We start from the raw sequence: 113795 nt of genomic DNA, 5'->3' as shown, positions 1-113795 counted from the left end.
TCATCGGCTCCGGGCCGAGCGGGGTCTACACCGCCCAGAGTCTCGTCCAGCAGGACTCCGCGGTGCTCGTCGACGTCCTGGACCGACTCCCCTGCCCGTACGGCCTCGTGCGCTACGGAGTCGCGCCGGACCACGAGAAGATCAAGTCCCTCCAGAACAACCTCCGTACGGTCCTGGAGCACGAGCGGGTGCGGTTCCTCGGCGGCATCCAGGTCGGCCCCGGCGGACTGCCGGTCGCGCGGCTGCGGGCGCTGTACCACGCGGTGGTGTACTGCGTCGGCGCCGCCACCGACCGGCATCTCGGGATCCCCGGCGAGGACCTGCCGGGCAGCTGGTCGGCGACGGAGTTCGTGTCCTGGTACAGCGCCCATCCCGACGCGGCCGACGACGGTTTCGTACGGGGTGCCCGCTCGGCCGTGGTCATCGGCATGGGCAATGTCGCGGTGGACGTGGCGCGGATGCTGGCCCGCGCGACGGCGGAGCTCAGCCCGACCGACATACCGCAGGCGGCGCTCACCGCGCTGGCCGCGAGCCGGGTGACCGACGTGCAGATGGTGGGTCGGCGCGGCCCCTCCCAGGGCCGCTTCACCACCAAGGAGCTGCGCGAGCTGGGTGGCCTGCCCGACACCCAAGTCACTGTGGATCCAGACGAGTTGGCTCTGGACCCGGCCTACGTCGACCCCTCCGCCCTGCCTCCGGCGCAGCGTCGCAACATCGAGGTGCTGCGCGGCTGGGCGGCACGGCCGGACGAAGGGGCCGCACGCCGGATCAAGCTCCGCTTCTATCTCCGCCCGGTCGAACTCCTCACCCTGGGCGGGCGCGTGGGTGCGGTGCGTTTCGAGCGGACGGAGCCGGACGGACACGGCGGAGTGACGGGCACCGGCGAACTCGTGGACATCGAGGCCCAGTTGGTGCTGCGGTCGGTCGGTTATCGCGGAGTCCCCCTGGAGGGGCTGCCGTTCGACCCGGGCAGCGCGACCGTCCCGAACAGCGCGGGCCGTGTCCTGCGCGACGGCGTCCCCTCCCCCGGCGAGTACGTGGCCGGCTGGATCAAGCGCGGCCCGACGGGCGTCATCGGCACCAACCGGCCGTGCGCGAAGGAGACGGTGACCTCGCTGCTCGCGGACGCCGCCACGCTCGTACCGAACGGCCTGTCGGTGGATCCGGTCGCCGTGCTCCGGGCCGAGGGGGTCGACCCGGTCCCGTGGCCGGGGTGGCTGGCGATCGAGCGGGCCGAGGCCGCGCTCGGGGCGTCGCTGGGGCGGAGCGTGGTCAAGCTCGCCGACTGGGAATCGCTGCTGGCCGCGGCACGTACGACGTCCTCCTAGCGGCACGGGACGGCGCCCTCCTTGCGGGATGGTTCGGCGCCCCTTCTGGTGGGATGGGACGGCGCCGGATGGGCAGACACACATCGGCAACGACCCGGACATCAACAAACTGTTCAAGGCCCTTACGGTCTCGTGCTGTTGGGATGTCACCCCCTGCCGGCGCTCTGGAGTACCCATGACGACGACTTCTCCCGTCCATCCCGTCGACGAGGTCCCGCCCGTGCGGCAACTCGCCGCCTTCGGTCTTCAGCATGTGCTCGCGATGTACGCGGGAGCTGTGGCCGTGCCGCTGATCGTGGGCGGTGCGATGAAGCTGTCGCCCGCGGACCTGGCGTATCTGATCACCGCCGACCTGCTGGTGTGCGGCATCGCGACGCTCATCCAGTGCGTCGGGTTCTGGCGGTTCGGCGTGCGGCTGCCGATCATGCAGGGCTGTACGTTCGCGGCGGTGTCGCCGATGGTGCTGATTGGGACGACAGGCGGCGGGCTGCCCGCCATCTACGGTTCGGTGATCGTGGCGGGACTCGCGATCGTGCTGCTCGCGCCGGTCTTCGGCAGGCTGCTGCGCTTCTTCCCACCGCTGGTCACCGGCACCGTCATCCTGATCATCGGTGTCTCGCTGCTGCCGGTCGCGGGCAACTGGGCCGCGGGCGGGGCCGGTTCGCCGGACTTCGGGGAGCCGAAGAACCTCGCCCTGGCCGGATTCGTGCTGGCGGTGGTGCTCGGCGTGCAGCGGTTCGCGCCGGCCTTCCTGAGCCGGATCGCGGTGCTGATCGGCATCGCCGTGGGCCTCGCGGTGGCGGTCCCCTTCGACTTCACCGACTTCGGCGGGGTCGGCGACGCGGACTGGCTGGGCATCAGCACGCCGTTCCACTTCGGGGCGCCCACGTTCGAGGCATCGGCGATCATCTCGATGCTGGTGGTGGCGCTGGTGACGATGACCGAGACGACCGGCGACCTGATCGCGGTCGGCGAGATGACGGGACGCAAGGTCGAGCCGCGCTCACTGTCGGACGGTCTGCGCGCCGACGGCCTGTCGACCGTCCTCGGCGGCGTCTTCAACACCTTCCCGTACACGGCGTACGCGCAGAACGTCGGGCTCGTCGGCATGACCCGGGTGCGCAGCCGCTGGGTGGTGGCCACCGCCGGCGGCATCCTGGTCCTGCTCGGTCTGCTGCCCAAGCTGGGCGCGGTGGTCGCGGCGATACCGGCGCCGGTGCTGGGCGGCGGGGGTCTGGTGATGTTCGGGACGGTCGCCGCGAGCGGTGTACGGACCCTGGCGCAGGTCGACTTCAGGGACAACCACAACCTCACGGTGGTCGCGGTCTCGGTGGCCGTGGGCGTGCTGCCGGTCGGGGTGCCGACGGTCTACGCGAAGTTCCCCGACTGGTTCCAGACGGTGATGAACAGCGGCATCAGCGCGGGCTGCGTGACGGCGATCGTCCTGAACCTGCTCTTCAACCACCTTCCCTCGAAGGGCGGTTCAGTCGCCCCCGAGCCGGAGGGACTGGCTGGCGGCGGCCGCGAGGAGGGCGTCGAGAAGTCCCGGGAAGAGGTCGTCTAGGTCGTCCCGGCGCAGGCCGTTCATCTTGGCCGTGCCCCGGTAGACCTGCCGGATCACCCCGGCCTCGCGCAGCACCCGGAAGTGGTGCGTGGTCGTGGACTTGGTGACGGGCAGGTCGAAGTGCGAACAGGAGAGCTCGTCGCCGTCGGCGGCGAGCTCTCGCACGATGCTCAGCCGCATCGGGTCGGAGAACGCGTGCAGCACGCCTTCCAACCGGATGTCGTCGCGCACGGGGTGCGGCAGATCCCGACTGCCGGCGGCGGGGGTAGCGGTACTCACGAAAGCCATTGTACGAGAGGTCTCGTAGTTTGACACTTCCCGTACTACGATGCCTATCGTAGTAACCGTCCCTCGGTCCCGCGAGAACGGAGCAGCTCACCATGAGCTCCCTCTTCCAGCCCTTCACCCTGCGCGATGTCACCATCCCGAACCGGGTCTGGATGCCCCCGATGTGCCAGTACTCGGCGGCGCCGGACGGTCCGGACGCGGGCGCTCCCGCCGACTGGCACTTCGCGCACTACGCCGCCCGCGCGACCGGCGGCACGGGCCTGATCATCGTCGAGGCCACCGCGGTGTCGCCCGAGGGCCGGATCTCGCCGTACGACCTGGGCATCTGGAACGACACCCAGGTCGAGGCGTTCCGCCGGATCACGCGCTTCCTCGTCTCCCAGGGCACGGTCCCCGGCATCCAGCTCGCCCACAGCGGCCGCAAGGCCTCGACCGAGCGCCCCTGGAAGGGCGGCGCGCCGGTCGGACCGGAGGCGCACGGCTGGCAGCCGCTGGGACCGAGCGCGCTTCCGTTCGCCGACGGACACCCGGTGCCGACGGAACTGACGGTCGATCAAATCAAGGACGTCGTCCGCCAGTTCGCGGACGCGGCCCGCCGCGCCCTCGACGCCGGCTTCGAGATCGCCGAGATCCACGGCGCCCACGGCTACCTGATCAACTCCTTCCTCTCCCCGCACTCCAACCACCGCACCGACGCCTACGGCGGCTCCTACGAGAACCGCACCCGCTTCGCCCTCGAAGTCGTGGACGCCGTACGGGAGGTCTGGCCGGACGACAAGCCGCTGTTCTTCCGCGTCTCGGCGACCGACTGGCTGGAGGCGGACGGCTGGACGCCCGACGACACCGTCCGCCTCGCCACCGACCTGCACGCCCACGGCGTCGACCTCCTCGACGTCTCCACCGGCGGCAACGCGTCCGGGGCCCGTATCCCGACAGGGCCGGGCTACCAGGTCCCCTTCGCGGCCCGCGTCCGCTCCGAGACCCCGATGCCGGTCGCGGCGGTCGGCCTCATCACCGAGCCCGGACAGGCCGAGAAGATCCTGGCGAACGGCGACGCCGACGCGGTGCTCCTCGGCCGCGAGTTGCTGCGCTCGCCGTCCTGGGCACGGGACGCGGCACGGGAGTTGGGCGGCGAGGTGCACGTGCCGGATCAGTACCACCGCTCCGTCTGACCGGCGGACGCGACCGGGTCAACCCGTCGCGCAGACCGTCCCGTTGAGCGCGAAGGCACCCGGCGCCGCACTGTTCCCGGTGTGCGTCGCCTGATAGCCCAGGGACACACTCGCGTTCGGTGCGATCGTCGCGTTGTACGACGCGTTCGTCGCGGTCACCGAGCCGGAGGCCGGGGCGTACGTGGCGTTCCAGCCGTTGGTGATCGCCTGCCCGGACGGCAGGGTGAAGGCGAGGTGCCAGCCGTCGATCGTCGTCGTGCCGGTGTTGGTGATCGTCACGGCGGCGGTCAGTCCTGTGTTCCAGGCGCTGGTGGTGGCCGTGACTCTGCAGGCGCCCGGCGGGGGTTGAGGCGCGGGGCCGTCGGCGTCCAGGCCGAAGAAGGTGAGGACGCGGGCGGCCATGCCGTAGGCGTAGAGGTTGTGGCCGGTGCCCTGGAGGCTGATCGCCTCGACGGGGGCACGGTCACCGGTGCCGCCGTAGCGGGTGCGGGTCCAGCCGGTGGCGAGGGTGTCCGTGGCGGCCGGGGTCTGGCTGACGCCGAGGACGTTCGTCCACTGTTTGATCTCCTCCCCGAAGTTGGGGTAGCGCAGGACGTCGTCCGCGGTGCCGTGCCAGAGCTGCATGCGGGGGCGCGGGCCGACGTAGCCGGGGTACGCGCCGCGGGCCAGGTCGCCCCACTCCTGCGGGGTGTGGAGCACGGTGCCGCCCGAGCAGGCACTGTTCCACTCGGAGCCGTCCGTGGTGGCGAAGCAGCCGAACGGGACCCCGGAGAAGGCGGCGCCGGCCGCGAACACGTCCGGGTAGTCGCCGAGCAGGACGTTCGTCATCATCGCGCCCGAGGAGATGCCCGTCGCGAAGATCCTCGTCGGGTCGGCCGCGTAGGTCCGGGTGACCCAGTCGACCATCGACTTGATGCCGACCGGGTCGCTGCCGCCGTCCCGGTGCAGGGCCTGCGGCGAGGAGACGTCGAAGCACTTACTGGCTCGCGTGACCGACGGATAGACCACGACGAACCCGAACCGGTCGGCCAGCGAGGCGAATTCGGTGCCCGAGTACATCGCCGGGCCGGATCCCGTGCAGTAGTGCACGGCCACCAGGACCGCGGGGTGCGCGGTGACGCTGCCCGGGACGTACACGTACATCTGCAGGTTGCTGGGGTTGCTGCCGAAGTCCGTGACCTCGGTGAGCGTCGCGGTGGGGACGGCGGCCGGGGACTGGGTGCGGGCGGCGGTCCGTGGCGCGGCCGCGCCGAGGAGTGCGGCCGCCAGTAACGGCACGAGCGCGGCGAAGAGTGCCAGGAGGACCGGCCGCGGCGGTCTCCTCGTGGCGGTGCGGGTGGGTGGGGGCACGTCCATGCTCCTCTCGCGGAAGGCAGGCGTTCGCTCGGCATAGTGGCATGAACACGACCACCATGGAAGCGCTCCCACGGCAGCACTGCGGGCCGTTTCAGACAGCCCTTGCCATCCACCAGCACAGACGGAACACCTGCTGCGCAAAGCGTTGACTAGAAAGCGCTTGCCCTCTACGTTCCGTTCAGCAGTGTGACCGGCCGAGGGCAAGTCGCCGCCAATCGGTCGCGATGCCCGTGCATGTCGTTCAGATTGGCGTACATCAGTCACGTACACGAACTCGGCACACCTCCCGAAGGGACGCACCCGCATGCGTACTCGCCCCCCACGTGCACATCCGCAAAGATCCGCGCTGGCGACGGCGGCCGTGGCCGCCCTCGCCGTGGCCGCCGCCCTCGCCGTCCCCCAGCCGGTCGCCGCGGCCGAGTCCTCGCCGGTCGGGTTCGGTGCCGGGACCACGGGTGGCGGCAGCGCCACGGCGGTCACGGTGTCGACACTGGACGCCTTCAAGTCGGCGGTCACCGGCAGCACTTCGAAGGTGGTCAGGGTGAACGGCCTGATCTCGCTGAGCGGTCAGGTCGACATCGGGTCCAACACGACGGTGCTGGGCGTCGGTTCGGCGTCCGGGTTCACCGGTGGCGGGCTGCGGCTGAAGAAGGTGACCAACGTCGTCGTCCGCAACCTGAACATCAGCAAGCCGGTCGCGCCCGCCGACGGCATCACCGTGCAGGCCTCCACGAAGGTGTGGCTCGACCACAACGCCTTCTCGTCCGACCTCGACCACGGCAAGGACTACTACGACGGCCTGCTCGACATCAATCACGGCTCCGACTACGTCACCGTCTCCTGGAACACCTTCAAGAACCACTACAAGGGTTCGCTCGTGGGCCACAGCGACAACAACGCGAGCGAGGACACCGGGCATCTGCGGGTGACGTACCACCACAACTGGTTCGACCGGGTCAACTCCCGTATCCCCAGCCTGCGTTTCGGCACCGGGCACTTCTACGACAACTACGTCGTGGGCGCCTCGACCGCCGTGCACTCGCGCATGGGCGCCCAGATGCTCGTCCAGAACAACGTGTTCCGGGACACCGAGGTCGCCGTGACCACCAACCGGGACAGCGACGTGGACGGCTACGCCAACCTCACCGGGAACGACCTCGGCGGGGCCGCCACCGAGGTCTCGCAGGTCGGCACCTTCACCAGTCCGCCGTACGGCTACACCGCCGAGCCCGCCTCGACCGTCGTCGCCTCGGTGACCGCGGGCGCGGGCACCGGAAAGCTCTGACCACTCCCCCACCTCGGAGAAGGAATCGGGACATGACTTCTTCCATACGGCCACGCGCCCTCACCGGCGCGGTGGCGACGTTCGGACTCACTGTTGGCATGCTCATGGCATCCAGCACATTCTCGCCCGCCAGCGCCGCCACCTGGCCCACCGCGAGCGGCAGTCAGGCGGTCACCAAGACCATCTCCGTGTCCGGCACCAAGGACTACGGGATGCTGCGCCTGTACGGCAGCGGCGACCTCGGCAGCGGCAGCCAGGACGAGGACCAGGGGCCGATCCTGGAACTCGCGGCCGGCGCCACGCTCAAGAACGTCATCATCGGCGCCCCGGCCGCCGACGGCATCCACTGCCTGGGCAGTTGCACGCTCCAGAACGTGTGGTGGGAGGACGTCGGCGAGGACGCGGCGACCTTCCTGGGCTCCTCGTCGTCGAACGTGTACACCGTCTCCGGCGGTGGCGCGAAGGAGGCCAGCGACAAGGTGTTCCAGTTCAACGGCGCGGGGACCCTGAACGTCTCCAACTTCGCCGCGCAGACCTTCGGTACGTTCGTCCGCTCGTGCGGCAACTGCAAGACGCAGTACAAGCGCACGATCAACCTCAACACCATCGAGGCGACCTACAAGGGCAGCAGGCTCGTCGGCATCAACACCAACTACGGCGACAGCGCGACCCTGAAGAAGATCACCATCGTCGGGGACTCCAGCAAGAAGATCATCCCCTGCCAGAAGTACATCGGGAACAACACCGGCGCCGAGCCGACCACGAACGGCACCGGACCCGACTCGACCTACTGCAAGTACGCGACCAGCGACATCACTTACAAGTAGGCCGGGTGGTCAATCACCGGGTCCAGCGGGTCCGTCGAGACCGATGGCCCCGAGGGACCCGGTGATCTCGCGTTGGTACTCCGCGTAGGCGGTGCGCAGGGGCTCCCCCGGCCAGTCGGCGGGGAGGAGTTCGGTGGGCAGGACCGGGTCGGCGAGCAGGTGGCGTACGACCGCGGCGAAGGTCGTGAAGCGGTCGGCCGGGCGGTCGGCCTCGGCGAGGTGGGTCAGCAGGGAGCGGGCGGTGGCGGACCAGGCGTCCAAGGGCCAGAGGGACGCGGCCAGTTCGGGCGCCGGGCGGTCGGGGCGGGCCGTGTAGGACTGGGCCACGGACTCCAGGTCGGCCGGCAGGGTGCGGTTCAGGTTGGCGGGGCGCAGCCACACTCCCTCACGCAGTTCCGCGAGGCGCAGGGCGGTCAACCGGGCGCGCAGTACGGCGCGTTCGGCCGGCTCGCGGCCCGTCGCGGTGATCACCAGCATCTCCCAGTGGCCGTCCCACGCGCGCGTGCGGGGGTGCACGGCCTCGTCCTGACGGCGCTGACGGGCGAGCAGCCGGTCGCTGAGCCGATAGACGGCGTCGGCGCGGCGCAGGTCGCCGGCGGCCACCATCCGGCTGAGCGCGGCCCTGAGCGTGGAGCCGCCGACGCCGAACGGCTCCACCGCGCGGACCAGGTCCTTCACCGCGAGCTGCGGCGGATGCGTGCCCAGCAGCAGGCTCAGCACGACCGACCGCGCGGACAGGGGCCGCAGGCCGGCCTCGCCGGACCGCTCGTCGACGTTCATGCGCATGGTCACGTACCTTACGTGCGACTTCTTGTTGCATCATTGCTACGACCGCAAGAAAGATGCAACATGGCCGTATGGTCTCGACACCCGCACCCACACGGCAGCCGCTGAACGCCACGCACGACGTCACCAACCAGCCCCCGCTCCTGGCGCCCTACGACGCCTCCGAGGACACCGCCCTGCTGGAAGGGCTGCGCCGGGAAGGCGCCGGTTGGGCCGAGGAGGGCATCCGGCGGCTCGGTCTGCGGGCCGGCAGTGCCGAAGCGCAGGAGTGGGCCGAGCAGGCCAACACCCACGAGCCGGTGCTGCGCACGCACGACCGGTACGGCAACCGGATCGACGAGGTCGACTTCCACCCGAGCTGGCACCACCTGATGCGCGCCTCGATCGCCGAGGGCCTGGCCGGCGCGCCGTGGGCGGACGCGCGGCCCGGGGCCCATGTGGCCCGCAGCGCGGGCGGGTTGGTGTGGGGGCACACCGACGCCGGACACGGCTGCCCCACGTCGATGACGTACGCGGCCGTCCCTGCCCTGCGCGCCCAGCCGGACCTCGCCAAGGTCTACGAGCCCCTGCTGACCGGCCGTGAGTACGAGCCCGAACTGCGGGTGCCGACACAGAAGTCGGGGCTGCTGGCCGGCATGGGGATGACGGAGAAGCAGGGCGGCTCCGACGTCCGGACGAACACGACCGCGGCGACGCCGACGGCCGAGCCCGGCGTGTACACCCTGCGCGGGCACAAGTGGTTCACGTCGGCGCCGATGTGCGACGTCTTCCTGGTCCTCGCGCAGGCGCCGGAGGGCCTTTCGTGCTTCCTGGTGCCGCGGATCCTGCCCGACGGCAGCCGCAACACCTTCCGTATCCAGCGCCTCAAGGACAAGCTGGGCAACCGCTCCAACGCCTCCTCCGAGCCGGAGTTCGACGGGACCGTCGCCTGGCTGGTCGGACCCGAGGGACGCGGGGTCAAGACGATCATCGAGATGGTCAACTGCACCCGTCTCGACTGCGTGATGATGTCGGCGACCCTGATGCGCAAGACGCTGGTGGAGGCGGGGCACCACGCGCGCCACCGCAGCGCGTTCGGGGCGCGGCTGGTCGACCAGCCGCTGATGCGCAATGTGCTGGCCGATCTCGCGCTGGAGTCCGAGGCGGCCACGACGCTCACCCTGCGGCTGTCGGGGGCCGCCGACCGTGCGGTGCGCGGGGACGCGGGCGAGGCGGCCTTCCGTCGGATCGCGACCGCCGTCGGCAAGTACTGGGTCACCAAGCGCGGTCCGGCCTTCACCGCGGAGGCCCTGGAGTGCCTCGGCGGCAACGGCTACGTGGAGGAGTCGGGCATGCCCCGCCACTACCGCGAGGCTCCGCTGCTGTCGATCTGGGAGGGCTCGGGCAACGTCAACGCGCTGGACGTGCTGCGGGCGCTCAGGCGCGAGCCCGGCACGGCCCAGGCGTTCTTCGACGAACTCGCCCTGGCCCAGGGCGCGGACGCCCGGCTGGACGCCGCCGTGACGCGCCTCGAGAACCTGCTGGTGAACGGTTCCGAGACCGGCGCACGCCGACTGGTGGAGCACATGGCCCTCACCCTCCAGGCCTCCCTCCTGGTCCGGCACGCCCCGCCCGCGGTCGCCGACGCCTTCTGCGCGACCCGGCTGGGCGGCGACTGGGGGCACTCCTTCGGCACCCTGCCCGACACCGCCGATCTGAGCGCGATCCTGGACCGCGCGCTGCCCGCGGACTGAGCAGTTTCCGGCTGCCTGAGCACAGTTGGCCCAGAGTCATCTCCCGATTCCGCTTCGTTGTCAGTGCGGTGGTGCAGACTCACGAAGAGGAGGCACATCTCCGGGGGAGGGCTACGTGTTCAGCGGGATCGACGAGGTCGACTGGGCCTCGATGCGGCATGCCTACGGCAGCGCCGAGGACGTGCCCGTACTGCTGAGAGGGCTGGCCTCCGCCGACCCCGCCGAGCGGGAGACCGCGCTCGACGCGATGTACGGCGGGGTGCACCACCAGGGTGACGTGTACGACTCGACGCTGGCCTGCATTCCGTTTCTCCTCGAACTCGTGGCGAACGAGGCGGTGCGGGAGCGGTCCGGGATCGTGGAGTTGCTCGTCAGCATCGGCCAGGAGGGCGAGCCCCGGGAGGAGATCGCCGACGACGCCTACGCGATGGCGTGCGCCGCGGTCCGCGCGGGCGCCGAGGTCTTCGCCCGGCTGACGGCGGATCGGGACGCCGGGGTCCGGCGGACGTCGGCGGTCGCGCTCGCGCGGTTCCATGACGAACCGGCGCGCGTGCTGGGCCTGTTGCGCGAGCGGATCACCGTGGAGCGCGACGACCGGGTGCTGCTCGCGCTCGCCGAGAGCCTGGGCGTCCTCGCCCGCCGGCACCCCGGGCACGCGGCCGGCGCGGTGGACCTCCTGGCCGTCCAGAGCGCGCCGCCGTTCGGCCCGGGACTGCGGCTGGCCGCGCTGGGACAGCTCGCCGGCTGTGCGCCCGAACGGCTCCCGGCCGACCTGGTGCCCACCGTCGTACGACTGCTGCGGGACCGGTCCGAGCGGCCGCCGTGTCGGTCGGAGGAGCCCGACCGGCCCGACACCGACACCCTCATCGGCAAGCTGCGGAAGCTGCGGCCCTTGGACGAGGAGGGTGCGCAGCTGCTGCGCACCCTGCACACCGCGCTCGACGGGCGGGTGGCCGACCGGATCGCCCTGCTGGCGGGCCAGTTGAACAGTCCGTCCACGACCGACCGGTGCAACGCGGTGTGGATGTCGTCGGGGCTGCTGCGGGGTTGGCGGGCCGACTACCGGGAGCTCGTGACGCTCATCGGCGCCCAACTGACCACTCCGGACGACCGGTTGCGGGAGGCCGCGGAGTCCGCCCTCGGCGATCTTTTCGCGCTGGCCGCCCCGGCCGCCGACCACCTCCTCGCGCTGGTGACCTCCCGTCCCGAGCTGCGGGTACGGCAGTGGCAGCACGGGGCGCCGACCGTGGGCGAGGCGGTCAAGTCCCTGGCCAGGACCGGGGATCCGCGGGCCGTGCCCGTCCTGGCGGAGATGCTGGCCGCACCCGTCGTGCCGGACGAGCTGGGGAACCTGATCGCCCATCTGGCCCCGGCCGCCGCTCCCCTCGCCCCCGAACTGCGGCGCAGGCTCGGCGCCGTGCCGCTCGACTCACGCCGGGCCTACGACCAGGGGGCGCCACTGCTGCACGCGCTCGCGGCGCTGCGCGACACGCGGTGCGTGCCCGAGGTGCTGCGCCTGCTGCTGGGCATGCCCGACGAACTGCCGGTCCGCGACGTGGTGGTGAAGACCGCGGTGGAGACGCTCGGGGCGTTCGGGCCGGCCGCGCGGGAGGCGATACCCGCGCTGCGGAGGCTGTTGGACACGGAGTCCGCGATCGCCGCGGCGGAGGCCCTGTGGCTGGTGGAGGGTGACGCGTCCGCCGTACTGCCCGTGCTGAGGCGGGAGTTGGCGGCCGGTCGCGGGTTCCGGCCACGGGCGGCGGCCGGGGCGCTGGGGCTGCTGGGCCCGGCGGCTCGCGCCGCGTTGCCCGAGCTGTACCCCATGACCGGGTCCGACGACTTCTGGGAGCGGCTGGACGGCGCGTGCGCCGTGTGGCGGATCGGCGGCGACCCGGACGTGGCCGTCCCACTGCTCCGGGCCGCCTGGGCCCAGAACCCCGACACGCGCTGCGTGATCGCCGCGCGCGTCGCCGACCTGGGCCCGGCGGGCGCACCCCTCCATGACCTGCTGCGCACGGAGTTGGCGGAGACGCGTCGCCATCAGGACCCGACCGCCAGGTACGGCAGCGAGGTGTACCAGGACGAACGGTTGCTGCGGATCTGCCGGGGAGCGCTGCGGGACGCGTAGGGGTCAGGTGTCCCCGTCGGCCCTGGTCTTGCGCCCCCACAGGGGGTCGAAGCCGGCCCATTCGGCGTCCCACTGGGCCATGCGGCGGCGCTCCAGACGGCCACAGAGCATGCGGCCGCCGACGAACGGGACCAGGGCGGCGCCCGCCCCCACCAGGACGCCGATGAGCGAGGCTCTCAGTTGGGCCTCGGCGGCGGTGGCGGGCTTGGTGACCAGGCGGCCCTGCGGATCCGTCCACACGGTGACCTCGGTGCCGGCGGTGCTGCCCGGGCGGACCCTGACCTGACCGGTGTGCCGGGAGCCGTCGGGGGCGGTCCAGCGCACCTTGCCCCACACTCTGTCGCCGCTCGCCGCGCCGGAGCGCGCGGCTGCCGTACCGGGCGCCTTCTCGGTGAGGTGTCCCTCGACGGCATGCCACTCGACGCGTTCACGCGCCAGACCCTGCTCGACGGAGTGGGTTGCCGCGAGGCCCGCCAGCACCCCCGCGAGAACGGTGAACAGGAAGGTGCCGAGCACCACCCAGGCCTCCACCGCGTCGGCGCGGCGCTTGAGCGGATTGCGCCGCCAGCGCCAGAGCCACACCTTCGGACCACGGAACGCCATCGAAGGCATCCTCCTCATGAGCGCACGACCATCCAGACCGTCCTCCCATACGCGCGAAGGCCGCTGGATGCTCAGGTCGAGTCCCCCAGGCGACGGTCGCACGAGAGGTCCCGATCGCGCAGGCGTCTGCGCGAAATCGCCCGCGCGACTGGCCGAAAAGGATCGGCCGCAGTGCCGCGTCAAGCCGCCGTGACCCCTCTGACCTGTGGTGATGACACGTCCGGGGGTGACTGTCAGTGGCGGGGTGCAGACTGGCAGGTGTCTGGGACAAAGACGTCGCGGAGGTGATCGGCATGACCGAGGTACTACTCGCCGTGGGCACGCGCAAAGGCCTGTTCATCGGGCGGCGGCGTGGTGGCGCATGGGAGTTCGACGAGAGCCCGTACTTCAACGCGCAGGCCGTGTACTCGGTCGCCGTAGACACCCGCGGCGACCGGCCGCGCCTGCTGGCCGGCGGGGACAGCTCCCACTGGGGCCCGTCGGTGTTCCACTCCGACGACCTGGGCCGCACGTGGACCGAACCGGCGCAGCCCGCCGTGAAGTTCCCCAAGGACACGGGCGCTTCCCTGGAGCGGGTGTGGCAGTTGCACCCGGCGGCCGCCGAGGCGGATGTGGTGTACGCGGGTACGGAACCGGCCGCGCTGTACCGCTCGGAGGACCGCGGGGAGACCTTCGAGTTGGTCCGGCCGCTGTGGGAGCACCCCACCCGCTCCAAGTGGGTGCCCGGCGGTGGCGGTGAGGGTCTGCACACCGTGCTCACCGACGAGCGCGATCCGCAGGCCGTGACGGTCGCCGTCTCGACGGCCGGCGTGTTCCGCACCGCCGACGGCGGCGCGAGCTGGGCGCCCTCCAACTCCGGTGTCGCGGCGGTGTTCCTGCCCGATCCGAACCCGGAGTTCGGGCAGTGCGTGCACAAGATCGCCAAGGACGCGGCCGACCCGGACCGGCTGTATCTGCAGAACCACTGGGGTGTCTACCGCAGCGACGACGCCGGCGCGCAGTGGAAGGACATCGGCGAGGGCCTGCCCTCCACGTTCGGCTTCGCGGCGGCCGCCCACCCGCACCGCGGCGACACGGCGTACGTGTTCCCGATCACCGCCGACGCGGACCGGGTGCCCGCCGACCGCCGGTGCCGGGTCTTCCGCACGGCCGACGCGGGCAAGAGCTGGGAGCCCCTGACGGCGGGGCTGCCCCAGGAGGACCACTACGGCACCGTGCTGCGCGACGCGCTGTGCACCGACGACGCCGATCCGGCGGGCGTGTACTTCGGCAATCGCAACGGCGAGGTGTTCGCCTCGTCCGACGACGGCGACAGCTGGCGGCAGTTGGCCTCCCATCTGCCGGACGTGCTGTGCGTGCGGGCCGCGGTGGTCGGATGAACCAGGCGGGGGTGAATCAGGCGGAGATCAATCAGCCGGGGGTCAATCAGGCGAGGGGAACTTCCGGTCGGGCACCGGGCGTTGGCCATCGGTTGATCTCCACGGTCGTTACGGCAGTAGGGTGACGCCCGTGGCACCACGACCGTTGCATGAAATCGTCGAAGCGGGCTGGGCGCAGGCCCTGGAACCCGTCGCCGGAAAGATCGCCGAGATGGGGGACTTCCTGCGCGCGGAGATCGCCGCCGGGCGCACCTATCTACCGGCCGGACCGAACGTCCTGCGGGCCTTCCAGCAGCCCTTCGACGACGTACGCGTCCTGATCGTCGGACAGGATCCGTACCCGACACCGGGGCATGCGGTGGGGCTGTCGTTCTCGGTGGCGCCCGAGGTGCGTCCGCTGCCCGGCAGCCTCATCAACATCTACCGGGAGCTGAACACCGACCTGGGCCTGCCCCAGCCCGCCAACGGCGATCTGACGCCGTGGAGCAGCCAGGGCGTACTGCTGCTCAACAGGGCGCTCACCACGGCCCCGCGCAAGCCGGGCGCGCACCGCGACAAGGGCTGGGAGGCGGTCACCGAGCAGGCGATACGGGCCCTGGCGGCGCGCGGCAAGCCGCTGGTGTCCATCCTGTGGGGGCGTGACGCGCGCAATCTGCGCCCCCTGCTCGGCAATCTGCCGTCGGTGGAGTCCGCGCACCCCTCCCCCATGTCGGCCGACCGCGGCTTCTTCGGGTCCCGTCCCTTCAGCCGGGCCAACGACCTGCTGATCGGGCAGGGCGGACAGCCGGTGGACTGGCGCCTGCCGTGACCGGCGGGGCGAGCGGCGGACCGGGTCCCGGAGCGGACCGGGCCGGCGTCCTCGCCGTCGACTCCGGAGGCTCCGGCCTGCGGGTCGTGGTCGCGACCGGCGACGGGACGGTCCTGGCCCGGCGCGAGTCGCCGGAGCCGGTGCGCACGGGGGCACGGGGGATCGACCCCGGGCATCTGATGGAGCAACTGGGGCCCATGGTGCGGGTGTTGCTCGCCGACAGCGGAGTGACCGCACTGCGCACGGCCGCCGTCGGTGCCGCCGGGCTCGCCACCCTGGGCGACGCCCTGCGCGCGGAGCTTCCGGCCGACCTGCGGCGGGAGTTCGGGGTCCGGACGGTCGCACTCGCCGCCGACGCGGTCACCGCGTACACGGGAGCGCTCGGCGCGCACCCCGGTGCCGTGGTCGCCGCCGGTACGGGTCTGATCGCCGTCGGCACCGACCTGAACAGCTGGAGTCGCGCGGACGGCTGGGGGCATCTGCTGGGCGACTGCGGCAGCGGTGCCTGGATCGGGCGGGCCGGACTCGAGGCGGCACTGCGCGCCTACGACGGACGGCCCGGTGGATCGGCGGGGCTGCTGGCAAGGGCCGAGAAGCTGTTCGGCCCCGCTTCAGGGCTGCCGGGCCGGGTCTACCCCCGCTCGGACCGGCCCGCCGTCCTCGCCTCCTTCGTGCCCGAGGTCGCCGCCCTCGCCGAGCAGCACGACCCCGTGGCCATGGGCATTCTGCGTTCGGCGGCCCGGCACATGGTCGAGTCCGCGGCCGCGGTGTGCCCGACCGGGGGCGACCCCCGGATCGCCTTCACCGGGGGCCTGTTCAGGATGGGCGAACCGCTCCTCGTACCGCTGGCAGAGGAGTTGGCGAGCGTGCTGCCGTCCGCGCGGCGGGTGACGGCCGCCGGCGACCCCCTGGCGGGGGCGGTGCGGATCGCGGCCGACCTGGCGGCGGGGACGCTCACCCTGCCGGGTGACGCGGCGATGTTGTCCGTGGTCACCACCTCGGGGGAGTGATCGACAGCGGCCGATCACTTCCGATTCGTACGTAACTCATCAGACAAAACCGGACGGATACCGCTCACCTGCACCCTCCCCGAACAGGGGAGCCCAGGAAGCCAGTAACATGCGACGCCATGAGCTCCCCCACTGGGCCCGCGTCCGGCCTGCCAGTACGAATGCCGCGACCTCGCCAGGCCGGGCGGCACCGCCGTCCCGAGCCGCTGGCTGCTCCCGAGGGCGCGCCCGCGCTCGTGCTCGCCGTGCCGGGCACGCCCAGCGCCGGCACGCGCAGCCTCGCCGAGGAGGTCGTGAGCATCGCTCGCTCCGAGCTGCCCGGCCTGGACGCCCGCATCGGTTACCTGGACGGTGACGACGCGGAGTTCCCCACCCTGCAGGCCGTGCTCGTGCACGCCGCCGAAGAGCGCTCCGCCCGGTTCGAGCAGGCCAAGGCCGCCGGACTGGACGTCAAGGAGCCCGACGGCCCCGTCGGCGTCGTCGTACCGCTGCTGGCAGGACCGGACAGCGCGCTGCTGCGTCAGGTCCGCCAGGCCGTGATGGACAGCCGCGTCGCGGCCGACCTCACCGATGTGCTGGGCCCGCACCCGCTGCTCGCCGAGGCTCTGCACGTGCGGCTGTCGGAGGCCGGTCTGGCCCGCGCCGACCGCGCCCGGCTGTTCACCGTGGCGACCGCGGCGGACGGCATCGTCCTGGCCTCCGTGGGCGGCGACGAGGCCGTGCAGGCGGCCGGGATCACCGGCATGCTGCTCGCCGCGCGCCTGGCCGTGCCGGTGATGGCGGCGGCCCTGGACCAGGAGGGCTCGATCGCGGCCATCGCCGAGCAGCTGCGCTCCTCGGGCTCGCAGCAGCTGGCGCTCGCGCCGTACCTGATAGGGCCCGAGATCGACCCCGGTCTGATCGAGGCCGCGGCCAAGGAGGCGGGCTGCTCCGCCGCCGAGGCGCTCGGTCCGTACCCGGCGATCGGCAAGCTCGCCCTGTCCAAGTACACGTCGGCCCTGGGCATCGTCCCGCCGCAGCCGCAGGGCGCGCCGGTCCGCTGACGCGCGGGCACGGCCGCAGGAACGCCGAAGGGCCCGCTCCCGAACACCGGGACGGGCCCTCGGCATGCCGGGGGCGGGTACGCCTGCCGGCGTCAGTCGAAGATCACGCAGGACGCGGCCGGCACCCGGAGCGAGCCCTCGTAGCGCGGCAGGCCCGTGGCCGGGTCGACGGCGTACCAGGACACATCGCCGGAGCGCTCGTTGGCGACGTACAGGAATCCCTCCGACTCGGCGAGCGCGCGGGGCCAGTGGCCGCCGCAGGGGACCGTGCCGATCAGCCGGAGTTCCGCGCCCTCGACGGCGAAGGTGGACAGGACGTCCTCGCCGCGGGTCGCGGTCCAGACGAAGCGGCCGTCGGGTGCGGCGACGATCCCGGAGGGATAGGCGTCGCCCGCCGGGGCCCCGGGCAGCACCTGGGCCTCGGTGAGCGGCTTCAGGGACCCGTTCTCGGCGTCCCAGCGGCACACGGTGACGGTCGGGGTGAGTTCGTTGAGCACGTACGCGTAGCCGCCGCCCGGGTGGAAGGCCAGGTGGCGGGGTCCGGAGCCGGGGCGCAGGGCGATCTCCCGGTGCAGTTCGAGGGCGCCGTCGCGCAGGGCGCACACCCGCACCGAGTCCGTGCCGAGGTCGACGCTGACCGCCCAGCGCCCGCTCGGGTCGGGCTGCACCTGGTGGGCGTGCGGCCCCTGTTGGCGGCGCGTGTGCGGACCGGAGCCGGTGTGGCGCAGGATGCCGGAGGGGGCCGGTGCGAGGGTGCCGTCGGCGCGCACGGGGACGGCGGTGACGCTGCCCGAGCCATAGTTGGCGGTCAGGACGTGGCCGGCGAAGACGCTGAGGTGGGTGGGCTCCTGCCCGCCGACCGGCACCGCCGGTCCGACCCGCTCGGGCCGCGGCCCGCTCACGCGGTAGGCGGCGACCGCGCCCTGCGCCGTCTCGCTGACCGCGTAGAGGGTGTTCCCGCCGGGTGCCAGGGCCAGATACGACGGGTCGGGCACGCCGTCGACGCTGCTCAGGGCGATCAGCGCACCGCCCCTCGCGGCCACGGCCGCCGTCACGATCCCGGGCCCCCCGGCCGCCGTGAACGATCCGATGAAGGCCCTGCGCCGCCGCCCGCCGCCGTCTGTCACCGCTGTCCCCTCTCGGTCCTGTGCCGTCGGGGCGACGTTAGCAGTCGATCATGAGCGGTCTAGACCATGTTCGGCCGATCTCACTGGCTGGTCCTCGTCGGGGCCTGTCGGGGCGAGGAAACTCGTGCGGAGCCCAGGTGCCTGCCGGATACGGCTCAGGCGCCGACCAGCGGTGAGCCCGACGGCGTCCGTAGCGGGGCGGCCAGTTCCGCCAGGGCCCGCTCCAGGCCGTGCAGGTGGGCCAGGGCCGGTTCCACGGCACTCGCCGGGGAGTGGTGCGCGGTGGTCTTCTCGGTGCCACCCGCGGTGAGCGCCTCGACCGCGGTCTCCACCCGCCGGCACGCGGCGGCGAGGCGCGCGTCGTGGGAGGCCTCCGGGTCGGCGGCGACGGTGACCAGGCCGCGGATCTCGCGGGCGCAGTCGTCGAGCAGGGCCAGCACCCGGCGGGCCCGGCGCTTGCGGCCGAGCATCGGGTTGAGCGGGTGCACGAGGGGCGCCACGGACAGGCGTACGCGAGCGACCAGTTGCTCCAGTTCGGCCACGCGCGGGGCCGGGTCGGCGGTCGGGGAGCCGGCCAGGCGGGCCGCGGCCTCGGCGGTGCAGGCGTGGACGCAGCGCAGCGCCCGCTGGATCCAGGCGTGGGTCGTGGTGTGCGTGGTGACCGGCAGGACGAACAGCACGGCGAGTGCGGCGCCCAGCGCCCCGACGCCGGTCTCCGCGAACCGGAGGGCGAGCAGGCCGGGGTTCAGGACACCGAGCAGGCCGTAGAGCAGCTCGGCCAGCAGGGTCACCCAGAGCATCATCCAGGTGTACGAGACGGCGGCCGTGTAGAAGATGCCGAAGACGCAGACCGCGAGGAGGGCGGCCGAGGGGACGGGCGCTCCGCCGACGGGGACCGCGACGAGCAGGCCGAGCCCGATGCCGATCACCGTGCCGAGGACCCGGCGGAAGCCGCGGACCAGGGTCTCGCCGCGCGAGGCGGTGTTGACGAAGATCCACCAGGTGGCGCCGACGGCCCAGTACCAGCGTTGCCCGGACACCAACTGCCCGACGACCAGGGCGAAGCCGGCGCCCGTGGCCGCCTGCACCGCCTGGCGGGTCGTCACCCGCGCGAGGCCGGTGCCGGACGGCGGGGCGGGTACGGGCGCCGGTGGCAGTCGGCGTTCGTAGCACCACAGGCCGAAGCGCACCGCCGCCGCGGTGAGCACCGACAGCACGACGGCCGCGTACAGCTGGGGCAGTCGGTCGGTGGTGGCGTGCAGGAACTGCGCCACGAAGAACGTCATGAAGGCGAACACGCCGAGGCTGTGCCCGCGCGGGCCCCAGCGGCGCGCGTACACGCCCGCGCCGACGACGGCGAGGAAGGTGAGGTCGCGGGCCACGGGACGGTCGTGCAGTTCGGCCGCGACGGCGAGCACCGGCAGGCCGACGGCCGGCAGCAGCGCGGTGGTGAGGGCCTGGGCGCGGACCGTGGCGTCCGTGACGGTGAACAGGGCGAGCAGCGCGGCGAGGCCGCCGGTGACGGCGCCGACGAGCGAGTGCCCGGCGAGGCCGCAGACGAGGACCGCGAGCCCGATGCCGAGGACGGCCCGGGCGGCGAACCGCAACCGTGCGCGCCCTGGGTCCGGCGCCACGAACACCCGCTTCAGCACAGCCACCCCGCCCCTGGACGCCGGCTGGTCACCGGCATGGAAAAGGCGCCGCGGAGGTCCGCAGCGCCATCGACGGGACCATCACAACATCAATGAGGCGGGTGGCTCAAGCGACCTTCGTTCAGCTGGGCCATTGGCTCAGTCTCGAAGGGATGGGCCATTGGTACAGTCTCACGTCATGAGCGTGGACGACCTCGACACCCGCATCCTGAGGCTGCTTCTGGAGCAGCCGCGCACCAGTGTGCGCGAGTACGCCCGTCTGCTCGGCGTCGCGCGCGGCACGCTCCAGGCGCGCCTGGACCGGCTGGAGCGGGACGGGGTGATCACCGGTACGGGCCCCTTCCTGTCCCCCGCCGCGCTGGGCCACCCGGTGCTCGCGTTCGTGCACATCGAGGTCACGCAGGGGCATCTCGACGACGTGGGGGACGCGCTGGCCGCGGTGCCCGAGATCGTCGAGGCCTTCTCGATCACGGGCGGCGGGGATCTGCTGACCCGGGTCGTGGCGCGGGACAACGCCCACCTGGAGGACGTGATCCAGAAGCTGATCAGCATGCCGGGTGTCGTCCGCACCCGTACCGAGGTGGCCCTGCGCGAGCGCGTTCCGCATCGGCTGCTGCCGCTGGTCGAGTCGATCGGGCGCGCGGCCGGAAAGTGATCCCGCCCTGACCGGGGACGCCGTCCCGTACGCCGCCGTGCCGGCCGACGTACGGGAGGTCGCCGCCGCGGGCTGCTCCTGCGGGGAGGCCGGTCGCAGTTCGCCGCGCGGGACCGGCGCGGCGGCCGCGGCTGCCCGACCGCCCGGCGGCGCCGGAGGGGAGGCGTCGCCGATCGATCGGGGTCCGTCAGCTCGGGCGGATGTTCTGGTTGAGGCGGAAGACGTTCTCCGGGTCGTAGTCGGCCTTGATACGGGCCAGTCGGTCGTAGTTGCCGCGGTAGCTGGCGCGCACCCGCTCCTGGCCCTCGTCCATCATCATGTTCACGTAGGCGCCGCCCGCGGAGTACGGGTGCAGGGCGTCGAAGTAGTCGACGGTCCAGCGCTTGACGAGGTCGGCGTTGGCCGGGTCGGGGTCGACGCCGGCGTAGACGGAGGCCCAGCGGGCGCCGCGGTAGGCCCAGGGCGTGTCGTCGGGGCCGACGTCGTGGGCGGCGCCGTCGATCGGGTAGAGGTGCATGGTCGACTGGACCGTGGGCACCTCGGCGCCGAACTTGGCGTGCAGGTCCACGGCCTCGTCGGGGATCTCGTTGACGAAGTCGGCGCGCCAGTACCACTGGTGGCCGGGCGGGTAGAGCCCGTCGAACATGGACTGCAGGTCGGGATGGGGCATCGGGCCGACGGCGTGCAGCAGTGGCGCCGGGAGCGCGTCGAGCAGCGGGGCCATCTCGCGGGCGGCCCCTTCCATGTCGTCGCCGGTGTAGCACCACACGACGCCCGCGGTCTTGCGGAGTTGGATCTCCTCGGGGAACGGCGGGGCCGGCGGGACGGTGCCGTGCAGGAAGAAGCCGTTGAGCTCGCGGGGCGCGTTCGGGAGGAAGTCCCGGTAGGCGGTGAGGACTTCGGCGCTGATCTCGACCGGCCAGAAGGTCGGCCCGGCGATGACGGTGCTGATCTCGTGCAGCCGGAAGAGGAAGGACGTGACGACGCCGAAGTTGCCCCCGCCGCCGCGGACCGCCCAGAACAGGTCGGTGTTCTCGTCGGCGCTCGCGCGGACCTGCCGGCCGTCGGCGAGGACCACGTCCGCGGCGAGGAGGTTGTCGATGGTCAGCCCGCACCTGCGGGTGAGGTGGCCGAGCCCGCCGCCGGTGGCGATGCCGCCGACCCCGGTGGTGGAGACGATGCCGCTGGGGGTGGCCAGACCGTGCGCGTTGGTCGCGCGGTCCACCTCGCCCCAGACGCAGCCGCCGCCGACCCGGACCGTGCGGGCCTCGGGGTCGACGTGGATCTCCTTCAACGGTGACAGGTCGGCCACCACTCCCCCGTCGACGGTGCCGAGTCCGGCGCCGTGGTGACCGCCGCCGCGCACCGCGAGCGGCAGGGACTGGGCGCGGGCGAAGCCGATCACGCGGGCGACGGCGTCCGCGTCCGCGCAGCGGGCGATCAAGGCGGGCCTGCGGTCGATCATCGCGTTGTAGACGGCGCGGGCCTGCTCGTAGCCGGAGTCCTCGGGCCCGATCAACTCCCCTGTGAACCCGGCCAGTTCCCTGCGTGCCGCTTGAGCGGGTGTACTGGACATGCGATATCCCCCGTTTGTTCGGTGTCGGGTCGATCTGCACGTTCTACTCGTGTTGCGCACCCCCGGACATCCGTACGGGTCACCTAGCTCGGGCCCTTCGGCTACCTACGTTTCGCGCTCGGCCTCGGCCCTCGCGGTACCTACGTCTCGCGCTCGGACAGGAGGCCGAGCTGCGCGGCACGGACGGCCGCGTGGCGCCGGGTCGGCGCGTCCAGCTTGTCGAGGACGGCTCGTACATGGTTGTCGACCGTGCGGACGGACACGACCAGGCGGGCGGCGATCTCGGAGTTGGTCAGGCCCTCGGCGAGCAGCCGCATGACCTGGAGCTGGCGGTCGGTGAGACCCGCCGGGTTGCCCCGGGTCGCCGCGAGGGGACCGCGCGGGATGCGGCGGACGCCGAGGCGGCGCAGCTCGGTGCGGACGAGGCGGGCCAGCGGTTCGGCGCCGAGGGCGTCGAGTTCGGCCAGGGCGGTGAGCTTGTCCCCGGGGTGCGGGCTCTCGGCGACGGCGGCGGCGTGCTCGTAGGGGCAGCCGGCCGCCTGCCAGATCGACGCGGCCTCCCGCCAACGCCCCCGGGCCTGAAGGGCGTACGGATGCTGCGAGTCGTCGTCCACCGGTACGGGGTGCCCGGATTTGCCGAGCCAGTAGGCGAGTTCGGCGCCGTAGGGGATGCCGGTGAGGTGGCGGGCCTCGGCGTGGACCGGGGTGGCGGCCTCGACCACGGCGTCGTGGTCGCCGCGCAGCCAGGCCGCTTCCGCCAGCGCGGCCGCCACGGGTCCGGCACGCTGGAGCTCACGGGTGCGTACGGCGATCTCCTGGGCCTCGGCCAGGAGATCGTCGGCACCGGGCCGGCCGCAGCGGGTGCGGATGCGGGCGAGGACGGTCAGCGCGGGACAGCGGGCGGGGAGGAAGTCGTGCATCCCGAACTCGGCGTGCCGCTCGGCCTCCTCCCAGTCGGCGGCGGCGAGCCGGCGGATGGCGAGTTCGACGTGCAGGTAGGTGAGGAAGCCGAAGTGCTCGGCGCGTTCGGCGAGTTCCATGGCCGGGGGCAGCAGGCGGTCGGCCTCCGCGTACTGGAGGTTGTCCAGCAGCGTCCAGATGAGGTTGGCGTAGGAGCGGCAGGCGTGCTCGACCTCGCCGGCGGCGAGCGCGACGTCGAGGCTCTCCTCCACCTGCTTGCGCCCGCCGGGGTCGCCACCTCGCCAGCGGGCCATGCCCACGTTGTTGAGGGCGTGCGAGAGGATCGCGGTGTCCTCGGTCCGGCGGGCCAGCGCGATGGCGCGCTCGGCGTGGGCGACGGCCTCGGGGTAGCGGTCGGACAACATGCGCAGTTGGGCGATGTTGCTGACGGCGAGGGCCAACAGCCTCTCGTCGCCCGCCTGTTCAAGGACGGCGACGGCCTCGCGGGCGGCTTCCTGCGCCTCGTCGGCGTCGCCGGCCCACCAGTGGATCCGGGACAGCCAACGCAGGTCGGCGCCGAGGGCGAGGGTGTCGCCGAGGGAGCGGCGCAGGGCGACCGCCTCGCGCTGGGCGGCGACGGCGGCGGCCGAGTCGGCGATGGTGTAGCTCTCCACGGCGTAGCGTTCGAGCAGGTCGGCGAGTTCGGCGGGGCCGTAGCGCTGCCGTCGGCGCAGGACGAGCCGGAGTTGGGCGGCGGCCTCGCGGTGGGCGCCGGCTCCGGCGGCGTCCCGGGCCGCGTCGGGGCCGTAGCGGGCGATGGCGTCCTGGTCGCCGGCCTGGGCGGCGTGATGGACGATGCGGGCCGCGTCCGAGCCGGGCCGGGCGATCAGGGCCGCGAGGGCGTTGCGGTTGAGGTCGATGCGCCGGGCGGCGGGCAGCGAGTCGGCGACGGCCCGCCGGATCAACTCGTGCCGGAAGGCGACCCGTTCCGGCTCCACCGTCAGCAGTCCGCGCTGTTCGGCCGCCACCAGCGCGGCCACTCCGTCGGTCAACAGCGCGTCCACCAGCGGGCGTTCGACCGCCGAGGGCACGACGGCGAGCTGCTCCAGCGCGTCCACGGTGGCGGGTGCGAGACCGCGCAACCGCGCCAGCACGGCGTCGACGACCGTCGGGGGCACTCCCCCGGTGCCGCCGGCCGCCACGACCTCGGCGACGAAGAAGGGGTTGCCCGACGTCACTTCGTACACCTGCGCAGGATCGAGCCGGCCGGCCGAGCTGAGCGTGCGCACCGCGCTCAGCGAGAGCCGGGCCAGTGGCAGGCGGTGCACGCGGGGTGCGCGGGACACCTGGCCCAGGAGGTGACGCAGGGGGTGGCCGCGGCTCAACTCGTCGTCCCGGTAGGTGAGGACGAGCAGGGCGGGCAGCCGCTCCATGCGCCGGACGAGGAAGCGCAGGGCGTCCAGGGAGGCCTCGTCGGCCCAGTGCACGTCCTCGACGACCAGTACGGCGGGATGGGGGGTGGCGGCCAGTTCGGCGTGCAGCGCCTCGTAGACGCGGTGGCGGTCGCCGCCGTCGGTGACGGCGCGGGCGAGTTCGGCGCCGACGCTGCCGACGAGGTCGCGGAACGGGCCGAGCGGCCTGCTGGTGGCCAGGTCGTCGCACTGTCCGACCAGAACGCGGGCATGGGGAGGCAGCAGGTCCGGCATGGCCTTCACCAGGCTGGACTTGCCGATCCCCGCCTCGCCGAAGACGAGCGCCACGGAACCGGCACCGCCCGCCGCCTGCCGTGCGGCCGCGGCCAGACGCGCCAGCTCGGGCTCGCGTTCGAGGATCCCCCGGTCCACGTCGCCGATTCTGTCACCACCGGGTCGGTCCGCGAGGTGTCCTGCCCGACCGGAACTGAACCCTCCCGCCCCGTTGACCCTCACCTGCCTCATCTCTATCGTCTGGTCGACTGTTCGTACACCGTTCGCAATATCGAACGAACGGAACGAGCGAAGCCACCGGACCCGTTGAGGAGCACCCATGGCACCGCCCCTCTCCAGACGATCCCTTCTGCAGGCCGCCGCCCTCGGCACGGCCACCCCCGCGCTCTCGTACGCGGCGACCGGCCCCGCGACCGCCGCCACCGACTCGGCCACCGCCGTCCCGGCCGCCTGGACCGTGCGCCCGTTCGCGCTCGACGACGTGACGCTCGGGGCAGGTGTCTTCGCCGACAAGCGGCGGTTGATGCTCGACCACGCCCGCGGCTACGACGTGCACCGGCTGTTGCAGGTCTTCCGCGCCAACGCCGGGCTGGCCACCGGTGACGCGGTCGCGCCCGGCGGGTGGGAGGGGCTCGACGGCGAGGCGAACGGGAATCTCCGCGGGCATTACACCGGGCACTTCCTGACCATGCTGTCCCAGGCCTACGCCGGCACCGGGGAGCCCGTGTTCGCGGCCCGGATCGCCACCATGGTCGGCGCGCTGACCGACGTACGAGCCGCCCTGCGCGCGGATCCGGCCGTACTGAGCGTGGCCGGTCGGTTCGGGTCCGCCGCCCTGAACGAGCGCGGGTCCTACCAGTACGTCGAGCTGCCGCAGGGCGTGCTCGGCGGCGCCGCCGCGATCACCCTCGCCGCGTGGGTGAAGCCCGTGCACGACGACAACTGGGCGCGCGTCCTCGACTTCGGCGACGACACCACCCGCTACCTCTACCTCGCCGCACGCAACGCCAACGGCGTCCCGCGCTTCGCCGTCACGACGAGCGGGGCCGGTGGCGAGCAGGGGCTGAACGGCACGTCCGCGTTGCCGTCTAACGCGTGGAGCCATCTCGCCGTGACCCTCGCGGACGGCACCGGGACGCTCTACGTCAACGGCACGGCCGTGGCGCGGAACACGGCGATGACCCTCACCCCGGCCGCCCTCGGGACCCTCGCCCACCACTGGCTCGGCCGCTCCATCTACCCCGCCGACCCCGTCTTCGGGGGCGCCTTCGGCGGATTCGACGTCTGGTCGCGCGCCCTGTCCGCCGCCGAGGTCGGCGAGTTGCAGGCCAGCCGGTCCGCCGACGCCTCGTCGGGCCGCGGGGACCTGGCCTCGTACGCCTTCGACGAGACCACCGGCGGCAGTTTCGCGGACGCCTCGGGCCGTGGCCTGACCGCCACCCTGCGCCGGACCTGGGGCGGTCCGAGCCACCCCGGGTTCCTGGCCGCGTACCCGGAGACGCAGTTCATCCTGCTGGAGTCGATGACCGGCTCCGACTACACCAAGGTGTGGGCGCCCTACTACACCGCGCACAAGATCCTCCGCGGCCTGCTGGACGCGTACACCGCCACGGGCGACGACCGGGCGCTGGACCTCGCGTCCGGCATGGGCGACTGGATGTACGCGCGCCTGTCCGTGCTGCCCGCCGCCACCCTGCAACGGATGTGGGGCATCTTCTCCAGCGGCGAGTTCGGGGGCATCGTCGAGGCGATCTGCGATCTGCACGCGCTCACCGGAAAGGCCCAACACCTGGCGCTGGCCCGCCTGTTCGACCTCGACCGGCTGATCGACGCCTGCGCCGCGAACACCGACACACTCGACGGGCTGCACGCCAACCAGCACATCCCGATCTTCACCGGCCTGGTCCGCCTGTACGACGCGACGGGCGAGGAGCGCTACCTGACCGCGGCAAAGAACTTCTGGGGCATGGTCGTACCGCATCGCATGTACGGCATCGGCGGCACCAGCACCGGGGAGTTCTGGAAGGCGCGGGACGTGATCGCGGGCACGATCGGTGCGGCGACGGCCGAGACGTGCTGCGCGTACAACCTGCTGAAGCTCAGCCGGACGCTGTTCTTCCACGAGCAGGACCCGAAGTACCTGGACTACTACGAACGGGCCCTCTACAACCAGATGTTGGGCTCCAAGCAGGACACGGCGGACGCCGAGAAACCCCTCGTCACCTACTTCATCGGGCTGACACCGGGGCATGTGCGCGACTACACGCCCAAGCAGGGCACGACCTGCTGCGAGGGCACCGGCATGGAGAGCGCCACCAAGTACCAGGACTCGGTGTACTTCGCCGCGGCCGACGGCAGCGCGCTGTACGTCAACCTGTTCAGTCCGTCCCGACTGACCTGGGCGGACAAGGGAGTCACGGTCACCCAGACCACCGACTATCCCCGGGAGCAGGGCACCACCCTCACCGTCGGGGGCGGCTCCGCGACCTTCGAGCTGCGGATACGGGTGCCGTCCTGGGCGACGGCCGGCTTCCGCGTCACGGTCAACGGGCGTGCGGTTGCGGGGAGTCCGACGCCGGGGAGCTACTTCGGCGTGTCCCGGAAGTGGCGGGCCGGAGACACCGTGCGGGTCGCCGTGCCGTTCCGGCTCCGGGTCGAGAAGGCGCTGGACGACTCCTCGCTCCAGACCCTGTTCCTCGGGCCGATCAACCTGGTGGGCCGCAACTCGGCCACGGACTACCTGGAGTTGGGTCTGTATCGCAATGCTGGGCTCTCCGGTGATCTGTTGCCGTCCTTCACCCCGGTGACCGGCGAGCCCCTCCACTACACGCTGGACGGCATCGAGTTCGCCCCCTTCTTCGAGGGGACGGAGGACCCGACCCATGCCTACTTCAGGCGGTCGGAGCCCGTGGTCGTCTTCGGGAACACCGACTCGGGCGTGGCCAATCCGGTGAAGGCCGACGGCACGACGTTGCTGGACGAGGTCTGGGCCGGTGCGCCGTTCGGCGGCAAGGGCGCGCTCATCGCGCGCGTGCGGTCGACGGTGGACGCGTGGGTGTCGGACGGGCTGCTCAGCGCGGGTGACGGGGCGAAGGTCGTCGGTACGGCGGAGCGGGCCGTGTTCGCGTCCTGAGCGTCCTGAGTGGAGAGAGCCGTGTCGTGCCCTGGGCGGAGGCGATCAGAGAGCTAGGACCGACCGCGGGGCTTGCCCCGCTTGCCGCCACCCTTTGCGCCGCCGCCCTTGGCTCCGCCTCCCTTGGCTCCGCCACTCCTGCCGCCGCCACCCGTGGCACCCCGGCCGCCGCGACCCGTCGGCTTCGAAGGCGTCGCGGGCTTGCGACGGGCGGTGGTCGGCTCGGCTCGCTTCGTCTTCGGCTCGGGGTCGGCGGTCCTGCGGCCCCGGGAGCTGTTGGCCGTGCGTCCGCGGACGATGCCGATGAAGTCCTCGACCAGGTCGGTGGTGGCGTCCTCGGGCCAGGAGAGGGCCACGCTCGACTCCGGGGCGTCCACGACCGTGCGGTAGGTGAGGTCCTTGCGGTGGTGGAGCCGGGCCAGGGACTGGGGCACGATCAGCAGGCCCACGCCCGCCGCCACCAGTTCGACGGCGTCGGCCGTGGTCGGGGGGCGCTCGAAGGCGGGCTCTCCGGGCGGCCGGTCCCAGTCGAAGACGTCGTCCAGGGGGTGGAAGAGGACCTCGTCGGCGAGATCGCCCACGGTCACCTCCTCCACGGCCGTGATCACGTGATCCTTGGGGACCAGGACGACCGTCGTCTCGGTGTAGAGGGGGATCGCGCTGAGGAACGTACGGTCGACCGGCAGCCGCACGAACGCGGCGTCGGCCTCACCGGCGCGCAGCAGCTCGGACGCCTCCGCGGCCTCGACCTGGCTGAGCGTGAGGGGGACGTCGGGCAGGCGCTCGTTCCACACCCGCACCCACTTGGCGGGCGTCACCCCCGGGACGTACGCCAGCCGGAATGTCGGGGATGTTGCGGAGTCCGCGGAGCCTGTCACCCCGCCAGATTACCGTCCGTGGTCGGCGGCCTCTCACACGATCGATACCCTTGACACCATGACGTCGCACCAGAGCACCCAGACCATGAAGCCCGCCACCGCGGCGAAGAAGCTGGGTGTGTACCTCGAAGCCACCCCCGCAGAGTTCCGCGAGGGTGACGTCTCGCGCGCCACGCTCGACGAGCTCCAGGCGAACCCGCCCGAGTGGCTGCGCGAGCTGCGGGCCAACGGTCCGCACCCGCGTCCGGTGGTCGCCGCGAAGCTGGGGATCTCCATCTCGGGTCTCGCCCGCGGCGGGGTCACCGAGGCGCTCACCACCGAGCAGATCGAGGCCATCAAGCAGGACGGGCCCGAGTGGCTGGAGAAGGAGCGCGCCACCCAGGCGGAGGTCCGCAAGGAGGCGGCGCGCCTCAAGCAGCGGGACGCGGAGCGCGAAGCCGGTTCCTGACCTCACCGTCCGGTTTCGGCGACGGTGAGTCGTCGGCCGGAACCCGTGTGTACACGGAAACCGGTTCTGACGGTCAGTTAAGACGAAGGTCACAAAAGCGTATCGGACATATCGCGCTTCAACCTTCACACAGGGCACACAAGTTGGTTAAGTTGATTCTCAGGTCGCGTGACTCTCTCCGGCGGACCCCGTCGGGTCGGGCGACCTCCGCTGAGTCCGGCTCGCCCCTGTGGCAGTCGGAGCCGGGGACCCACCGATTCATGGGGTGAATCGGCCCAACCGCCCTTCGGGGCACGGGCCGTAGGGCATGCCTTCCGGAATTCACCGCCCGAACCCTCCCCCAGTGCCTGAACGGCCTGGGGGGACCCCCACCGCTAACTCGGTAAGCGGAGTACGGAAGGAGTACGGCTCCCATGGCGCCGGAACGAATGCCGCGCGCGGGAGGCTTCGGCCAGCCCGGCATGCGCAACTCCGCTTTGGCGACGGCGGCCCTCACCTCGGTGGCCGTGTTCTCGCAGGCCGCCGACGCCGCGCCCCAGGCCGCCGATGAGGGACCGAGCCGCGAAGAGGTCCAGCAACGGATCAGCACCCTCTACGACCGGGCCGAGAGCGACACCGGAAACTTCAACGCGACCCGTGCGATGACCGGGGGCAGCCGAGGCCGGGGCCCCTCGACCGGCAGCATCCCGCGCCAGACCTCGGACCCCGACCTCGACAACGTCGCCCGGCGCTGGTTCGACGCGGCACGCAACTCGGTGGGGCCGACCATCCCGGCGGTGCTGCCGGCCGACCGGATGCCCGCCCGACCGGCCGTACCCCGGCCCGCGCGCCCCGCCGACGACCTGATCGAGCGCAAGCGTGACGTGCCCGGTCTGCCCGCGGGACCCACCGGCCGCCCGGTGGCGGAACTGACGGCGGGCCCGGTCGCGGAGCTGGCCGCGGGTCCCGGCCCGGCGCTGACGGGCCGCGCCCTGCCCGCCCTGCCCGCCGCTTCCGCGTCCACGCCCCGTCCGGAACTCCAGCCCGCGGTCCTGCGAGGACTGCCCCCGGCGGCCCCGGCCACGCCCACGCGTCAGGTCGCGCTGCGGACGGCCAAGGAGCGCAGCCAGCGCAAGATCGCCGCGGCCCGTGACCTCTTCGCCCGGTACACCGGGCAGCGGAGCGCGCCCGCCCTGGCGATCGAGGCCGCGCCCGCCCCGGTCGCCGCCCCATGGTCCGACACCGCTCAGGAGGCCCAGCGCAGGGCCGAGGAGGAGTGGCGCCTTCGGCAGCCGAGCGTCCTGGACACCGGGGTACCGGCCACCCAGGCCTGGCAGCAGCCGAACGCCTACGACACCGGCGCGATACCCGCCCAGACCTGGCAGGCCGGCACCTACGACACCGGGACGATTCCCGCGCAGTCCTGGCAGCCGAACGCCTATGACACCGGCGCGGTACCGGCCCAGAACTGGCAGCCCGACGCCCTCGACACCGGATCGATGCCCGCGCAGTCCTGGCAGCCGAGCGTTCTCGACACCGGCGCGATCCCCGCTCAGAGCTGGCAGCCCAGCGTGCTGGACACCGGAGTGCCCGCCACCGAGGCCTGGCAGCCGAGCGTTCTCGACACGGGCGCCGTGCCCGCCCAGAACTGGCAGCCCAGCGTCCTCGACACCGGTGTCCCCGCCGCCCCCGCCGTCGGCAGCAAGGCCGAGCGGGCGATCGCCTTCGCCCGTGCGCAGATCGGCAGGCCGTGCGTCTGGGGCGCGATCGGTCCGGGCTCGTACGACGACTCCGGGCTCACCCAGACCGCCTGGAAGTCCGCGGGGGTCGCCCTGCCGCGCGCCGCGCAGGAGCAGGCGAGCGCCGGTACGGTCGTGCCCCTCGCCGAGAGCCGGCCCGGGGACCTGATCTTCTACAACGACAACTTCAGCCACGTCGGCATCTACACCGGCGACGGCATGATGGTCCACGCCCCGGGCCCCGGCACCTGCGTACGCGAGGAGTCCGTCTACTACGCCGGGGAGGCCGCGGTCCGCATCGCCGTGCGTCCCGTCTGACCTCCACCGGCAGTCCCACTCGGCCACTCCCCCGTCCGGCTACATCGTGAAGCCATTTGCCTAAAGGGTTTAGGCAAACGCATACTCGACAGCGCCGAACCCCAACGGGAGGAGTGGCTGTGGTGCGTGCGGGACTGTCCGCGGAGCGGCTGGCACGGGCGGGTGCCGAGCTGGCCGACGAGGTCGGCTTCGAGCAGGTGACCGTCTCGGCGCTCGCGCGGCGATTCGACGTCAAGGTCGCGAGCCTGTACTCGCATGTGAAGAGTTCGCAAGACCTCAAGACCAGGATCGCGCTGCTCGCCCTGGAGGAGATGGCCGACCGGGCCGCCGCGGCGCTCGCGGGGCGGGCCGGCAAGGACGCCCTGGTCGCTCTGGCGAACGTCTACCGCGACTACGCCCGCGCACACCCCGGCCGCTACGACGCGTCCCGGCTGCGGCTGGCCCCCGAGGAGGCGGCCGCGAGCGCCGGTGTCCGGCACGCGCAGATGACCCGAGCGATCCTGCGCGGCTACGACCTGACCGAACCGGACGAGACACATGCCGTCCGGCTGCTCGGCAGCGTGTTTCACGGGTACGTGAGTCTGGAGCTGGCGGGCGGGTTCAGTCACAGCGCCCCCGACTCGCAGGAGAGCTGGACCCGCACGCTGGACGCCCTCGACGCACTGTTGCGGAACTGGCCGGCGCCCTGACCAACCACCCACCTCTAGCCACAGGTTGAGACCATGGACACCCCCCAGCGCGACTGGACCACCACGTACATCACCGCGGACCTGCTGCGCGGCGCCCTCGACGTCGAGCACACCGAGCACGGCGTGCTGCCGCACCGGCTGCCCGCGCGGGCCCGCGCCCAGTGCGACGACCCGCAGTTGGCCATGGTCGAGGCCCAACCGTCGGGCGTACGGCTGGTGTTCCGCACCCGGGCGACCGTCGTCGAACTGGACACCCTGCCCACCAAGCGCGTCTACGTCGGTGCCCCGCCCCGCCCGGACGGCGTGTACGACCTGCTCGTCGACGGCCTCCCGGCCGGCCGGGGCAGTGTGCCCGGCGGCAACACCCTGACCATCGACATGGCCAACGGGACCGCCGAGGTCCGGCAGGGAGAGATCGGCACGCTCCGTTTCGACGGTCTGTCCGGCGATTCGAAGGTCGTCGAGATCTGGCTGCCGCACGACGAGGCCACGGAACTCGTCGCGCTGCGCACGGATGCTCCCGTCGAGCCCGCGCCGGACCCGGGGCGTCCGGTGTGGCTGCACCACGGCAGCTCGATCAGCCATGGCTCGTTCGCCGCCACGCCGACCACGACCTGGCCCGCGCTCGCCGCCTCCCTCGGCGGGGTGGAGCTGATCAACCTCGGGCTCGGCGGCAGCGCCCTGCTGGACCCGTTCACGGCGCGCGCCCTGCGCGACACCCCGGCCGACCTGATCAGCGTCAAGATCGGCATCAACCTGGTGAACACCGACGTGATGCGCCTGCGGGCCTTCACGCCCGCCGTGCACGGCTTCCTCGACACCGTCCGCGAGGGTCACCCGACCACTCCGCTGCTGGTCGTCTCCCCCATCCTGTGCCCCATCCACGAGGACACGCCCGGTCCCAGCGCGGCGGACTTCGGCGCGCTGGCCGACGGGCAGCTGCGGTTCAAGGCGATGGGGGATCCGGCCGAAGTGGCCGAGGGGAAGCTGACGTTGAACGTCATCCGGGACGAACTGGCACGGATCGTGGAGCGGCGCCGGCCCGAGGACCCCAACCTGCACTATCTCGACGGACGCGAGCTGTACGGCGCGGCCGACGCCGCCGAACTGCCGCTGCCCGACGACCTCCACCCGGACGCCGCCACGCACCGCACCATGGGCAAGCGCTTCGCGGGACTGGTCTTCGCGACGGAGGGCGTCTTCGGTACCGCGTCCTGAGACCGCGGCGCAGGCGATGATGTGAGATCGTGCGGGCCGCCATTCCCCCGTACCGGCGGCCCGCACGGACCACGAAAGTCTCGGGCATCAGTGGACGTCGCCGGTATGGGTACAACTGCGTACGCGGCGAACGAGCGGAGAAGGAACGTGGCACACGGGCCGGGCGAGGCCTACGAACGCATGCTGGCGGTGGCCGTCGCGGCGCTCCACGAGAGGGAGCCGGAGCGGCTGTGGCCGCTGCTGGCCGGTGCCCTGCCCGAACTGTGCGGCGGTGAGCTGCTGGTCTACAAGCTGGACGAATGGAGCGAGCGCGCGGGCACGGTCGGCATGTCGCCCGGCGTCGGCGCCCAGCTCGACGCGCTCGGGGACGAGGACCTGGCCCTGCTGCGCTCGGGCTATCCGTTCGCCGACCACTACGCCACCGGCCCGGACCGGACGCCGCACACCGCCCGCGGGGCGGCGGGCCGGGAGTGGTCCACGAGCCCCACCGCGCAGCTGCTCGACGAGATCATGGACGTGGACCATGTGCTGGCGGTCCCGCTGCCGCAGGTCACCACCCCGATCACCGGGTGCATGGTCTACCGCTCCGGCGAGGACTTCACCGAGGACCACGTCCGCACCGCCCAGCTGCTGCAACCGTTGCTGTCCGCCGTCGAGCAGCAGCGTCAACTGCTCATGCAGTGGCGGCAGTCGGCCGGGCCGGGCGTCGTCGGTGACCCGGCCGCGGCGGGCGACCTCACGCCCCGGGAGACGACCGTCCTGCTGCTGCTCACCGACGCCCTGACCGCGACCGCCATCGGCCGTCGGCTCGGCATCTCGGACCGTACGGTCCACAAGCACGTCGAGAACATCTACCGCAAGCTCGGCACCCGCGATCGCGTCAGCACGGTCCTGCGTGCCCAGCAGCTCGGCCTCGTCCCGGCCCCCGCCGTGTCCCGCGGCCGGGCCTGAGCGGGATCTGCCCGGGACCGGGGCACGGCTCAGGCGCCTCGGTAGAGGGCGGTGATCAGCTCGATCGCCGCCGGGGTGGCGGGATGCGGGTCGTCGCGCCACCAGGCGAGGCGGACGGCGATGGGTTCGGCGTCCCGCACCGGCCGGTAGACGAGGCCGGGGCGCGGGTACTGGTTGGCGGTCGACTCGGCCGTCATGCCGACGCGTCGGCCGCCGGCGATGGTGGTGAGCCAGTCGTCGACGTCGTGCGTCTCCTCGGTGGCCGGGCGGGCGTCCGGCGGCCACAGGTCCGCGGTGGTGGTGCCGGTACGGCGGTCGATCAGGAGGACGCGCCCGGACAGGTCAGCGAGCCGGACGGAACGGCGCCGGGCCAGTGGATCGTCGGCGGCGAGGGCGCACAGGCGCCTCTCCAGGCCGACGATGGCGCTCTCAAAGCGCTTCTCGTCCAGTGGTCTGCGGACGACGGCCAGGTCGCAGGCGCCTTCCACCAGGCCGGCCGAGGTGGAGTTGACCCGGACGAAGTGCACGTCGGTGGCGGGGTGGGCCTGGGCCCAGCGGCGCTGGAAGGCGGGCGTGTGCCGGCCGAGCGCCGACCAGGCGTAGCCGATGCGCAGGCTGGTGTGCCCGGAGGTGGCCGTGTGCACCAGGTCGTCCACCTCGCCCAGCACCCGGCGGGCCTGTGCGAGCACCCGCAGTCCCGTCGGGGTCGGCGCGACCTCGCGCGAGGTGCGCCGCAACAGCCGTACGCCCAGGGCCCGTTCGAACGAGGCCAGGCTCCGGGAGACGGCGGCCTGGGAGACGCCGAGGGCGATGGCCGCGTCGGTGAAGCTGCCCTCGTCGACGATGGCGACGAGACAACGCAGCTGCCGGAGTTCCACATCCGCATCCATGACTCCAGCGTATAGATCGCCGCACGGACACATTTTGCGCATCGACAACCGAGGCGCACGATCGGAGCATGCCGGACGCATCCGCACCCGCCACACCCGTCCTCAACCGCCCCGCACCCGCGACCATCGCCTCCGACCGGCTGCGCCTGGTCGGCGTCGCCACGATGGTCGGCAGCGGGCTGTCCAACCAGACCGGCGCCGCGATCGGCTCCCTGGCGTTCCCCGTGCTCGGGCCGGTCGGTGTGGTCGCGGTACGGCAGTACGTCGCCGCGGCCGTGCTGCTGGCCGTGGGGCGGCCCCGGCTGCGGTCCTTCACGTGGGCGCAGTGGTGGCCGGTGCTGGTGCTGGCGCTGGTGTTCGGGACGATGAACCTGTCCCTGTACACCGCCATCGACCGTGTGGGCCTCGGCCTCGCGGTGACCCTGGAGTTCCTCGGTCCGCTGACCGTGGCGCTCGTCGCGGCGCGGCGCCGGGTCGACGCCTGCTGTGCGGTGATCGCGGCGGTGGGTGCGGTGGCGTTGATGCGGCCGCGGCCCTCGGCCGACTACGTGGGGATGGCGCTGGGGCTGCTCGCCGCCGTCTGCTGGGCCTCGTACATCCTGCTCAACCGGACCGTGGGTCGGCGGCTGCCGGGGGCGCAGGGGTCCGCGGCGGCCGCTGCCGTGTCGGCGCTGATGTTCCTGCCGGTCGGGGTCGTCGTGGTGCTGCGGCAGCCGCCGACCGTGGGTGCCGTCGGCTGTGCGGTGGCCGCCGGTGTGCTGTCCTCCGCGGTGCCGTACCTGGCCGATCTGGTCACTCTGCGGCAGGTGCCGGCGCAGGCGTTCGGGCTTTTCATGAGCGTCAACCCGGTGCTGGCGGCGGTCGTCGGACTGGTCGGGCTCGGGCAGCGTCTCGGGTGGGCGGAGTGGGCGAGCATCGGGGCGGTCGTGATGGCGAACGCGCTCAGCATCGCGACGCGGCGGACGTGACCGTCGTAGGACGTCCGCTTCTCAGCTCTGCCCGGGCGTGGTCGGGCCGCCCTTGAGGCGTTCGAGGTCGGACGGGCGGACCTGGATGGCGATCACGGCGACGAGGGCGGCGACCAGGGTGAAGATCGCGGCCATCACGAACGCGGCGGAGACGCCGGCGGTCAGGACCTCGTCGGACCAGGGGGACGGCAGTTGACCGGTGCGCCGGAACTGCAGGCGTTCGGCCGGGGTCGCCTGGGTCAGGAACTGGCGGACCTGTTTCTTCGCCTCGTTGTTGCTCGCGGTGCCGAACATCGTGACCAGGATGGAGAGTCCGAGCGCGCCGCCCACCTGCTGGGTGGCGTTGAGAAGTCCGGAGGCCGCACCGGACTCCGCGACCGGCACGTCCGAGAGCGCCATCAGCGTGAGCGCGACGAACTCCATGCCCATACCCAGGCTGAAGACGAGCATCGGGCCGAGGATGCTGCCCGCGTAGGTGGAGTGCACGTCGGTGAGGGTCAGCCAGGCAAGGCCGGCCGCCGCGAGGACCGCGCCGATCACCATGAAGGGCTTGGGGCCGTACACGGGAAGGAACTTGGAGGCCAGTCCGGCGCCCACCGCGATGACCGCACTCACCGGCAGGAAGGCGAGGCCCGCCTCCAACGGGCTGAAGCCCAGCACGTCCTGGACGAAGAGGGTCAGGAAGAAGAACATGCCGAAGATCGCGGCGGACAGGCTCAGCATGATGCCGTACGTGCCCGCGCGGTTGCGGTCGGCGAACATGTGCAGCGGGGTGATGGGCTGCCTGGAGCGCCGCTCGACCAGGACGAACGCCACCAGCACGACGACCGCCGCCGCGAACGAGGCCAGCGTGAACGCGTCGCGCCAGCCCTCCTGGGCGGCTCTGATGAAGCCGTACACGAGCAGCACCATGCCCACGGTGGAGGTGAGCGCACCGGTGATGTCGAAGCGGCCGGGGTGACGTTCGGACTCCTTGATCCAGCGGGGCGTCGCGAGCACGATCAGCAGGCCGATGGGGACGTTGACGAAGAGCACCCAGCGCCAGTTGAGCCACTCGACGAGCATGCCGCCGGCGAGGAGTCCGATCGCGCCGCCGCCCGAGGAGACCGCGGCGAACACGCCGAACGCCCGGTTGCGCTCGGGTCCTTCGCGGAACGTGGTGCTGATCAGGGCCAGCGAGGTGGGGGACGCGATGGCGCCGCCGACGCCCTGGAGGGCGCGGGCGGCGAGGAGTTGGCCGGAGTTCTGGGACAGGCCGCCGAGCAGCGAGGCCAGGACGAAGAGCAGGACGCCGAAGACGAAGACGCGCCGCCTGCCGAGGATGTCGCCGGCCCGGCCGCCGAGCAGCAACAGGCCGCCGAAGGTCAGGGTGTAGGCGTTGACCACCCACGACAGGCTGGTGGTGGAGAAGTCCAGGGAGCGCTGGATGTCCGGCAGCGCGATGTTCACGATGGTGATGTCCAGAACCACCATCAGCTGGCAGGACGCGATGACCAGCAGCGCCATGCCGTTTCCGCCACCGCCGGTGTCCTTGGCGGTGGCCTGCGACGAAGAGGTTGGCTGTGCGCTGTTGCTCATGTGCGTCGCCCTCCCGGGGGTCAGGGCCTGTCCCAGGCTCCGAGCCCTGCGGGGAGTCGGATCAGTGAACGGTTCCGTCCACTGTTCGACCGTACGCCGGTGCCGTGGGCGTCACCACCGGAACGGGCATCTCGCCCGGAACGGGCGATGACGCCCCCACCGACAGCGCGTCAGCGTGTCTTGTGCGTCGCCGCGAACTCGTCGGCGGCGGCCAGGTCGAAGTCCCCGTGGTCGCTGCCGAGGCCCTGTGCCACCAGTGCGGCGGAGGCGCTGCCGAGTACGGCGGCCTCGCGGGGCGTGCGCCCCAGGCTCACGGCGCGCAGGAAGCCGGCCGAGAAGGCGTCGCCGCAGCCGGTGGTGTCGACGACGTCGATCGCGTAGGCGGGGACCGTCTCGGTGTCCTCGGCGGTGACCAGGAGAGCGCCGTCGGCGCCGCGGGTGACCGCGACGAGCCCGGCGCCGGCGGCGAGGAGCTTGCGCGCGCCGGTCAGGAGGTCCGTCTCCTCGCTGAAGCCGAGGACCTGGTCGTCGTTGGGGAGCAGGAAGTCGACGTGCGGGAGCAGCGGCTCGATCTGGTCGAAGGTGCCGAGTTCGCCGGGGGCGAGGAGGTCGACGGAGGTGACCACGTCGTGCTCCTTGGCGTGCGCGAGGATGCGCGCGGCGACCTCTGCGCCGATCAACTCCGGTCCGCCCAGGTGCAGATGGGTGGCTTCGGCGACCGCGTCCCAGGGCACGTCGTCGAGGCCGTAGGTGATGTTGGCGCCCAGCAGGTGGAGGGAGGGGCGGTCGCCGTTGGGGCGGATCGGCAGGACGGTGGCCGAGGTGGAGGTGTCGGTGCGGCGGACGAGGAGGCCGGTGTCGATGCCCGCGCGGTCGAGGAGCTGGACGAGCAGGTCGCCGGTCGGGTCGGTGCCGATGGCGCCCGCGGTGCGTACCGAGGCGCCGAGCTTGGCCAGGGTGAGCGCGGTGCCGGCGGCCGTCCCGGCGGCGGTCATCCGGATGTCGTCGACCAGGGTGGCGCCCTGTCCCTCGGGTATGGCCTCAACCGGCCGTACCAGCACGTCCAGTACGTGCACGCCCATCGTGACGACGTTCATGGGGTTCCCTCCTGCGCGGGTGGTACGGGGTGAGTGGTGCCGTAGTTGCGGGCGATCGCGGCCTCGATGACCGCGAGTTGCTGCTGTTCGTCGAGGACGCGCGGCGGCCCGAGCGCGGCGGCGTGCTGGTAGACACCGCACGCCCACTCCACCAACAGGGCGTGCTCGACGGCCTTTTCGAGGGTCTGCGCGTGGGTGAGCGCGCCGTGGTTGGCCATCAGCGCGGCGCTGCGGCCGTCCAGGGCGGTGATGACCGACTCGGCGAGTTCGGGGGTGCCGAAGGTGGCGTAGGGCGCGACCCGGACCGTGCCGCCCACCGAGAGCAACTGGTAGTGGATGCAGGGCAGTTCGTCCAGCACGCAGGAGAGGGCGGTGGCCATCGGAGCGTGGGTGTGGACGACCGCGCCGGTGCCGTAGCGCCGGTACACGCCGAGGTGCAGGTCGAGTTCGGAGGTCGGCTCCAGGGTGCCGGCGACGATCTTCCCGTCGAGGTCGACCACCGTGACCTGGTCCGGGGTCAGTTCGGCGAGGACCGCTCCGGTCGCGGTGATCGCGACGAGCCCCTCCACGCGTACGCTGACGTTCCCGGCCGTACCGATGAGCAGGCCCGCGGCCCCGAGCCGACGGCAGGAGTCCGCCACGGCGGCCCGCTCCTGACCCAGCACCGCGCTTGAGTCGGTCATGTGCGGGACCGTAACCTAAACGTGAAACAAAGTCACGTTCACATTCGGAGGTAGTGCGTGGGCGAGCCGGCCGCGGAGTCCGTGGGGTCCGCTCCCCTGCGTCGTATGCCCCAACAGGCGCGCAGCAAAGCCCGGTTGGCGCGGGTGCTGGAGGCGGCCGAGCGGCTGCTGGTCGACGAAGGGGTCGAGGCGCTGACCACCACGCGGGTCGCCGCCGAGGCGAAGGTGTCGATCGGCTCGCTCTACCAGTACCTGCCGGACCGGGACGCGATCATCGACGCCCTGGCGAGCGGCTACTTCGGCAAGCTGGAGGCCCTCATGGAGGGGTTCGTCCAGGGGGCCGCGGAGCAGCGCTGGGAGGATCCGGTCGGGGTGCTGGTGGACGCGTACGCCGGGCTCTACCGCACCGAACACGGCTTCCGGGCGCTGTGGTTCGGCAGCGGCCTGACCGAGCGGACGCGGGCCGCGGACCGTGAGCACAAGCTCCGTATGGCGGACGGCATCGGCCGGGTCCTGGTCGCGCTCGGGGTCGCCCGGGACGACGACTCGCTCGCCCGCGCCTGCCACGCGGCGGTGCTGACCGCCGACGCCCTCGCGCAGGAGGCCTTCCGGCAGCACCCGGAGGGGGACGCGGAGCTGCTGGAGGAGGCCAAGGTGATGCTGCGCGGCTATCTCGCGGCCCTGGAGGGGCGCTACGGGGACCGCCGTGACCGGTGATGGACACGGGGTGATTTCATGACAAGGAACCGTGTGCACGGAACCGCGTCTTCGAAGGAGCCCAGGTTGAGCGACATGGCAGCGGGTCCCGCGGGGCGGATCTTCGTCGACAAGCAGAGCCCGAAGGCCTACCACGCCCTGGTCGAGACGGCCGAGGCGACGCGTGCGGTCGCCGCCGAGGCGGGCTTGGACCGCAGGCTCGTCGAGCTGGTCAACCTCCGGGTCTCCCAGCTCAACGGCTGCGCCTACTGCCTCGACGTGCACACCCGGGCCGCGCTGCGGGCGGGTGACAGCACCCAGCGTCTGGGCGTGCTGGCCGCCTGGCGCGACGCCGACCTGTTCACCGCGCGGGAGCGCGCGGCGCTCGCCCTCGCCGAGGCCACCACCCGCGTCGCCGACGCCACCGCGCAGGAGGCGGCCTACGCCACCGCCCGCGCGGCCCTCACCGACGACGAGATCTCCGCGGTGATCTGGGTGGCGATCACCATGAACGCCTTCAACCGCGTGTCGATCATGAGCAAGCACCCGGTGCGTCCCGCCGGCTGACCTCGCGCCGGTCAGGCGGCTGGAGTCGGGCTCTGCTAGCAGGTCGGAAGACCCGGGATGGGCCCGTCGTTGTTGCCGCCGCTGATCCAGACGACAGGGAGCCAGACGAGCTTGTTGCCGCTGTCGTCGTCGGTCAGGGCCCAGTAGTGGTTGTAGTAGTTGCCGTACCTGAACTCGGTGGCCCAGATCTCGCAGTAGAAGTAGTTGGTGCCCGCGCGCAGGATGCCGGCCGGGTTTCCGTCGCAGCTGTCGGTCGGGTCGGTGGTGGTGCACCACCAGGTGCTGGCCGTCTTCCAGACGTTGCAGTTGACCTTGCCGCCGCTCCTGGGCACACAGCCGGCGCTCGCGGACGCCTGTGCGGTGCCGGTCAGGCCGACGGTGACGGCCGCGACCATGACGGTCGAGGCCAGAAGGGATGTGAGTCGGCGCAGTGCCATGTGAAGTCCCCCTGCCGTGCGTGGTGTTGGTGCTCCGATCCGTACGCATCCATGCTGTCCTCAGGGACTGCACAGCCGCCACACAGTGAAGGCGTGCCTTAAACGTCGAACGGAGTCTCCGACGGGCCCTCCAACAGCGCCTGTCCGGCGGGGGTGATGCTGTGCACCACGTGCTTGCCGTGCCGCACGCTCAGCAGCAGTCCGGCCCGGCGCAGGACGGCGGTGTGGTAGCTCGCCGCCGCTCCGGTGATGCCGAACCGCTCGGCGAGTTCGCCGGTGGTGCGGCCGGTGACGACGTCCTCCAGTACGGCGGCCCGGGTACGGCCGATCAGCGCGCCCAGCTCGGCGGGCGGTCCCGTGCCGAGGCGGGCGCGGTGCCGGGTCCAGCCGAGGGTGTGCTGGATCGGGTAGACGAGGATCGGGGTCATGTCGGGGGAGGCGAGCGTGACCGGTCTGCGGTGGCAGAAGAAGGACGGCTGAAGCAGCAAACCCCGTCCGTCCAGGTGCAGTTCGCGGTCGACCGGGTAGTCGGCCACGAGCACCGGCGGCTCCCAGCGCAGCAGCGGCCCGAAACTTCGCAGCAGCCCCTCGGTGCCGCCCGCCAGCACCGCCCGGGCGCGCAGGGCACGGTCGGCGTCGACCTGTCCGCGGATCTGCGGCCAGAAGGGGTCGAGCGCGTGCCGGTGGTAGCCGTGCAGGGTCGAGCCCAGCCGGCGCAGGGCCGAGGGGGTGCCGTCGGCGAGCTCGCGGATACCGGTCGGCAGCGGCCGGGACCGGTCCCTGGACTCGGCGAGGGTGACGAGGTCGTCGCGCAGGACGGTGCGCGGGGTGCCGAGCACGGTGTCGACCGCGCTCCTCAGGTCGTAGTGGCCGCGCAGGTCGGGGGTGAGGAAGTCGGGCGAGTAGCCGCGCGGCGGCAGCAGTCCGGTCAACTGGCCGCCGCCAGCGGGCAGTCGGGGCGCCACCAGCCGCCGCCACTCGCCGAACGCCAACGACGAGTCCCGGACGAGCAGGGCCTGGAAGCTGTTGGTGATCTCCCACAGCGGGTCGGGCGCGGCGGCGACGCGGACACGCGCGACGTCCTCGGTGGTGAAGTGCACTCGCAGCATGACCTCTCCGCTGGTCGTCGTGAGCCACTGTGTACCCGCCGGGGTGGTCGCCGACCAGAGGACATTCGGTCAGCCGAAAACCTGTTGCGACGGTCTCCCCTCCCCCGGACCCTGAGCAGCATGTCCTCCCTCCAGCGCTCCGCCGAACTCTCCGACGCGCCCGCCGTCACCGAACTCCTCAACGAGATCGACCGGATCGAGATCGGCAGGCCCGAGACCGACCTGCACACGGTCGAGGCGGACCTGAAGGCCCCCGGGACCGACCTCGCGCGTGACTCCTGGCTGGCCTTCGAGGGGGACCGGCTGGTGGCGTACGGGCTGCTGTGGGACGAGTCGGGCGGTGAGCGGGTCGACGTGGACCACTACGTGCTGCCCGAGCACCAGCAGGTCGGCGTCCGCGTCCTGGAGGCGATGGAGGCCAGAGCGCTGGAGAAGGCGCAGGAGAACGGGGCCGAGCGGGCCGTGGTCCATCTGCACCTGAACGTGGCCCCTACGCTCGACACCGACCTGATCCGGGCGCGGGGTTGGCAGGTCGTGCGCCGATATCACGTACTGCGCAAGGGCGTTGACCCCGCGCGCGACCCTGCTCCGGAGGTGCCGGCCGGAGTGCGGGTACGGCCGTGCACGACCGAAGCCGACCGGCTGCGGGTGTATGAGCTCTACCAGGCCACCTTCGCCGAGCACTTCGACTTCCAGCCCCGCGATCACGGCCAGTGGCTGTCCGACATCGACGCCGAGGCGCTCGACTGGGCCCTCGTCTGGATCGTCGCCACCGACGACCTGGGAGACGCCGGTTTCCTGCTGGCCCGCGACGACCGCGAGGCCATGGGCTGGATCCGCAGCATCGGCATCCTGCGCGAGGCCCGCGGGCGTGGCCTCGGCGGCTTCCTCCTGCGCCACGCCTTCGCGACGTTCGCGGCCCGGGGCAGGGACACGGTGGGGCTCGGGGTGGACACGTCCAATGCCACGGGCGCGCCCGAGTTGTACGCGCGCCATGGCATGGGCGTGCATTACGCGGTCGACACATGGGAGACGGTTCTGCGCTGAACCGTCACGGTGCCGGGCGACCGACCGCCACCCCTACCACTGATACGGCAGGTACTTCCCGTCGAGAGTGACGACGACCCGGTCACCCGCGGGGTCGGGGACCCGTCGGACGTCGAGCCGGAAGTTGATCGCGCTCATGATGCCGTCGCCGCACTGCTCGTGGATGAGTTCCTTGATGGTCGGGCCGTAGACCTGGATGACCTCGTAGAGGCGGTAGATCGTGGGGTCCACGGGGACGGCCGCGTCCAACGCGCCCCGCGTCGGCTGGAGTTGGAAGGCGAGCGCGGCGTCGTCGCCGAGTTCGAGCAGGGCCGCCGCCGTGGCCGCCTCGTCCTTGCCCATCGGGTGCTGGCCGAGCAGGGCCGCCGTGGTCCAGGCGAGCGGCTTGCCGACGGCTTCGGCCAGTTGGGCCCACGTGACCCCGGTCTTCACCTTGGCCTGACGGACGGCTTCGGCGGCTTCCAGCTTGCTGAGCATGTGCGTCTCCCTCGACGACGGTGGCTCTGGTGGCACGTCCAGACCAGGGTAGGAGCGGCGCCCGACGCGGTCTCGCCCGCCTCCCGCTCCGGCAGCAGCCGAATCTACGAGCTGCGTCCCGCCGACCCGGCCTCGCCGCTCCCCGCCTTCGATGCGGGCGCGCACGTCGACGTCCACATCGGACCGGCTCTCGTCCGCCAGTACTCGCTCCTCAACTCCACCCACGAGCGGGGCCGTTACCTGATCTGCGTGCGTCGGGACGACGCCGGCCGGGGCGGCTCCACCGCCGTACACCGCGACATCAGGGTCGGCCAACGGCTGTGGATCTCCGCGCCGCGCAACCACTTCCCGCTCATCACGGCCGAACGGCACGTGCTCGTGGCGGGCGGGATCGGCATCGCACCGCTGCTGTCGATGGCGGAGGAACTCGCGGCCGGCGGGGGCGACTTCGTCTTGCACCACTACGCCGCGAACGAGCGGGACGCACCCCTGCTGGAGCGGGTGGCGGTGGCCGACTTCGCCGACCGGGCGGTGGTCCACTTCGGCGAGACCGGGGACAGCGTCCGGGCCGGGCTGCCCACTGACCTTCGCACCCCCGTTCCGACCGCGCTCGTATACATCTGCGGGCCGGATACATCTGCGGGCCGGACGGCTTCTTGACGCACGTGACCGAACAGGCGACCGCGGCGGGCTGGCTGCCCCGGCAGTTCCACCTCGAACGCTTCGCCCCGGCGTTACGGGAAGCGGGCCGCGAACGCGCGGATCACCAACTGCCGCTCACGCGCGACCGGTCCCGGACTCGGCCTGGACCCGCGCGGCCAGTGTCAGGCTCTCGGTGACCGCGTGCGGGATGTCGACGACCGGGAACAGCGCGTGCCGCACGGCCCGTTCGGCGTCGACGACCAGGATGAGGCGCTTGTGCCGCAGCCGGCCCGCGCCGCGGAAGGTCGGCAGCCGCAGGGCCGCGGCCAGGTGGTGGTGAGCGTCGGACAGGAGGGGGTACGGGACCTCCTCGATGCGCGCGAACTCCGCCTGTTCGTGCGGGAGTTGCGTGCTGATGCCGCGCACGTCCACGCCCGCCCGGCGGAAGTCGGGCCAGGCGTCCCGGAACAGACGGTTCTCCAGCGTGCAGCCGGCGGCGCCGGGGATCGGCGGCTCGCCCCAGTCGACTCCCGTTCCCGGGTAGGTGAACAGCACAGTCGCGGCGGAGTTCGGCGAGACGACGGGCAGTTGGGCGCCCTGCGGGCCGGGAAGTTCCAGGCCGTCGGGCAGACGGGTGCCGGCCAGGGCGTGCACCCGGGCATGTTCGGCGCCGTCCTCCGTCGCGGTCGCGGTGACGCTCCCGTCGCCCAGCACCCATCGGTCGCCCCAGTCCTGCATGGCGACGAGCAGCGGCAGCAGTGCGGATCCGGCGTCCGTCAGCAGGTACTCGTAGCGCACCGGGCGCCGCTGATAGAGGCTGCGGTGCAGGACTCCGTGGGCGACGAGGCGGCCGAGGCGCTCGGTGAGGACCTTGCGGGACAGGCCGATCTCGGCCGCCAGCGCGTCGAAGCGGACATGGCCGCGGGCGACCTCCCGCAGCACCAGAACGTTCCACCAGTCCCCCAGGACCATGGCGGCCTGCGCGATGCCGCAGTTCTCGTCGGCGTTGTGCATCCTCATGCGCCCATAGTAGGTTCCTTTTCGGGACTCACTTTGTTTCCAGATGGAACTTACCGCCCGCCGATGTCCGAGACGCGGGCCCAGCGTGAGGAGTTGCATCGTGACCACCATCAGCCGGGTCGTCGCACGCGAGATCATCGACAGCCGGGGCAACCCGACCGTCGAGGTGGACGTGGAGCTCAAGGACGGCTCGCTCGGCCGCGCGGCCGTGCCGTCGGGCGCCTCCACCGGGGCCAGGGAAGCGGTGGAGCTGCGGGACGGCGACCCGACCAGGTTCCACGGCAAGGGAGTTCGGCGCGCCGTCGACGCCGTGAACGAGAGCATCGCGGACGCCGTGACCGGCCTCGACGCCGAGGACCAGGCCACCGTGGACCGCGTCATGACCGAACTGGACGGCACGGACACCAAGGCGCGGCTCGGCGCGAACGCCCTGCTCGGGGTCTCCCTGGCCACCGCCAAGGCCGCCGCGGCCGCTCACCGGCTGCCGCTGTACCGCTATGTCGGCGGGGTCGACGCCCGCGTCCTGCCGGTGCCGATGATGAACATCGTCAACGGCGGTGCCCACGCCGACAATCCGCTGGACTTCCAGGAGTTCATGATCGCCCCCATCGGCGCGGCCACCTTCGCCGAGGCCGTCCGGATGGGCTCCGAGGTCTTCCACACCCTGCGCGGCAACCTGCTCGCCGCCGGCCACAGCGTCAACGTCGGCGACGAGGGCGGTTTCGCGCCCGACCTGCGCACCGCGGACGAAGCCCTCGACTTCGTCGTACGCGCCGTCGAGCAGACCGGCTACAAGCCCGGCACGGACATTACGCTCGTGATGGACCCGGCCACCTCGGAGTTCTTCCGCGACGGCGTCTACGACTACGCGGGCGAGGGCGTCCGGCGTACACCCGCCCAACACGCCGACTACCTGGCCGAGTTGGTCGACCGCTACCCCGTCGCCTCCATCGAGGACCCGATGGCCGAGGACGACCACGACGGCTGGCGCGCGCTGACCGCACGGCTCGGCGACCGCTGCCAGCTCACCGGCGACGACGTCTTCTGCACCAACGAGACGCTCCTGCGCGCCGGGATCCGGGACGGCATCGCCAACTCGGTACTGGTGAAGGTCAACCAGATCGGCACCCTCACCGAGACCCTGGCCACCGTCGCCACCGCCCACCGCGCCGGCTACACCGTCGTCATGTCCCACCGCTCCGGCGAGACCGAGGACACCACGATCGCCGACCTCGCGGTGGCCACCGGGTGCGGGCAGATCAAGACGGGTTCGCTCTCCCGCTCCGACCGGACGGCCAAGTACAACCAACTCGTGCGGATCGAGGAGGAGTTGGGGACGCAGGCCCGGTACGCGGGACGGGAGGCGCTGGGGCTGCGTGACCGGGCTTGACCGTCCGTCTTGACAATCCGGCCGGGCGAACTGAAGGCTGGTGTCCAAGGTGACCGACCAGTCGGTATGAAGGAGCGGATCGTGCCCGAGCTGAGCATTCCCACCCGCGCGGGCGTGTTCGACGCCCTCGTGGCGGGGCCGCCCGAGGGCCGCCCGGTCCTGCTGCTGCACGGTTCTCCCGAGACGGGACGGGCTTGGCGGCGCCAGATCGAGGCGTTGGCGGCGGACGGCTACCGCGTGGTGGCGCCGGACCAGCGTGGCTACTCCCCCGGGGTCCGGCCCGAGCGGCCCGAGGAGTACGGCATCGGCGCCCTGGTCGACGATGTCGTCGCGATCACGGAGGAGTTGGGCTGGCCGACGTTCGACCTGGTCGGCCACGACTGGGGCGGCGCGGTGGCCTGGTGGACGGCTGATGCCCATCCCGACCGCCTCCGTACCCTGACGGTCGTCTCGACCCCGCACCCCGGTGCCCTCGCCGAGGCCATGCGTACGGACGAGGACCAGCGCGCGCGGTCCACCTACATGCGCGACTGGCGCGAGACGCCCGCGACCGAGGACCGGATGCTCGCCGACGACGCACGGCAGCTGCGGAGCCTCTACGCCGACCGGATTCCGCAGGACAGTGTCGACGCGTACGTGCGGCACCTGTCCGAGCCGGGCGCTCTCACCGCGGCCCTGAACTGGTACCGGTCCGGCCGCCCCGAGACCGCGATCGGCGTCATCGACGTACCCACGCTGTACGTCTGGAGCCCGGAGGACATCGCGTTCGGGCCCGCGGCGGCGCAGGAGAGCGGGAAGTGGGTCGGCGGGCCGTACCGCTTCGAGACCCTCCCGGGCATCAGCCACTGGATCCCCGAGGAGGCGCCCGAGGCGCTGAACCGGCTGCTGCTCGAACACCTGCGGGCGTACGGCGACTGAGCCCGCCCCTCTCCCGAAGGCTGAACCGACCCCTCGCCCGACGCGGTCAACTGTCCGGCGTCTCGGTGGAGTCGGTCGACTTCGGCGGCGAGGGCCTCGGCGTCTGCCTCAACGCGTGCAGGGCGAGGGAGAGTTCGGTGATGCCGCGGGGGTCGACGACGGAGCGGGCCGGTGTCGCCGGCCACCGTCTTCGGGCTGTTCAGCATCTTCTACCGCGTCTCGGCGGTCTTCGGCTCGTTCGAGCCGCGGAGCCTTCGTACCCGGGCGAACAGGTCCGATCCGGTCAGCGTCTGAGCCGTACGTGTCCCGGCGGGGCCGGTGCCGTCGGGTGCCGGTCTCGCGGTGGGCGTGAGAGGCCCGGCTCGCCGCCGGCCTCAGAGGTCCGACTCGGCCGTCCGCCCCGGTGGGCCCGCCGCGTCCTGCAGTTCTCGTCGGCTCTGCCGTCCCTCGTCGTTGGCGGCGTCGTGCTGAGCGAGCAGGGAGAGCAGCTCGGCCACCGTCAGCCCCGCCTCGGCGGGGTGGCGCAGGTTGGTCCCCTCCTCGATCCGATAGGCGTTGGAGCGGCCCTGGCGCGTGTGGGTGAGATAGCCGCCCTCCTCCAGATCGGAAACGATCTTCTGGACGGCGCGCTCAGTGAGCCGGCAGTGTGCCGCGATGTCGCGGATGCGCGTGGTGGGATCCTCGGCGATCGCGGCCAGCACGCGGGCGTGGTTGGTGAGAAACGTCCAACCGGTATGTGATTCCGGTACTCCAGACATGTCCACAGCCTAAGGCGTTTGATTCACGTATTCAAAAGGACGAACCAGATTTCCTGTATCTCTTGACGTATCCCTGCTGCCGGAGCAAATCTTGGGGTGGTGAACACGCGCGGACCTCTCTGGAGCGGCTGCCATGCCTGAACGTGCATCTTCAAGCGTGGGGATCGAGACGCACCCCGCGGGCGACTGGACGCTCGTGGTCGTGTCCGGGGTGCTCGACATCCATACCGAGCAGGCCTTCCAGGACGCTCTGCGGGAAGCCCTCGGCCGGTCCGTCCGGGGCATCGACCTCGATCTGAGCGGCGTCGAGTTCTGCGACTGCTCCGGCCTCAACACGCTCCTGAGCATCCGCCGGCGCGCTCTCGAAGAGGGCCGGACCGTCACGATCCAGGTCGCCGGCGCAATCGTGCACCGACTTCTCTCGATCACGGGCACGCGCTCTCTCTTCAGCGTCCTGGATGACGGCGACAAGGGAGACGAGGAGGGTCGTACGGCGTCGGGAGCGTCCGCCGAGTCGGCGGGGATCCCACTCGGCGAAGCGGACCAGGACCTGCGCATCGAACTCGTCCAGCTCCGACGGGCCATGCAGACCCGGCCCGTGATCGACCTCGCCCGCGGTGTGCTGATGGCGTCGTTCGGCCTCAGCGCCGAGGACGCCTGGAAGGTCCTGGTCACGCTCTCCCAGAACACGAACACCAAACTCCACCATGTCGCCGACGCCCTGGTCGGTGCCGTCACGGGAGCCGCCCTGCCGGAATCCTTCCAGCAGCAGGTCGCGGCGACGGTCGACGGACTCCGCACGGAGCCGGTGGCACCTGGGGTCGGCGAGAGGTGAACTCGCCGTCCCCGCGGCCGAGTTGACCGCCTCGAGCGACGGCTCGGCTCTATGTCGTGTTCCCCGCCGTCACGGAGATGGCGCCGGCCGGCCGGCCCCCGGTCCGACAGGTACGTCTCCGCGCAGGGTGATCCGGTGCATGACGCGATGCTGGTCGCCGTAGTCGCGGTTGGCGTAGTGCGAGGTGGCGCGGTTGTCCCACAGGGCGACGTCGCCCGGCTGCCAGCGGTGGCGGACCGTGTGTTCCGGCTTGATCAGGTGGGCGTAGAGGATGTCGAGGATCCCGCGGCTCTCGTGCTCCGAGACACCGACGATGTGCGAGGTGAAGCCCGGGTTGACGAACAGACCCTTGCGCCCGCTCTCGGGGTGCACGCGGACCACCGGATGCTCCACGGGGACGAGTTGCGTGACCACCTCGCCCTCCCAGACGTTGCCGCGCCCCTCGCGGTCGCGCGCCAGGTAGTACCCGAACTCGCGGCTGCCGTCGTGCACGGCGGTGAGCGGATCGATCAGCGCGCGAATCCCCGGCGACAGCGACTCGTAGGCGAGTTGGCTGTCGGCCCACGACGTGTCCCCGCCGTGCGGCGGCAGCACCACGGCCCGCAGGACGGAGATCGCGGGCGGACGCCGCATGAACGTCACGTCGGTGTGCCACACGTCCGCGAACCCGTTGTCCTGGCTGTCCAGGGAGTACACCTCGTCGGGCACGTCACCGGAGTCGTGCACCGGGTGACCCGCCGTGACCTCGCCCAGCCGCCGGCCGAAGTCGATCTGCGCGTGGTCGTCGATGTCCTGGCCGGGCAGGAACAGCACCTTGTACGCCACGAGCGCGGCCCGGACCGCCGCGACCTGTTCGTCTCCGAGGCGGCCGAGGTCGACTCCGTGCACCTCGGCGCCGAAGCTGGGTCCGAGCGGGGTGATCCGGAGGCCGGCCGCCGCGTCGGTGATGACTGTCATGCTGTCGATCCTGATCCGCGGAACCTCCGGCCGCGCCATCGCGGGCCCGATGTTCACGAAGGTGAAACGATCGGCCCTGCTGCCGACCCACCTCCGGCCTGCCCCCGAACACACGTTTCCTTGCCAGCTCTCGGTGGCGGAAGGTTCACTGGTCGCGTGCCGACCTTCGCCACCACGCTGACGGGCTTCTGGCCCTCGCGTCGTGTCTACGTCTTCGACGTGTTCTGTTGCCGCGCGCCGTTCCCGCCGCCCGCGCAACTCCCTTCAGAACGCTCGAGAACAGAGGTCCACCATGTCCGTGACCGATGAACTGCTGGCCAACAACGCCCGCTACGCCGAGACCTTCGCCGGCCCGCTCCCCCTGCCCCCTTCGAAGCAGCTCGCCGTGGTGGCCTGCATGGACGCCCGGCTGAACGTGTACGCGATCCTCGGCCTGAACGACGGCGAGGCGCACGTCATCCGCAACGCGGGCGGCGTGGTCACCCAGGACGAGATCCGTTCGCTCGCGATCAGCCAACGTCTGCTGGGCACCGAGGAGATCATCCTCATCCACCACACCGACTGCGGGATGCTCACCTTCACCGACGACGGCTTCAAGGCCACGGTCGAGGAGGACACCGGTATCCGTCCGTCCTGGGCGGCGGAGGCCTTCGGCGATCTCGACACGGACGTCCGCCAGTCGATCGCGCGCATCAAGGCAGACCCCTTCGTCGTGCACAAGGACCGCATCCGGGGCTTCGTCTTCGACGTCGCGACCGGGAAGCTCAACGAGGTCAACTGACAGTGAGGCAGCCGCTCATGCCGGTGCCCCGGGCGGGCCAGGCGTGAGCGGCTGCCTCGCGCGCTACTCGGCCTCGGCCTTGGGCTTGGGCTTGGGCTTGGCGACCAGGCTTGCGGCGTCGTGGTAGAACAGCCGGTTCTCGACGATCTTCCCGTCCTTGACGGTGAACTGCTCGATGAAGCGGGTCAGTTCTCCGGTCGCAGCGTCCGGGATGCCGACGCAGGCCGCGACGCGGTCGCCGTCGGCGATGGTGTAGTGCACCGTGATCGCGGAGAGGTCGAGGTACTTCGGCAGGATCTCGGCGAGGGCGAAGAATCCGTCCTTGCCGTGGTACGTCTTCCCGAAGGGCAGAAACAGCGGCTCGATGATCTGGACGTCGTCCGACAGATAGGAGACGACGCGCTCGACGTCTCCCTTCTTCCCTGCGTCGAACATGGCTTCGACGACCGCGCGGCTCTGCTCGGTCTGTGATGTGGCTTCGGACATGGTGTTTCTCCTCCGGGGCAGTGAAGTTGGGTCGGTGAAACTGGTTCAGCGGTCGATCGTGGATTCGTTGAAGTCGTCGTGCCGGGCGCCGGTGGCCGGCGTGAGAGTGTCGAGCCGCTTCAACTGGCCGACGGTCAGGACGACTTCGTCGGCGGCGGTGTTCTCCTCGACGCGAACCACTCGTCGGCTGCCGGGAATCGGGGCGATGTCCGTGCCCTGGGCCACCAGCCAGGCCAGCGCGATCTGGGCCGGGGTGGCACCGACCTCGGTCGCGATGTTCCGTACTTCCGCCACGAGTTGCAGGTTCTGACGGAAGGCCTCGCCGATGAAGCGCGGGTTCGTCTTGCGCCAGTCGCCCTCGGGGATCTCCTCCGGGGTGCGGATCTCGCCGGTCAGGAACCCGTGCCCGAGCGGTGCGTAGGGGACGAGGCCGATGCCCAACTCTCGTAGCAGGGCCAGCAGTTCGGTCTCGACGTCGCGGGTCCACAGGGAGTACTCGGTCTGCAACGCGGCGATCGGGTGCACGGCGTGGGCGCGGCGAATCGTGTCCGGCGAGGCCTCGGACAGGCCGATGTGCAGGACCTTGCCCTCGGCGACCAACTCGGCGACGGTGCCGATGGTGTCCTCGATGGGCGTCTTCTGGTCGACCCGGTGCTGGTAGTAGAGGTCGATCCGGTCGGTGCGCAGACGCCTGAGGGAACCCTCGACGGCGGTACGGATGTTGGCCGGACTGCTGTCGAACAGGTCGGTTCCGTCCCCGGCATGGGACAGGATGCCGAACTTCGTGGCGAGGACGACCTGGTCGCGCCGCCCCTCCAACGCCTGACCGACGACCTCCTCGATGTGGTACGGGCCGTAGCTCTCGGCGGTGTCCATGTGGGTGACGCCGAGGTCGAGCGCGCGATGGACGGCGCGGACGGATTCGGCGTCGTCCAGGCCGCCGCCGGAGAGAAGGGTGCCGGCCATGGACATGGCGCCCAGGCCGATCCGGGAAACCCGCAGGCTCCCCAGCATGGCGTGCTGCATCAGAGGACTCGTTTCTCGTCGAGAGCGTCGAAGCGCGCGGGAAGGAAGGTCGAAGTGCCGAAATGACGATGTCGATCTCGACCTCGGTGTCGATGTCGATGTGGATCTCGATCTCGCCGGCATCCAGCCAACATCCGTTCGCCGCACCCCGACAGGCACTGCGAAAAGGGGTACTCACAGGGACCCCTTCCGGCACGCGGACCAGGCCTACCCTTGATCCCATGGACGAGAAGGAGGCCGCACGGGCGGCGGTCCGCGAGTTCCTCACCACCCGCCGCGCCCGGGTCACCCCGGCCGACGCCGGTCTTCCTCCGCAGGGCACCCGCCGTCGGGTGAAGGGCCTGCGCAGGGAGGAGGTCGCGTTGCTCGCCGGGGTCAGCCCCGAGTACTACGTACGGCTCGAACGCGGCCAGGCGACCGGGCCGTCCGCCGGTGTCGTCGACGCGGTCGCCGGCGTCCTGCGGCTGGACGACGACGAACGCGCTCACCTCGGCCGGCTGCTCGCCGCCCTCACCCCCGAGGCCCGCAAGCGACGCCGCAGCGCGGCGAAAGACCTGGTCACCCCAGGCATCCGGGTGCTGCTGGACTCCATGGACCACCTGCCCGCGGTGGTCTTCAACGGCCGGTTCGACATCCTCGCCGCCAACGCGCTGGGGCGCGCACTCCTGGCGCCCGTGTTCGACCTGCCCGGACGGACGAACAGCGCCCGCTTCCTGTTCCTCGACGAGCCCAGGGCCCGGGACCTGTTCCCCGAGTGGGACCTGATCACCGCCGACACCGTGGCGATTCTGCGCATCGAGGCCGGCCGCCACCCGGACGACCCCGACCTGACCGCGCTGATCGGCGAACTCGCCACCCGCAGCACGGAATTCCGTACGCGCTGGGCGACCAACGACGTACGCACCGCCCGAGCCGGCGCGAAGACCTTCCGGCACCCGCTCATCGGCGAGGTCACGCTGCCGTACGAGACCCTTCGCATCGACGCCGCCTCCAGCCAGATCCTCAGTGTCTACACCCCACGGCCCGGCACCCCCGAAGCCGACGCGATCCGCCTCCTGGCCAGCTGGAACGCCGACAGACAACCGACCGACAACCCCTGAGACCGGCAGTGGCGCGTTCGCCGCGCGTGCGGATACGGATGCGAATGCGGACGCGATCGTGTGCCCGATTGAGGCCGACATCTTTCGTTTCGCGAGGTTGGGGCGTACGGTCTGTCTCCCCGCGAAGGGAGCCCGCCGCTTCACTCCCCCGGGAGCGGCGGGCCTGCGCGCGCCCGGCGAGGCGAGCGCGCCGTGGGGATCTTGATGTGGGCGACCTGATCGCGTGAGGCGATATTCCGGCGAACCGGGGTAGCCGCCAGACACCCGGCGGTTGGTCGCCCACCTCTCAAGGAGAACGATGTTCGCACTCACGTCCCGTCGTCTGCGCGGTGTCGCCCGTCGGGTCTTCGGCTGGCAGCAGCTGCGTCCGGCCCAACTGAGTGCGATGAAGGCCGTGATGAAGGGGCGTGACGTGCTCGCCGTCATGCCGACCGGTGCGGGAAAGTCCGCCGTGTACCAGGTGCCCGCCGTGTTGCTCGGCGGTCCGGTCGTGGTCGTATCGCCGCTGATCGCGCTTCAGCGGGACCAGATGCAGAGCCTGCTCGGGTCCGGCGCGCTGCGCACCGCCGCCATCAACTCCGCGCAGCGCCGCAGCGACAACGACACGGCCTGGGCCCGTATCAGCGCCTCCTCGGTCGATGTGGTCTTCCTCGCTCCCGAGCAGCTCGCCAAGACGGACGTCACGGACCGGCTCGCTGCCGTCGGGCCCCGACTGCTGGTGGTGGACGAGGCACACTGCGTGTCGTCCTGGGGGCACGACTTCCGGCCGGACTATCTGCGGCTGCGCCACGCACGCCAACGGCTCGGCAACCCGCCGGTGCTCGCCCTGACCGCGAACGCGGCGGCCCCGGTACGGCGGGACATCGCGGAGCGTCTCGGTATGAACGACCCTGTGGAGATAGTGGCCGGCTTCGACCGCCCCAACATCCACCTGGATGTGACGGCCTTTCAGGACGCCGCCGCCAAGGAGCGGTTCGTCGTGGAGCGGGCGGCCGTCGAGGAGAAGCCGGGAATCCTGTACGCCGGGACGCGGAAGGCGGCGGACAGTTACGCCGAGCAGTTGAGCGGCCTGGGGCTGTCCGCCGCGAGCTACCACGCGGGCCTCTCCGCCGCCGAACGCGGCCGGACCCAGGACCGGTTCAGCTCCGGTGACCTCGACGTGGTCGTGGCGACCTCGGCGTTCGGGATGGGCATCGACAAGGCGGACGTACGGTTCGTGCTGCACGCGTCCGTCCCCGGCTCGCTCGACGCCTACTACCAGGAGATCGGCCGGGCCGGCCGCGACGGGGCACCGGCCAGGGCGATCCTCGCCTACCGCTCGCAGGATCTGGGCCTGCAACGCTTCTTCGCCGCCGGCGCTCCCGACGCCGACGCGCTGCGCCGCGTCGCCGAGCGCCTGCGCGCCGAGGCGGGCACCGTGCCCGCGACCCGGCTCCGGGCCGACTGCGAACTGAGCGCGACGGCGCTGTCCGCCGTGCTGAACCTGCTGGAGGAGGCCGGGGCCGTCCGCACCGGACGGGACGGCAGCCGCTTCACCGGCACGGTCGGCGCCGACGGCGCCCGCGCGGACGACGACGTCGACGCCGCTGTGCACAGCGCCCTCGCCGTGCACGCCACCCACCGCAAGCTCGAACAGTCCCGCGTCGACATGATGCGCGGGTTCGCCGAGACGACCGACTGCCGGCGGCAGTTCCTCCTCGGCTACTTCGGCGACTCCGTCCCCGTCCCGTGCGGGGGCTGCGACAACTGCGCGAGCCCGGTGGCCGAGCCCGCGAGCGGTCCACGGCGCGGGCGGTCCAGGAATGCCGTACGGCGACTCCGGCGGTCCCGAACCGACGCGCGCCCCGCGGTGGACGAGCACGCCTACCTGCCGGGCGTCCGCGTGCGCCATGACCAGTGGGGCCGGGGTGAGGTCATGAGCGAGGGCGACGGGAGGATCACCATCCTGTTCGAGTCGGTCGGCTACCGCACCCTGTCGCTGGCCGTGGTGACGGACAAGCAGTTGCTCGTCGCGCTGCCCGACTCACCGCGCTGACGCGAGTCCCGTGAGTCCTGTGCGCCGGGAGGCGGCCCTGCCGAAGCGGGCCGCGCCCGCGACCTCACATGTGCACCACCGGCGCCGCGTCCGGGTCGGTGGCCGGTGCGCCCCGCCGATAGAGGATCGCGCTGATGACGAGGCCGGCGGCGAAGAAGGCGGCCGACCACCAGTAGGCGGTGGAGTAGCCCTCCAGTCCTGCCTGCGCGAGGACCGCGGGGTCCTTGGGGTTCCTGCCGTCGAGGTAGTCGGTGACGGCGCTGGCGAAGAGGGTGTTGAGGAGGGCGGTGCCGAGGGAGCCGCCGACCTGCTGCATGGCGTTGACGGAGGCGGAGGCGACGCCCGAGTCCTCGGCGCGTACGCGGTCGACGGCCAGGCTCATGGCGGGGGCCATGACCAGGCCGAAGCCGAAGCCGGCCACGATCAGCGGAAGCATGATGTGGGTGGCGTAGGAGCTGTCGAGGTCCAGACCCGTGAGCCAGACCATGCCGGCGGCGGCCACGCCCATGCCCACCGGCACGACCGGCTTGGGGCCGAAGCGGGGAACGAGGACGGTGGTGGCGGCCGTCGCGGCGACCATCAGTCCGGCGACCATGGGCAGGAAGGCGAGGCCAGTCTTCACCGGCGTGTAGCCGAGGGTCTGTTGCAGGTAGTAGGTGAGGAAGAGGAAGACCCCGAACATGCCGGCGCCGATGATCAGGATGGAGATGAAGGAGGCTCCGCGGTTGCGGTCCAGCAGGATGCGCAGGGGCAGCAGCGGGTGCGCGGCCTTGGTCTGCCACCAGGTGAACGCGGTCAGCAGGACGGCTCCAGCGACCAGGAAGCCCCAGGTCTGCGGGGAGCTCCAGTCGTGGCTCTCGGCGTTGGAGAAGCCGTAGACCAGGCAGAACAGGCCGCTGCCGACGAGCAGGGCGCCCGGGATGTCGATCTTGGCGGTCTTGTCGCGGCTGGTGCGTTGGAGCAGGATCGCACCGCCGACGAAGGCGAGGGCGGCGAAGGCGAGGTTGACGTAGAGGGTCCACCGCCAGGTCAGGTACTCGGTCAGCACGCCGCCGAGGAGCAGGCCGATGGCGCCGCCGGCGCCGGCGATGGCGCCGTACACGCCGAAGGCCTTGGCGCGTTCCTTGGCGTCGGTGAAGGTCACGGTCAGCAGGGACAGCGCGGCCGGGGCGAGGAGCGCGCCGAACAGGCCCTGCCCGGCCCGCGCGACGATCAGCATCTCGAAGTTGGCGGCGGCGCCGCCGAGGGCGGACATGCCGGCGAAGCCGACCAGACCGACGAGGAAGGTCAGCTTGCGGCCGAACAGGTCGGCGATCCGGCCGCCGAGCAGGAGCAGGCTGCCGAAGGCGAGCGCGTAGGCGGTGACGACCCACTGCCGGTCACCGTCCGTGAAGCCCAGGTCCTGCTGCGCGGAGGGCAGCGCGATGTTCACGATGGTCGCGTCCAGGACGACCATGAGCTGGGCGATGCCGACGACGGCGAGGATCCACCAGCGGTGGAGCGGGGGCGCGTCGGAGGGCGGGAGCGTGGACATGGTGGCCGCGCCGGACGCGCCGGCGGACTGTTCGGGCATGACGGATCTCCAGAAGACGTGAACAAGAGGACGGGGCGTTCGGCGCACCCGGGGTGCCGGGACAGGCGTATGTCATGCCGAACGAACCGCGAGAAGGGGTACGGGAGGACAGCCTCTGACACCTGTCAGATTAGTTCTGTTCTGACAGGTGTCAAGTAAAGTGATCGTGGCTCCCGACCGATCGGGAGGCAGCCTGCGTCGCAGGGCCGGGCAAGGAGCAAGGGAGGCAGTGGTGGAACCGCGAGCCGTATCCGCACGACGGCCGGGGCGCCCTGGTAGTACGGGCACTCCCGTGGTGCCCGCGGAGGAGAGCATCCTGGCGCGCGGGCTCGAGGCCTTCGCGGAGTTGGGCTACACCCATGCCTCCGCGCGCGAGCTCGCCCGCCGCCTGGGCGTCAGCCACAACTTCATCAACGACAGGTACGGGTCCAAGGCGGCGTTCTGGCGTGCGGTGGTGGACGCCGCGGTGGGACCGCATCTGGCAGGCATGCCGCAGGTGGATCCCTCGCTGGACGACGCCGAGCGGCTGCGACAGATCATCATCGGCTTCTACCGGGCCGCGGCGGACGAGCCGCTGATCGCACGGCTCTTCCTCAACGAGACCGCGGCGGAGAGCGAGCGGCTGAACTACCTGTACGAGAACTACCTCGCCTCGGTCCTGCAGACCATGGGGACCATCATCGATCGGCTCGTGGCCGCCGGACGCATGGCACCCATCCCGATGCACGTGCTGTTCTTCGCCATCGTCCCTCCCGTCTCGGGAATGGTGCAGGTACCGCTGGCCCGACGTCTGGGGCGACCCGAAGCCACCTCGCCGGAGCAGGTCACGACCACGGCGGAAACACTGGCGACGCTCGTGATCAACGGACTGCTCGGTACCGGCTCGACGGCTCGCTGCTGACCACTCCTGCCGCAGCAGCGCCGTGCCGGACGCCTCATGAGTACGGTCGTGACGGACCGCCGTCGGCACGTCCCGCCACCCCAGGACCGGTCGGCAGGGCGACGACCAGCTCGGCGTCCGGGTCATGGTCGATCCGCGGAGGGCCGGCGACGATCATGGTGGCTCGGGCCCACGGCCGTTCCCGTGCCATGAACGGCAGTTCCTCCAGAAGCCAGTTCGCCACGTGCTCCACCTGCTCCGGGGAGTCGCCGTCCCGGGCGGTCGTCAAGCGCTGCTGCTCTTCGAGATCACCCTGCATCCACACCGAGGCGTCCGTCCAAGGGGCGAGTTCCTCGCGGATGACGCCCGTGCCCTCGACCCACACGACGTCGGCGCCGGCGGGGACGGTGATCGATCCGGGCCGGTCGTGGGTGGTCCAGGCTTCAGGGCGGAAGTCCACCGGTTCACCCCGGTGCAGGGGGCGCAGGATGTTCTCGACGAGCACGGCGCCCCAGTCGAAGCAGGCGTGGTTCCAAGCGACGTCGTCGGTGTGCACGACGGCGGAGCCGGGCACTGCCCTGCGCAGCCGCTCGGCCAGGGTTGTCTTGCCTGCGCCGCCCCGGCCGTCGATCGCGATCACCCGCGGACGTCCGGAGACATCGGCTGACGCATCGCGCAGGTGCCGGACGGCGTCCAGCAGGGACACCACCCGCCAGCCGCCCGCCTCGGTCTCGCCGGGACGCAGCTGCATCGACACCCACACTCACGCCCTTCCGCCCTCCTGCCGTTCCTTCAGCCAGGTCACACTCTGCGCGACCAGGTCGAAGATGTCCTCCCCCTCGGCGATCCCGTCCGCCTCGATGATGTGCACCCGGATCGAGTCGCGGCCCGCGTCGAGCGCGTCCGCCAGGGCCACCGAGCCCTGCCCGGCGGCGACTTGGGGTTCGCCGCGGACCGCCGGGCCGTCCTTCACGTGGACGAGTTCGACCCGCTCGCCTAGCCTGGCGACCACCTCGGCGGGAACCTGGCCCGCCGTCTGCGCCCAGTAAAGGTCGACCTCCGCCACGATCGACGGATCGAGGGCGTCCCACAGCACGTCGTAGCCGTAGCGGCCGTCGTCGAGCACGGTCCACTCCCAGTAGTGGTTGTGGTAACCGACGCGCAGGCCGTGGCCGGACGCCGCCTTGGCCAGGGCATTGAACCGGTCGGCGTACCGGCGCACCCCGTCGGCCGAGACGAGCGCGTCGCGGGTGAATCCGGGAAGTGCCTCGGGGGTGGAGGCGACGGCGATGGGTATGCCCGCCTCGGCCATCTCCTCGAAGAACCAGCCGGGGTCCTCAGCGTCGGGCAGACGGGCGTGGGTCGAGGACACCGTGAGGCCGGCGGCGTCGATGTCGGCCTTCAGCGAGCGTGCCTCGGCGAGGCGCGCGGTACGGGTCAACTCGGTGCGGCCCAGGCGGAAGGGCTCCACCGACGTCACCCCGAGGCCGGCGATCCTGGCGAGCGTGGCGGGACGGTCCTCCAGGACGTTCATCAAGGTGTAGAGCTGCAAGCCGATGTCCGGCATGCCAAGTTCCAATCTGTCGGGGCCGGTTGGTCACTTCACCATCACTTCACCGCGCCGGCGGTGAAGCCCGTGATGAGGAAGCGCTGGAGCAGCAGGAAGCCGGCGACCACCGGGAGGGACACGACCAGGGAGGCGGCCATGACCTGGTTCCAGTAGACGTTCGCCTCGGTGGAGTAGGCCTGGAGACCCACGGCGAGGGTGCGGGTCTGGGTGTCGGTGAGCACCGAGGCGAAGAGCACTTCGCCCCAGGCGGTCATGAAGGCGTAGATGCACACGGCGACGATCCCCGGCGTCGCGGCGGGCACGATGATCTGGAGCAGGGTGCGCAGCGGTCCGGCGCCGTCCACCTTCGCCGCCTCGTCGAGGTCGCGCGGAACGGTGTCGAAGTATCCGACCAGCATCCACACCGCGAACGGCAGCGAGAAGGTCAGGTACGTGATGATGAGCCCGGTGCGGGTGCCCACGAGGTCGGTGCCGAGGTTCTGGTCGGCGTAGACGAACAGCAGGTACAGCGGCAGCAGGAAGAGGATGCCGGGGAACATCTGGGTGGCCAGCACCGCCGACTTGAAGCTGCCGCTGCCGGGGAACTTCCAGCGACTCAGCGCGTAGGAGGCGAAGACCGCCACCAGCACCGAAAGGACCGTGGCGGACACGGCCACCACCAGCGAGTTGACGAAGTACTGGGCCAGCGGCACGGTGTGCCAGATGTCGATGAAGGACTGGATCGTCGGCGACGACGGGATCCAGGTGAACTCGCCCTGGACATCGGGGAGTGTCTTCAGCGACGAGGCCAGCATCACGTACAGCGGGGCCAGGACGAACACCGACAGCAGCGTCAGCGTGACGTACCGGAAGACCCGGTAGCCCGGGGTGTCATGATTCATGGCCGGTCCTCCGGGTGAAGGCGAGGTAGCAGGCGCTGACCAGCGTCAGGAACAGCAGGAGCAGCACGCTCATGGCCGAGCCGAGGCCGAAGTTCCAGGTGGCGAACGAGCTTTGGTAGATGTGCACGGAGATCAGGTCTCCGGCCGGCGGGGCCGAGCCGCCGAACAGGACGAACGGGGTACTGAAGTCGTTGAAGGTGTGCAGGAACATCACGAGGACCAGCACCTTGTTGACCGAGGACAGCAGCGGCAGCGTGATCATCTGCAACTGCCGCCACGGGCCCGCTCCGTCGATACTCGACGCCTCGTAGACCTCGCCCGGGATCGCCTGCATGCCGGCCATCAGGATCAGGAAGGCGAAGGGCCACATCCGCCAGATCGCGACGACGCACTCGGCCCAGAAGGCGTTCTGGCCGATCAGCCAGAACGGGTTGGAGTCGATCAACCCGAGCTGGCCGAGCAGGTGGTTGAGCATGCCGTTGTCGCGCTGGAAGATGAAACGCCAGGTGATGACCGCGGTGTACGCGGGCAGCGCGTACGGCACGAGGAACAGGGTCCGCAGCAACCCCCGCCCGCGGAAGCTGCGTTGCAGCGCCAGCGCCGCCGCCATGCCGACGAGCCAGGTCCCGGTCAGGACCACGGCCGTGAAGCCGAGGGTGACGAAGAAGGACTGGGCCAGGGACTTGCCGGTGGGCCCGTCGAAGTCCAGGACGATCCTGAAGTTCCCGAGACCGGCGAAGGGCGCCTCCCACCAGTGACTGATCTGATACTGCGTCACCCGCAGTCCGCTCATCGCGATGCCGAGCACGATGGGCACGAAGTGGATGAGCAGTTCGAGCGCCAGAGCGGGGAGGAGGAAGGCGTACGGGATCCATCGGCGGCCGCGGCCCCGGAAGCGGCCTGCTCGTACGGATCGCTTCGGTGCGTCCGGGGCGCCGGGGCTCTCTCGTGTCCCGGAAGGAGTGATGACTGCCATCGTCCTGCTCCTAGCTACCGGCTTCGAGCTTCTGGTCGGCCGCGGTCATCTCGCTCTTGATCCTGTCCTTGCCGGGCTGCTTGCCGGTCGCGGTCTGTGCGGCGAAGGAGCTCATCGCCTGACCGACCAGGGTCTCGAACTGTGCCTCTTCGGCGATCTGGGGAAGCGGTACGGCCCTGGAGTCGAGGGTCTCGCGGGCCACGGCCAGCGTCGGGGTGTCGAACGCCGGGTTCTTGGCGTCGGTGACCGAGGGCAGCGTCCCGTAGGTCTTGTTGAGGTACACCTGTTCCTTGGCGCTGGTCAGGAACTTCACGAACTGGGTGGCGCCGTCGAGGTTCCCGGTGTTCTTGAAGACCGCCACGTTGATGCCGCCGACGAACGAGCCGATGTCCTTGCCGCCCGCGACCGCAGGGTCCTGGGCCGGCACCGGGACGACGCCGTAGTCGTCCGTCGTCATCTTGTACTGGCCCAGGGTCAGGCCGGTCGACGACTGGGCGAGGATCATCCCGGCCTTGCCGGAGGCGAAATTCTGCAGGAGCGCGACCTTGTCGGTCATCTCGGCGTCGGACGGGTTGACGATGCCGTCCTTGCCGATCCAGGACAGCCACTGGTCGATCCCGTCGACCATGCCCGTGTCGTCGAACTTCGGGGTGTGGCCGTCGAAGACCTCGGCTCCGTGCTGGGTGCCGAGAATGAACGCCCAGTGCGCGGCGAACGAGGACGAGGCGCCCTGCATGCCAAGACCCCACTGGTCGGTCTTGCCGTCGTTGTCGGTGTCCTTGGTGAGCTTGCGCGCGTCGGCGACGAACTCGCTCCAGGTCTTCGGCGGCGTGGCGATGCCCGCGGCCTTGAACAGCTTCTTGCTGTAGAAGAGTTCGTAGGAACTGGTGTAGAGCGGCAGGCTCGCCGGGTCCTTGCCGTTGGCACCCGTGGACTTCAACGCCGCGGGCAGGAAACGGGATTCGCCGCCGACCTTGGCCATCAGTTCCTTGTCCCACGAGACGAAGGCTCCGGTCGCCTGGAGCGACGCGGACCAGGTGTTGCCGATGTTCAGTACGTCCGGGCCCTTGCCGCTGGTCGTCGCCGCGAGGATGCGGTTGAGCAGGTCGGCCGAGGGGATGACTTCGAGTTTGACCTTGACGCCGGTCTGCTGGGTGAACTTGTCGATCTCCGGCTGGAGGATCTTCTTGTCCGCGTCGAGGCTGGTGCTCTGGTTGGTCGCCCAGTAGGTGATGGTCTTGTCACCGGAGGCGGAGCTGGAGCCGCTGCCGCACGCTGTGACACCGGCGCCTGCCAGCGTCGCCGCAGCCGCGAGCGCGACTGCACGGGTTCTGCGCTGCATGGGATTTTCCTCTCAGGACGTGCGAGATCGATGGGGGTGGTGCACGGGTTGGGTGCCGGCGTGCGGGGCCGGAGGGGTTCAGGCGGAGGAGCGGTTCAGACGGAGAGGTTCGGGCAGAGGAGGGGTTCAGACAGAGACGTTCAGACGGCGACGGACTGCGGGAGGGTCGCGGGCGCGGGCCGCTCGGTCCGGCTGGTGATGGCGCGGGCTCCGGCGGCGAACGTCGACTGCTCGATGGCTTCCAGCACTTCGAGCACGTGCAGCGCGAACTCGCCCGGGACGCGCAGCGGTTGACCGCGCAGGGACTCGACGAGATCGTTCACCCCGTGGCCGCGGAACGGGCCGGCCTCGGGGGCGCGGGTGGGCGGGATGACCGGCGGGAGTTCGGACCAGTCCGCGTCCATACGGCGCTTGATGAGGACCGGGGCGTCATGGCGGTTCGGGTCGGGGATGTTCAGGGTGCCCTCGGTGCCGTACACCTCTATGTGCGGCAGGGTCATGTCCCAGATGTCGAAGCTGTAGAGGGTGGTGACGATCGCACCGGAGACCGTGCGGAGGATCGAGGCGGTGGTGGTCGGGACGTTGACCTCGACCTCGTCGACGAGGCGGTCCGGGGTGGTCACGGTGATCCGGGGGCTCGGGATCGTGCTGGTGCCGACGACTTCGGCGACGGGCCCGAGCAGGTTGACCAGGGCGGCCACGTGGTAGGGGCCCCAGTCGAGGGTCGGGCCGCCGCCGGGCTGGAAGAAGAAGCCGGGGTCGGGGTGCTTGGCCTCGACCTTGGACGAGCGGACGAAGGACGTGGCGGCGAAGGGCGTGCCGATCAGGCCCTGGTCGACGGCCGCGCGTGCCGTCTGTCCCGCCGTGCCGAGGAACGTGTCGGGGGCGCCGGCCAGGACGCGCCCGGCGGCCCGTGCCTGGGCCAGGTTCTCGCGGGCCAGGGCGACCGAAGCGGCCAGCGGTTTCTCGCTGTAGACGTGCTTGCCCGCGGCGAGCGCGTCCCGGGTCACCTCCCAATGGGCCACGGGGGGCGTGATGTTGACGACGACGTCGACGTCGGGGTCCGTGTAGAGCTCGGCGGGCGTGCCGTACGCGGGGATGCCGTGCAGCTCGGCCTTGGCGCGGGCCCTGCCGACGTCGATGTCGGCGATCCTGATGACGGGCAGGTCGCCGTACCAGGCCAGGCCCCGGGCGTAGGCGTCGAGGACCATGCCTGCGCCGACGACGCCGATGCGTGCACGAGGGGTTGATCGATTCACCGTGTCTCCCGGATCGCGGTCGAGCGGAGCGAGTCCGCCGGTGGATGAGACCGGATGTGCGAGACACGTCGGAAGCTAGCGGCGACGGTCGAAGGCGGTAAAGAGCGCTGGTCCGCTGGGCGGACCGCGCTGCCGTCGACTCAGCTCATGGCGTACCGCGCGGAGCCAGGAAGCGCCCGATCCCGGTCGGTGAGAGCAGGTGCTCGATGCCGAGCACCATCGCTCCCACCGTCGACGCGTCCCGCCCCAAGTGGCTGCGGGTGATGGACAGTTCGCGGGTGGCGAGCGGCAGAGCGTGCCGGTACACCACACCGCGCACCGCCGAGAGCAGATCGTCGCTGGCCTCGACGACCTCGCCGCCGACGACGACATGCCGGGGGTTCAGCATGTGGATGCACAGGGCGATCACCTCGCCGAGTGCGGCGCCCGCGGCCCGCACCGGGTGCAGCACGTCCGGCAGGCCGTCGCGCAGCCGTGCGATGAAGTCCCGCATCGCGGCGCCGTCTTCCGTCATGTCGGCGGGTGGTTCACCGGCCGGGGCGAGGCCCCGCGCGAGCGCCGCGGTGGATGCCACGGCCTCGACGCAGCCGACCTTTCCGCACCGGCACACCACCTCGTCGGCACCGGGGACACGGATGTGCCCGATGTCTCCGGCCGCGCCGTCGGCGCCCCGGTGCAACGTCCCGTCGGCGAGAACGAACCCGGCGCCGATGCCGGCGCCGACGGTCACGAACAGGACGGGCAGTTGCTCGGGCGGTACCGTCCGCGCCTCACCGAGCGCCATGAGGTTGACGTCGTTGTCGACCAGGGCGGGGCAGCCGAGCGCGCCCCCGAGCTGCTCGGCGACCGGGAACCCGTCCCAGCCCGGCATGATCGGCGGGCGGACGGCCATACCCCGTGCCACGTCCACCGGGCCCGGCAGACCGACGACCAGGACGCGGGGCCGGTCCGCCGGGATCTTCGCCTGTTCGAGCAGGTCGGCGAAGTGCTTCACCAGTAGGGCCACGGTGGGCTCCGGCCCCTTGGACAGCGGCCAGGGGAAGGCCCTGTCCGCGAGCACCTGCTGGGTCAGATCGGTCACCACACAGCGCGCCGAGAAGGGGGCGAGGTCGGCGATGAGGACGACACCCGCGTCACCCGCGAGACTCAGCCGCAGCGCCGGCCGCCCCCGCCCGCCGCCGCCCGCGTCCTCCCCGTGCAACAGACCCGCGTCCACCAGGTCCTGCACATGCGTGTGGATCGAGGACCGTGAGAGCCCCGTGAGCCGGGACAGGTCCAGGCGGTGGGACGCCTCGCCCGCCGCGACCAGCCGGGCGATCTGGCTGCGGACCGCGTCGGGATGACGGCGTGAGCCGTTGCCCGGGGCCCCCAGTCGTGCTGCCACGTTCACTCCCTCAGTGAGGCCGACGACACCGACGGACGATTAATATTCCAGAAACGACAATATTCAAAGGGCTTTCCTGACAGAAGTCCGCCTCTTACTGTTGTCCGTGGATGAGGCCGGAACAGCGAGTTCCCGTACGGCAATTGCCGAAAGGATCTTGCATGGCTGCCCCGACCGGGCACACGCGCACCCCACGCGTCACCGAAACTCACATACGACGTCCACGCACCCCACGCCCACGGATCGCCGTCCTCGGCGCGGGAATGATCGCGGGAGTCCATGTCCGCAGCGCACGCGCGGCCGGCGCCGACGTGGTCGGCATCCTGGCCTCCTCGCCCGAGCGGAGCCGAGCGGCGGCACGCAACTGGCACCTCGACGTCAGCTACCCCGACCTCGACGCCGTCCTGAACGACGACCGCATCGACGTGGTCCACATCTGCACGCCCAACCATGTCCATGTCGCCCAGGCGCGCGACGCGCTGCTCGCCGGCAAGCACGTCGTCTGCGAGAAGCCGATCGCCACTTCGGCGGCCGACGCCCGGTCGCTCGCGGACACCGCCGCGGCCGCGGGCCGGATCGCCACCGTGCCGTTCGTCTACCGCTACCACCCCATGGTCCGCGAGCTGCGGGCCCGGGTCTCGGCCGGCGACTTCGGTTCCTGGCAGTTGCTGCACGGCTCGTACCTCCAGGACTGGCTGCTGCCGCCCGAGAGCACCAGCTGGCGGGTGGACCCCGAGGTCGGCGGCCCGTCGAGGGCCTTCGCGGACATCGGCTCGCACTGGTTCGACCTGGTGGAGTGGGTGGCCGGGGTCCGGATCGCCGAGGTACTGGCCGAGACGGCCACGACGGTGGCCGAGCGGCTCGACACTGGAGGCCCGACCTTCTCCAGGGCGCAGCCGGCCGGCTCGGTACGCGTCCCGGTCACCACGGAGGACGCGGTCGGAGTGCTCGGGCGGACGACGGACGGGGTTCTGGTGTCGGCGACCGTCTCGCAGGTCTCGGCCGGCCGGAAGAACCGGCTGTGGTTCGAACTCGACGGCGCCGACGCGAGCGCCGTCTTCGACCAGGAACTGCCCGAGTCCCTGTGGCTCGGCTACGGCGACCGTACCGAGACGGTGGTCCGCGACCCGTCGGCCAACGCCCGTGAGGCGGCCCGTCTCTCGCTCGTCCCCGCCGGCCATGCCCAGGGTTACCTGGAGTGCTTCGAGAACTTCGTGAAGGACACCTACGCCGCCCTGCGCGGTGAGGCCCCCGACGGCCTGCCCACCGTGCTCGACGGTCTGCGGTCCGCCCACCTCGTCGACACCGTCCTGACCTCGGCCGACCGGCGCGCCTGGACCACGGTCCCCGGCTGACCGGCGCCTGTGCCCGCTCCTGGGTAGCCCCCATCCCTCTCACCGAAGGACCCGCGCCATGAAGCTCGGTTTCCTGACCGCCTGTCTCCCCTCCCTGTCGCTGGACGAGATCGCCACCTGGGCCGCGGCGGAGGGCTACCAGACCCTCGAAGTCGCGGTGTGGCCCGATACCGGAGGCCGCGACTTCGAGGCTTCCCACCTCCCCGTCGCGACCTTCTCCGAAGCCGACGAGGACGCGACCGGCGAACTCCTGCACCGCACCGGCCTGGAGATCAGCTCCCTGGCCTACTACGAGAACAACCTCCACCCCGACCCCGCGACCCGGGAGGCGATCCGCACCCATCTCCGGCACGTGATCGACGTGGCGGCACGGCTGGGGGTGGAGTCGGTCGGCACGTTCATCGGGCGCGACCCGACGCTCTCCGTCGTGGAGAACCTGCGCGAGGGCGAGAAGGTCCTGCCCGAGCTGGTCGACTACGCGACGGATCGCGGCATCAAGATCGTGATCGAGAACTGTGTGATGGAGGGCTGGCACCCCGACGGCTACCCGGGCAATCTCGCCTACTCCCCCGAGCTGTGGGAGTGGATGTTCGGGCTCGACTTCTACCTCAACTGGGACCCGTCGCACCTGACATGGATCGGCATCGACCCCCTCACGACGATCGAGCCGTACATCGACCGGATCGTCCACACCCAGGCCAAGGACGTGGAACTCTTCCCCGAAAAGCGCGGCCGTTCCGGCTTCTTCGGCACCGTGCACAAGGGCGACAACCCCTGGGAGATGGGGTGGTGGCGCTACCGGGTACCCGGACTGGGCGAGGTGGACTGGCGCCGCGTCATCGACCGCTTCCACGAACTCGGTTACGCCGGCACGGTCTCCGTGGAACACGAGGACCCCGTCTGGTCCGGAACCGAGGAGAAGGTGAAGCAGGGCCTGCGCATCGCCCACCACGCACTGCGTCCGCTGATCGGAGAGTAGGCGCTCACGGAACGAGGCGACCGACTGCGCCCTGCTCAGCCCCCGACACCCCAGCCGTACAAGGGAGATGAGCAACTCAGATCACGTGGCGATGACATCCTTGGCCGGTGTCCTCACTCGATCATCTCGGCGCGGTGTTCTTCGACGTCGACGGCACCCTCGTACCAGGCACGAGTTCTTCGGTCTTTCTGGCCGGTTTCCTTGGCCATCGCGACGAGTTGGCCGTGGCCGAGGACGCCTACGCCTCCGGTGACCTGGGCAACAGACAAGTCTCTGAGCTGGACGCCAAGGCCTGGGCGGGCGTGTCCGAACGGCAGGTCTCCGGCTGGCTCGACGGACTTCCCTTGGTGTCGGGCATCACCGAGACCGTCGACTGGTGCCGGCGGAACGGGTTGGTGCCGGTGCTCGCGACGCTCGCCTGGTCGCCGGTCGGCAGCCATCTCACCGATCGCTTCGGCTTCCACGCGTTCAGCGGTCCTCGGCTGGAGACCGTCGGCAGCCGGTTCACGGGCCGCGTCGCCTCCCACTTCGACGAGGACGACAAACGGGATTTCGCCCTCGCGCAGGCCCGGGAGCTGGGGTTGGCCCCCGCTCGTGCGGGGCCGTCGGCGACAGCCGTTCCGACCTGCCCCTGTTTGCTTCCGTCGGGCTGAGCGTGGCGTTCAACGCCTCACCGGGAGCCCGGGCGGCGGCGACGGTCACGGTGGACGGCGACGACCTGCGCGACGTGCTCCCTGCCTTGGGCCGCTTGGTCACAGCCACGCGTTGACGGCCGGGACGAGGAGCGCGGAGAAGAGCCGGCGGCAGGGTCGTACGCCTCTCTACGGGCCTTCGCCATCGCGTGTGCTCGCCCGCATCGCGGCTCACCTGGGCGGTGCGGCTTCACTCGACAACCTCCATGAGGCCATCAACCGGCCCGAGCGTGATCAGGGCCTCGGCCGTCGGGGATCTCCACGATCCTGTGCGGAATCTGGCGTGGGCTCAGACACCACGTCTGACCTGCGTGAACACCTTTTGGAGGACCCCCAAGCTATCGACCGTCGCTCGTTCCTTTCTCAGCTCTCCATGCGGGTTGCGGCCAGTCGGCGAAACCGCTCGACCCGTGGCACCAGAGCCGCTTCCAGCGGACCCGGCGGAGCTGGGATACCGAACAATTCCTCGAAGGAGGCCGGCACGTTCTCCCAGTCCGCCTCCAACGCGAGTGTGCCGTGGCGCGTTGGGAGTTGAACAACACCGGCGCCCCGCGACGGTTCACCGTCACCAACGCCTCGTACTCCGGAGAGCGATGCTGCCCACCTCCGCGCCTACGCCGGGGTGGCAATCGCCACCGAGGCCATGGAGGCGCCCAGCCCATCGCGTCCGAACACAGAGCGGCGGCGGTGGTCCCGTGGCCGTCGCCGAGACGGACGGTGCTGAGCCTCATGGATGTACTCCCTGGACGTCGAGCTGGGCCTAGGCGCCGAGGTCGAGAGCGGGCACAGCCGCGGTCACGTCCCCAGCGCCGACCGTGGCGCGTCGGAGCTCCTCCCCCACGCCCTTCGCACGGTCGGGGGTGAACACAGCGGCCACCAGCCGGTCGGGGCGTACGAGCACGAAGTGCTCCGTCAGTCCGGCGAAGAGAATCTCGAGCCGTCCGTCGGCGTCAGCGATACCCACCCGGTCGGCGACATCCCGGGGTGAGCGGTCGTCCAACTGGACGTCCACGCGTGCGGCGTCCGGAAGGGCGCACCGTCCTACGGTCGTCCAGGCGACCTCGGGCACGCCGATCCCCAACAGGCTCCAGCCCTGGCCGAGGACGTCGTCGAGCCGGGTGACCCGGTGGTGCGGGGCTCGCAGGACGCGTGGTTGGGGCAGGGGTCTGCCGACGAGTGGCTGCCCTGGACCGTCGAGACGGACGACGGCACCGGACCGTACGCGGGTGTCGGGGCGGTAGCGCATCTCAGTGAGATAGCGGCGTCCCGGCGGTGTGTGCATGGCGGTGCGCACCAGGAGGTCACGCAGGCGGGCACGGCCGCGGCTCGTGGTCATGACGATCCGGCCGAGGCGCACGGAGAGGTCGATCATTGCCCGGGCATGCGGCCGCCGTTCGGTGTCGTACGTGTCGAGCAGGGCGTCACCGGCCCGGCCGCCCAGGACCTCGTCGATCTTCCAGCAGAGGTTGGCGGCGTCCCGCAGACCGGAGTTGAGGCCCTGGCCGGCGAACGGCGGCATCATGTGCGCGGCGTCGCCGAGCAGGAAGCAGCGCCCGTCGCGCAGCCGGTCGGCCAGCAGTGCGTGGAAGCTGTAGGCGACAGCGCGCTCCACCTGAGCCGGAGTGATCTCCCGGTAGGGCCGCAGGAGTTGACGCACGAGCGCGAACGGAGGCGGGGTGCCCGCCGCACACTCGCCCGGCCTGAGGCGGAACTCGTAGCGGCAACGACCGTCACGGCCCGCCACCACGACCGCGGGCCGCTCGGGATCGCCGTGGTGCATGCCGTACCGCTGGTCGTGCGTGTCCCCCAGCGTGTCGACCACCAGCCACACCTCGGGGAAGCTGCGGCCCTGCATGGGGATGGACAGCAGTTCCCGTACGGAACTGCGGCCGCCGTCGCAGCCCAGGACGTACGAGACGTGCATGTCCTCCACCGGGCCGTCTTCTCCTCCCGTCCTGAGCGATACGCGCACCCGGTCGGGCTGCAGGGTCAGGGCTGTGAGCCGCGTGCCGAAGCGGACCTCGACGTTCGGGTGACGGCGCAACTGCTCGCACAGGACCCGTTCGAGGTCCGGCTGGGCGAAGGGGTTCTTGAACGGGTGTCCGAAACGCTGGTCACCGGTACCGCGGGCATGGACGAGTGGACGGCCGCCGATGCCGAAGTACTTGGTTCCGGTGCCCGGCACGATGATCGGATAGACGGCTTCGTCGAGGCCGGCCGACTGCAGGGTGCGCAGCGATTCATCGTCCAGGCTGATGGCCTTGGCGTCGTCACTGGTGGTCTCGTTGCACTCGACCAGCAGCACGCGCACTCCCCGGGAGCCGAGGAGATGAGCGGCCGTCAGCCCGGCGGGACCGGCCCCGACGACGAGCACGTTCGGCGGTGCCGGTGCCTCTCTCATGAAGAGCGCTCCGCCCCGGCGGGGATCTCCTCCGGGGACCGGTCGAGGTCGAGGCTCTTGCGGAACAGCTGCCGTACTGCGCACTCGATGCGCAGGGAGACCTCATTGCGGTTGCCCTCGGGATCGAAGAAGTCGCGCATCTTCCCCAGGTCGTCGCCCAGAAGCCGGTGTGTCCGAGTCGAGTGATCGCCACACCGTCTCCCATATCAGGACTACTCATTCGATATACAGGACACTAGAGTCCGCGCTCCTGATACGTCAACGCCCGCGAGGCAGCCGACGGCATACTCGGCGGCCCGGTCGAGCTCCGTGCTTCAGCCTGGGTGTCGGCGACTGCGCAAACCCCGCCCTGCCCGGTGGTGAGCCCTCTCTACGCAGGACCATCTCCTTCCCACGGACTACGCGGACCTCGCCGGACAAGACCGGGTCTCCTCTTTTGGCAGTAGGCGCGATTGCGTGACGAGCGACGATGCCGATGAGAGACCGCTCCACGAAGGATGACTGGCAGACATCCCGCCTCCGCACAGGCGGCGCTTTGCTGCCCGGTGGCCTGCCGCACCTTGCTGCCTGCATGTCGCCCATCGCCGAGATCCAGACTGGAGAGCCTCCACCGTGGCCACGATTCTCTATCGACTGGGCCGAGTGTCGTTCCGTAAACGACGCTGGTTCCTGTTGCTCTGGGCGGCGATACTCGCCGTCGCCATCTTTGGCGCGGCCAAGGCTCCGGCCGCACCCACCGACTCCATGTCCCTCTCCGGGACGGAATCCCAGAAGGCGTTCGATCTCCTGGACGAGCGCTTCCCCGACAGCGGCAGCTCCAACGGGGCCACGGCCCGGCTCGTCTTCGTCGCCCCGGACGGGCAGAAGATCACTACCGCCGACAACAAGGCGGCGATCGAGCACACGGTGAGCGAACTCGCCGACGGCAGCCAAGTACAGAGCGCCCTCGACCCCTTCAAGACGCATGCCGTGAGCAAGGACGGCACCACCGCGTACGCCACCATCGACTACACCAAGGCCAACAGCGAACTCACCGACACCACGACCACCGCACTCAAGGACGCGGCGCAGGACGCCCGCGACACCGGACTGACCGTCGAGATCGGCGGCGACGCCCTGCAGTCGATGGAGATGTCCTCCAACACCGAACTGATCGGTGTCGCCGTCGCCGCGGTCGTCCTGCTGATCACCTTCGGCTCCGTCGTCGCGGCCGGCCTGTCGCTGCTCAGCGCGCTGCTCGGCATCGGCACGGGCGTCGCCGTCATCACCGCACTCGCCAGCACCATCGGCTTCTCCTCCACGACCACCACCCTCGCCCTGATGCTCGGGCTCGCCGTCGGCATCGACTACGCCCTGTTCATCCTTTCCCGCTACCGATCCGAACGGGCGGAGGGCCGAGACCCGGAGGAAGCCGCCGGTCGAGCCGTCGGTACGGCGGGTTCCGCCGTGGTGTTCGCCGGCCTCACCGTGATCATCGCCCTCGTCGGCCTGTCCGTCGTCGGTATGAGCATGCTGACCAAGATGGGACTGGCCGCCGCGTTCACAGTGCTGGCGGCGGTACTGATCGCCCTGACGCTTCTGCCCGCGCTGATCGGCTTCTTCCCGAAGGCCGTGATGCCCCGATCCGCACGCAAGCAGGCCAGGAAGAGCAAGGCGGCCCACGCCCCCGCACACGGCGCTCCCACCAAGGAGAAGCCGCAACTGAGCACGCGCTGGGCTCGCTTCATCATCCGACGGCCCGTGCTCGTCCTCCTGTTCGGCGTGCTGGTTCTGGGCACCTGCGCGATACCGGCACTCGATCTCCAACTGGGCAACCCGGGCGACGAGTCGAAGCCCACGTCGACCACCGAGCGCCGGGCCTACGACGACCTGTCCGACGCCTTCGGTCCCGGTTTCAACGGTCCCCTGACCGTCGTCGTGGACGCCAAGGCATCCGACAACCCCAAGGCCGCGGCCGCCACCATCGCCGAGGACCTCAAGGCGACGGACGGCGTCGTCAGCGTGACGCAGCCCATGTTCAACAAGGCAGGCGACACGGCCGTGCTCACGGTCACCCCGACGACCGCTCCCACCAGCACCGAGACCAAGGAACTCGTCCATACGATTCGCGACGAAGCCGACGGCGTCAAAGCGGACACCGGCGCGGACATGCTGGTCAGCGGCAACACGGCCGTGAACATCGACATGGCCGACAAGGTCACCGGCTCGATCCTGCCCTACCTCGCACTCGTCGTCGGTCTGGCCTTCCTGCTCCTCATGCTGGTCTTCCGCTCGATCCTCGTTCCGCTGAAGGCGGCACTCGGATTCCTGCTGTCGGTGTGCGCCTCGTTCGGCGTGATCGTGGCGGTCTTCCAGTGGGGCTGGTTCGCCGACCTGCTCGGCGTGCAGACGGTGGGCCCGATCTCCAGCCTGATGCCGGTCTTCCTGATCGGCGTGGTCTTCGGCCTGGCCATGGACTACGAGGTCTTCCTCGTCACGCGGATGCGCGAGGCGTACGTCCATGGCGAGCGGCCCGGGCAGGCGATCGTCACCGGGTTCCGGCACAGCGGCAAGGTCGTCGTGGCCGCGGCCGTGATCATGATCTCGGTCTTCGCCGGGTTCATCGGGATGAGCGAATCGACGATCAAGATGATGGGGCTCGGTCTGGCCTCGGCCGTCTTCCTCGACGCCTTCCTCGTCCGCATGACCATCGTCCCCGCCCTGTTGGCCCTTCTCGGGGACAAGGCCTGGTGGCTGCCTCGCCGGCTTCAGAAGATCCTGCCGAACGTGGACGTCGAGGGCGAGAAGCTGAACCGGACAGTCGAGTCCGCTCAGGCTGCCGGGCTCGATGAGGCGCAGCACGAACCGAGCCGCGTCTGACCGCCGGCTCTCGTACGGAGCGGTGGGCCACCCTGTCCGAGGGGCGGCCCACCGCTCCGCCGCGGGTCGCGAGCGGCATCGGGGATGCTGGTGGGACAGGGAACACCCAAGGGACACGGCTGAGAGACATGTCATGATCAGCGACTGGCGCAACGCCTCGCGTCGACACCCACGTGCGACGGACGGTGCCTTGGCCCTGGCCACCTTCGCGCTGGGGGCTCTCGCGAGTGCCCTGCCTCCCTCAAGCCCCACCCATCTGAGAGGGCCCGCCACGTTCGTGGTGGTGATCGTCGGCCTGGGGTCGGTGTCCTTGTTCCTGCACCGCGCTCACCCGCGGTTGACCACGGTGCTCACCACTGCGTGTGCGCTTGCCCTGGCCCTCTCGGGCATCCAGCTCAACCCCCTGCTTCAAGCGCCGTGTCTGGTGTCGCTCTTCCTCCTCGCCCTCCGCACCGATCGACGTACGGCCCGTATCGGAGCGGCCACGGCAACCACGACCCTGCTGGCGGCCACACTCATCCACAACCCTGATTTCCCCTGGGGACTCGTCATCATCGGAATGGCCTCATGGACCCTGCTCCCCGGGGCCGTCGGAGACGCGGTGCGCAGCAACACCGAATACCTGGCCGCCGCCGAGGCCCGGGCCGAACTCGCCGAGCACACACGCGAGGAGGAGGCCCTTCGCCGCGTGACCGAGGAACGCCTGCGGATGGCCCGGGATCTGCACGACGTGGTCGCCCATCACATCGCGCTCGCCGCCACGCAGGCCCGCACCACCCAGTACCTCATGCGCCACCACCCCGAGCGCGCCCCGGAGATGATGGAGAACCTGTGCGACTCCACCGACGAAGCGCTCAGAGAACTCCGAGCGACCGTCGGCCTGCTGCGTCAGCGCGGTGACACCGACTCCCCGCGAGACCCGGCGCCCGGACTCGCCCAACTACCGGACCTGCTGGGAACCTTCGAGCGCGCGGGACTGCGTGTGGACGTCACCACAGAGGGGGAGACGCAGCCGTTGTCGCCCGGTGTGGATCTGACGGCCTACCGAGTCATCCAGGAAGCGCTGACCAACGTCACCAAACACGCCGGCACCACCAGCGCCGGGGTGCATCTCGCCTACGCCCGAAGCTGGGTGACGATCACCGTCGCCAACGAGGGACGCGCCGAAGTGTCGACATCCCGTCCAGGTCACGTCTCCGGCTACGGGCTGATCGGCATGCGCGAACGCGCGCAGTCCGTCGGCGGTCGTCTCCAGGCCGGCCCCGAGACGGAGGGCGGCTTCACCGTCACGCTCGGACTCCCGACACACAAGACGGCACAGCATCCGAGTCCAGAGGAAGTACCCCACCAGTGACCATCCGCGTACTGCTCGCCGACGACCAGGCCCTCCTCGTCGGCACGTTCCGCCTGCTGATGGATCTGAGCGAGGACTTCGACGTCGTGGCGGTCGCCGCCAACGGCAGAGAGGCCGTCGACCTGGCCCGCGCCACCAGCCCCGATGTCGTCGTCATGGACATCCGTATGCCGGTCCTCGACGGCCTCGCTGCGACAGCCGAGATCGCCGCGGACGAGGCACTGAGCTCCACGAAGGTGCTCGTACTCACCACCTTCGAGACCGACGAATACGTCGCCGAGGCCATCCGCGCCGGGGCCTCCGGGTTCCTCGGCAAGGGCATCGGACCGGAGGAACTCCTCGCGGGCATCAGGACGGTGGCCGGCGGCGACGCACTCCTGTCGCCCGCCGCCACGCGGACGCTCATCTCCCGGTTCCTGGCTGCTCCCGAGACCAGCGGCCCCACCGCTCTCGGTGAGAACGCGCTCCCCGAACTCACCGCGCGCGAACGGGAGGTGGTCGCCGAGGTCGCGGGCGGTCTGTCCAACGACGAGATCGCGCAGAAGCTCTACGTGAGCCCGCTGACCGTCCGCAGCCACGTGCAGCGCGCCGTCACGAAGCTGAATGTGCGGGACCGGGCCCAACTCGTGGTGCGGGCCTACCAGTCCGGTCTGGTCCGGGCTCCGCGCGAGTAGAGGGCGGGAACAGGCCGAAGTCCCGTACCCGTCGGGCTCGTTCTCCTGGCCGCCCCTGATCAGCACCGCCGTTCGCGGTGGCCTCCCGCCTCAAGAGACGCGAAGCCACCGCGAAGGCCTGCCCCTGATCCATTCCTCGTCCTACGAGAGGGACCGAACCAGGGCAGTCACAACTGCGTCAGCCGATCACGACAGGGGCGGGTACGCGTTCTGGACCAACTGCTGGAACTGGGCGGAGAACCAGTGCCCGGCCAGCGGCGAGTTCGGCAGCGCGCCCGTGGCGTTGTTGCCGTTGCGCGCGTTGCCCCCGTATGTCGGGTCGCACATCCGGTCGAAGCCCTTGCCCTCGTCGTTGGGGACGGCCGCGCTGTTGCCGTCCGACTCCCCCGGCGGCTTGACCCACACGTAGGCGTCGATGCCGGTGGCCGGAGCCGCGGTCGGCCGTTCCCCGATGCCCGCGCCGCTCTGGTTGCACCAGTTGCCGGCGTGGATCCGCCGGTCGATCCGGGTGCTGTTGACGTAGCCGTCCACGGTGGTCTGCGCGCCGGGTCCGGTGGGCCGGGCGGAGCCGCCCCAGCCGTTGCGTGAGGTGTCGATCAGCATGCCGAGTCCGGAGTCGAATCCGGATGCGACGAGCTTGTCGCGCAGCGCCTGGGCGAAGGACTGCTCGTCCACGTACTGGTTCCAGTCCACCCACTTCGACTGCCGTACGGTCTGACCGTTCACGGTGTCGGTCACCTTGAGGTACGGCTCCTTGGTGGGGCTGTAGTTCGCGGTGTTGACGATGAAGCCGGCCACGTCGTTCACGCTCGCGCCGTTCGAGGTCGCGACCTTGTGGAACTCCTGCACCGCGGGATCGAGGTTGCTGTCCCAGCCGAGCCAGCCATGGTGGGCCGCGTCGATGTAGTTGTAGACGTTCGGGATGGCGCCCAGCTTGTCCAGGGCGTAGCCAACACCCTTCTCGTAGTTACCGTTGGACTTCATGGTCACGCACGCGTCGGTGGTCGTGGCGGTGCCGCCTGCGTTGGTGACCAGGTTGGGCAGTGAGTCGGGTTCGATGACGGTGGCGATCCGCAGGCCCGCGTACTTGGCGTCGGCCAGGATCGACGCGATGGGGTCGATGTACTGGGACTTGTACTTGTCGAGGTCGTTCGGCCCCAGTTCGCCGTTGGAGGCGAGAGCGGCGCAGTCGCGGCCGGGCAGGTCGTAGATGACGAGCTGGACGACGAGTTCGCCGGAGCCCTTCTGCCGCAAGGCCTCGTCGAGGTGGGCGCGCAGGCCCATCCCGCCGCTCACACCGTTGATGGCGGCGATGCGGTCCAGCCAGACGGCGGTGGGCTGGTTGGCGATGCGGCTGCCGCCCGGTTCGGCGGCGGCCTTCGCGGACCACTCGGGGTTCACGTACACCTTGGCACCGGTGTAGGGGTTGTTGGCACGGCTGCCGGTGTCGCCGCCTCCCCCGCCACCACCCGTTCCGCCACCGGTGTCTCCGCCGGTGCCACCACCCGTGCCGCCGCCGTTGTCGACGTTGCAGGCGACGCCGTCGAGCGTGAACGTGGCGGGCACGCTGTTGGTGCCGCTGTACGAGCCGTTGAAGCCGAAGCTGACCGAACCGCCGCTCGCGAGCGAGCCGTTGTAGCTCTCGTTGGCGGCGGTGACGTCGGCGCCGCTCTGGCTGAGCTTCGTGTTCCAGGCGTTGGTGACCTTCTGGTTCCCGGCGTACGTCCACTTCACGGACCAACTCGACTTGGCGGCCGCGTTGTTGGTGATGGTCACGGCGGCGGTGAAGCCGCTGTCCCACTGGCTCTGCACCTTGTAGTCGACGGTGCAGGGGACGGCCGAGGTGGCGGCGCCGGCCTGGCCGACGACGAGCGCTGTCCCGGTCGTCGCCGCGACCAGTGTCAAGGCAGCGAGGAGCGATGTCCTGGTGTGACTCATGAGTGCGGGTTTCCTTCTCTCGGTGGGGAGTTGCGGACGGAGGCCGCACGGACGATCGCGCGAGCCGACGTCCGGACCACGCCTGGGACAAGCAGGCGTTCCGGTGATCGGTGCGCGGGTACGTCCGGCATCTGCTCGAAGGCGCGGCCGTCCTGCCGCCGCCTCAAGGCCTCGGTCGTGCTGGGGGCGCCGGTCAGGCGTGGGATCGCCCGGCGGAGCTCCAAGGCGTCGATCGGCGTGATTCGGGCCGGCCGGGTTCATGTCCACGGCGCTTGCAGCCATGGCTCCCTGGACCGACAACACCAGGCACAGCAGTGCCCGAGAGAGCGTCGCTGACTAAAAGTACTGAATGCGGGGGGTGTCGCATGAGCGAGTCCTTACAGCTTGGCGCGCCGCTACGGACGCGTCGCCTGATGGAACCGCTCCCACTGGTGGGGAGGAAGTTAGCGGCAACTGACGGGGATTCATAGGGTCCTTGCGAAACTTTTCGCTGGATCGGCTCAGTTCGAACTTTGAACGCCCCGGCATCTTGACCGCGCCCGCCTTCATCCTCACGATGGGAGCGCTCCCACTGGATTCAGGCCTTGGCACCTCTCCGTGAGTCGCGTGACGCAAGGAGGAACAGCACATGGATCCCGGACGCAAACGCAGAGCCGTACGGCGGTTCTGGACCGCCGTCGCCGCCGCGTTCGCCCTTCCCCTGTCCATGCTCGCCACCGGCACGACCACCGCGAACGCGGCGACCGTGCAGTGCAGCGTCGACTACAAGACCAATGACTGGGGTTCAGGCTTCACCGCCGACCTCACCCTCACCAACCGCGGCACGGCCGCCATCGACGGCTGGACCCTGACCTACGGGTACTCGGGCAACCAGAAGCTCTCGAACGGGTGGAACGGCACCTGGTCGCAGTCCGGTCAGTCCATCACCGTGCAGAACGCCCCCTACAACGGGACGATCGCACCGGGCGCCGCCGTCTCGGCGGGAGCGCAGTTCAGCTACAGCGGCACCAACACCGCGCCGACCAACTTCGCGGTCAACGGCACCAGTTGCGTCGGTGCCCACCAGCCGCCGATCACCGTGCTGACCAGTCCCTCGGCGGGCGCGGTCTACTCGCAGGGCACCGCGGTCCCGCTCGCGGCGACGGCAGCGGCCGCGGACGGCGCGACGATCGGCAAGGTGGAGTTCTACGACGACACCACACTGCTCGGCACCGACACGAGCGCGCCCTACACGTACTCCGCCTCTGGATTGACCGTGGGCAGTCATTCCCTGCTGGCGAAGGCGTACGACAGTCTGGGCGCGTCCGCGGAATCCACCCCGGTCGGCATCACGGTCGCCGCGGGTCCCGCCGTGGTCGCCTCGACCACTCAACTCGCCGTCCAGCAGGGCAAGACGGGCACCTACGAGGTGAAGCTCTCGACCCAGCCCCCGGCCAACGTGACCGTGACGACCGCCCGGACCGGCGGCAACACGGGCCTGTCGGTCACCGGCGGGGCCTCGCTCACCTTCACCCCGTCGAACTGGAACACCGCGCAGAAGGTGACCGTCATGGCGGACTCCTCCGGCACGGGGGCGGCGACCTTCGAGTCGACGGCCGCAGGGCTCGCCAAGGCGACGGTGACGGTCACCCAGATCGCGGCGACGGGAACGTACAACGCCCGCTTCCTCGATCTCTACGGGAAGATCACCAACCCGGCCAATGGCTACTTCTCCCCCGAGGGCATCCCCTACCACTCGGTCGAGACGCTGATCGTCGAGGCACCCGACCAGGGCCATGAGACCACGTCGGAGGCGTACAGCTACCTCCTGTGGCTCCAGGCCATGTACGGCAAGGTCACCGGCGACTGGACCAAGTTCAACGGCGCCTGGGACATCATGGAGAAGTACATGATCCCCACCCACGCCGACCAGCCCACCAACTCCTTCTACAACGCCTCCAAGCCGGCCACCTACGCGCCCGAGGAGGACACGCCGAACCAGTACCCGACCGCGCTCGACTCGTCCGTGCCCGTCGGCTCGGACCCGCTGGCCGGTGAACTGAAGTCGGCCTACAACACCGACGACGTCTACGGCATGCACTGGATCCAGGACGTCGACAACACCTACGGGTTCGGCAACACCCCGGGCGGCAAGTGCGAGGCCGGCCCGGCCGAGACCGGCCCTTCGTACCTCAACACCTTCCAGCGCGGTCCGCAGGAGTCGGTGTGGGAGACGGTGCCGCAGCCGACCTGCGACGCCTTCAAGTACGGCGGAACCAATGGGTACTTGGACCTCTTCACCGGGGACAAGTCGTACGCCAAGCAGTGGAAGTACACCACCGCTCCGGACGCCGACGCGCGCGCGGTGCAGGCCGCGTACTGGGCCGACACCTGGGCGAAGCAGCAGGGCAAGGGCGGCGCCGTCTCCGCGACCGTGGGCAAGGCGGCGAAGATGGGCGACTACCTGCGCTACGCGATGTACGACAAGTACTTCAAGAAAATCGGCAACTGCGTCGGCCCGTCCACCTGCGCGGCCGGCACCGGCAAGGACTCCTCGCACTACCTGCTCTCCTGGTACTACGCCTGGGGCGGCTCCGCCGACACCAGTGGAGGCTGGGCCTGGCGCATCGGCTCCAGCTACGCGCACAGCGGCTACCAGAACCCGCTCGCCGCATACGCGTTGAGCGCCGACGCCGACCTGAAGCCCAAGTCGTCGACCGGCGCGGCCGACTGGGGCAAGTCGCTCCAGCGGCAACTGGAGTTCTACCGCTGGCTCCAGTCGGACGAGGGCGCCATCGCCGGCGGCTCGACCAACAGCTGGGCGGGCCGCTACGCGACCCCGCCGGCCGGGAAATCGACCTTCTACGGCATGTACTACGACCAGCAGCCCGTGTACCACGACCCACCGTCCAACCAGTGGTTCGGCTTCCAGGCGTGGTCGATGGAGCGGGTCGCCGAGTACTACCAGCAGACCGGGGACCCGCAGGCCAAGACGGTCCTCGACAAGTGGGTCAAGTGGGCTCTGTCCAAGACGACCATCAACCCGGACGGCACCTACCAGATTCCCTCCACCCTCCAGTGGTCGGGCCAGCCCGACACCTGGAACGCGTCAACTCCCGGCGCCAACAGTGGACTTCACGTCACCGTCGCCGACTACACCAACGACGTCGGGGTGGCGGCCGCGTACGCCAAGACCCTGACCTACTACGGCGCCAAGTCCGGTGACGCGAAGGCGAAGTCGACGGCGAAGGCGCTGCTGGACGGCATGTGGGGCAACTACCAGGACAGCCTCGGTATCGCCGTTCCGGAGACCCGCGCCGACTACAGCCGGTTCAACGACCCGGTCTACGTGCCGAGCGGCTGGACCGGCAAGATGCCGAACGGCGAAGCGATCAACTCGTCCTCCACGTTCGCCTCGATCCGGGCCTTCTACAAGAACGACCCGGCCTGGTCGAAGGTCGAGGCCTATCTCAAGGGCGGTGCCGCGCCCGTCTTCACCTACCACCGGTTCTGGGCCCAGGCGGACATCGCCCTGGCCATGGGCTCGTACGCGGAGTTGCTTGAGTAGCCCCCCGCCGGCGCTCCGCGTACGGACCCCGTCACCGGACGACGGGGTCACCGGCCGGGCGGCCCCACCCGCGTAGGGGCTGCCCGGCCATCCCAGGACCAGTTAGGTCCACCCACAGATCGGGAGCGCTCCCAATCCATGAAGGCAGGCCGACCTCGCCCGCAACTATGCCAGTGGTGAATTCGTGTGCTCATCCCCCTCCGGCCGGTAAGATCGGTGATCTCTTGGGGGAGGTGGTCATGGGCAGGCGACGCCCGGGGGCACCGACGCTGGAAGAGGTGGCCGCCCACGCGCGGGTGGGGCGGGGCACCGTCTCCCGTGTCATCAACAACGCGGCGGGCGTGAAGGATTCGACGCGCCGGGCCGTACAGCAGGCCATCGAGGAACTGGGTTACGTACCCAATCTCGCGGCCCGTTCCCTGGCGGGACGAGGGGCCGACGCCGTCGCCCTGGTCATGACGGAGCCGGACTGGCGGCAGTTCGCGGAACCCTTCTTCTCCGAGATCGTCAACTCGCTCGGGAACGCGCTGACCGACACCGGAATGCAGCTCCTGCTGACCCTCGTCCGCTCGGACACCGAGCGGCAGCGCTTCCTCGAGTACGCGCGCGGCGGCCGGGTCGACGGCGTCCTGCTGATGTCCGTGCACGCCGGCGACCCCCTGCCGGACATGCTCGCCGACGCCCGACTGCCGACCGTGCTGCTGGGGCGCCGTTCCGGAGAGGAGTACGTCAGTTACGTCGACGCGGACAACATCGGCGGCGCCCGCAGCGCCGTCTCTCATCTCGTCCAACGAGGCCGCAGAGTCATCGCCACCGTCACCGGGCCGCTCGACCTGTACGCGGCCCAGTGCCGGCTGCGCGGCTACGAAGAGGCCCTCAAACTCGCGGGATTGAAGATCGAGCCGACCCTTGCCGCCGAGAGCGACTTCACGGCGGACAGCGGACGCCGCGCCATGACCGAACTCCTCAGGCGGCATCCGGACATCGACGGCGTCCTCTCCGCGTCGGACACCACGGCCGCGGGCGCTCTGGAGGCCCTGCGCGCGGCCGGACGCCGGGTACCCGAGGACGTCGCCGTCATCGGCTTCGACGACTTTCCGCTGGCCCAGCAGACCGAGCCGCGACTGACGACGGTGCGTCAGCCGATCGAGGAGATCGGGCGGGCCATGATCAGGCTGCTCCTGGAGGAGATGGAGGAGGGCGCGGTGGCCTGGCGTCACGTCATCCTCCGCACCGAGCTTGTGGTCCGCGACTCGACCTGACCTCCGTCGGCACATCGGCCGGGGAGCGCACCACAGGTCGGCGTACTGCGTCTCGTCCCCGCGTCCGACCTGCGACTCCGAAATCGGTTCAACGGGTTCACGCTCACAGTCTTGTCATGGACCTGGACCATCCCTACAGTCCTGCCGAGCCAAGGATTGGGAGCGCTCCCATTCACCTAGTTGCGGGAGCACTGCCCCCCACCACCCCCCATCCCTCTGAAGAGGATCCGCATGCGTCCTTCAACGCACCATGCCCGCAGCGCGCGTGGCCTGCTCGGCGCGCTGCTCACCTCGCTCGTCTCGCTCGCCGCGCTTCTGACCACAACGCCGGCGGCACAGGCCGACACCTCGATCTGCCAGCCCTTCGGCACGACGACCATCCAGGGCCGCTACGTGGTCCAGAACAACCGCTGGGGCACCAGTGCCGCCCAGTGCATCAACGTGACGGACTCGGGGTTCAGGATCACCCAGGCCGACGGATCCGTCCCCACGAACGGCGCTCCGAAGTCGTATCCGTCGGTCTACAACGGTTGCCACTACACCAACTGTTCGCCGGGTACCAACCTTCCCGCCCAGCTCAGCACCATCTCCACCGCGCCGTCGAGCATCTCCTACAGCTATGTGAACGACGCGGTGTACGACGCCGCGTACGACATCTGGCTCGACCCGACGCCGCGCACCGACGGCGTCAACAGGACCGAGATCATGATCTGGTTCAACAAGGTGGGATCCATCCAGCCGATCGGCTCCCCCGTCGGCAACGCCACCGTGGGCGGGCGTGACTGGCAGGTGTGGTCGGGCAGCAACGGCTCGAACGACGTGCTGTCGTTCGTCGCACCGTCGGCGCTCTCCAGCTGGTCCTTCGACGTCATGGACTTCGCCCGGCAGGCCGTCTCGCGCGGACTCGCGCAGAACAACTGGTATCTGACGAGTGTTCAGGCCGGGTTCGAGCCATGGCAGAACGGCACCGGTCTCGCCGTGACGTCGTTCTCGTCCGCCGTGAACACCGGGTCGTCCGGCGGCAACCCCGGCGACCCGGGCACCCCCGGCGGCTCCAAGGCGTGCAAGGTGGCTTACGGGACGAACGTCTGGCAGGGCGGCTTCACCGCCGACGTCACCATCACCAACACCGGCTCCTCCCCCGTCAGCGGCTGGCAGCTCGCGTTCACCCTCCCCTCCGGGCAGCGGATCACCAACGCCTGGAACGCGAACCTGTCCTCGTCCTCAGGAGCCGTCACGGCAAGCAACGTGAGCCACAACGGCCAGATCGCGGCCGGCGGCCAGGTGTCCTTCGGGTTCCAGGGCACAACCGACGGAGCCTTCGCCAAGCCCTCCGGCTTCAACCTGAACGGGACGGCCTGCACGACCGCCTGACACACGCTCGATCTCCGGGGCTCGCCCGTCCGCCGCACGGACCGGCGAGCCCGGGAGGCCTGACGGGAACGGCACGCTGACTCAGATCGGACATCCCACGGGAGAGGGCTGGTTGTGCGCGCCACTCGGAGGTTAGGGTTCTAGTAAGCGATCGCTTAGCCCTTCGGGAGCAGCACGGTCGGCGGCACCGGGAGAGGCAGGGAGTCCGATGGCGGTCATCGACGCGTGGATGCAGCACCCCACGCTCCGTTTCTCGAATCACGAGATGTTCGAGTCGTTGCGCCGGTGGACGGGAGGAGGTCTGCTGGAGGAGCCGTTGCCGGTGCAGGCCACGGTGTCCGCGATGGCCGCGGCCGATGTCGAGATCGGCCTCTCGGCGGCCTGGTACGGACCCCAGGGGCCGCTGATCAGCAACGACGAGGTGGCGGAGTTCGTCGCCCAGTCCCAGGGACGGCTGCGCGGGGTGGCCGGCGCGGATCTCACCCGCCCGGTCCAAGCGGTACGGGAACTGCGCCGGGCCGTTGAGGAACTCGGCTTCGTGGCCCTGCGGATCGTGCCCTGGCTGTGGCAACTCCCGCCCACCGACCGGCTGTACTACCCGCTGTACGCCGCCTGCGTCGACCTCGGTATCCCCTTCTGCACCCAGGTGGGGCACACCGGCCCGCTGCGGCCGTCCGAAACGGGCCGCCCCATTCCCTATATCGACCAAGTCGCGCTGGACTTCCCCGAGTTGACCATCGTGTGTGGGCACATCGGCTATCCGTGGACCACGGAGATGATCGCGGTGGCCGACAAACACGCCAACGTGCACATCGACACCAGCGCCTACACCGCCCGCCGTTACCCGCGCGAGCTGGTCGACTACCTGCGCGGCCGGGGGCGCAGGAAGGTGCTGTTCGGCACCAACTACCCCATGATCACCCCGGAGCAGGCGCTGGAGCACCTTGGTGAACTGGGCCTGGACGAGGAGGCCACGGAGTTGTTCCTGTCCGGCAACGCTCGACGGATCTTCAGCCTCTGAGCTCACCGAGTCCTGATCCGCCGGCGTCGCCACCCGCGAGCCGCTTCTCGGGAAGTACGACGGCAAGCACGGCGCCGACGAGGAACAGCGGGACCAGGTAGGCGAAGACCGGTGTCAGGGCGTGTTGGTAGGCCGCAACTACGGCGTCTTGGAGCCGAGTTGGCAAAGCGTGGACGAGTGCCGGTGTCAGGGACTCCGTGTCGCCGACTGTCCTACGGCCGGTCGAGGACAGCCTGGTGCCGAGTTGGTCGGTCAGCCGGCTGGTGAAGATCGCGCCGACCGCGGCGGTCCCGACCGTCGCGCCGATCTCGCGGAAGAAGTTGTTGGCGGAGGTCGCGGTGCCCACGTCGTCGGCGGGAAAGGCGTTCTGGACGGCCAGGACGAGGGTCTGGGACATGAGGCCGATGCCCACGCCCATGAAGAAGAGGTACCCGCAGATCAGGGCGAGAGGCGTGTCCACCTTGAGCGTGGAGAGCATCAGGGCCGTGACGGCGATGACGAGCGAACCGGCGATCGGATAGATCCTGTAGCGGCCGGTCCGGCTCATCTGGAGGCCGACCGGCAGGCTCGCGCCCATCAGGCCGACCACCATGGGCAGCAGCAACCAACCGGACTGCGCGGCGGTGACGCCGTAGACCATCTGCAGATACGTGGGCATGTAGCTGACGACCGCGAACATGCCGACGCCGATCACGATCATGCCGATCAGGGTGGCGATGTCGAAGATGGAGCTGCGGAACAAGCGCAGCGGGATGATCGGTTCGGCCACGCGGCTCTGCGAGTAGAAGAACAGGACCCAGGTTCCTACGCCCGCGCCGGCGAGGCCGAGGACGAGCGGGTCGCTCCACGCGTAGTCGGTGCCGCCCCAGTCCGCGACCAGCACGGTGCAGGTGACGGCCGCCGTCATGAGTGTGATGCCGACGTAGTCGACCGTGGCTTTGAGCGCCTTGCGCGGCAGGCGCAACGCCACGGCACACACGGCGAGTGCGAGCAGCCCGACCGGCAGGTTGATCCAGAAGCACCAGCGCCAGCCGATGCTGTCGGTGAACCAACCGCCGAGCAGCGGGCCGACGACAGACGACAGTCCGAAGATGACGCCGATCGGAGCCATGTACTTCGCGCGCTGGCGAGGCGGTACCAGGTCGGCGACGATCGCCTGCGAGGTGATCATCAGTCCGCCGCCGCCCAGGCCTTGGACGGCCCGACCGATGATCAGCATCGTCATGTCCTGCGCGGATCCGGCGATCACTGAACCCGCCAGGAAGAGGATGATTCCGCCGAGGTACAGGTTCCTGCGGCCGAGCAGGTCACCGAGGCGTCCGTAGACGGGCATCACGACGGTGGCGGCGAGGATGTAGGCCGTGGTCACCCACGCCATGTGTGTCACACCGTGCAGTTCGCCTACGACGGTGGGCAGTGCGGTGCTGACGATGGTCTGGTCGAGGGAGGCGAGCAGCATCACGGTCATCAGGCCGGCGTATATGAGTCCGAACCGGCTCTCACCGTCGAAGGAGTGCCGCTTTTCCTCCGGCGAGCGCGCCACGGAGAGGGAGTCACTCATCGGTTCTCCGGGGTGAGGGGGGATGAACAGGAGGCGGGGGCCTGATGGCTGACAGGGCATCAGGCCGCCGGAGGGGTCCTCACGCCGTCATGCCGGCTCGGCGGTGTTGTCGGGGAACTTCTCGATCGTCCACGGTGCCGGGAACTTGGGCAGTGCCGCCGCCAGGGCGACGGCGACCATCGTCAGGGCGGTGAGTGTGAGGACCGGCACGGTGTAGCTTCCGGTCGCGGTCTGCACCGCGCTGACCAGGAACGGCGAGATACCGAGTGACAGGGTGGAGATGGCCAGCGTCAGTCCCTGCAGTTGCGCGAACGAGGCGAGGCCGAAGTACCGCGCGATGAGGTAGGGGCCGAGCGACGACTCGGCGCCGGTGGCGAAGCCGAGGAGGATCATCGCGATGAACAGCAGGGGCGCCGAATTGTGGTTCACGAGTGCGATGAGAAGCCCGACCGGCACTGCCGCGAGCATCGGGACGACCACTCGGGGCCGGTCGGTCCGGTCCAGGATCATCCCACCGGCGAGAAGGCCGACGACCGACGCGGCGAACAGCGCCGACAAGGACAGCGAGACCGTCGCCTCGTCGAATCCGCGCTCGCCGAAGAAGTCGACCGCGTTCTGCCGCACGGTCATCGGGCCGGCCGCCGCGAAGGCGAGGGAGACCGTGATGGATATCCAGATCCGTGTCCGGACCGCCTTGCGCAGCGGAATGCCCGGCAGGCGGGGCAGCTCGACTCCAGGTCCCGTCACAGGAGGTCCCGTCACAGGAGGTCCCATCGGCTGCCGCGGCTCCGCCGGCTCCGAGATGAGGAAGACAGCCGTCGGGATCGCCACAAGGGCGATCATCGCGCCCACGAGGAGGTAGGTGCCCTTCCACCCGAGACCCGCGCTGCCGCTGATCAGCCACTGGAACACGGGCGAGAGCACGGCGGCGGCCACGCTGGAGGCGATCCCGATGAGGGCGAATCCGACGCCCTTGTGCTGCGGCAGCCAGGTCGAGACGACTTTGAAGACGACAGCCAGGCTTGACATGAAGCCGAACACGGCCGCCAGGATCAGCACGATCGCCAGCAGGGGAACGCTGGACCCGCACAGCGGTATGAGAGCGGTCATCGCGGCGTAAAGGACGGCGGAGGGGATCGCGACCCTGCGTGCGCCCAGTCGATCCACCCAACGGCCCGCGAACGGCAGGACGATCGGGCCGATGAACAATGGGAGCGAGACGAACAGGAGAATGCCGGCGGCCTTGGCGGTGCCCGTGTCGTGGGAGAACGACGGCACGATGAACGTGGTCATCGCGGAGAGTCCGGAGGGACTCACCAGAACAAGGAGCAGACAGCCGGCCAGCGCGGCCTTGGCGCCCGGTGGTGCCTTCCAGAGGTCGGCGAGGTAGGACTTCCAGCCTGCTTCGGACGAAGACGGGACGGTGTCGTCCGTCGGCACGGAAGTGGTCATGGGAAAGCCTCCGTTACGGAAACGCCGCGGCCCCATTGGCGCGGCGAGCTGGTGCAGAGGGCGGCTCAATCGGTCAGGGACCGAGGGTGTGAAGCGGTGGAACGCGTTGCTTCCGATCCGCTGCGGGAGCTGCTCCGGCGGTCGGAGGGGCCGACGTCAACTGCTGTTCGACGTCGGCCTGTCGGGTTCGGCCGTGCACCGGTCCCGGTGCACGATCGGCTCCGACGACGGGACCGGCGGTGACACCGCCGCTCGGTTCACGCCGGGCGCGGCACCGGGCCCGGGACACTGCCGTTGGCCGCGTGCGGAGGCAGCTTTCCGGGAGGGGGCGAGCCCAGGGCGGCTATCACCGGGAGCGGCTCCAGTCCGAAGATGTCCCGACCGTTGATCTCCGCCATCGGGTCGATCCGGAACGCGCCGTGGGTCGCCAGCACATGCACGTCCCGGACGAAACGCTGGATCGGGTTGGACAGGCCGACGGTCGAGGAACCGAGTGCCAGCTGCAGCCCGTCGATCACCTGGAGACAGGCGTGGATCTGATGGACGAGGTCCATCGTGATCTCCGGTTCGTCCCACGGGTGGAAGTCCTCACCCGCCAGGGCGCGCCGGTCGATCTCGTCCGCCTGCCGCTCGATGACCGCCGCGGCCGTGTTGATGACGGCCCTCGCCTTGCCGGCCACGACCTGCGTCGAGGCCATGTCGGCCATCGTCGGATACGGCAGGTTGAACGGCGGCCGCTTGGCGGCCTGTTCGACGAAGGCGCGGAGAGCGCCCTCGGTCATGCCGAGGGCGAGCGCCGCGAAGGCCGTCGTGGTGGCGACCATGGTTCCGGTCGCGGAGTGCATGAATCCGAGCCCCTGGTACTTGCCGCGCAGGGCGTCCATGCGGGCGGGCATGTCCATGGTGTGGATGACCCGGTACTCGGGGACGAACACCTCCTCGTCGGCGCGCACACTGTTGCTCGACGTGGCGCTCATGCCCATGACCTGCCAGTCGTCGACGACCGTGTACTGGTCCTGCGAGAGCAGACCCATCGCACGACGCCGTTCTCCGGTCTTGGGGTCGTCGTACTCGAACCCGACCGAGCCCCACTTCGCGATCTTGCAGCCGCTGCCGAACGCCCACTTGCCCTTCACCATCCAGCCGCCCTCGACCTTGCGACCGTCGCCGACCTTGGGGGCGAAGACGGTGGCACCGAACAGGAGTGGTCCCTGCCAGGTGTCGATGTCGGCGAAGACCTCGTCCTTCACACGGTCGTCGAGTGCGAGCGCGCTACGGGACGCGCTGGAGACGATCACCGTCCAGCCGGCCGACCCGTCGACGCGTCCGAGTTCGCGCACGACCTCCGTGGTGTCGCGAGCACCGAGTGCGAACCCGCCCAACTCCACCGGGATGGTGATGCGGAAGACGCCGATCTCGTGCAGCACCGAGACCGTCTCGGGTGCGAGCGTGCCCAGCAACTCGCCCTCGCGGGCACGTTCGGCGAGGCCGGGAGCCGCAGCGCGCACCGCGTCGCGCATGTGCCGTCCCTCCTCGCTGATATGAGGCGACTCGGGGAACCTGCTCACTTTGGGCAACGTCATGGTCATCTCAGTTCTCTTTCTTCATCCTTGGGCATCGCCGACGCGTTCATCGCTGCGCACGGGTGGCGGCTGATCGCGGTGCGGGACAGGAGCACCTCGGCCCGGCTGCGTCCAAGACGGGTGGAGGAGGGGTCTTCGAGAGCGACAGCGGGGGCTGCGGCGACGGTCGGCGACCGGACCGAGCGCGCTCCTCAGGTCCCCGGCAGCGGCGCGGCCATCTTGCGGAAGGCACTCCAGTGCTCGGCGAGCTTGCCGTCGCGTACGCGGAACACCGTGACGATGTACCAGTCGTAGGTCTTCCCGGGGCTCTCCGGGTCCGGCGTCGGCTGTTTCATCATCACGCAGGCCAGTTCGCCGTCCAGGACCACGCTGACCACCGGCGGCGGAGTGCCGTGTCCGGTCGGGACGTGGCGGAAGTGCTCGATGATGTTGTCCCGGCCGTTGCCGGGGGCGTTCGGGTCGTGCTGGACGTAGTCCTCGACGATGTAACGCTTCATCACGTCTTCGACGTTCTCCTGCACGGTGCCGTCGCGCACCATGCGCGCGAGGTCCGCCTCGAAGTCGACCAACAGACGCTTGACGGCGGTCCGTTCGGGGGTGTCGGCCTGGGCGACGGCCGCCTTGTAGTCCTCGCGGTCGAGCCAGGTGTCGTACAGCGCGGGGTCGTTGATGTGGGCGATGCCGTCGATGATGCTGAAGTCGTTCATGCGCGGATGGGCTCCTTGTCTCGGGACGGGTCTGTCGAGGCGCGGCGCTCGGGGACGGCGCCGCCGATCATGGCGAAGGGGGCCAGGCCCAGGAGGCGGCGTCCGTTCTGCTCCGCCAGCGGGTCGATGCGGATCGCGCCGTGCGAGGTGAGCACGCGGGCGTCGCGGACGAACCGCTGGATCGGGTTGGACAGGCTCACCGTGGACGAGCCGATCGTCTTCTGGAGGAGGTTGATCGCGTCCTCGCACAGGTTCGCCGCGTAGGCGATGGAGAGGCTCATCTCGGACTCCTCCGGCGGGGTGAAGTCGAGTCCCTCCGCGGTCCGCGCGTCGATCTGGTCGGCCGCGCCCTCGATCGTCGCGGCGGCGACGTTGATCATCGCGAGTGCCTTGCCCGCCGCGACCTGGGCGGACGCCATGTCGCCGATCGTGGGGTAGGGCAGGGTGAACGGCTTGCGCTTGTTCGCCTGCTCGGTGAAGCAGTCGAGCGCGCCCCGGGCCATGCCCAGGGTGATCGCGAGGTTCGCGAGCGTCGCGCAGAGCAGCAGCGCCAGACCGCGCTGCCCGTAGCCGAAGCCCGTGTAGCGGTCGTGCAACTGCTGCAGCCGCAGCGGGAATTCACCGAGGTCGATGAAGCGGTGCGCCGGGACGAACACCTCGTCCTGCACGCGCAGGCTGTTGCTGGACGATCCCGACAGACCCATGACGTCCCAGTCGTCGAGGATCTCGTACTGCTCCCGGCGGAGCGCGACCATGCCGCGTCCGCTGCCCCCGCCGGCGGGGTCGTACTCGATGCCGACCAGCGCCCAGCTCGCGTGCTTGCAGCAGCTGCCGAACGCCCACTTGCCCTGCACCATCCATCCGCCGTCGACGGCCCGGGCAGCGCCGACCTTGGTCGCGAACACGGAGGCGCCCACGATGGCCGGCCCGACCCAGTCCGCCGTCTCGGCGCGCACCTCGTCGACCACTTGTGCATCCATCGCGAGCACGTTCTTCACGCCCACGCCGACGAACCCGGCCCACCCCGCCGAACCGTCACCCTCGCTGAGCGCGGCGATCACCTCGACCAGGTCCCGTGCGCCGAGCCCGTACCCGCCCCACTCGACAGGCATGGACATGCGAAAGACACCGGCGTCATTGATCGCTTCGAGCACCTCGGGGGTGAGCGCCGCGATCTTCTCTCCCTCGCGGGCCTGAGAGCGGATCAGCGGGATGAGCCCGCGCACGCTGTCGCGGATCCGGCGGCCCTCGTCGGAGATCCACGGGGAGACCACGGGTGAGGCGGGCACCGGGGGTGGCATCGGCGGCAGTTGGCCGTCAAAAGCGGGCGGCGGTGGGGGGTTGCAGTCATCGAAGCACCATGATTTCTCTTACGTGCACTGAACAGTTCAGTGCATTCTGTAGACATGAAGATGGACAGGACGGGCAAGCGGAGTGCGAGGTCGCCCGGAGGCGTCGGCTCAACCCAGTGGGGAGGGCGGGGCGTCGGCGCCGCGCTGCGGCACCGCGGCGCCGACCATGGGGAACGGCTTGAGTCCGAGGATGCGTCGGCCGTTCTGCTCGGCGAGCGGATCGACGCGGATCGCCCCGTGCGAGGTGACCACGCGTGCGTCGCGTACGAATCGCTGGATCGGATTCGACAGCGAGACGGTCGAGGAACCGAGCGTCTTCTGCAGCAGATTGATGGCGTCCTCGCACAGGTTCGCCGCGTACGCGAGCGCGAGGCTGATCTCCGACTCCTCGTCGTCGCCGAATTCGAGACCGGCGTCGGTACGAGCGTCGACCTGGTCCGCGTAGCGTTCGATCGTCGAGCCGGCCAGGACGATCATCGCCTGCGCGCGCCCGACGGCCACCTGTGCCGAAGCCATCTCGGCGACGCTCGGGTAGGGCAGGGTGAACGGCTTGCGCCTGATGGCCTGTTCGGTGAAACAGGACAGCGCGCCGCGCGCCATGCCCAGCGTGATCGCGGTGCTGCTGAGCGCCACCGTCATCAGGAGCGCCCGGCCGCTCTGCCGGAAGGCGGCGCCGCTGTAGTGGTGTCGGATCCGGTCGAGCCTCGGCGGGAACTCGGCGAGGTCGAGGAAGCGGTAATCGGGGACGAAGATGTCCTCGGTGACTCGCAGGCTGTTGCTGGACGTTCCGGAGAGCCCCATGACGTGCCAGTCGTCGAGGATCTCGAACTGCTCCCGCTCCAGCACCACGACACCGCGACCGGTGCCGCCGGCTTCCGCGGGGTCGAAGGCGACTCCCACCAGCGCCCAGCGGGCATGCTTGCAGCCGCTGCCGAAGGCCCAGCGACCGTTGACCAGCCAACCGCCGTCGACCTTACGGGCGTTGCCGACCGTGGTCGCGAACACGGAGGCGCCGACGAGTGCCGGCCCCACCCAGCCCTCGATGTCCTTGCGGATCTCCTCGACCACCTGCGGTTGCAGGGCGAGGAAGTTGCGCAGTCCGACGCCGACGAAGGCACTCCAGGCGGCCGAGCCGTCTGCTTCACCCAAGGCCGCGACGACCTCGACGATGTCGCGGGCGCCCAACGCGCTGCCGCCCCACTCGACGGGCATCGTCATGCGGTAGACGCCCACCTCGTCCAGCGCCTGAAGCACGTCGGGGGTCAACGCCCCGATCCGCTCCCCCTCGCGCGCCTGCGACCGGATGAGAGGGACGAGGTCCCGGACCCAGCCGCGCAGCTCACGTCCGGCGTCGGTCAACCACGGCGACTCGACGGCCCTGACCTCCGGGGCGATGTGCTTGGACATCGGATCTCCTCATTGAGATTCAGCGAGAACAACGAACTCATCAGTAGGGGTGGGTGAGTTGGCAGCCGCCCCGCTCAGGCGGCGACGGCCGACCTGTCGCTGTCGTCGAGCCGCCGGAAGCGACTTCCGTGGAAGACCAGGGGCTCGGCCGACGGCAGCGTCCACAGGCGATCTATCTCCAGCAGGGCGATGGTGTGGTCGCCCGCCGGGAGTTCGGCGCGGAGCGTGCAGGTGTACCAGGTGACCGCCCCGGGAAGGACCACCGCTCCTTCTCCGGTCGTCTCCCAGTGCACGTCGGCGAAGCGGGTCTCCTCCGCTCCTGCCAGCGCGCGGCACACCTCACCCTGCTGCTCGCCCAGGACACTCAGGCCCAGCCAGGGCAGTTGCCTGAGCTTGGGCCAGGTGCGCGACGAGGTCTGCATGCAGACCGAGACGAGGGGCGGGGCCAGCGATACGGAGGTGAAGGAGCTGACCGCCATTCCGACAGGGCGGTCGTCCACCATTCCGCACACCGCGATCACCCCGCTCGGGAAACGGCCGAACGCTTCTCGCAGGGCCTGCGCGTCCGTCGGTGCCACGGGGGTGGGCTGCGGCTCGAGACCGAAGCCCACCCCCGTGGGCTCATGGGACCTGGGCTCATTGATCGACATGGTCATCACGTTCTTTCTTCCTGTGGGGCGGTCGGCTCAGCCCACTTGGGGCACGCCGCCTGCGAACATCGGAAACGGTGCGAGTCCAAGGAGTTGGCGGCCGCTGAGCTCGGCCAACGGGTCGAAGCGGATCGCGCCGTGAGTGGCCAGCACGCGCACGTCCCTCGCGAAGCGCTGGATCGGGTTCTTGAGGCTCACCGTGGAGGAACCGATGGCCAGTTGGAGCTTGTCGATGGCGTCCGCGCACAGCCGCACGGCGTAGACGAGGTCCATGGTGATCTCGGACTCCTCGGCGCCCGTGAACTCGATCCCGGCCAGGGCGCGGCGGTCCACCTCGTCGGCGTGGCCGAGGATGGTCGCCTCCGCGGCGTTGATCATCGCCCGGGCCGTGCCGGCCGCCACCTGGGTCGACGGCATGTCCGCCACGGTGGGGTAGGGCAGGTTGAACGGTTTGCGGACCTTCGCCTGCTCGACGAAGCAGTCCAGGGTGCCGCGGGCCATGCCGAGCGCGACGGCCACGTTGCTGAGGCAGGTGATCAACATGAGCGCGCGCGTGTCGTTGCGGAACCCGAGGCCGGCGTAGCGCTCCCGCACGCTGTCCATGACCGCGGGGAAGTCGGCCAGGTCGACGAAGCGGTGGTCGGGGACGAACGCCGCCTCCTCGGCGGTGATGCTGTTGCTGGAGGTGGCCTTCAGGCCCATGACCTTCCAGTCGTCCAGGATCGTGTACTGCTCGCGGCTCAGCAGCGCCATCCCCCGGCGCGGGCGGCCTTCCGCGTCCTCGTAGGTCACGCCCACGGCCGCCCAGGCCGCGTGCTTGCACCCGCTGCCGAACGCCCACTTCCCGGAGACCAGCCAACCGCCGTCCGCACGACGTGCCGATCCCACGCTCGTGGAGAACACGGATGCACCGACGACCAGCGGCCCTATCCAGGTGTCGATCTCCTTGAAGACCTCGTCGACGGTCTGCTGGGGGAAGCCGAGGACATTGCGGATGCCGCCGGCCACGAAGACCGTCCAGGCGGCGGATCCATCGCCTTCGCCCAGCGCCGTGATGATCTCCACGGTGTCTCGCGCCCCGAGGGCGAAGCCACCCAGTTCGCCAGGAAGGGCGATCTTGAAGACACCCGCTTCGTGTATCGCTCTGAGCGTCTCAGGAGGCAGGGCGCCGAGCTGCTCTCCTTCCTGCGCTTCCTCCCGCAACAGAGAGGTGAGGGCGCGCGTCCGGTCCCGGATCTGCCGCCCGCGGTCACTGAGGCGGGGAGAGGAGCGCCGCTCGGTCGACGCGGCGACGTCGGCTCCGGAAGGGGTTGGAGAGGGTGGCTTGCTCATGGAGTGCCTTCCTTTCAGACTGAACTGCACCGTTCAGTTCAGTTGAACCGTACGGTAGGGTTCAGTGAAAGGTCAAGTGATGAGATGCGTACCGGTTCCCACCAGGGCCGGGATTCAGCGAGGAGTGAGATGGCTGAGCGGGAGCACCCCCAGCGCGCAGGCTCGAGCGGGCGAAGCAAGCGGGCACCCATTCTCGACGCGGCCGTCGAGCTGTTCCTCGAACTCGGTTTCGATCAAACCTCGATGGACGCCGTGGCGGCGAAGGCCGGCGTCTCGAAGACGACCGTCTACGCCCACTTCGGCGACAAGCTGGAGCTGTTCCGTGCGGTGATCGCCCGCGGAGGAGCCTCTCTCGACTTCGACCTGGACCAGACGATGCTCGCCTCCGTCGACGATCCGCAGGAGAGGCTGGCACGCATCGTCCTGAAGCTCCTCCAGGCCACGACCGCCCCGACCTATCTGGCCTTCATTCGCGTCCTGACCGTCGAAGCGGGCCGCCGCCCAGAGCTGACGGAGGCGATTCGGTCCCTCGGCGTGCCCCATGTGGTCGACCTGGTGGCCGTGGCTCTGCGCGATGACGCACGGCAGCGCGGCTACACCCTGCCCGACCCGGAGGCGTACGCAGGACTGTTCGTACGCATGACGGCGGCGGGACCCCAGATGGACGCGCTGCTGGATCCGGAGGCAGACCGCAACCCGGCCCACTTCGAGGCGTACGCCCGATGGACGACCGCCGTCTTCCTGCGGGGCCTGCGCGCCGGCGACCTTCCGAACGCCCCCGACTCCGCGATGAGCCAGGTCTTCCCCCGACTGTCGCGGGCGACCTCCTGACCTGCGCCGTGGCGTGGCGGGCGAACCCCTCCGCGCCACGGCGTCCTTGAGCACCTCCGGCGAGTACCCGACCACCCCACACTCCGACCTCCGCACTCCCCCACGGGCCAGCGATGGCAAATCACCTCATGCAAGCCTCTTGACCGATGAACTGGACTGAACCGTACAGTTCATCAATCGGAGTGCCCCTCAGCACTCGGCGCCTCAGCGAGCCACTGGCAGCACGAGACCGCCCCGCCCGCTCAGCCGGCGGCCGCCATCTCCTTGCTTGAGGAAGGACGATGATGTCCCCATCCCCGCCCAACCCCGAATTCGCTCTGCCCGGTCAGCCGGGTGCCCCTTCCCCCGTCCCCCTGCGGGAGTCCTTGTCCGCATTGCGCGGCTACCCCGCACCGGCGTGGAAAGCAGCGATCGCCTGCGTGCTCGCCATGGTGCTGAGTCCCCCAGCCCTGGTCACGACCGTCACGTTCCTCATCGCCCCGGTCGCAAGGGACTTCAACTGGTCTCCCTCGGAAACGTTGAGCATCTTCAACATCCCCACCGTTGCCGCCCCCTTCGTTCTCCCCCTGGCCGGCCGACTGGTCGACCGCTGGGGCGCCCGGGCCGTCGCCGTTCCGGGCACCGCCCTCTACGCGATCGCGACGGCCGCGGTGGCACTCGTGGGCGCGAACGGCGTCGTACTGACGGGGCTCCTGCTGGTGAGCACGGCCCTGGGCTACACCTCCATCCTCGGCGTGGTGTACAAGGTCGTCTCGGAGTGGTTCCCCCACCACCGAGGACTGGGCTACTCCATCCTCATAGGCGCGACCTCCAGCCTCGCCGGTGCCGCACTGTCACCTCTGAGCCAACTCTCCATCGACCATCTCGGGTGGCGGACGACCTACCTGCTGATCGGCGGAGCCATCCTGCTGATCGCCTTCCCGGCCCAGTACTTCCTGATGTACGAACCCACGTCGGCACCGCTGGACCGTAAGAACGTCGCTCCATCGCAGGGAAAGGGCCTGCCCGTACACAAGGAACTGCCGGGCTTCCCCCTGGGCCGGGCGCTCAAGAGCCGGGCCTGGTGGTACATGGTGCTGGTCCTGACCGTGGCGGCAGGCGTGGCGATGAGTGTGCGTCTGAACGCCGTGTCGCTCTTCGGCGGGCGGGGCTACTCCCCTACGGAGGTGTCCCTGTCGGTGTCGGTCATGCTGGTGGCCTCCCTCGCCGGGCAGATCCTCGCGGGCGTGGTCCTCGACCGGTCGCGCACACCTCGTGCCTTCGTACCGTTCATGGTGTGCCTGGTACTCGGCACGGTCATGGTCTTCGCCGCCACGGGCGACATGTGGGCCCTCTTCCTCACCATGGCCCTGCTCGGTGTCGTGACCGGCGCGGAGTCCACCACCGGACCGTTCCTCGTCGGGTGCTACTTCGGTATGCGGGCCTTCGCCCAGATCCAGGGCATCACCCTGGGCATCGTCAGTCTGGTCGGCATCGGACTCTTCCCCGTACTGGCACAGGGAGCCGCGGACAGCACGGGCGGCTACACGGTGACGCTCATCGCGCTCACCGCCGGAAGTCTGATCGTCCTTGCCCTGTCGCTCTTCCTGCCGCGTTATCCGAGCCCCGCCAAGAGCCCGGACGCCGACGAGCCGGAACCCCGTCACGCCGGTGACCGCACGGCCAACTTGTGACGGTCGCCGGCACAGGAGATCCCGGGAGGGCACGCGCTGCGCGTGCCCTCCCGGGCCTCGCATTCCCTCGGCCCGGCAGCGGCCCTTCAGCCGTCAAGATCCGACCAGGGTGCTGTGTTGGCCCCTGAGACGACGACGGTGGCCCCGTCCGGAAAGCGTTCGGGGTGGGCGAGCAGCGCGGCGAGAGCGGTGGCTCCGCCGGGTTCGGCCATGATGCGCAGCCGCTGCCACAGGAGTGAGCGGGCAGCGGCGACAGCCTCGTCGGCGACGGTGAGGGTCTTCATGCCGAGCGCGAGGCCGACGGCCGTGGCTATGCGGCCCGCCCGGCGGGCGCCCAAGCTGTCCAGGGCGATCCCGCCGACTTCCACGTCCACTGGTTTCCCTGCCTCCAGCGCCGCCGTGAGCGAAGGCGCCGAGGACGGTTCGGCCGCGGTCACGTGGTTGCGTCCGTCCAGCGCCAGGGCGACCCCTGCGTACAGGCCTCCTCCACCGCACCCGACGAGGACAGGCTGCCCCTCGGGTATCTGCTCGGCGAGTTCCAGGCCGAGCGTGCCTTGCCCGGCCACCGTCTGCGGATCGTCGTAGGCGTCGATGTGGAAGGCGCCCTCGTGCCGGGCATGGTCCTGGCTGGCCGCGAGTGCGTCGGCGTAGAAGCCGTCGACGCGGCGCAGGCGTGCGCCGAGAGATTCGATGACGTCGGTCTTGGCCTTGGGTGAGAAGTCGGGCACGAACACGGTGGCGGGCAGGCCCGCTCGGCGCGCCGCCCAGGCCACGGCGGCCCCGTGGTTGCCTCCCGACGCGCAGCAGACGCCGGCGTTCGCAGGGCCGGACTCCGCGGCACGCAGGTGTGAGAGGGCGTTGGATGCGCCGCGGACCTTGAACGAGCCGGTGTGCTGGAGGAATTCGAGCTTCAAAGTGACGGGGACGGGCACGTCCAGTTCCCCGGCCGCCACCTGGATCACGGGGGTGCGGCGCACTACGTTGCGGATCCGTCCGGCCGCGGACGCGATGTCGTTCAAGGAGGGGATGGCGACGGGTTGTGTGCTCATGGGCGGTGTCCAAGGGAACCGTTGGCAGGCGTGGCTCGCGATGAGGTGAACGTGTTGGGCAGGACGGCCGAGGGGGGCGCGCTCAGGCTGTCGTTGGTCTGTACGGCGCGGCGGTCCGTGGTGTCCACCTGCAGGCGGAAGATGTCGGGCCGCGCGTAGTGGCCGACGGGGTCGAAGTCGTAGCGAGCGCGTGGGATCAGTGCCATGTCGAGGTCCGCGGTCAGGAGGGCCTCCTGATCCAGGACGGGCCCGGCCAACACCTCGCCCAGCGGACCGATGATGCTGCTGCCACCCCGGGAGATGAGGTGCTCCGGGTCGTCGCCGTACGGCGTGGGGTGGTCCGAGGGGAAGTCCCTCGTGCGCAGGCACTGGTTCGCCGCCAGCACGAAGCATCTGCCTTCCATGGCGATATGGCGCATGGTCGCGTGGTGGCTTTCCCTGCTGTCCGCCGTCGGCGCGCAGTACAGCTCGACGCCCTGCGCATACATGGCCATCCGCGTCGCGGGCATCAGGTTCTCCCAGCAGATCACTGCGCCGAGCCGGCCGAGCTTCGTAGGGTGCACCTCAAGGGTCGAGCCGTCGCCGAACCCCCAGATCATCCGCTCGGCACCGGTAGGCATGAGCTTGCGCCGCTTCCCGAGGAGGGCTCCGGTGTCGGAGAAGAACAGGACCGTGCAGTAGAGCGTGCCGTATTCCCGTTCGACGACGCCGATGACCAGGTGTACGTGGGCCTCCGCCGCCAGGTCGCCCAGGCGGTCGGTGACAGGGCCGGGCACCTCCACGGAGCCGTTCCAGTACCGGGCGAACTCCTCTCGTCCGGCAGCGGTCCGGTCGCCCACCACTGCCCCGAACGCCGATCCCTTGGGGTACCCGCCGATGAACGCCTCAGGGAACACCACGAGATCCAGGTTCCGCTCGGCCGCCTCGGACAGCCACCGTTCCACCACGCGCAACGTGGCCACCGGATCGAACGGAACCGGGGCGGCCTGCACCACGCCCGCCCGAACCACTCCCGCCCGGCCGGGACCTGTGTCCGGGCCGTTGGAGGTGCTGTTGTCACTGGTCATGCCTCTACGCTGCGCCGCCTCGACCATGAAGCCAAGAGCGAGGTTCTTCAACAGCCCTGAAGCATCACTACATTAAGACCATGAACGAACGGCAGTTGCAGATCTTGCGGGAACTCGGCGAACTGGGAAGCGTCACCGCGACCGCCGAGGCACTGTTGATGACTCCCTCGGCGATCTCCCAACAGCTACGGCTGCTGCAACGCTCGATCCCGGTCCCCCTCACCGAGCGTGACGGACGGCGGTTGGTGCTCACCGATGCCGGGCAAGCCCTCGCCAATGCGGCGATCGAGGTGGAGACCGCGCTGGCCAGGGCACGGCACACCATTGAGGAGTTCGTCGACCGGCCGGACGCAGCTGTGTCGGTAGCGGCTTTCCACAGCGCGGCCGCGTCATTCTTCCCACTGCTGCTTGCCCAGGCCGGCCCTGGACGCCCGCAGCTCTCGCTCGCCGGCCAGGACGTCGCGCAAGAAGATTTCCCGCGACTGACCCGGGACTACGACCTCGTACTCGCCCACCGTCTCGACCAAGCGCCGCCCTGGCCGACCACGGTCACCGCGAGCACGCTGCTGCGTGAACCACTCGACATCGCGCTGCCGACCGACCACCCCTTGGCCGCCAAGCGACGCCTCACCCCGCGAGACGTCGCGGATCAACCCTGGATCACCGTCGCCGACGGCTTCCCGCTGATGGCCACCGTCGACGCCATCGCGACCGCCGCGAACCGACGGCTCGACATCGTCCATCGCATCAACGAATTCGCGGTGGTCGCCGAGGTCGTAGCCGCCGGAGGCGGCCTGGCCCTGATGCCCCGTTGGACCACTCGCCCACACCCGGCAGTGGTCCTCAGACCGCTCAGCGGCATGCACGCCCGACGCCGTATCGACGTGCTCCACCGCCCTGAACGTGCCGCGCGCCGAGCCGTACAGACGGTGCTCACAGATTTGCACCGTGCGGCCGCGACCATCCAGAGCCGAGACGTCGGCGGCCGGACGACCGCACCTGATCGCTGACATCGGGGCGGTGGAAGTCGCCGACGCGAGTGAGGTGTCGGCGAGGCACATCAGGCTTTCTTCGAGGGCTCGTGTGGGGCGGGGCCGGTCAGTGCGGCCGCGGTCTGGGTCAGGTGCCGGGTCAGTACCTCGGCCGCGGTATCGGCGTCGCGGGCGAGCGCCGCCTCCTCCAGGCGGCGGTGCTCGCCGATGGCGTCCCGGTCGGGGTTCTGGTGCGCCGACCAACGACGAGCCAGTTCACTCGCGGTCCACATCCGGTCGAATGTCTCCAGCAGAACGAGGTTGTCGCACCCCTCCAGCAGGGTGCGGTGGAAGACCCGATGGGCTTCGGACCACGCGCCGCTGTAGTACTCGCCCTCTGCGGGTTCGTATGCGGGGGTGCGGGCCAGACGGTGGTGGGCGGCTCGTACGCGGGCTTCCCAGTCGACGTCGCCGCGCTCCACGGACATGCGCAGCAGGACCGGTTCGATGGTCCGGCGGGCCTCGGTGATCTCCTGCCAGCGGCGGTCCGAGATGACAGGGACGGCGAACCCGCGGTTGGGCAGCCGGTCCGCGAGGCCCTCGCCGACCACTCGTACGAGCGCTTCGCGTACGACGGCCAGGCTCACGCCCTGTTCCTTGGCGAGGTCCTGTGGCTTGAGGGCGTCACCGGGGGCGTGGTCTCCGCGCATGATCGCGTCCCGTAGGTGTGCGTAGACCTGCTCGGAGAGCATCTGCTTCCCCGGCGGCGAGGTCGAGGTGTGGGCCGTCTCGGTCATGCCCTTCAGCATAGACGATCTCAGAGATAATCGATTATTCGTGTTATCGTCGATTCAGCGCTGGAGAGAAACGCCAGCCGTATCCCTGAAAGGACCGATGCGATGAGTGCCAACGATCCCTTTGCCCGCCTCCCCGAGGTGGCCTCGTTCACCGTCACGAGCACCACCGTCACGGACGGCGCCGCCTGGTCGCCCGAGCAGTACTCCGGCCTCTTCGGCGTCCCCGGCGGGAAGGACGTCTCGCCGCACCTGTCCTGGAGCGGCGCCCCGGAAGGCACCAAGAGCTACGCCGTCACCGTCTACGACCCAGATGCCCCCACGGGGTCCGGGTTCTGGCACTGGGCGGTCGCCGACATCCCCGCCACCGTCACCGAGCTCCCCGAGGGCGTCGGCGACGACACCGGCTCGGGCCTGCCCCAGGGCGCCTTTCAGCTGCCGGGCGACACCCGAGCCGCCCGATTCATAGGCGCCGCCCCGCCGGCCGGGCACGGCCCGCACCGCTACTTCGTCGTGGTGCACGCCCTCGGCGTCGAGTCCATCGGCGTCCCGGCCGACGCCACCCCTGCCGTCCTCGGCTTCACCATGACCGGACACATCCTCGGCCGCGCGGTCCTGACCGCCACCGCCGAGACCCTCGCCTGACGGTCAACGTGTCCCGACTCATCGACACCACAGAGACGTATCTCCGCACCACCTTGGAGCTCGAGGAGGAAGGCGCGGTCCCCCTGCGCGTACGCATCGCCGAACGTCTGAACCAGAGCGGCCCTACCGTCAGCCAGACCGTGGCCCGGATGGAGCGCGATGGTCTGCTGCACGTCGCGCTCGACCGGCACCTGGAGTTGACGCCGGAAGGCCGCCGGCTCGCCACGCGCGTGATGCGCAAGCACCGTCTCGCGGAGTGCCTGCTCGTCGAGGTGGTCGGCCTGGAGTGGGAGCAGGTGCACACCGAAGCCTGCCGCTGGGAGCACGTGATGAGCGAGGCCGTGGAGCGACGCGTGTTCCACCTGCTCGACCACCCCACCGAGTCGCCGTACGGCAACCCGATCCCGGGGCTGGAGGAACTCGGCGAGAAGGGACCCGCGGATCCGTTCCCGGACGAAAGCATGGTCGGACTCAGCGACCTCGAGCCAGGGCCGAACGGCGCGAGGGCGGTCGTACGGCGCATAAGGGAGTTGATCCAGACCGATCCCCAACTGATGTACACCCTGCGGCGGGCCGGGGTGCGGCCCGGCGCGGTGGTGAACGTGAGGTCATCGCCCGGCGGCGTACTGGTCGGCAACGGCGGGGAACCCGCCGAGCTCTCCATGCAGACTGCCGCGCACGTCTTCGTGACCAAACGCTGAGTCCGGCCGGGCCCAGGATCACTCGACGAGCGACCCCGGCCCGGCGAACAACCTATTCGGTCACAGCACTAGACACGCGACGCAGGAACTCCCGGCGCCGGCGGCCCGGCGGGGGCCGGCGGCGGGTTCAGTCGCAGAGGCCGCAGCGACTCGCTCCAGCGCAGCAGTTCGTCGAGCATCATCGTGGCCGCGGCCTCCATCTGTTCATCGGCCCGGAAACCCCCCTCACCCAGGTGCTTGAAGACGAACGGTATGGCCACGGACTCGGGAATCGGCATCATCTTGAGCGCCGTCGCGACCTGCTTGAGCACCTGCACGGAGCGCAGGCCGCCCGCGACGCCCCCGTAACTGACGAAGCCGACGGGCTTGTAGAGCCATTCCGCGTACAGGAAGGAAAGGGCGTTCAACAGCGCGGCAGGAGGGCCGGAGTTGTATTCGGGCGTGACGAACACGAAAGCGTCCGCCTCGTCCACCGTCGCGCTCCACCTGCGCGTGTGCTCGTGGGCGTACAGACCCGCACGCGGATGACCGGGTTCGTCGAGGAGCGGCAGGCCGATCTCGGCGAGGTCGACGAGTTCGACGTCGAAGCCCCCGTGCTCCTTCGCCGTCTGGGCCGCCCACTGCCCGACGGGCAGTCCCAGCCGGCCGGGACGGGTGCTTCCGACAACAACGTGCAACTTCGGCATGGTTGAGCCTTTCTGAGGATGTCCTTGTTCGAGTGCGAACAGGCCGAGGGAGCCGACGACCGGTCAGGGCCGGCCGGCCGGCGGAGGGCCGGGAGGCATGGGCGGGGCGGACTTGTTGAGGCCGCTCCAGTGCTCGACGAGCTGTTGCCCGCGCACGCGGTAGGCGTCGTACATGTAGTACGGGTAGAGCGCGCCGCTTCCGCCGGGTTCGGCCTGGGGAAGCAGTGCGGCGATGACGACGATGTCGCCCTCGGCGACGATCAGCGCCGGCGGGATGAGGGGCTCGGCGGGCGGCGGGAGGGGGCCGTTCGGGAATCGGGTGCGCACGAACTCCTCCAGTCCCGCCCGGCCGGGCGGGTAGTGGGACACGTGCTGGAGGTAGTCGGCGGCGACGAACTCCTTGACCGCATCAGGGTTCTGAGCGTCGAAGACGCAGCGGTAGAAGTCCACGACCAGGCGCTTGTTGGCCTCGATGTCCGTCGACGGGGATGACGACACGGTGGTCGTTCGCGTCGGCGTCCCCGGTGCGGGGGGCCGTGGTGGGGCGATCTTGTTGAAGGACGGCCACCGCTCGGTGATCCGGCCGTCGCGGATCCGGTAGGTGGTGAACGCGTAGTGGTCGAAGGTGGTGCCGGGGGCGTCCGGGTCCGGTTGCGGCAGGTAGTGGCAGACACAGACCAGGTCGTTCTCCCCGATGACGAACACCGGGTCCCGCAACTCGGAGGCATCGGCCACACCCTGGTCCGCCGTCGGTCCGTGGTCGAACTCGCGACGTAGGAGCTCGGCGAACGCCTGCGCTCCGTCAGGGGCGTCGGCACCGTGCTGCACCAGGTCCGGGGCGACGTAGTCGGTGATCGCGTCGGAGTTTCTCGCGCCGAAGACATCGGTGAGGAACCGGCCGACCAGAAGCTTGTTGATGCGTGGCTGTTGCTCGAGTGATGTAGCCATACGAGCAACTAAACTGTACCGTACAGTTCAAGTCAACCTGAGCCTCGACACTTCCCCCGCGAGCGGGAGTGTCCTAGAAGTTGACTCATCTGTTCGGAAATACAGGACGCCGGCAAGCGTCCTGCGGAGAAGGGGACCTCATGACTTTTCTGGATGCCGACGTCTGGCAGGAGCGGATCTTCTCGGGAGAGTGGACCAAGGCGACCGGGGAGTCGTACGACTCCACCGAGCCGGCGACCGGCAAGACACTGGGCCGAGTCGCCGCCGCCACGCCCTACGACCTGGAGCGCGCGGTGGAGCGTGCCGTGCAGGCTCAGCGCGAGTGGGCGGCGCGGCCCTACATCGAGCGCGCCCAGGTGCTGCGGCGGGCGGCGCGCCTGTTCGAGGAGCACCACGCCGAGATCGCGGAATGGATCGTGCGGGAGTCCGGTGCCCTGAGGCCGTTCGCCGACTTCCAGACCTCCAACGGAGCGGCCGAGGAGTGCTACGAGGCCGCGGCGCTGGCGGCCGCTCCGTACGGAGAGGTACTGCGGTCCATCGAGGACCGGCTGTCGTTGTCGCGGCGACGCCCGGTGGGCGTGGTCGGCGTGATCTCCCCGTTCAACGCGCCGATGGTGCTGGCCATGCGCGCCGTCGCCCCCGCCCTGGCGCTGGGCAACGCCGTCGTCCTCAAGCCCGACCCGCGCACCGCCATCTGCGGCGGCGTCGCCATAGCCCGCGTCTTCGAAGAGGCAGGCCTGCCCGCCGGCGTGCTGCACATGCTGCCCGGCGGCGCCGACGTCGGTGCCGCGCTGGTGGACCACTCGCGCGTGCCCGTCATCGCGTTCACCGGCTCCACACGGGCCGGAAAGGCGATCGCCACCGCGGCGGCACAGCGGTTGAAGCGCGTGCACCTGGAGCTCGGCGGCAACTCGGCGCTGATCGTCCTCGACGACGCGGACCTGGAGAAGGCCGTCTCGGCCGGCGCGTTCGGCTCGTTCCACCACGCCGGGCAGGTGTGCATGGCCTCCAGCCGCCACCTGGTGCACGCCTCGATCGCCGGGGAGTACGCCGACCTGCTGGCCCAGCACGCGAACGCCGCCCCGGTCGGGGACCCGGCCACCGGGCAGGTCGCGTTGGGCCCGATGATCGACGACCGGCAACTGCAGGCGGCCCACGCCATCGTCACCGACAGCGTGGCGTCCGGTGCGCGGCTGGCGGCCGGCGGCACTTACGAGGGCTTGTTCTACCGACCGACGGTCCTTGCCGACGTACCGCTGGAAGCCCGTGCCTACACGGAGGAGATCTTCGGTCCGGTCGCCCCGGTCGTGCCCTTCCAGGACCTCGACGAAGCCGTCCGGCTGGCCACCGACACCGAGTACGGACTGTCGCTGGGCATCCTGACCCGGGACGTGGCCAAGGGTCTGGCGCTGGCCGACCGTATCCCCACCGGGCTCGTCCACATCAACGACCAGACCGTGAACGACGAGGCGACCGTCCCGTTCGGCGGTGTCGGCGAGTCCGGCAACGGCTCCCGGCACGGAGGGAGTGTCGCCAACCTCGAAGCCTTCACCGAACAGCAGTGGGTCACCGTCCGCGGCGAGATACCCGACTACCCCTTCTGACCCCGCTCCGGTCTCCGTCCCGGCACCCCACCCCCGTTCCACCCGCACCTGGAGCATCCCGATGACACCTCCCTCGCGGCCGGGCCCGTCCCTGCCCGATCCCATGACGATCGCGCCGCGCCCCACCGCACACCCGCCGACTCCACGGCTCCGCCAAGACGCCGCCGACTGGGCGCCCGGCAACAAGTTCCTGGAAGGCCCGTTCACCCCCTGGACGGAGGAGAGCAGCGCGTACGACCTGGACGTGGACGGCGAGATCCCGGGCGACCTCGCCGGGGCGCTGTTCCGCATCTCCTCCAACCCCCGCTTCACACCGCGCGATCCCGACCGCTACCACTGGTGGGAGGGCGACGGCATGGTCTGCGGGATCTACCTGCGCGACGGGCGCGCCGCCTACCGCACCCGCTGGGTGCTGACGGACTCCATGAAGTTCGAGGTCGAGCAGGGCGAGGCGGTCTACGGCGGCTTCGCCAACGGCGGGAGTACGGCGCCCCTCCCCCAGGGCGCGCCACCCGCGAAGAATGTCGCCAACACCAACGTCGGCATCTTCGACGACCACCTGCTGGTCTACTTCGAAGGCGGCCTGCCGTACTCGATGCACCCCGAGACCCTGGAGACGTACGGCACCCACGACTTCCACGGTGGCATCGACGTCCTGTGCACCGCCCACTACAAGATCGACCCCGATAGCGGCGACATGCTCTTCTTCGCCGCCACCGGACCGACCATCACTTGGTACCGGGCGGACGTGAAGACCGGGCACGTAGTCGACAGCCACAGCTTCGACATCAAGGTGCCGGTGCTGATGCACGACTTCGCCGTCAGCGACAACTACGCGATCTTCTTCGTCACACCGGCCCAGTTCCGCCTCGACCACATCATGCGGGGCGAGCCGGGCGTGGTCTGGGACGAGGCGTCACTGCCGCACGGCGTGCAGATCGTGCTCATGAACAGGCGCACACACGCCGTCAGTTGGCACGAGGTGGGCGGCCAGTGGGCCAACTCCCATTTCTACAACGCCTACGAGGAGAACGGCCACGTCGTCATCGACGGGCACCGCATCACCCGCCTGGGCACGCCGGCCGACCGGCTGGAGACTCCGGTGACGTCCCACTCCTGGTTCCCGCCCTCGCTCCCCCACCGCTGGCGCGTGGACCTGGCGACCGGCCGGGCGACGGAGGAGATGGTCGGCGGCGTCGCCGGAGAGTTCCCGAGGATCAACGACGCCTACACCGGCCGCCCCCACCGCTACGGATACTTCGTCACCACCCGCTACCTGGCCGACGACACCATGAGCGACGGTCTCGCCAAACACGACCACCTGCGCGACTGCACCACGGTCGTCGAAGGACCGGACCACCTCACCAACCCCGGCGAGCCGGTCTTCGTCGCCCGCGAGAACGCCACCGCCGAGGACGACGGCTACCTCCTCACCCTGTGGTGGAACCGCGAGACCGGCCTGAGCGAACTCCTCATCCACGATGCCGCCGACCTGCGACGGATCCCGCTGGCCCGGGTGAAACTGCCCAGCCGCGTGCCCTACGGCTTCCACGGCAACTGGGCCGACCAGACCACCCTCGATCAGGCCGTGGCCGCCCGCGGCGACGCGAACTGACCTGCCTACCGCACTGCGCGTTTCATGTTCTGAAAGGAGAAGTCCATGGCTATCACCGGCCTGGGACACACCGGTTTCTGGGTGGACGACCTGGAGACGATGCGTGACTTCTACACCCGTGTCATGGGGTTGACCGTGACCGACGAGGACACGGAGCTCGGCATCGTGTTCTTCTCCTCGCGGCCCGACGAGGAGCACCACGAGTTCGTGCTCCAGCGGGGCCGGACCGCACCGCCGGGGTCCAAGCTGACCCACCAGGTGTCGTGGCGGGTCGACTCGCTGGAGACGATCATCGACTTCCACCATCGGTTCCGTGCCGAAGGCATCGAGGTGCAACAGGAGGTCACGCACGGCAACGCCATCGGCATCTACTTCTTCGATCCCGAGGGCAACCGCAACGAGGTCTATCTGCGGATCGACCGCGACGTGCGTCAGCCGTTCCGCAAGACCATCGATCTCGACCAGGATCCCGCCGCCGTGCTCGCCGAAGCCGAGCGCCTTCTCGCCGACGGTGGCGCCGCCTACCAGCCGGTTCAGTGACGGTGGCGTCCTCGGGACGTCGCGGGCTCCGAGATCCCGGAGCGCAGCCGCAGGTCCTTGTCGTCGGGGCGGGACCCGTCGGACTCGCCGCGGCGCATCTCCTGGGTTCTGCCGGCGTCCGCGTTCTGCTCGTCGAGCGGAACACGGACGTCGGCGACGACGCCAGGGCGACCGACCTCGACGCCGAGTGCCTGCGCATGTTGCGGCGCGCCGGCGTGGACGTGGCGATCCACCTGGAACGCGTGCTCCTCGCCGAACTGGTACGGCTTCCCACCGTCGATACCCGTTTCGGCACCCGCTTGTTCTCCCTGCAGCAGTACGCCGACCATGTCTGCGCCTGGCTCGGACCGGCCCTCGGCGGGGAAGCTGCGACAGCCCTCGACGTGCCGTATGTCCTGGGCTGCGACGGTAGCCGGAGCACGGTGCGTGAGCTTCTGGGAATCCCCATGCAGGGCCACAGCTTTCCCGACGTCCGGCTGGTGGTCGACACGCTCGACGACCCCGGCGACCAGCTCTACGCCATGCATCACGAAGACCCGCGCCACCCCGCCGTCGTGGTGCCGGGCAGCGGCGGCCGGTGCCGGTACGAGTTCCGGCTGCCGCGCGGAGAATGCGCTCCCGGGTCGTCTCCGCCCTTCACTCTGGTGCGCGAACTGCTGCGCCCGTACCGCGAGATCACGGTCGCCCAAGTGGACCGTGTCGTGGTGTCCACTTCTCACGCACTGCTCGCAGACCGACTGCGTGAAGGACGCTGCTTCCTGCTCGGCGATGCCGCGCACCTGATGCCGTCCTTCGCCGGCCAGGGACTCGGCTCCGGACTCCAGGACGCCGCCAACCTGTACTGGAAGCTGGCCGAGGTGCTGACAGGGCGTGGTGGAGACCCGCTGCTGGACACCTACGACGCGGAACGCAGGCCGTACCTACGGGCTGCGGTCGAGCGATCCGCCCGGCTCGGCGGCATCGTGATGACCACCGGCACGGCACGCGCCCGCTTGCGCGACCTGTGCGTGCGTACGGCCTTACGAACCTCTTGGGGACGACGCTGCTTCGGAAAGACGCGCTACCGCCCGGATGCACCTCTCCCGACCGGCGCTTTCGTCCCATCGCTGCGCGATCACACCGATCCGCTGGTGGGTACGGAACTGCCCCGGGCTCAGGTCCTGCACGGCACCGCACGCCGGATCGCTCGGCTCGACGATGTCCTCGGTCCCGGCTGGAGCCTGCTCGGAATAGGTGTGTCGGAGGACGACTGGGCAACCGTCGAGGAAGCGAGGCTGCCGGCGGATCGGCGCGCGGACGTGGCCGTCGACGGCCGTGCGCCGAGGGACCACCCCGGGCGCATCAGAATCGTCGCTGCGGACGGCCTCGCCGATGCCCTGTTCGCCGAGTTCAGCGAACACTTCATCCTGGTCCGGCCGGACCGGCTGGTGGCCGCGGTCTTCGACGCCGACGACGCCGAACGCGTTGCGCTGCACCTGGAGCGCTTCGTTTTTCCAGCCCCCTCCAATCTCGTTGAAACGCCTGCGACTTCGACTGCGGCGCAGACCCTCACCGCCGCTTCGTCCCCTCCCTCAGGAGAACTGTCATGAAACTGAGTACGGTCCGTCTGCCCTCTCCCGATTCCGACGTGCTGCTTACTGCTGCTGCCCGCCACGACGGCGACGAACTGGTCCTGCTGCCGTACGAGGACATCGGAGCCCTGCTGGCGAGCGGTGAGGACTGGCACCATCGCGCCGCAGCGGCCGACGGCAAGCGGATGCCACTGGAAGGGGCGTCCTTCGCTCCCGTCGTCCCGCATCCCAACAAGATCGTGTGCCTGGGCCTGAACTACGCCACGCACATCAAGGAGATGGGCCGCCCCACTCCGACGCACCCCACACTCTTCGCCAAGTACGACGGGTCGTTGGTCGGTGCCCACGACGATGTCCACATGCCGTCCGTCAGCGACGACCTCGACTGGGAGGCGGAGCTCGGTGTCGTGATCGGCCGGCGAGCCAGGCACGTCACCAGGGACGATGCGCTCGCCTACGTGGGCGGCTACACCGTCGTCAACGACGTGACCGTACGGGATTGGCAGCATCGCACCCGGGAGTTCCTCTCCGGGAAGACGTTCGAGGCGACGACCCCGGTCGGTCCGGCGCTCGTGACTCCGGACGAACTCCCCCCGGGTGCCTCGGGGTTGACCATCGGATGCAGCGTGGACGGCCACACCATGCAGAAGTCCAATACGTCCGACCTGCTCTTCGACGTTGCCGCGATCATCGCCTATGTCAGCACCATCATCACTCTGGAGCCCGGTGATCTGATAGCCACCGGCACACCGGGCGGAGTAGGGGCAGGACGCGACCCCAAGGTGTTCCTGCGACCCGGACAGGAGCTGGTCACGTTCGTCGAGAGCGTGGGCGAGCTGCGCAACACCGTCGTCAAGGACCGGGTTTGACCTGAGAGTTCGCGGCGTGCCTGTTACCGGTTGGCCGCGAGGAAGTCCTCCAGGAGCTCGACAAACTGCTCCGGCCGCTCCTCGGCCGGGTAGTGGCCGCAGTCGTCGAGGACGACGCCCGTGACGTCGTCGGCGGCCAGCCGCATCGTCTGGGCGGCACTCTCGCCGCTCCACAGCGCGCCGCCGACGGCGAGCACCGGCAGGGTCAGCCGGGTCCTGCCGCGCTGCTCGTTCTGCGCGATCGTCTCGTCCAGCGCCCGGTAGTACGCGAAGCTCGCCCGCAGCGCGCGGGGATCCGCGGTGATCGCGTCGACGTAGGCGTCGACGGCGTACGCGGGGATCGCGGTCGGTGTGGCGGCCTTGGTGGCGAACTGCCAGCCGAAGAAGAGCCGTTCCCGTCCCCGGACCAGTTCCTCGTTGAGGTCGGTGAGCCGGTTGAAGCCGAACTGCCAGAGCCTCAGGTTGGCCGCGGCCGGGCCGAAGAACGGCGGGGACGGCGTGAGACCGGGGATCACCGCTTCGACGATGGCGAGCCGGCCCACCCGCTCGGGGTGATCGGCGGCGAGGGCGTACGAGGTCCACGTACCGATGTCGTGGCCGACCACGTCGAACCGGTCGTGCCCGAGCGCGGCCATCAACGCGACCAGATCGGCGGCCAGCGTGCCGGCGTCGTACCCGTCGTCGGGCTTGTCGGAGAGCCCGGCCCCGCGCGAGTCGACGGCGACGACGGTGTGCCGGCGGGCGAGCGCGGGCATCACCTCCCGCCAGGCGTACCAGGTCTGGGGCCATCCGCCGACCAGCAGCAGCGCCGGGCCGTCCCCACCGGTGACCGCGTGCAGCCGCAGTCCGTTCAGCTCCACGTGCCGGCTGGTGAAGACGTCGAGGAATCCGTCGGGCAGTCGCAGCGAACTCAAGTTGGTCATGCCAGGGACCATACCCATCTTTGAACGATCGGTACAAGATGTGTAGAGTGAAGGACCATGGCAGGCCGCAAGCAGTTCGACGTGGACGAGGCGCTACGACGTGCGATGCACGTCTTCTGGCGCTGGGGTTATTCGGAGGCCTCGATCGATCGCCTGACCGAGGGCACGGGCCTGGGCCGGGGCTCGCTCTACGGCACCTTCGGCGACAAGAGCGCCCTCTTCCGCAAAAGCCTCCAACGGTACGCGCAGACCTACCACCCGCAGTACGAGCAGGCGCTGTCCGGCCCTCACTCGAGCCCGAGCGCCGTTGTGGCCGCCTACCTGCAAGTCGCCCTGAACCGCATCGCCGACCCGACGGTCCCGGACGGCTGCCTGCTCACGGTGTCGGCAACGCAGATCCCGGCGCTCGACGCGGAGGGCCAGGCGATGGTCCGTGCCATGATCGACGGTTTGCGGGCGATGCTGGAGCAGGCATTGCTGGCGGCGGGGGCCGGCGAACAGCAGGCGGCAGAACTGGCGTTGTGCACGCTGGCGACGAACAAATCCCTGGCGGTGCTGAGCCGCGCCGGCTTCTCGGGCGAAGACCTGGCAACCGTCGCGGCAGTCGCCGCCAAGAACGCCGACGCTCTACCGAATCGACCGACCGAACCGTCCGGGCCGCGATAGCCGGGAACGGCTCAATCGACCTGAGCCCGCCTCCTAACGTCGTCCACGATCCACGGCCGAGTCGTCGGACGCACCCGAACTGTCAGACCGTCACACCAGTCACACCCGACCAGGACCGTTCAACAAGATCCTCTTACGGGCTCCAAAGCGGGCTGGAGACGCCTGCACGCTAAGGTGTCCCCTATGTCAGGATCAGCGTCCCCCAGCTATCGCGAACGCAACTCCACGGCCGACCGGGCCCTGGACATCCTGATGATGTTCGACGACACCCACCTCGTCATCTCCGGCAGCGCCGTCGCCGAGCGCATGGGCGTCGCCCGTTCGACCGCCTACCGATACCTACAGTCCCTGGTGAGCAGCAGGTTCCTCGAGGAGGCACCGGGTGGCGGCTTCCGGCTCGGGCTGCGTGTCCTGGAGATCGGCCGGCTGGCCCGGCGCAGCTACGGACTCTCCGACATCGCCGTTCCAGTGATGACCGAACTGTCCGCGGACGTGTCCGAGACGGTGCTGTTGACCCGTCGTTCCGGGGAACTGGTCGTCTGCGTCGACCGTGCGGAGGCCGCCACACGGGCAGTACGCATCTCCTACGAGCGTGGCAGCACGCTCCCGCTCAACGCCGGCGCCTCCGCGCTCGTCCTGCTGGCCTGGATCCCGCAGGACGAGGCGCGCCGACTGCTGGAAGCAGCCGAGCTGAGGCGCTTCACACCGGCCACACTCACCGACGTGGACACCCTCATGGACCGGCTCGCGCACATCCGTCGCGCCGGGTATTCCGTCACCCGCGGTGAGTTCGACCCCGATGTGACAGGCGTGGCGGCACCGATCCGTGACGCCGAACAGCGAGTGGTCGCCGCCGTGAGCGTCGCCGCGCTCGCCTCCAGGGTGTTTCCCGAGGCGGAGGCAGAGCTGGCTCAGAAGGTGCTGGCCACGGCCGGGAAGATCACTGACCGCCTGACCGTCGTCGGAGGGTGAGAGCGACACTCCGACGCTCTCAGCCTCCGCTCGCGCGAATGATGGACATGCCGTTCAGGAAATAGGCTGCATGGACGCTGCCTCCGAGCGACCGGCACTGCGACGGCGTCCCGCCACGCTGGAAACCCACCCCAGGAAGAAGCTGCCGGGAACGGCGATGAGGGCCGGACCGATCTGGTCGAGCCGTGTGAAATCGACACCGGGGAAGAGCGCTGCGGGGATTCCGGAAAACGAGGGCGACATCATGTACAGGAACACCGTGAGACCTGTCCCTCCGTACAGGGTCCACAGCAGCCCGGTGCGGTTGTAACCCTTCCAGAAGAAGCTGTACAGAAGAGCTGGAGCCACGGCAGATGCGGCTATCGCGGCACTGACCGCGCCCAGAAATACCGCAGAGTGCCCCTGCCACATCACGGCGATCACAATTCCAGCGGTGCCGAAGGCGAAGACGCTGGCGCGAGCCGCCAGTATTTCCTTCCCGGAATGCCCCTCGTCGTCTTTCCCGACATTGCCGTAGATGTCCTTGGCG

99 protein-coding genes and 1 pseudogene (2 of these 100 only partly in view) are annotated in these 113795 nt (G+C 70.3%); 53 read left to right on the top strand and 47 right to left on the bottom strand.

What is annotated here, in order from left to right; translation table 11 throughout:
- Both ACWD5F_RS41345 and ACWD5F_RS41340 read left to right on the top strand, forming a co-directional pair.
- Nucleotides 1-1328, top strand: the 3' portion of a protein-coding gene (locus ACWD5F_RS41345) for an FAD-dependent oxidoreductase (protein ID WP_451261354.1). It extends 16 nt beyond the left edge of the window; the window shows 1328 of its 1344 coding nt (coding positions 17-1344); the start codon falls outside the window, past its left edge; its stop codon occupies nt 1326-1328.
- A gap of 175 nt (nt 1329-1503) precedes the next feature.
- Nucleotides 1504-2892, top strand: coding sequence for a nucleobase:cation symporter-2 family protein (locus ACWD5F_RS41340; protein WP_451261353.1), 1389 nt, complete (start codon nt 1504-1506; stop codon nt 2890-2892).
- On the opposite strand, the gene ACWD5F_RS41335 is transcribed toward ACWD5F_RS41340, so the two are convergent.
- Entirely contained in the window at nt 2812-3171 is a 360-nt protein-coding gene (locus ACWD5F_RS41335; RefSeq protein WP_451261352.1) for an ArsR/SmtB family transcription factor, read from the bottom strand. The two genes, ACWD5F_RS41340 and ACWD5F_RS41335, sit on opposite strands and share 81 nt — an antisense overlap.
- A gap of 101 nt (nt 3172-3272) precedes the next feature.
- Between ACWD5F_RS41335 and ACWD5F_RS41330 the strand changes: the two genes are divergently transcribed.
- Entirely contained in the window at nt 3273-4352 is a 1080-nt protein-coding gene (locus ACWD5F_RS41330; RefSeq protein WP_451261351.1) for an NADH:flavin oxidoreductase/NADH oxidase, read from the top strand.
- Nucleotides 4353-4370: 18 nt separating this feature from the next.
- Here ACWD5F_RS41330 and ACWD5F_RS41325 read toward each other — a convergent pair whose 3' ends face one another.
- Entirely contained in the window at nt 4371-5708 is a 1338-nt protein-coding gene (locus ACWD5F_RS41325) for an extracellular catalytic domain type 1 short-chain-length polyhydroxyalkanoate depolymerase (RefSeq protein WP_451261350.1), read from the bottom strand.
- Nucleotides 5709-6012: 304 nt separating this feature from the next.
- Here ACWD5F_RS41325 and ACWD5F_RS41320 point away from each other — a divergent pair, with 304 nt between their 5' ends.
- Together ACWD5F_RS41320 and ACWD5F_RS41315 are read left to right on the top strand one after the other, a co-directional pair.
- A complete protein-coding gene (locus tag ACWD5F_RS41320; RefSeq protein WP_451261349.1) occupies nt 6013-6993 on the top strand; it encodes a pectate lyase family protein in 981 nt (326 codons plus the stop codon).
- Between the two features lie 32 nt (nt 6994-7025).
- Nucleotides 7026-7820 (top strand): pectate lyase, encoded by a 795-nt coding sequence (locus ACWD5F_RS41315; RefSeq protein ID WP_451261348.1) that lies wholly within the window; start codon nt 7026-7028, stop codon nt 7818-7820.
- Between the two features lie 9 nt (nt 7821-7829).
- Here ACWD5F_RS41315 and ACWD5F_RS41310 read toward each other — a convergent pair whose 3' ends face one another.
- The gene (locus ACWD5F_RS41310) at nt 7830-8606 is read right to left on the bottom strand and encodes a PaaX family transcriptional regulator C-terminal domain-containing protein (protein ID WP_451261347.1); all 777 of its coding nucleotides are present in this window, start codon (nt 8604-8606) and stop codon (nt 7830-7832) included.
- Nucleotides 8607-8677: 71 nt separating this feature from the next.
- On the opposite strand from ACWD5F_RS41310, the gene ACWD5F_RS41305 reads away from it, so the two are divergent.
- Nucleotides 8678-10339: an acyl-CoA dehydrogenase family protein gene (locus ACWD5F_RS41305; protein WP_451261346.1), complete on the top strand. Its 1662-nt coding sequence runs from the start codon at nt 8678-8680 to the stop codon at nt 10337-10339.
- Between the two features lie 115 nt (nt 10340-10454).
- Nucleotides 10455-12467, top strand: coding sequence for a HEAT repeat domain-containing protein (locus ACWD5F_RS41300; protein WP_451261345.1), 2013 nt, complete (start codon nt 10455-10457; stop codon nt 12465-12467).
- 3 nt (nt 12468-12470) lie between these two features.
- Here the strand turns inward: ACWD5F_RS41300 and ACWD5F_RS41295 are convergent, their stop codons facing one another.
- Nucleotides 12471-13070, bottom strand: coding sequence for an Rv1733c family protein (locus ACWD5F_RS41295; protein ID WP_401726297.1), 600 nt, complete (start codon nt 13068-13070; stop codon nt 12471-12473).
- Between the two features lie 293 nt (nt 13071-13363).
- On the opposite strand from ACWD5F_RS41295, the gene ACWD5F_RS41290 reads away from it, so the two are divergent.
- The 4 genes from ACWD5F_RS41290 to ACWD5F_RS41275 all read left to right on the top strand — a co-directional run bounded on the left by ACWD5F_RS41290 (nt 13364) and on the right by ACWD5F_RS41275 (nt 17310).
- Nucleotides 13364-14449, top strand: a complete 1086-nt coding sequence (locus tag ACWD5F_RS41290) for a WD40/YVTN/BNR-like repeat-containing protein (RefSeq protein ID WP_451261344.1) — start codon at nt 13364-13366, stop codon at nt 14447-14449.
- A gap of 130 nt (nt 14450-14579) precedes the next feature.
- On the top strand, nt 14580-15257 hold the full coding sequence (locus ACWD5F_RS41285; RefSeq protein WP_401726300.1) for a uracil-DNA glycosylase: 678 nt from the start codon (nt 14580-14582) through the stop codon (nt 15255-15257).
- Complete coding sequence (locus ACWD5F_RS41280; protein ID WP_451261343.1) at nt 15254-16267, top strand: N-acetylglucosamine kinase; 1014 nt, start codon at nt 15254-15256, stop codon at nt 16265-16267. Before ACWD5F_RS41285 ends, ACWD5F_RS41280 begins: the two co-directional genes overlap by 4 nt.
- A gap of 119 nt (nt 16268-16386) precedes the next feature.
- Nucleotides 16387-17310: a sirohydrochlorin chelatase gene (locus tag ACWD5F_RS41275; protein ID WP_401726304.1), complete on the top strand. Its 924-nt coding sequence runs from the start codon at nt 16387-16389 to the stop codon at nt 17308-17310.
- 92 nt (nt 17311-17402) lie between these two features.
- Here ACWD5F_RS41275 and ACWD5F_RS41270 read toward each other — a convergent pair whose 3' ends face one another.
- Nucleotides 17403-18437: a lactonase family protein gene (locus tag ACWD5F_RS41270; protein WP_451261342.1), complete on the bottom strand. Its 1035-nt coding sequence runs from the start codon at nt 18435-18437 to the stop codon at nt 17403-17405.
- A 155-nt stretch (nt 18438-18592) separates the two neighbouring features.
- A complete protein-coding gene (locus tag ACWD5F_RS41265; protein WP_451261411.1) occupies nt 18593-20089 on the bottom strand; it encodes an FUSC family protein in 1497 nt (498 codons plus the stop codon).
- A 178-nt stretch (nt 20090-20267) separates the two neighbouring features.
- On the opposite strand from ACWD5F_RS41265, the gene ACWD5F_RS41260 reads away from it, so the two are divergent.
- Entirely contained in the window at nt 20268-20744 is a 477-nt protein-coding gene (locus ACWD5F_RS41260; protein WP_401726310.1) for an Lrp/AsnC family transcriptional regulator, read from the top strand.
- 187 nt (nt 20745-20931) lie between these two features.
- Here ACWD5F_RS41260 and ACWD5F_RS41255 read toward each other — a convergent pair whose 3' ends face one another.
- Together ACWD5F_RS41255 and ACWD5F_RS41250 are read right to left on the bottom strand one after the other, a co-directional pair.
- Nucleotides 20932-22320 carry an FAD-binding oxidoreductase gene (locus ACWD5F_RS41255; RefSeq protein ID WP_451261341.1) on the bottom strand — a complete coding sequence of 463 codons (1389 nt, stop codon included), beginning with the start codon at nt 22318-22320 and terminating at the stop codon, nt 20932-20934.
- Nucleotides 22321-22460: 140 nt separating this feature from the next.
- Nucleotides 22461-25064, bottom strand: a complete 2604-nt coding sequence (locus ACWD5F_RS41250; RefSeq protein ID WP_451261340.1) for an ATP-binding protein — start codon at nt 25062-25064, stop codon at nt 22461-22463.
- A 181-nt stretch (nt 25065-25245) separates the two neighbouring features.
- Between ACWD5F_RS41250 and ACWD5F_RS41245 the strand changes: the two genes are divergently transcribed.
- Nucleotides 25246-28059, top strand: coding sequence for a beta-L-arabinofuranosidase domain-containing protein (locus ACWD5F_RS41245; RefSeq protein WP_451261339.1), 2814 nt, complete (start codon nt 25246-25248; stop codon nt 28057-28059).
- Nucleotides 28060-28112: 53 nt separating this feature from the next.
- Here the strand turns inward: ACWD5F_RS41245 and ACWD5F_RS41240 are convergent, their stop codons facing one another.
- Complete coding sequence (locus ACWD5F_RS41240) at nt 28113-28937, bottom strand: LysR family substrate-binding domain-containing protein (RefSeq protein WP_451261338.1); 825 nt, start codon at nt 28935-28937, stop codon at nt 28113-28115.
- Nucleotides 28938-28995: 58 nt separating this feature from the next.
- On the opposite strand from ACWD5F_RS41240, the gene ACWD5F_RS41235 reads away from it, so the two are divergent.
- From ACWD5F_RS41235 to ACWD5F_RS41215, 5 genes are all read left to right on the top strand, one after another.
- Nucleotides 28996-29385: a DUF5997 family protein gene (locus ACWD5F_RS41235; RefSeq protein ID WP_124000967.1), complete on the top strand. Its 390-nt coding sequence runs from the start codon at nt 28996-28998 to the stop codon at nt 29383-29385.
- A 413-nt stretch (nt 29386-29798) separates the two neighbouring features.
- Nucleotides 29799-31421: a C40 family peptidase gene (locus tag ACWD5F_RS41230; protein WP_451261337.1), complete on the top strand. Its 1623-nt coding sequence runs from the start codon at nt 29799-29801 to the stop codon at nt 31419-31421.
- A gap of 119 nt (nt 31422-31540) precedes the next feature.
- Nucleotides 31541-32110, top strand: coding sequence for a TetR/AcrR family transcriptional regulator (locus tag ACWD5F_RS41225; protein WP_451261336.1), 570 nt, complete (start codon nt 31541-31543; stop codon nt 32108-32110).
- Between the two features lie 33 nt (nt 32111-32143).
- Complete coding sequence (locus ACWD5F_RS41220; protein WP_451261335.1) at nt 32144-33328, top strand: GDSL-type esterase/lipase family protein; 1185 nt, start codon at nt 32144-32146, stop codon at nt 33326-33328.
- Nucleotides 33329-33475: 147 nt separating this feature from the next.
- Complete coding sequence (locus tag ACWD5F_RS41215) at nt 33476-34279, top strand: helix-turn-helix transcriptional regulator (protein ID WP_401726325.1); 804 nt, start codon at nt 33476-33478, stop codon at nt 34277-34279.
- A gap of 29 nt (nt 34280-34308) precedes the next feature.
- Here ACWD5F_RS41215 and ACWD5F_RS41210 read toward each other — a convergent pair whose 3' ends face one another.
- Entirely contained in the window at nt 34309-35169 is an 861-nt protein-coding gene (locus tag ACWD5F_RS41210) for a LysR family transcriptional regulator (protein WP_451261334.1), read from the bottom strand.
- Nucleotides 35170-35237: 68 nt separating this feature from the next.
- Between ACWD5F_RS41210 and ACWD5F_RS41205 the strand changes: the two genes are divergently transcribed.
- Nucleotides 35238-36137 carry an EamA family transporter gene (locus ACWD5F_RS41205; RefSeq protein ID WP_451261333.1) on the top strand — a complete coding sequence of 300 codons (900 nt, stop codon included), beginning with the start codon at nt 35238-35240 and terminating at the stop codon, nt 36135-36137.
- 21 nt (nt 36138-36158) lie between these two features.
- Here the strand turns inward: ACWD5F_RS41205 and ACWD5F_RS41200 are convergent, their stop codons facing one another.
- The 3 genes from ACWD5F_RS41200 to ACWD5F_RS41190 all read right to left on the bottom strand — a co-directional run bounded on the left by ACWD5F_RS41200 (nt 36159) and on the right by ACWD5F_RS41190 (nt 39495).
- Entirely contained in the window at nt 36159-37643 is a 1485-nt protein-coding gene (locus tag ACWD5F_RS41200; protein WP_451261410.1) for an MFS transporter, read from the bottom strand.
- 242 nt (nt 37644-37885) lie between these two features.
- Nucleotides 37886-38812, bottom strand: a complete 927-nt coding sequence (locus tag ACWD5F_RS41195) for a carbohydrate kinase family protein (RefSeq protein ID WP_451261332.1) — start codon at nt 38810-38812, stop codon at nt 37886-37888.
- Complete coding sequence (locus ACWD5F_RS41190) at nt 38809-39495, bottom strand: class II aldolase/adducin family protein (protein ID WP_451261331.1); 687 nt, start codon at nt 39493-39495, stop codon at nt 38809-38811. The genes ACWD5F_RS41195 and ACWD5F_RS41190 overlap by 4 nt, the downstream gene beginning before the upstream one ends.
- Nucleotides 39496-39600: 105 nt before the next feature.
- On the opposite strand from ACWD5F_RS41190, the gene ACWD5F_RS41185 reads away from it, so the two are divergent.
- Together ACWD5F_RS41185 and ACWD5F_RS41180 are read left to right on the top strand one after the other, a co-directional pair.
- Nucleotides 39601-40212 carry a TetR family transcriptional regulator gene (locus ACWD5F_RS41185; protein ID WP_401726335.1) on the top strand — a complete coding sequence of 204 codons (612 nt, stop codon included), beginning with the start codon at nt 39601-39603 and terminating at the stop codon, nt 40210-40212.
- A 75-nt stretch (nt 40213-40287) separates the two neighbouring features.
- On the top strand, nt 40288-40758 hold the full coding sequence (locus ACWD5F_RS41180) for a carboxymuconolactone decarboxylase family protein (RefSeq protein WP_451261409.1): 471 nt from the start codon (nt 40288-40290) through the stop codon (nt 40756-40758).
- Nucleotides 40759-40793: 35 nt separating this feature from the next.
- On the opposite strand, the gene ACWD5F_RS41175 is transcribed toward ACWD5F_RS41180, so the two are convergent.
- Together ACWD5F_RS41175 and ACWD5F_RS41170 are read right to left on the bottom strand one after the other, a co-directional pair.
- The gene (locus ACWD5F_RS41175) at nt 40794-41195 is read right to left on the bottom strand and encodes a hypothetical protein (protein ID WP_451261330.1); all 402 of its coding nucleotides are present in this window, start codon (nt 41193-41195) and stop codon (nt 40794-40796) included.
- Nucleotides 41196-41293: 98 nt separating this feature from the next.
- Nucleotides 41294-42304: an ArsR/SmtB family transcription factor gene (locus tag ACWD5F_RS41170; protein ID WP_451261329.1), complete on the bottom strand. Its 1011-nt coding sequence runs from the start codon at nt 42302-42304 to the stop codon at nt 41294-41296.
- Between the two features lie 120 nt (nt 42305-42424).
- Here ACWD5F_RS41170 and ACWD5F_RS41165 point away from each other — a divergent pair, with 120 nt between their 5' ends.
- A complete protein-coding gene (locus ACWD5F_RS41165) occupies nt 42425-43351 on the top strand; it encodes a GNAT family N-acetyltransferase (RefSeq protein ID WP_451261328.1) in 927 nt (308 codons plus the stop codon).
- Nucleotides 43352-43384: 33 nt separating this feature from the next.
- Here ACWD5F_RS41165 and cynS read toward each other — a convergent pair whose 3' ends face one another.
- Entirely contained in the window at nt 43385-43828 is a 444-nt protein-coding gene (cynS, locus tag ACWD5F_RS41160) for a cyanase (RefSeq protein ID WP_451261327.1), read from the bottom strand.
- Between cynS and ACWD5F_RS41155 the strand changes: the two genes are divergently transcribed.
- On the top strand, nt 43829-44488 hold the full coding sequence (locus tag ACWD5F_RS41155; protein ID WP_451261326.1) for a ferredoxin reductase: 660 nt from the start codon (nt 43829-43831) through the stop codon (nt 44486-44488).
- A gap of 117 nt (nt 44489-44605) precedes the next feature.
- Here ACWD5F_RS41155 and ACWD5F_RS41150 read toward each other — a convergent pair whose 3' ends face one another.
- Nucleotides 44606-45490 (bottom strand): winged helix-turn-helix transcriptional regulator, encoded by an 885-nt coding sequence (locus tag ACWD5F_RS41150; protein ID WP_451261325.1) that lies wholly within the window; start codon nt 45488-45490, stop codon nt 44606-44608.
- Nucleotides 45491-45590: 100 nt separating this feature from the next.
- Here ACWD5F_RS41150 and eno point away from each other — a divergent pair, with 100 nt between their 5' ends.
- The 3 genes from eno to ACWD5F_RS41135 all read left to right on the top strand — a co-directional run bounded on the left by eno (nt 45591) and on the right by ACWD5F_RS41135 (nt 48092).
- On the top strand, nt 45591-46880 hold the full coding sequence (gene eno, locus ACWD5F_RS41145; protein ID WP_451261324.1) for a phosphopyruvate hydratase: 1290 nt from the start codon (nt 45591-45593) through the stop codon (nt 46878-46880).
- An 81-nt stretch (nt 46881-46961) separates the two neighbouring features.
- Entirely contained in the window at nt 46962-47798 is an 837-nt protein-coding gene (locus ACWD5F_RS41140) for an alpha/beta fold hydrolase (protein WP_451261323.1), read from the top strand.
- A 171-nt stretch (nt 47799-47969) separates the two neighbouring features.
- Nucleotides 47970-48092 (top strand): hypothetical protein, encoded by a 123-nt coding sequence (locus ACWD5F_RS41135; protein WP_451261322.1) that lies wholly within the window; start codon nt 47970-47972, stop codon nt 48090-48092.
- Between the two features lie 80 nt (nt 48093-48172).
- Here ACWD5F_RS41135 and ACWD5F_RS41130 read toward each other — a convergent pair whose 3' ends face one another.
- On the bottom strand, nt 48173-48556 hold the full coding sequence (locus ACWD5F_RS41130) for a helix-turn-helix transcriptional regulator (protein WP_451261321.1): 384 nt from the start codon (nt 48554-48556) through the stop codon (nt 48173-48175).
- A 133-nt stretch (nt 48557-48689) separates the two neighbouring features.
- Here ACWD5F_RS41130 and ACWD5F_RS41125 point away from each other — a divergent pair, with 133 nt between their 5' ends.
- Complete coding sequence (locus ACWD5F_RS41125) at nt 48690-49391, top strand: anti-sigma factor antagonist (protein WP_451261320.1); 702 nt, start codon at nt 48690-48692, stop codon at nt 49389-49391.
- Nucleotides 49392-49460: 69 nt separating this feature from the next.
- Here the strand turns inward: ACWD5F_RS41125 and ACWD5F_RS41120 are convergent, their stop codons facing one another.
- Complete coding sequence (locus tag ACWD5F_RS41120; protein WP_451261319.1) at nt 49461-50348, bottom strand: TauD/TfdA dioxygenase family protein; 888 nt, start codon at nt 50346-50348, stop codon at nt 49461-49463.
- Nucleotides 50349-50640: 292 nt separating this feature from the next.
- On the opposite strand from ACWD5F_RS41120, the gene ACWD5F_RS41115 reads away from it, so the two are divergent.
- Nucleotides 50641-51129: a beta-class carbonic anhydrase gene (locus tag ACWD5F_RS41115; RefSeq protein WP_451261318.1), complete on the top strand. Its 489-nt coding sequence runs from the start codon at nt 50641-50643 to the stop codon at nt 51127-51129.
- Nucleotides 51130-51192: 63 nt separating this feature from the next.
- Here ACWD5F_RS41115 and ACWD5F_RS41110 read toward each other — a convergent pair whose 3' ends face one another.
- Both ACWD5F_RS41110 and ACWD5F_RS41105 read right to left on the bottom strand, forming a co-directional pair.
- Nucleotides 51193-51615: a nuclear transport factor 2 family protein gene (locus ACWD5F_RS41110; RefSeq protein WP_451261317.1), complete on the bottom strand. Its 423-nt coding sequence runs from the start codon at nt 51613-51615 to the stop codon at nt 51193-51195.
- Between the two features lie 45 nt (nt 51616-51660).
- Nucleotides 51661-52641, bottom strand: coding sequence for an aldo/keto reductase (locus tag ACWD5F_RS41105; RefSeq protein WP_451261316.1), 981 nt, complete (start codon nt 52639-52641; stop codon nt 51661-51663).
- A gap of 221 nt (nt 52642-52862) precedes the next feature.
- Here ACWD5F_RS41105 and ACWD5F_RS41100 point away from each other — a divergent pair, with 221 nt between their 5' ends.
- Both ACWD5F_RS41100 and ACWD5F_RS41095 read left to right on the top strand, forming a co-directional pair.
- Nucleotides 52863-53741: a helix-turn-helix domain-containing protein gene (locus ACWD5F_RS41100; RefSeq protein WP_451261315.1), complete on the top strand. Its 879-nt coding sequence runs from the start codon at nt 52863-52865 to the stop codon at nt 53739-53741.
- Nucleotides 53742-54039: 298 nt separating this feature from the next.
- A complete protein-coding gene (locus ACWD5F_RS41095; protein ID WP_451261314.1) occupies nt 54040-55776 on the top strand; it encodes a RecQ family ATP-dependent DNA helicase in 1737 nt (578 codons plus the stop codon).
- Between the two features lie 64 nt (nt 55777-55840).
- Here the strand turns inward: ACWD5F_RS41095 and ACWD5F_RS41090 are convergent, their stop codons facing one another.
- The gene (locus ACWD5F_RS41090; RefSeq protein ID WP_451261313.1) at nt 55841-57349 is read right to left on the bottom strand and encodes an MFS transporter; all 1509 of its coding nucleotides are present in this window, start codon (nt 57347-57349) and stop codon (nt 55841-55843) included.
- A 295-nt stretch (nt 57350-57644) separates the two neighbouring features.
- On the opposite strand from ACWD5F_RS41090, the gene ACWD5F_RS41085 reads away from it, so the two are divergent.
- Entirely contained in the window at nt 57645-58250 is a 606-nt protein-coding gene (locus ACWD5F_RS41085) for a TetR/AcrR family transcriptional regulator (RefSeq protein ID WP_451261312.1), read from the top strand.
- A gap of 34 nt (nt 58251-58284) precedes the next feature.
- Here the strand turns inward: ACWD5F_RS41085 and ACWD5F_RS41080 are convergent, their stop codons facing one another.
- From ACWD5F_RS41080 to ACWD5F_RS41050, 7 genes are all read right to left on the bottom strand, one after another.
- Nucleotides 58285-58980 carry a uridine kinase family protein gene (locus tag ACWD5F_RS41080; protein ID WP_451261311.1) on the bottom strand — a complete coding sequence of 232 codons (696 nt, stop codon included), beginning with the start codon at nt 58978-58980 and terminating at the stop codon, nt 58285-58287.
- Between the two features lie 12 nt (nt 58981-58992).
- The gene (locus ACWD5F_RS41075; RefSeq protein WP_451261310.1) at nt 58993-59796 is read right to left on the bottom strand and encodes a sugar phosphate isomerase/epimerase family protein; all 804 of its coding nucleotides are present in this window, start codon (nt 59794-59796) and stop codon (nt 58993-58995) included.
- A gap of 41 nt (nt 59797-59837) precedes the next feature.
- Complete coding sequence (locus ACWD5F_RS41070; RefSeq protein WP_451261309.1) at nt 59838-60680, bottom strand: carbohydrate ABC transporter permease; 843 nt, start codon at nt 60678-60680, stop codon at nt 59838-59840.
- Nucleotides 60670-61656 carry a carbohydrate ABC transporter permease gene (locus ACWD5F_RS41065; protein WP_451261308.1) on the bottom strand — a complete coding sequence of 329 codons (987 nt, stop codon included), beginning with the start codon at nt 61654-61656 and terminating at the stop codon, nt 60670-60672. The genes ACWD5F_RS41070 and ACWD5F_RS41065 overlap by 11 nt, the downstream gene beginning before the upstream one ends.
- A 10-nt stretch (nt 61657-61666) precedes the next feature.
- The gene (locus tag ACWD5F_RS41060; protein ID WP_451261307.1) at nt 61667-62998 is read right to left on the bottom strand and encodes an ABC transporter substrate-binding protein; all 1332 of its coding nucleotides are present in this window, start codon (nt 62996-62998) and stop codon (nt 61667-61669) included.
- A 140-nt stretch (nt 62999-63138) separates the two neighbouring features.
- Nucleotides 63139-64257, bottom strand: a complete 1119-nt coding sequence (locus ACWD5F_RS41055; protein ID WP_451261306.1) for a Gfo/Idh/MocA family protein — start codon at nt 64255-64257, stop codon at nt 63139-63141.
- A 145-nt stretch (nt 64258-64402) separates the two neighbouring features.
- On the bottom strand, nt 64403-65641 hold the full coding sequence (locus ACWD5F_RS41050; protein ID WP_451261305.1) for an ROK family protein: 1239 nt from the start codon (nt 65639-65641) through the stop codon (nt 64403-64405).
- A 161-nt stretch (nt 65642-65802) separates the two neighbouring features.
- On the opposite strand from ACWD5F_RS41050, the gene ACWD5F_RS41045 reads away from it, so the two are divergent.
- The 3 genes and pseudogenes from ACWD5F_RS41045 to ACWD5F_RS41035 all read left to right on the top strand — a co-directional run bounded on the left by ACWD5F_RS41045 (nt 65803) and on the right by ACWD5F_RS41035 (nt 68744).
- The gene (locus ACWD5F_RS41045; protein ID WP_451261304.1) at nt 65803-66996 is read left to right on the top strand and encodes a Gfo/Idh/MocA family protein; all 1194 of its coding nucleotides are present in this window, start codon (nt 65803-65805) and stop codon (nt 66994-66996) included.
- Between the two features lie 58 nt (nt 66997-67054).
- Nucleotides 67055-67975, top strand: a complete 921-nt coding sequence (locus tag ACWD5F_RS41040) for a sugar phosphate isomerase/epimerase family protein (protein WP_451261303.1) — start codon at nt 67055-67057, stop codon at nt 67973-67975.
- Nucleotides 67976-68109: 134 nt separating this feature from the next.
- A pseudogene (locus ACWD5F_RS41035) lies at nt 68110-68744 on the top strand (HAD family hydrolase).
- A 683-nt stretch (nt 68745-69427) separates the two neighbouring features.
- Here the strand turns inward: ACWD5F_RS41035 and ACWD5F_RS41030 are convergent.
- Nucleotides 69428-71068, bottom strand: coding sequence for a bifunctional 3-(3-hydroxy-phenyl)propionate/3-hydroxycinnamic acid hydroxylase (locus ACWD5F_RS41030; RefSeq protein WP_451261302.1), 1641 nt, complete (start codon nt 71066-71068; stop codon nt 69428-69430).
- On the bottom strand, nt 71065-71208 hold the full coding sequence (locus ACWD5F_RS41025; protein ID WP_451261301.1) for a hypothetical protein: 144 nt from the start codon (nt 71206-71208) through the stop codon (nt 71065-71067). Before ACWD5F_RS41025 ends, ACWD5F_RS41030 begins: the two co-directional genes overlap by 4 nt.
- Before the next feature lie 472 nt (nt 71209-71680).
- On the opposite strand from ACWD5F_RS41025, the gene ACWD5F_RS41020 reads away from it, so the two are divergent.
- The 3 genes from ACWD5F_RS41020 to ACWD5F_RS41010 all read left to right on the top strand — a co-directional run bounded on the left by ACWD5F_RS41020 (nt 71681) and on the right by ACWD5F_RS41010 (nt 75955).
- Entirely contained in the window at nt 71681-73927 is a 2247-nt protein-coding gene (locus ACWD5F_RS41020; protein WP_451261300.1) for an MMPL family transporter, read from the top strand.
- Between the two features lie 190 nt (nt 73928-74117).
- On the top strand, nt 74118-75281 hold the full coding sequence (locus ACWD5F_RS41015; RefSeq protein ID WP_451261299.1) for a sensor histidine kinase: 1164 nt from the start codon (nt 74118-74120) through the stop codon (nt 75279-75281).
- On the top strand, nt 75278-75955 hold the full coding sequence (locus ACWD5F_RS41010) for a response regulator (RefSeq protein WP_451261298.1): 678 nt from the start codon (nt 75278-75280) through the stop codon (nt 75953-75955). Before ACWD5F_RS41015 ends, ACWD5F_RS41010 begins: the two co-directional genes overlap by 4 nt.
- A gap of 186 nt (nt 75956-76141) precedes the next feature.
- Here the strand turns inward: ACWD5F_RS41010 and ACWD5F_RS41005 are convergent, their stop codons facing one another.
- Nucleotides 76142-77893 carry a glycoside hydrolase family 6 protein gene (locus ACWD5F_RS41005; RefSeq protein ID WP_451261297.1) on the bottom strand — a complete coding sequence of 584 codons (1752 nt, stop codon included), beginning with the start codon at nt 77891-77893 and terminating at the stop codon, nt 76142-76144.
- Between the two features lie 628 nt (nt 77894-78521).
- Here ACWD5F_RS41005 and ACWD5F_RS41000 point away from each other — a divergent pair.
- The 4 genes from ACWD5F_RS41000 (at nt 78522) to ACWD5F_RS40985 (ending at nt 85097) form a co-directional block, all read left to right on the top strand.
- Entirely contained in the window at nt 78522-81440 is a 2919-nt protein-coding gene (locus tag ACWD5F_RS41000; protein WP_451261296.1) for a glycoside hydrolase family 48 protein, read from the top strand.
- Between the two features lie 239 nt (nt 81441-81679).
- Complete coding sequence (locus tag ACWD5F_RS40995; RefSeq protein ID WP_451261295.1) at nt 81680-82702, top strand: LacI family DNA-binding transcriptional regulator; 1023 nt, start codon at nt 81680-81682, stop codon at nt 82700-82702.
- Nucleotides 82703-82933: 231 nt separating this feature from the next.
- Entirely contained in the window at nt 82934-84076 is a 1143-nt protein-coding gene (locus ACWD5F_RS40990; RefSeq protein ID WP_451261294.1) for a GH12 family glycosyl hydrolase domain-containing protein, read from the top strand.
- A 208-nt stretch (nt 84077-84284) separates the two neighbouring features.
- Nucleotides 84285-85097 (top strand): amidohydrolase family protein, encoded by an 813-nt coding sequence (locus ACWD5F_RS40985; RefSeq protein ID WP_451261293.1) that lies wholly within the window; start codon nt 84285-84287, stop codon nt 85095-85097.
- Here the strand turns inward: ACWD5F_RS40985 and ACWD5F_RS40980 are convergent.
- From ACWD5F_RS40980 to ACWD5F_RS40945, 8 genes are all read right to left on the bottom strand, one after another.
- On the bottom strand, nt 85087-86658 hold the full coding sequence (locus ACWD5F_RS40980) for an MDR family MFS transporter (protein ID WP_451261292.1): 1572 nt from the start codon (nt 86656-86658) through the stop codon (nt 85087-85089). The genes ACWD5F_RS40985 and ACWD5F_RS40980 overlap by 11 nt on opposite strands.
- Before the next feature lie 87 nt (nt 86659-86745).
- Nucleotides 86746-88110, bottom strand: coding sequence for an MFS transporter (locus ACWD5F_RS40975; RefSeq protein WP_451261291.1), 1365 nt, complete (start codon nt 88108-88110; stop codon nt 86746-86748).
- 257 nt (nt 88111-88367) lie between these two features.
- The gene (locus ACWD5F_RS40970; RefSeq protein WP_451261408.1) at nt 88368-89693 is read right to left on the bottom strand and encodes an acyl-CoA dehydrogenase family protein; all 1326 of its coding nucleotides are present in this window, start codon (nt 89691-89693) and stop codon (nt 88368-88370) included.
- A gap of 191 nt (nt 89694-89884) precedes the next feature.
- Complete coding sequence (locus tag ACWD5F_RS40965; RefSeq protein WP_451261290.1) at nt 89885-90400, bottom strand: nuclear transport factor 2 family protein; 516 nt, start codon at nt 90398-90400, stop codon at nt 89885-89887.
- Complete coding sequence (locus ACWD5F_RS40960; protein ID WP_451261289.1) at nt 90397-91689, bottom strand: acyl-CoA dehydrogenase family protein; 1293 nt, start codon at nt 91687-91689, stop codon at nt 90397-90399. Before ACWD5F_RS40960 ends, ACWD5F_RS40965 begins: the two co-directional genes overlap by 4 nt.
- 171 nt (nt 91690-91860) lie before the next feature.
- Nucleotides 91861-93159, bottom strand: a complete 1299-nt coding sequence (locus tag ACWD5F_RS40955; RefSeq protein ID WP_451261288.1) for an acyl-CoA dehydrogenase family protein — start codon at nt 93157-93159, stop codon at nt 91861-91863.
- A gap of 74 nt (nt 93160-93233) precedes the next feature.
- Nucleotides 93234-93809, bottom strand: a complete 576-nt coding sequence (locus ACWD5F_RS40950) for a flavin reductase family protein (RefSeq protein WP_451261287.1) — start codon at nt 93807-93809, stop codon at nt 93234-93236.
- Nucleotides 93810-93845: 36 nt separating this feature from the next.
- Complete coding sequence (locus tag ACWD5F_RS40945; RefSeq protein WP_451261286.1) at nt 93846-95141, bottom strand: acyl-CoA dehydrogenase family protein; 1296 nt, start codon at nt 95139-95141, stop codon at nt 93846-93848.
- A gap of 129 nt (nt 95142-95270) precedes the next feature.
- On the opposite strand from ACWD5F_RS40945, the gene ACWD5F_RS40940 reads away from it, so the two are divergent.
- Both ACWD5F_RS40940 and ACWD5F_RS40935 read left to right on the top strand, forming a co-directional pair.
- Nucleotides 95271-95972, top strand: coding sequence for a TetR/AcrR family transcriptional regulator (locus ACWD5F_RS40940; protein ID WP_450353921.1), 702 nt, complete (start codon nt 95271-95273; stop codon nt 95970-95972).
- Between the two features lie 365 nt (nt 95973-96337).
- The gene (locus tag ACWD5F_RS40935) at nt 96338-97645 is read left to right on the top strand and encodes an MFS transporter (protein ID WP_451261285.1); all 1308 of its coding nucleotides are present in this window, start codon (nt 96338-96340) and stop codon (nt 97643-97645) included.
- An 86-nt stretch (nt 97646-97731) separates the two neighbouring features.
- Here ACWD5F_RS40935 and ACWD5F_RS40930 read toward each other — a convergent pair whose 3' ends face one another.
- Together ACWD5F_RS40930 and ACWD5F_RS40925 are read right to left on the bottom strand one after the other, a co-directional pair.
- Entirely contained in the window at nt 97732-98694 is a 963-nt protein-coding gene (locus ACWD5F_RS40930; RefSeq protein WP_451261284.1) for a serine/threonine dehydratase, read from the bottom strand.
- Nucleotides 98691-99761, bottom strand: a complete 1071-nt coding sequence (locus tag ACWD5F_RS40925; RefSeq protein WP_451261283.1) for a carbon-nitrogen hydrolase family protein — start codon at nt 99759-99761, stop codon at nt 98691-98693. The genes ACWD5F_RS40930 and ACWD5F_RS40925 overlap by 4 nt, the downstream gene beginning before the upstream one ends.
- 80 nt (nt 99762-99841) lie before the next feature.
- On the opposite strand from ACWD5F_RS40925, the gene ACWD5F_RS40920 reads away from it, so the two are divergent.
- Nucleotides 99842-100771, top strand: coding sequence for a LysR family transcriptional regulator (locus tag ACWD5F_RS40920; RefSeq protein WP_451261282.1), 930 nt, complete (start codon nt 99842-99844; stop codon nt 100769-100771).
- A gap of 50 nt (nt 100772-100821) precedes the next feature.
- Here ACWD5F_RS40920 and ACWD5F_RS40915 read toward each other — a convergent pair whose 3' ends face one another.
- The gene (locus ACWD5F_RS40915; RefSeq protein WP_451261281.1) at nt 100822-101529 is read right to left on the bottom strand and encodes a GntR family transcriptional regulator; all 708 of its coding nucleotides are present in this window, start codon (nt 101527-101529) and stop codon (nt 100822-100824) included.
- Between the two features lie 102 nt (nt 101530-101631).
- Between ACWD5F_RS40915 and ACWD5F_RS40910 the strand changes: the two genes are divergently transcribed.
- Complete coding sequence (locus tag ACWD5F_RS40910) at nt 101632-102171, top strand: YbhB/YbcL family Raf kinase inhibitor-like protein (protein ID WP_451261280.1); 540 nt, start codon at nt 101632-101634, stop codon at nt 102169-102171.
- 8 nt (nt 102172-102179) lie between these two features.
- The gene (locus tag ACWD5F_RS40905; protein ID WP_451261279.1) at nt 102180-102872 is read left to right on the top strand and encodes a metal-dependent transcriptional regulator; all 693 of its coding nucleotides are present in this window, start codon (nt 102180-102182) and stop codon (nt 102870-102872) included.
- A gap of 68 nt (nt 102873-102940) precedes the next feature.
- Here ACWD5F_RS40905 and ACWD5F_RS40900 read toward each other — a convergent pair whose 3' ends face one another.
- Together ACWD5F_RS40900 and ACWD5F_RS40895 are read right to left on the bottom strand one after the other, a co-directional pair.
- The gene (locus ACWD5F_RS40900) at nt 102941-103558 is read right to left on the bottom strand and encodes an NADPH-dependent FMN reductase (RefSeq protein WP_451261278.1); all 618 of its coding nucleotides are present in this window, start codon (nt 103556-103558) and stop codon (nt 102941-102943) included.
- 63 nt (nt 103559-103621) lie between these two features.
- Nucleotides 103622-104506 carry a nuclear transport factor 2 family protein gene (locus ACWD5F_RS40895; RefSeq protein WP_451261277.1) on the bottom strand — a complete coding sequence of 295 codons (885 nt, stop codon included), beginning with the start codon at nt 104504-104506 and terminating at the stop codon, nt 103622-103624.
- Between the two features lie 140 nt (nt 104507-104646).
- On the opposite strand from ACWD5F_RS40895, the gene ACWD5F_RS40890 reads away from it, so the two are divergent.
- The 5 genes from ACWD5F_RS40890 to ACWD5F_RS40870 all read left to right on the top strand — a co-directional run bounded on the left by ACWD5F_RS40890 (nt 104647) and on the right by ACWD5F_RS40870 (nt 110705).
- Nucleotides 104647-106110 carry a benzaldehyde dehydrogenase gene (locus tag ACWD5F_RS40890; protein ID WP_451261276.1) on the top strand — a complete coding sequence of 488 codons (1464 nt, stop codon included), beginning with the start codon at nt 104647-104649 and terminating at the stop codon, nt 106108-106110.
- Between the two features lie 61 nt (nt 106111-106171).
- Entirely contained in the window at nt 106172-107725 is a 1554-nt protein-coding gene (locus ACWD5F_RS40885) for a carotenoid oxygenase family protein (RefSeq protein WP_451261275.1), read from the top strand.
- A 45-nt stretch (nt 107726-107770) separates the two neighbouring features.
- The gene (locus ACWD5F_RS40880) at nt 107771-108265 is read left to right on the top strand and encodes a VOC family protein (protein WP_451261274.1); all 495 of its coding nucleotides are present in this window, start codon (nt 107771-107773) and stop codon (nt 108263-108265) included.
- Nucleotides 108262-109854 (top strand): FAD-dependent monooxygenase, encoded by a 1593-nt coding sequence (locus ACWD5F_RS40875; protein WP_451261273.1) that lies wholly within the window; start codon nt 108262-108264, stop codon nt 109852-109854. Before ACWD5F_RS40880 ends, ACWD5F_RS40875 begins: the two co-directional genes overlap by 4 nt.
- Nucleotides 109851-110705 carry a fumarylacetoacetate hydrolase family protein gene (locus ACWD5F_RS40870; RefSeq protein WP_451261272.1) on the top strand — a complete coding sequence of 285 codons (855 nt, stop codon included), beginning with the start codon at nt 109851-109853 and terminating at the stop codon, nt 110703-110705. Before ACWD5F_RS40875 ends, ACWD5F_RS40870 begins: the two co-directional genes overlap by 4 nt.
- 23 nt (nt 110706-110728) lie before the next feature.
- On the opposite strand, the gene ACWD5F_RS40865 is transcribed toward ACWD5F_RS40870, so the two are convergent.
- Nucleotides 110729-111628: an alpha/beta fold hydrolase gene (locus ACWD5F_RS40865; protein WP_451261271.1), complete on the bottom strand. Its 900-nt coding sequence runs from the start codon at nt 111626-111628 to the stop codon at nt 110729-110731.
- Nucleotides 111629-111685: 57 nt separating this feature from the next.
- On the opposite strand from ACWD5F_RS40865, the gene ACWD5F_RS40860 reads away from it, so the two are divergent.
- Nucleotides 111686-112294: a TetR/AcrR family transcriptional regulator gene (locus tag ACWD5F_RS40860; protein WP_451261270.1), complete on the top strand. Its 609-nt coding sequence runs from the start codon at nt 111686-111688 to the stop codon at nt 112292-112294.
- A gap of 183 nt (nt 112295-112477) precedes the next feature.
- Nucleotides 112478-113266: an IclR family transcriptional regulator gene (locus tag ACWD5F_RS40855; RefSeq protein WP_451261269.1), complete on the top strand. Its 789-nt coding sequence runs from the start codon at nt 112478-112480 to the stop codon at nt 113264-113266.
- 54 nt (nt 113267-113320) lie between these two features.
- Here ACWD5F_RS40855 and ACWD5F_RS40850 read toward each other — a convergent pair whose 3' ends face one another.
- Nucleotides 113321-113795: the end of a sodium:solute symporter family transporter gene (locus tag ACWD5F_RS40850; RefSeq protein ID WP_451261268.1), read on the bottom strand. The gene runs 1109 nt beyond the window's last position; 475 of the gene's 1584 nt are visible here — the last part of the coding sequence; its start codon lies off the right edge, out of view — the gene reads right to left on this strand; it ends in the stop codon at nt 113321-113323.

The organism is Streptomyces sp. NPDC002499 (assembly GCF_053595415.1).
This window is presented reverse-complemented; position numbering and strand designations above follow the sequence as displayed.

Excerpts from the sequence above, each read along its gene's own strand:
- ACWD5F_RS41290 (WP_451261344.1), top strand. The coding sequence starts at position 13,364 with ATGACCGAGGTACTACTCGCCGTGGGCACGCGCAAAGGCCTGTTCATC.
- ACWD5F_RS41235 (WP_124000967.1), top strand. The coding sequence starts at position 28,996 with ATGACGTCGCACCAGAGCACCCAGACCATGAAGCCCGCCACCGCGGCG.
- ACWD5F_RS41110 (WP_451261317.1), bottom strand. The coding sequence starts at position 51,615 with ATGTCCGAAGCCACATCACAGACCGAGCAGAGCCGCGCGGTCGTCGAA.
- ACWD5F_RS41340 (WP_451261353.1), top strand. The coding sequence starts at position 1,504 with ATGACGACGACTTCTCCCGTCCATCCCGTCGACGAGGTCCCGCCCGTG.
- ACWD5F_RS41080 (WP_451261311.1), bottom strand. The coding sequence starts at position 58,980 with ATGCAGCTGCGTCCCGGCGAGACCGAGGCGGGCGGCTGGCGGGTGGTG.
- ACWD5F_RS41090 (WP_451261313.1), bottom strand. The coding sequence starts at position 57,349 with ATGCCCGAACAGTCCGCCGGCGCGTCCGGCGCGGCCACCATGTCCACG.
- ACWD5F_RS41130 (WP_451261321.1), bottom strand. The coding sequence starts at position 48,556 with ATGTCTGGAGTACCGGAATCACATACCGGTTGGACGTTTCTCACCAAC.
- ACWD5F_RS41325 (WP_451261350.1), bottom strand. The coding sequence starts at position 5,708 with ATGGACGTGCCCCCACCCACCCGCACCGCCACGAGGAGACCGCCGCGG.
- ACWD5F_RS40970 (WP_451261408.1), bottom strand. The coding sequence starts at position 89,693 with ATGACGTTGCCCAAAGTGAGCAGGTTCCCCGAGTCGCCTCATATCAGC.
- ACWD5F_RS41315 (WP_451261348.1), top strand. The coding sequence starts at position 7,026 with ATGACTTCTTCCATACGGCCACGCGCCCTCACCGGCGCGGTGGCGACG.
- ACWD5F_RS40965 (WP_451261290.1), bottom strand. The coding sequence starts at position 90,400 with ATGAACGACTTCAGCATCATCGACGGCATCGCCCACATCAACGACCCC.
- ACWD5F_RS40930 (WP_451261284.1), bottom strand. The coding sequence starts at position 98,694 with ATGAGCACACAACCCGTCGCCATCCCCTCCTTGAACGACATCGCGTCC.
- ACWD5F_RS41105 (WP_451261316.1), bottom strand. The coding sequence starts at position 52,641 with ATGCAGCACGCCATGCTGGGGAGCCTGCGGGTTTCCCGGATCGGCCTG.
- ACWD5F_RS40980 (WP_451261292.1), bottom strand. The coding sequence starts at position 86,658 with ATGAGTGACTCCCTCTCCGTGGCGCGCTCGCCGGAGGAAAAGCGGCAC.
- ACWD5F_RS40855 (WP_451261269.1), top strand. The coding sequence starts at position 112,478 with ATGTCAGGATCAGCGTCCCCCAGCTATCGCGAACGCAACTCCACGGCC.
- ACWD5F_RS40940 (WP_450353921.1), top strand. The coding sequence starts at position 95,271 with ATGGCTGAGCGGGAGCACCCCCAGCGCGCAGGCTCGAGCGGGCGAAGC.
- ACWD5F_RS41205 (WP_451261333.1), top strand. The coding sequence starts at position 35,238 with ATGCCGGACGCATCCGCACCCGCCACACCCGTCCTCAACCGCCCCGCA.
- ACWD5F_RS40990 (WP_451261294.1), top strand. The coding sequence starts at position 82,934 with ATGCGTCCTTCAACGCACCATGCCCGCAGCGCGCGTGGCCTGCTCGGC.
- ACWD5F_RS41295 (WP_401726297.1), bottom strand. The coding sequence starts at position 13,070 with ATGGCGTTCCGTGGTCCGAAGGTGTGGCTCTGGCGCTGGCGGCGCAAT.
- ACWD5F_RS40885 (WP_451261275.1), top strand. The coding sequence starts at position 106,172 with ATGACACCTCCCTCGCGGCCGGGCCCGTCCCTGCCCGATCCCATGACG.
- ACWD5F_RS41075 (WP_451261310.1), bottom strand. The coding sequence starts at position 59,796 with ATGCCGGACATCGGCTTGCAGCTCTACACCTTGATGAACGTCCTGGAG.
- ACWD5F_RS41245 (WP_451261339.1), top strand. The coding sequence starts at position 25,246 with ATGGCACCGCCCCTCTCCAGACGATCCCTTCTGCAGGCCGCCGCCCTC.
- ACWD5F_RS41025 (WP_451261301.1), bottom strand. The coding sequence starts at position 71,208 with ATGCGCGACTTCTTCGATCCCGAGGGCAACCGCAATGAGGTCTCCCTG.
- ACWD5F_RS41210 (WP_451261334.1), bottom strand. The coding sequence starts at position 35,169 with ATGGATGCGGATGTGGAACTCCGGCAGCTGCGTTGTCTCGTCGCCATC.
- ACWD5F_RS41030 (WP_451261302.1), bottom strand. The coding sequence starts at position 71,068 with ATGAGAGAGGCACCGGCACCGCCGAACGTGCTCGTCGTCGGGGCCGGT.
- ACWD5F_RS41065 (WP_451261308.1), bottom strand. The coding sequence starts at position 61,656 with ATGGCAGTCATCACTCCTTCCGGGACACGAGAGAGCCCCGGCGCCCCG.
- ACWD5F_RS41120 (WP_451261319.1), bottom strand. The coding sequence starts at position 50,348 with ATGACAGTCATCACCGACGCGGCGGCCGGCCTCCGGATCACCCCGCTC.
- ACWD5F_RS40860 (WP_451261270.1), top strand. The coding sequence starts at position 111,686 with ATGGCAGGCCGCAAGCAGTTCGACGTGGACGAGGCGCTACGACGTGCG.
- ACWD5F_RS41165 (WP_451261328.1), top strand. The coding sequence starts at position 42,425 with ATGTCCTCCCTCCAGCGCTCCGCCGAACTCTCCGACGCGCCCGCCGTC.
- cynS (WP_451261327.1), bottom strand. The coding sequence starts at position 43,828 with ATGCTCAGCAAGCTGGAAGCCGCCGAAGCCGTCCGTCAGGCCAAGGTG.
- ACWD5F_RS41305 (WP_451261346.1), top strand. The coding sequence starts at position 8,678 with ATGGTCTCGACACCCGCACCCACACGGCAGCCGCTGAACGCCACGCAC.
- ACWD5F_RS40995 (WP_451261295.1), top strand. The coding sequence starts at position 81,680 with ATGGGCAGGCGACGCCCGGGGGCACCGACGCTGGAAGAGGTGGCCGCC.
- ACWD5F_RS40955 (WP_451261288.1), bottom strand. The coding sequence starts at position 93,159 with ATGTCCAAGCACATCGCCCCGGAGGTCAGGGCCGTCGAGTCGCCGTGG.
- ACWD5F_RS41200 (WP_451261410.1), bottom strand. The coding sequence starts at position 37,643 with ATGGCGCTGCTGGTCATCGCGTCCTGCCAGCTGATGGTGGTTCTGGAC.
- ACWD5F_RS40915 (WP_451261281.1), bottom strand. The coding sequence starts at position 101,529 with ATGACCGAGACGGCCCACACCTCGACCTCGCCGCCGGGGAAGCAGATG.
- ACWD5F_RS40880 (WP_451261274.1), top strand. The coding sequence starts at position 107,771 with ATGGCTATCACCGGCCTGGGACACACCGGTTTCTGGGTGGACGACCTG.
- ACWD5F_RS40985 (WP_451261293.1), top strand. The coding sequence starts at position 84,285 with ATGGCGGTCATCGACGCGTGGATGCAGCACCCCACGCTCCGTTTCTCG.
- ACWD5F_RS41000 (WP_451261296.1), top strand. The coding sequence starts at position 78,522 with ATGGATCCCGGACGCAAACGCAGAGCCGTACGGCGGTTCTGGACCGCC.
- ACWD5F_RS40870 (WP_451261272.1), top strand. The coding sequence starts at position 109,851 with ATGAAACTGAGTACGGTCCGTCTGCCCTCTCCCGATTCCGACGTGCTG.
- ACWD5F_RS40890 (WP_451261276.1), top strand. The coding sequence starts at position 104,647 with ATGACTTTTCTGGATGCCGACGTCTGGCAGGAGCGGATCTTCTCGGGA.
- ACWD5F_RS41310 (WP_451261347.1), bottom strand. The coding sequence starts at position 8,606 with ATGCGCATGAACGTCGACGAGCGGTCCGGCGAGGCCGGCCTGCGGCCC.
- ACWD5F_RS41180 (WP_451261409.1), top strand. The coding sequence starts at position 40,288 with ATGGCAGCGGGTCCCGCGGGGCGGATCTTCGTCGACAAGCAGAGCCCG.
- ACWD5F_RS40925 (WP_451261283.1), bottom strand. The coding sequence starts at position 99,761 with ATGACCAGTGACAACAGCACCTCCAACGGCCCGGACACAGGTCCCGGC.
- ACWD5F_RS41040 (WP_451261303.1), top strand. The coding sequence starts at position 67,055 with ATGAAGCTCGGTTTCCTGACCGCCTGTCTCCCCTCCCTGTCGCTGGAC.
- ACWD5F_RS40945 (WP_451261286.1), bottom strand. The coding sequence starts at position 95,141 with ATGAGCAAGCCACCCTCTCCAACCCCTTCCGGAGCCGACGTCGCCGCG.
- ACWD5F_RS41150 (WP_451261325.1), bottom strand. The coding sequence starts at position 45,490 with ATGAGGATGCACAACGCCGACGAGAACTGCGGCATCGCGCAGGCCGCC.
- ACWD5F_RS41175 (WP_451261330.1), bottom strand. The coding sequence starts at position 41,195 with ATGGCACTGCGCCGACTCACATCCCTTCTGGCCTCGACCGTCATGGTC.
- ACWD5F_RS41005 (WP_451261297.1), bottom strand. The coding sequence starts at position 77,893 with ATGAGTCACACCAGGACATCGCTCCTCGCTGCCTTGACACTGGTCGCG.
- ACWD5F_RS40865 (WP_451261271.1), bottom strand. The coding sequence starts at position 111,628 with ATGACCAACTTGAGTTCGCTGCGACTGCCCGACGGATTCCTCGACGTC.
- ACWD5F_RS41275 (WP_401726304.1), top strand. The coding sequence starts at position 16,387 with ATGAGCTCCCCCACTGGGCCCGCGTCCGGCCTGCCAGTACGAATGCCG.
- ACWD5F_RS41185 (WP_401726335.1), top strand. The coding sequence starts at position 39,601 with ATGCCCCAACAGGCGCGCAGCAAAGCCCGGTTGGCGCGGGTGCTGGAG.
- ACWD5F_RS40920 (WP_451261282.1), top strand. The coding sequence starts at position 99,842 with ATGAACGAACGGCAGTTGCAGATCTTGCGGGAACTCGGCGAACTGGGA.
- ACWD5F_RS41260 (WP_401726310.1), top strand. The coding sequence starts at position 20,268 with ATGAGCGTGGACGACCTCGACACCCGCATCCTGAGGCTGCTTCTGGAG.
- ACWD5F_RS41060 (WP_451261307.1), bottom strand. The coding sequence starts at position 62,998 with ATGCAGCGCAGAACCCGTGCAGTCGCGCTCGCGGCTGCGGCGACGCTG.
- ACWD5F_RS41095 (WP_451261314.1), top strand. The coding sequence starts at position 54,040 with ATGTTCGCACTCACGTCCCGTCGTCTGCGCGGTGTCGCCCGTCGGGTC.
- ACWD5F_RS41100 (WP_451261315.1), top strand. The coding sequence starts at position 52,863 with ATGGACGAGAAGGAGGCCGCACGGGCGGCGGTCCGCGAGTTCCTCACC.
- ACWD5F_RS40900 (WP_451261278.1), bottom strand. The coding sequence starts at position 103,558 with ATGCCGAAGTTGCACGTTGTTGTCGGAAGCACCCGTCCCGGCCGGCTG.
- ACWD5F_RS41125 (WP_451261320.1), top strand. The coding sequence starts at position 48,690 with ATGCCTGAACGTGCATCTTCAAGCGTGGGGATCGAGACGCACCCCGCG.
- ACWD5F_RS40950 (WP_451261287.1), bottom strand. The coding sequence starts at position 93,809 with ATGTCGATCAATGAGCCCAGGTCCCATGAGCCCACGGGGGTGGGCTTC.
- ACWD5F_RS41330 (WP_451261351.1), top strand. The coding sequence starts at position 3,273 with ATGAGCTCCCTCTTCCAGCCCTTCACCCTGCGCGATGTCACCATCCCG.
- ACWD5F_RS40910 (WP_451261280.1), top strand. The coding sequence starts at position 101,632 with ATGAGTGCCAACGATCCCTTTGCCCGCCTCCCCGAGGTGGCCTCGTTC.
- ACWD5F_RS40895 (WP_451261277.1), bottom strand. The coding sequence starts at position 104,506 with ATGGCTACATCACTCGAGCAACAGCCACGCATCAACAAGCTTCTGGTC.
- ACWD5F_RS41045 (WP_451261304.1), top strand. The coding sequence starts at position 65,803 with ATGGCTGCCCCGACCGGGCACACGCGCACCCCACGCGTCACCGAAACT.
- ACWD5F_RS41115 (WP_451261318.1), top strand. The coding sequence starts at position 50,641 with ATGTCCGTGACCGATGAACTGCTGGCCAACAACGCCCGCTACGCCGAG.
- ACWD5F_RS40975 (WP_451261291.1), bottom strand. The coding sequence starts at position 88,110 with ATGACCACTTCCGTGCCGACGGACGACACCGTCCCGTCTTCGTCCGAA.
- ACWD5F_RS41230 (WP_451261337.1), top strand. The coding sequence starts at position 29,799 with ATGGCGCCGGAACGAATGCCGCGCGCGGGAGGCTTCGGCCAGCCCGGC.
- ACWD5F_RS41195 (WP_451261332.1), bottom strand. The coding sequence starts at position 38,812 with ATGAACGTCGTCACGATGGGCGTGCACGTACTGGACGTGCTGGTACGG.
- ACWD5F_RS41170 (WP_451261329.1), bottom strand. The coding sequence starts at position 42,304 with ATGCTGCGAGTGCACTTCACCACCGAGGACGTCGCGCGTGTCCGCGTC.
- ACWD5F_RS41070 (WP_451261309.1), bottom strand. The coding sequence starts at position 60,680 with ATGAATCATGACACCCCGGGCTACCGGGTCTTCCGGTACGTCACGCTG.
- ACWD5F_RS41320 (WP_451261349.1), top strand. The coding sequence starts at position 6,013 with ATGCGTACTCGCCCCCCACGTGCACATCCGCAAAGATCCGCGCTGGCG.
- ACWD5F_RS41220 (WP_451261335.1), top strand. The coding sequence starts at position 32,144 with ATGGACACCCCCCAGCGCGACTGGACCACCACGTACATCACCGCGGAC.
- ACWD5F_RS41255 (WP_451261341.1), bottom strand. The coding sequence starts at position 22,320 with ATGTCCAGTACACCCGCTCAAGCGGCACGCAGGGAACTGGCCGGGTTC.
- ACWD5F_RS41190 (WP_451261331.1), bottom strand. The coding sequence starts at position 39,495 with ATGACCGACTCAAGCGCGGTGCTGGGTCAGGAGCGGGCCGCCGTGGCG.